Here is a 115,343-nt window from a genome sequence, read left to right as displayed (position 1 = left end):
GGTAGCCAAGTAGTAATTCTCTACTTTTTTAAGATCTGGCGATAAATCACCTAATGAGATTTCTTGACTTTCTGGTTTTTGATCTACATTCACTATGCTTGGGTTTTCTACAGGAACCCCTGCCCTATTACTAACATAGAAATAAATACCTACACTGATCATGATTAACACAGTGGCCGCAATTTTCATAAAAAAGAAACTGAAAGAAGCTGCCTTTTTAGGCAATTCTTGATCTAAGCGATTAGAAAAACGCTCCTTATGACCGGGGTTTAAGGTATACTTCTCCTTTTCAGGCGTTTCTTTAAAGAGATTTCTAAGATCTTGATTCATACTTCTTTTTTGTTAATTTTTCTTTTAAATAAGCTTTACCTCTCATAAGTTGCGTCCTACAGGTGGTTTCTTGAATATTCAATATCTGGGAAATTTCAGAATGATCATACCCTTCTATTAAATAGAGTAGTAAAACATACCTGTATTTTTCGGAAAGAGTATCAATAGCGACTCTAACTTCTTCGATGGTAATTGATACTTCTACATTCCAATCCTCATCTTCAACGAGATGCTGTTCATTCTCTTCTAAAGGAACGTGTTGCTTGCGCTTGGCCTTCAGATAATCTATACATTTATGAATAACAATTTTTTTTAACCATGCTCCAAATGTAACTTCCCCCTTAAACTGGTCTATTTTTACAAATGCTTTAATAAATGATTCCTGCAAAACGTCTTCTGCATCATCACTATTTTGCAAATACCGCATTACTACGCAAAACATACCATCACAATACTTATCATAGAGTTTCATTTGCGCTCTACGATCGTTAGCCTTACATTGCTCAATTAAGTCTGTTTGGAATTTTAACAATTTTTCCAAGTTGGTTTATAGTTGTTGTTATCTTAAAGACGATGACTTTATTGCAGTGTTGCAAAAAAGTTTAGATTTGTTTCTTAAAATTTTCTGTTTTGATTCAAAATACAATTAAAAATGACAAAATTGAGCTGACGGTTCTTGATTTTGGTGCTATCATTCAAAAAATAATCGTAAAAGATAAAAATGGTCTCCCTACAAATATGGTAGTGGGTTTTGATGGGCCAGAAGATTATCTAATCAACCCAATGTTTTTAGGTGCTTGCATAGGGCGCTACGCAGGGAGAATCTCTCAAGGAAGTTTTTCATTAGACGGTAAAACATTTGCTATTCATAAAGAAGAGGGCGTTCATTTACATGGCGGCACCAGAGGTTTTGATAAAAAATATTTTAAGGTTGATGAAATTAATCACGGCGCTAAACCTTTCATACAACTTTCTTATTTAAGTGAACATTTAGAAGAAGGCTATCCCGGAAATTTAAAAGTAACCGTTACCTATACTTTAGATGATGATGCTTTAATCATTACACATAAAGCAACAACCGATAAAAAAACTGTAGTTAATTTAACAAATCACTCGTATTTTAAATTAGACAACGCAGCAGAAATAAACCATTACGATTTACAATTAGACTGTTCTAAAATCCTAGATACGGATAAAAACCTTCTTCCTTCAGGAAAATTAACTGAAGTTGCGTATACTAATTATGATTTTTTAGAAAAGAAAAAAATAAACACTACACGATTGGATACTCCCTTTGTTATTTCTAAAAGTAAAGATATCTGCGCATCCGTGCACTCCGGAATTTCTGGAATTACTTTAGAAGTAACAACGAACCAACCTGCGGTAGTCATTTACACTCCTGAAACTACAGGGTCTATCTGCTTTGAAACACAAAATTATCCTGACGCCCCAAATCATCCTAATTTCCCATCGAGTGTATTAAGTAATGGAGAAAAATATTTCAATCAATCTACCTTTCGATTTAAAGCATAATAAAAGCCCGAAAATTCGGGCTTTATTTTTAGTATCGTGACTTTTAAGAATTTACTCGTCTAGAAGTAAATTAAGATTTACGGTGATATTATCTCTTGTTGCTTTGCTGTAAGGACAAATTTCGTGAGCAGCATTAATTAGCTCCTCTCCTTTTTCTTTATCTACCGTAGGCAAATAAGCATCTAAAGTTGCTTCTATATTAAAACCATCATCATCTTTTCCAAAACCTATAACAGCGGTTACACTAAAATCGCCTAAGTCATCTACTCCATTTTCTTTTGCTACAGCTTGCAATGCACCCGCAAAACAAGTAGAATATGCTGCAGCAAATAATTGTTCTGGATTTGTATATTTTTCTTCGATAGGGTCTTTCCCATTCGGCATTTTCACATCTAAATCAATTAGTCCGCCTTCCGTAGTTACATGACCAGACCTACCACCTGTATTTGTTGCACTTGACTCGAATATTGTTTTCATTTCAATTTATTTTAATGTTTAAGACCATAATATACTAATAGAAGAATCGCTGACGAAAAATGAATTATTAAATTTGTGTGAATGTTTCATAAAAAACCTTATTTTTCTATAAATCATCTAGTATCTCTTTGAAAAAAAATAATAAAAAATCAGCCTTAGAAGAAAAAGAAGGAATACATCTTGATGCTATTTCTAATAAAGCTTCTATTGCTAAAATTAAAAGTTTTAGAAAAAATCAGCCTTCTGTATCCAGTTTAATTCAGGGTATTCACAACGGAGATAAAATAGCATTGAGTAGAGGAATCACTCTGGTTGAGAGTAAAAGCAAACCACACGCAATACAAGCTAATCAAATTATTGAAGCTTGTATTTCAGATAAAAAAAATACCTTACGAATAGGCATCACAGGAGTACCGGGTGTAGGCAAAAGTACTTTTATTGAAGCTTTAGGAAAACACTTGACCAATATTGGTAAAAAAGTAGCTGTTTTAGCGGTAGATCCAACGAGCTCTTTGAGTAGAGGAAGTATTTTAGGCGATAAAACAAGAATGGAAGCTTTGGTTAAAGATGAGAATGCTTTTATTAGGCCATCTCCTTCTGGAGATTCCTTAGGAGGCGTGGCTAGAAAAACTAGAGAATCTATAATTCTATGCGAAGCTGCTAATTTTGATGTTATCTTAATTGAAACCGTAGGCGTTGGTCAAAGTGAAACCGCAGTGCATAGCATGGTCGATTTTTTCTTATTACTAAAACTTGCCGGAGCCGGAGACGAGTTACAAGGTATTAAAAGAGGTATTATGGAAATGACAGATACTATCGTCATTAATAAAGCCGATGGTAAAAACAAACAAGCAGCAAAATTAGCACGTATAGAATTTACTAGAGCCTTGCACTTTTATCCACCTAAAGAAAATGGATGGATTCCCAATGTACTAGAATGTTCTGCCTTAGAAAACGAAGGTATTTCTGAAGTCTGGCAAACTATCTTAAACTTTAAAGAAGCTACAGCAGCTTCTATGTATGAAAACCGAAAACACCAAAATAAATTTTGGCTACTACAAACAATAGAAGACAATTTAAAAATACGTTTTTACCAAGATGATACCATTCAAGAAAAACTAAAAGAACTTACTTCTCTAGTAATGAATGCAAAAGTATCCCCGTTTGTTGCTGCGGAGCAATTGTTAGCCCTACATCAAAAAGAACTTAAATAAAAAGCATAAATTTGCAGCTTGAATTTAATTGCTATGACTGTTTTAACTGACGCGCTTCTTTCTATTGTTGTTCCTTTATATAATGAAGAAGACAATGTTGTTTTACTTACGGAGAAAATCCATGAAAGTCTTGTAGGCTATACCTATCAGATAATATATATAGATGATTTCTCTACAGATGCAACACGCATGGTAGTTAAAAAAATGAACGATAGTAAGGTTCATTTGATTGAATTAAAGAAAAATTACGGTCAGAGTTTAGCCCTAGCAGCAGGAATAGATTATGCAGAGGGAGAATACATTATTACCATGGATGGGGATTTACAGAATGACCCAAGTGATATTCCTCAAATGCTTTCTTACGCTATTAGTGGTGAATATGATTTAATTACGGGTATTCGTCAAAAGAGAAAAGATTCTTTAGTTAAAAAAATTCCTTCTAAAATCGCAAATTTTTTAGTGCGCCGTGTGACCAAGTTAGATATAAAAGATAATGGGTGTGCTCTAAAGGTTTTTACAAAAGATATTGCTAAGGATTTAAACCTATATGGCGAAATGCATCGCTTTATAACGTTGCTAGCCTATTTAGAAGGTGCACAGATTAAGCAAGTACCCGTAAAGCACCATGCTAGACATGCTGGTGTCTCTAAATATGGTTTAGAAAGAGTGTTTAAAGTGATTGCAGATATGATGCTCCTTTTATTCATTCGAAAATATTTTCAGCGACCAATTCACTTATTTGGAATTTTCGGAGTTTTACTCATTCTTTTAGGTGGAATAATTAACATATACCTATTAGTTGTAAAATTAATGGGTGAAGATATTGGCAACCGCCCATTGTTAATTTTTGGATTGATGTTTATTTTAGCAGGTATTCAGCTCTTTACTATAGGAATTGTGATGGAATTATTAATTAGAACCTACTATGAATCACAGCAAAAACGACCATACCGAATTAAAAAAATTCTTATAGGTGATAAAGCCCAATAAAAAGCTAGTAACAGCACTTAAAATTATAGTTAGTGCTGTTTTACTTTACTTTGTTTTTACTAAAATTAATTATAATGATGTTTTTGATATTTTAAAAAAAACAGATCCGTTATACTTAAGCTTAGCAACACTATTCTTTATTTTATCTAAGGTTATCTCTGCTTTCAGAGTTAATTTATATTTCCATCAATTAAATGTATTTCTAACCCATAAGAGTAATTTGAAGCTCTACGCCTTAGGTATGTTTTACAATTTGTTTTTACCAGGAGGTATTGGAGGCGATGCCTATAAAGGATATATTATTAAAAAAGAGTTCCCTGTAGATACGAAAAAAATTGTATCCGTTTTGGTTTTAGATCGCTTAAGCGGACTATTACTACTTTTTATTTATGCCTGTCTTCTTATTATTTTTATTGATGTAACTTTCATAAAAAATATTGAATTTTATGCTATTGCGGCAATAGGCTTAAGTACCGTAGTTTTCTGGTTTTTAACTAAAAAATTCTTTAATTATGTACTTTCTATTTTTTGGAAAACTTTTGGATACTCCGCTTTAGTTCAATTATCACAACTAGTTAGCGTGTTATTTATTTTGAAAGCATTAGACTTTGATAGTAATACGGTAGCGTATCTTTTTATATTCTTGATATCTTCTATTGTCTCTGTCATTCCTTTAACTATAGGCGGAATAGGAAGTAGAGAATTAACCTTCTTTTATGGTGCCGAAGTATTAAATTTAGACGAGAATACATCCATAAGCATTAGTATGATGTTCTTCTTAATCACCGCAATGGTTTCCTTTATTGGAATCTACTATCACTTTAAAAAACCGAAGTTACAGACGCGACCTTAATTTATCAGATGAATTAAGTATTTATGCTTAATCACTTTTTTGCGCGTAGCAGGATTTAAAAATCTAGCTTGGAGTCTCGTTATTCTAAAATCATCCACCTCAAATTGTTGGTCCCAATCCAAACCAACATCTCTTAACTGCAATAACTCATCTTCAGAAATATACACCCATGAATCTTTAATATCTTCTAAGGCATCTATTTTAGTAATTTGCACAGGTTTCTGATTATAAAAATCTAAAGACCAAGTATGCTCTTCACTTAGTTTATAAATTTTATCAACCGGAATATTATTCTTAGCTACTACATTCGCCATAGCAGAACCTGCTTGGTACTCTAATAAATTAGGGTAAAAATGAAAATTCAATACCGCGTTTAATAGGATAGAAGACAAGGATGCGATTGTTAAAACTCGTATTGCATAAGCTTCGCGTTTTAACGTAAAATAAATACAAATAGCACCAGCCACAGCAAATAAGATATAAGAAATCATGGATTCAAATTCAAACACATAAAAACAGAATAATGAAATCACGACGAAAATCAATCCAAATATAAAGTATTGAATTCCTAGGAGAATTTTAATGGCTCTGTCTTTTGAGTATACCTTTAAGCTGTATAAATAAGCTGCAGTAAGTATCGCAAATAATGGAATTACAATATTTAAGTAGTGCGGTAATTTAAACTGTGCAAAACTGATGATTATAAAAATTAAGGTGATACCCCCAAGCGTTAAAAATTCGTATTTAGGATTGTATTTAAATTTAAGCTGTATAAAAGTTTTTACTTTACAATAATACGCGACTATCCCTATTACCGTCCAAGGTAAGAAAACCCATAAAAAAGTATGAAAAAAGAAGAAATAGTCACTACTATTTTTCCCGATCCCTTCCCCACTCATACGTTCAAAACTCTGCTCCCAAAGAATAAAAAAGATACCACTTCTATGGCTACGTCCGCGAATTATTTTTTCTGGATGCAAATCAAACTGTAGGTAGTATGCATAAAGAATAGGCGTAATTGTAATTGTAAAAACTAAGATAGCAACAAGAACACGCCAATTAATAAATTGCATCCATTTACGCGTATATGCCAAATGACATAAAAGAGGCAATCCTAAAACAACCAATGCAATTTGACCTTTTGTAGAAAAAGCAATACCCGCCCCGAAAGCGCCTAGAACAATATTTAAAAGAGAATTTTTATTGATATAGCTCGTCAATTGCCAAAGCGCAAAAATTGTAAAGCCTGTTAAAACAGCATCAGTTCTAACGTCTATTACAGACAAAACTATAGTTTGTGAGCTAAGAAAAATTAAAGCGGCTGTTTTCCCAACATATTCGTTGTATAATAAACGTCCTAAACCATAACAACTATAAGCCCCTAAAAATATCGCTAACATTCCTGGAATACGATAAGCCCAATCATGTAGCCCAAAAATTTTGAAAGATAACGCAGCAAGCCAATAATGCATATGCGGCTTATCTAGATATTCGCCAGTTCCCTTTATTAAGTTTATAAAATCGTTTTCTTGGGCCATTCTCATAGCCATCACTGCAAATTGGGCGGAATCATTTTCAAACAACGTAGAAAATAGTCCAGCTATATATACGACACATATAAGAAATAATAAAAGCCAATACCTTGTATTAGATATCATAAACTAAACTTCTGAGTTGCAAATATATACAACTTTATAAATAACCAACTAAAAATGAGACCAATTAGGGCACCTGTTATCACATCTAAGGGATAATGCACTCCAATGTAGATACGACTATAGGCAACCAAAAGTGCCCAAAAAAGTAGTAAATAAACTATATTTTTATATTTTTCTTTCAATAACTGCCCCAAAAATAGGGCAACTGCAAAGGAATTAGAAGCGTGTGCCGAAAAATATCCATACTGACCACCACAAGAGTTTTTTACCAAACGAACCAATGCTCCTATTTCTTCATCATGACAAGGTCTTAAGCGTTTAAACCCATACTTAAATAAATTAGCAACTTGATCGGTAGCGGTAATCATTAGTGCAATCACAACAAATAACAGTAAGGTTCTTTTTAAACCAAAACTTCTATAAAATAAAAAAGCCAATACAATGTAAAGCGGAATAGCACTAAACTTATTGGTTATAAACAACCAAAAACCATCCCAGGTAGAAGACCCTAAATGATTTAAAAAAAGAAAAAGGTTTTTATCGTGTTGTAAAAGCTCTTCTAACATGAGCGTTATTCTTCGTAGCGAGCTACCTCTCTATCGTAAAAAGCAGTTGCTTGCTCTATAAGATTTTCGGCTTCTGATTCTAATTCATTTTCATCATCCGCAGTAAAATCTTCTAACCATTCTACCTCATCGTTCTCAAGGTTGATGATAAATCTTGGATACTCCGTATGTATTACGAATATTGCGGTTGGGTAATCTGTATTATCGCCTAATAAGAATTTAGGAAACTCCATAGTTAATTTTTTAAGAGGGCTAAAAATACAATTATTTGATTGAAATTGATCAATATATAGCTTCTAAAAAGAAAATTATACTGCTGCTATTTTCTTTTTTGTTTGCCCATTGAATCGAATATATAATAATATTGCCGAAGCTGTTAAACCTACTAACAATCCTATCCAAATACCTGTACTTTTTAATTCTGTGTGCAAGCTTAAATAGTAACTTGTTGGAAAACCAATCAACCAATACGCAATAAATGTAATAAAAGTTGGCACTACCACGTCTTGTAACCCTCTTAACGCACCCAATATCACGACTTGTAAACCATCAGAAATCTGAAATATAGCAGCAACAATTAATAATTGGGCTGCTATAGCAATCACCTCCATATTATCCGCTTTATTGGCAACATCATCTACATTTAAATAGATGGTTGGCAACCATTGGTTATAGACAAAGAAAATAAGTGCAAAGACAATTTCTAACAACAGGGTGAGGAAAAATATTGAAATTGCAATACGTCTTAAGGATTTAAAGTCTGACAACCCTTTTTGATTAGCCACACGAATCATAGCCGCAACGCCTAAACCCATACCTACCATAAAGGTCATACTAGACAAGTTTAAAGCGATCTGGTTTGCTGCCTGATGATTTTTTCCAAGCACTCCGCTTAACCATACCGCAGAGGTAAATATACCTACTTCAAAAAACATTTGTAGTGCTGATGGAAAACCGAGACTAAAAATTTTTTCAATGACTCTACTTTCAAGTTTAGCAAAATTAAATCCAGTAACATAATCATGGAATTTCTTTTTACTCCTTAGAAGTAACCAAATAAATAATACCATAATTACCCGAGAAGCTAAAGTACCTATTGCCGCCCCTACGATTCCCATTTTAGGAAATCCAAAATTACCAAAGATCAAAAGGTAGTTTAAAGTAATGTTCACCACATTGGCTAAAATTGTGGCATACATTGGATATTTTGTTTGTGACAAACCTTCTGAAAATTGTTTGAAGGCTTGAAAAATAATAAGCGGAACTAAAGAAAAAGCCACTAAATCTAAATAGGGCATTGCTAATGCTACCACTTCTGGTGGTTGTTTCATTAAATGCATGACCGGTTTGGCCAACATAATGACTCCAAATAAAAACAAACCTAAAACAGTGCAGAGTAACAAACCGTGTTTTAAGGCGCTTTTCCCCTCTTGCTTTTTCCCTGCGGAATCTGCTTCCGCTACTAAGGGAGTTATTGCGGTAGAAAAGCCAATCCCCAAAGACATCGCCACAAAAACAAAACTGTTTCCTAATGATACCGCTGCTAATTCTGCAGTACCCAATTGCCCTACCATGATGTTATCTGCAAGTTGTACAAATGTATGCCCAAGCATCCCCATAATAACAGGAACCGCAAGGGTCAAATTGTATTTAAATTCTTTGGTATATTGTTGTAACAAAAGGTTATTTATTTATTGGGCGGTAAAGATACGCGCTTCCACTTTCTTAATCTTTCAATTAAAATTCTTTATTTAATTTTTAATGTTTTTTAGCCTCTTCCCAGAAAATATCCATTTCTGCCAAGGTCATATCTTTTAATTCTTTTCCTAATGTTTTAGCTTTACTTTCAAGGTATTGAAACCTACCTATAAATTTCTTATTGGTACGTTCTAAAGCATTTTCAGGATTTATTTTTAAAAAACGGGCATAATTTACCATCGAGAAAAAAACATCCCCAAACTCCGCTTCCATAGCATCCTCGTCTTTCTTTTCAACTTCTTCGTGTAACTCTTGCAATTCTTCTTGCACTTTCTCCCAAACTTGTTCTGGTTTTTCCCAGTCAAAACCAACTGCAGCAACTTTATCTTGTATTCTACTCGCTTTCACCAAAGCAGGCAAACCTTTTGGAACGCCTTCTAAAACACTTTTTCTACCTTCCTTAAGCTTTAACTTCTCCCAGTTTTGCTTTACCTCTTCTTCATTTTCAACCTTAACATCTCCATAGATATGTGGATGCCTATGAATGAGTTTATCACAAATTTCATTGGCTACATCGGCAATATCAAAGTCATTGGTTTCACTTCCTATTTTGGCGTAAAATACAATGTGCAACAAAACATCTCCTAATTCCTTTTTTACTTCTTGTAAATCATTATCAAGGATAGCGTCACCTAATTCATAGGTTTCTTCTATCGTTAAATGCCTTAAGGTTTCCATGGTTTGTTTTTTATCCCATGGACATTGCGCCCTTAATTCATCCATTATTGTTAGTAGTCTATCAAAAGCCTCTAATTGTTTTTTTCGAGAATTCATGTCCGTGTATTCTTTAAATGGTCCTTACTCTTTCTTTTGCTGCTTCAAATTCTCGAACCATATCTTCTACAATATTTTTCGCTGGTTTTATATCATGAATCAGCGACGATACTTGACCAATTTCTAATTCACCCGCTTCCATGTCTCCTTCAAACATCCCGCGTTTGGCACGCGCTCTTCCTAAAAGAGCAACTAAATCAACTTTGGTAGCGCCCTCTGCATATTTACGTTGCACCTCTTCGTAAAACGCATTTTTTATCAAACGTACTGGCGCTAGTTCCTTTAAAGTCAAATGTGTTTCTCCTTCCCCTATCGCTACCACTTTCTCTTTAAAAGCTTGATGTGATGACGCTTCCGTACTTGCTACAAAACGACTTCCCACTTGCACTCCATCTGCTCCCAAAATCATAACGGCAAGCATAGCACTACCGGTAGCTATACCACCTGCGGCAATTATTGGGATTGAAATTTTTTCTTTTACAGAAGGAATAAGAGTTAAGGTAGTTGTTTCATCTCTTCCATTATGACCACCCGCTTCAAAGCCTTCGGCTACAATAGCATCTACTCCAGCTTCCTGAGCTTTCAGTGCAAATTTTACGCTACTCACCACATGGACTACAACAATACCCTTCTCTTTTAAAAAAGGCGTCCAAGTTTTAGGGTTCCCAGCAGAAGTAAATACAATTTTTACTCCCAACTCAATAATAATATTCATGAGCTTATCCAAATCTGGATATAGCATAGGAATATTAACGGCAAAAGGTTTGTCTGTTGCTTTCTGACATTTAAGAATATGTTCCCGCAACACTTCAGGATACATAGATCCGGCACCAATAATACCCAACCCTCCAGCGTTAGAAACAGCAGAAGCTAATCGCCATCCACTGGCCCAAATCATACCCCCTTGAATAATGGGATATGTTATATTAAATAATCCTGTAATTCTATTTTGCATTGTTTATGAAATAACACCTGAACCTATAAGTTCATCCTTTAAATACCAAGCTACAAATTGACCTTCTGTAATTGCTGATTGCTTGTCTTGAAAATCTACATAAATACCACCTTCCATTTTATATAAGGTTGCTTTCTGTAATTCTTGACGGTACCTAATCCGTGCCATTACTTCTAAAGATTCATCTATATGGATTGCCAAATCTGGTCGTACCCAATGCAACTCTTCATCAGAAACAAATAAAGTTCTTCGAAACAAGCCAGGATGATTTTTACCTTGACCCGTATATATTACATTCTCGTCAACATCGGTTTCTATCACAAATAAAGGTTCTTTGGTTCCCCCTACATCTAAACCTTTACGCTGTCCTTTGGTAAAATAATGTGCCCCTTGATGATTTCCTACAACTTTACCATCTGTTAAATGATAGATTGGTTTCTTAGCAAAATAGGCTAATTCCTCATTTTTATTTAAAAACTCAGTAGGCGCTTCTTCAAATTGTATTACGGTTGAAGGAACTTCTACAATCACCCCTTTTTTTTGTTTTAATTTTTGTTGTAAAAAATCTGGCAAACGTACTTTACCTATAAAACAAAGCCCTTGCGAATCCTTTTTATCGGCAGTAATCAATTCATTCTCTGCAGCTATTCTACGCACCTCAGGTTTTAACAACTCCCCAATAGGAAAAAGGGTCTTTGCCAATTGCTCTTGTGATAACTGACATAAAAAATACGATTGATCTTTATTAGGATCTTCTCCCGCTAAAAGCTGATACGTTTCTGTGCCGTCACTATTTTCGATGATTCCCTTTCTGCAATAATGTCCTGTAGCCACATAATCTGCTCCCAATTGCAGTGCAATCTTCATAAAAACATCAAACTTTATTTCCCGATTACAAAGTACATCTGGATTTGGCGTACGCCCTTTAGCATATTCATCAAACATATAATCAACAATACGCTCTTTATATTCTGTACTCAAATCTACGGTCTGAAAAGGAATCCCTAATTTTTCTGCTACAATCATAGCATCATTACTATCTTCTAACCATGGACATTCATCGGATATCGTAACAGTATCATCGTGCCAGTTTTTCATAAAAAGACCAATCACTTCATAACCCTGCTCTTTTAATAAATAAGCAGCAACACTAGAATCAACACCACCAGAAAGGCCTACAACAACTTTTTTCATTTTTTTAATAAAATAGGAGTACAAAAATACAAAAATAGATATTCAAAACACTTAGTCGCACCCTCAGATAATAATTTCATTAGCTGCTATTTTATTTTAAAAATGAGGTTTTGAACTTATATCCTTCTTTTGTTTTGTTAAACTTTTATTAAAATACATTAAACAAACGCAACCTTTTATAATTATCATATCTTTATATTGTTTAACAATTAACTCAAAAGATTAAACATTATTAACTTAAAAACAATGATTATGAAAAATTTATTGCGATTAAAAAGTGTTCTATTAAGTTTTATGCTACTCTCATTCGCACTATCGTGTGATAATGATGATGATGACAATAACAATGAACAAAAGACCGAAACAACGATTGTAGAAACAGCACAAACTACGGATGCGTTGAGTAGTTTAGTTGCTGCATTAATTCAAGCGGATGAAAACACAAACGCAAATTTGGTTACTACCTTAAATTCAGATGGTCCTTTTACGGTATTTGCACCAACAAACGATGCTTTCACTACTTTCTTCGCTTCTTTAGATGGCTATGATTCCTTGGATGATTTTGATACTGCTGATGAAAAAGCATTATTAGCAAAAATCCTAAGCTACCATGTTGTCAGCGGATCGGCTAGATCAACGGCGTTAAGTGATGGCCAAACCATAGAAACGATACAACAAGAGGAGGTAACGATTCGAATTTCTAATGGGAGCGTCTTCATACAAGACGCTACTGATGTAGATGCTGAAGTTATTAGTGCCGATGTAGAAGCCAGCAATGGCATTGTACATGTTATCAATAAAGTTTTGGTCCCACAAGAAGTATTAGATTTATTAACGGAAATGGCAGAAGAGCAAACGACCCTAGTGGAGATTGTTGTAGCTACAGATGCGCTATCTATTTTAAAAGATGCGGTTGTAAAAACTGAATTGGTAGATACACTAAACAGTGCTGGTCCATTTACCGTTTTTGCACCTACCAACGATGCATTCGTCGCATTGCTAAATGCACTCGGAGATGATTATACCAGTTTAGATGATTTTGATACCGAAGCTGAAATCGCATTATTGAAAAACATACTATTATACCATGTATTACCCGCTAAAGTGCTAGCAGCAGATTTAGCTGCAGGGTCTGTGGGTACAGCTTATGCTGATAACTCTATTGAAATTATCGCCTCAGACGGATCTTTTGTTATTGGTGACGCGTCTTCAGTAAATGCTACTATTACAGGTACAGATATTATGGCATCAAATGGTGTAGCACATACCATTGATAAAGTATTATTACCACAGGCAGCCATTGATTTTGTTGAGGGATTAACGAATGGAACATTAGTAGACATTGTAGTAGCTACCGAACCCTTGTCTATTTTAGAAGCTGCAGTACTAAAAACGGATTTAGTAGCTACACTTAATAGCGCTGGACCATTCACCGTATTTGCTCCTACAAATGATGCCTTTGTTGCTCTTTTAGATACACTCGGAGATGATTATAACAGCTTAGATGATTTTGATACAACAGGTGAAATAGATGTACTAAGAAATATTTTATTATACCATGTAATTCCTTCAAAGGTAATGGCAAGTGCTTTAGCTGCGGGAAATATTGAAACAGCATATGCTGATAATTCTGTAGAAATAATAGTCTCAGGAGACACCTTCGTTATTGGCGACGATACAGATACTAATACGAGTATTACAAGTACGGATATTTTTGCAACAAATGGTGTTGCCCATACTATTGACAAAGTATTATTGCCACAAGCTGCATTGACAGCATTAGGGCTTTAATGCCTAAATTGGTCTCAAACATTACCTAAACCATAAAAGCTGCTAATTAAATTTAGCAGCTTTTTTACTTCCTACAAATTCCTTAAGACAACACGATAAGATTATTTAATATACATAATTGCGCGTTTGGCAACTATTATTTTAAAAAACTAGGTCTTTATCGCATCTTTGAAGTCCCAAATCTTACCAAACCAACCTCAATAAAAAAGCTCCTAAGCAAGACTTAAATCTTGACAAAGGAGCTTTTTTTATTCTAAAGTTCTTTAGGCTTATTTCTTAGCGTTCTTTTGAGTTTCAGCCTGTTCCATCATTTCACGCATTTTACGTTGAAACTTATTTTCTTTTTTAGGCTTCTTCTTATTTTCTTGAATTTGCGCATGAATTTTAGCATCATCAAGAATAAAATTCTTTATCGCTAACATAATAAATATGGTAATTAAGTTAGAGATGAAATAATACAAACTCAATCCACTAGCATACCCGTTGAAGAATACCAACATCATAAGTGGAGACAAATACATAATAAACTTCATGTTTGGCATCCCTGGTTGTTGTGTCATATTCTGACCCGTAGTCATCATCATATAAAAGAAAATTGCAATAGATGCTAAAATCGGGAACAAACTCACGTGATCCCCATAAACAGGTATTGTAAATGGCAACTGCGCTATTACATCATAAGACGACAAATCATCTGCCCATAAAAATGGTTTTTGACGCAATGCAAAAGAAGTTGGAAAGAAACTGAAAAGTGCATAAAAAATAGGCATTTGAATTAACGCCGGGATACAACCACTTAGCGGACTTACGCCTGCTTTGTTATTCAGCTTCATTGTTTCCTGCTGTTTTTTCATTGCATTATCCTTATACTTTTCGTTAATCTCTGCAATTTCAGGTTTTAATACCTTCATTTTAGCTTGAGATAAGTACGATTTGTACGTCACCGGAGACATTGCTAAACGTACCATTATAGTCATAATGATAATTGCGATCCCCGCAGGTAACATTCCGCTTAAAAAAGTAAATAACGGCGTAAACACATACCTGTTAATCAATCCAAAGATCCCCCAACCAAAAGGAATAGAATCTTCTAAATTTAATTCTTTGTACTGTGCCAATACTTTTACATCCGTAGGTCCATAATACCAATTCATTGCATAGCTCAACTCACCACCTTCTAATTCCAAGGGCATATCAGAAGCATAATCTTTCATATACTTTTGCGTATGCGATTCTTCTTCCACCAAATTCCTAGAAAACAAATTTGCTGTTTTAAAAGGCGTATCTGTAACCAAAATAGAACTAAAGAAATGCTGACGGTAGGATAACCATTTTACGTTTTCTTCTGTTTCTTCATCCTCATCACTACTATCTGATAATTTACTTATTTTCCCATCCTCATGACTATACGTTAGTCTCGTATATCTGTTGGAATATTTGATGCTTTTAGAATGGCGAATCGCTTTTAATTTCCAATCTAAATTAATAGGCTTGGTATTATTTATAACACTACTTAGTCCTTGAGATTTAATAGAAAAATCTAATAAATAATCATCCGGTTTCATTTCATATCGATATTCTAAAAACTGGTTTTCAGAAATTTTGGCTTTCATAGAAAGCACTTGATTCTCTCCACTCGTAGTTAATGAAGGTTCAAAGAATAAATCGGCAGTATTTAAGGTGCGATTATCATTTGTAGAAAAATTTAATGCAAAAGAAGCATTCCCGTCTTTTACCAAATAAACAGGTATTGAATCATAGGTGGTAAAATTTTTCATTTTAGCCTCTATAATTTGCCCTCCTTTATTGCTAATTTTCAAATAAACCAGACTGTTTTCTAAAACTGTCGTTTCTTCTGATGGTTTTGTAAATGCAAAAGCACCAATGGTTCCTTTATAGTTAGCTACTGCAGTAGAATCTTGTAAATTTAATACAGGTGCTTTTTGTTCTGTATTCGCTTCAACTTTTTCTTCTTTTGCTTTAGCATCAACCTGTTCTTGCTCTACTTTTTTTGCTGCTACTTCTTCGTCTGATGGTTGGTTTTGCCAAAACATAAAAAGCAAAATTCCAAAAATCAATACAAAACCAATTATTGACTTGACGTCTAATTTCTTTTCTTCCATTTATCACTATTAAAAAAACCTTATGCTTTTATTGTGCATTTCTAGGTTCGAATCGAAGCAAATATAGCCCCAATTCTATTGTTTGTGCCATAGTGGCAGTAATCTTAAATTTTATGGTCTAATGCTGCTTTTACAAAACCCACAAATAAAGGATGTGGATTTAATACTGTACTCTTATATTCAGGATGATACTGAACACCTATAAACCAAGGGTGTTTAGGAATTTCTACAATCTCCACAAGACCCGTATCTTTATTTACTCCTGAAGCAATCATTCCTGCCTTTTCAATTTCTTCTTTGTAATCGTTATTAAACTCGTAACGATGACGGTGACGTTCTGAAATTTCTGCGGCACCATGGTAAATTTCACTTGCAAGACTTCCTTTTTTCAAGGTACAGTCCCAGCTCCCTAAACGCATAGTTCCACCTTTATTTGTAATATTCTTCTGAGCTTCCATTAAATTGATCACAGGATGCTCTGTGCTCTCTTGCATTTCTGTAGAGGTTGCATCTTTATATCCTAGCACATTTCTAGAAAATTCTATAACCGCCATTTGCATACCCAAACAAATACCTAAAAAAGGAATATTGTTTTCTCTTGCATATTGTACGGCTCTAATTTTACCTTCTATACCTCTTTCTCCAAAACCGGGAGCAACTAAAATACCATTCAAGCCTTTTAATTTAGACTCAAAGTTTTTATCATTGATATGTTCTGAATGGATAGAACGTACGTTAACTTTAACTTCATTAACCGCACCAGCATGAATAAATGATTCTAAAATAGATTTATAAGAATCTTGTAATTCTACATATTTACCTACTAAACCAATAGTAACCTCATGCTTAGGGTTTTTATGTTTATTCAAAAACTGATTCCATTGATCAAGATTGGGTCTAGTAGTATCTGGCAATCCCAAACGTTGCAAAGTTACCGTATCTAATCCCTCTTGTTGCATTAAGATAGGCACATCGTAAATTGTAGAAGCATCAATAGACTGAATAACAGCTTCTCTTTTTACATTGCAAAACAAGGCTAGTTTATGTTTTATTTCATCCGAAATTTCGTGTTCTGTTCTACAGACAAGAATATCAGCCTTAATTCCGCTTTCCATTAAAGTCTTCACAGAGTGTTGTGTCGGTTTTGTTTTTAATTCACCGGCAGCAGATAAATAAGGAACTAAGGTTAAATGTATTACAATTCCATTATTATCACCCAATTCCCAAAGTAACTGACGCACAGCTTCTATGTATGGTAAGGACTCAATATCGCCTACGGTACCGCCTATTTCTGTAATAACAATATCATAATCTCCACTTTTCCCTAAAATTTGGATTCTTTCTTTGATTTCGTTGGTTATATGCGGCACAACCTGAACTGTTTTACCTAAAAACTCCCCTCTACGCTCTTTTTCAATAACACTTTGGTAAATTCTACCCGTAGTTACATTATTTGCTTGAGAAGTTGTTGTATTTAAGAAACGTTCGTAATGTCCAAGATCTAAATCGGTCTCAGCACCATCATCTGTTACATAACATTCCCCATGTTCATAAGGATTTAATGTACCTGGATCAACATTTATATATGGATCTAATTTTTGAATGGTAGTTCTATATCCTCTGGCCTGTAATAACTTGGCTAGAGAAGCAGCGATAATACCTTTACCGAGTGAAGAAGTAACCCCACCGGTTACGAAAATATATTTTGTCTGTGACATGAAGCGTTAGGTTGTTTTCTTAACGCAAGCAAAAATACAAATTGCTACCACATATATTGCTTATTGTTTAGGAAAATCTTTCTGAATTTTATAGATAAGCCCTTCTAGGCCATTTATTTTTATCTCCGTCATAGCTTTTAGCAAGTCTCCCAACTTCCCTTCTGGGAATCCTTTTTGTTGAAACCATATTAAATAGGGTTCTGGAAGCGCCACCAAATAGCGTCCTTTATACTTTCCGAAGGGCATGCGATAATGCGCTAATTCAATTAACTTACGTGTATCTGGTTTTATTTCCATGAAAATAATTAGTATAAAAACCCGTTTGAATTTATTGCCATAAAATTATTCATTTTAAAAGTAGAAATGCTTAGATTATACATCTAATTTGATGAATCGCTAAATAGTGCTAAATTAATAGCCTTATTAATTGAGAAGCTACTTGATTTTATTAAATGTCTAAATTACATTTATTCGATAAAATAATTTATATTTGAAACTCATCTGCTAAAAAATTTGAAAATGGAAAGACGTAAATTTATTGGAACTGCTGCTATAGGATCATTAGGCATTGTTTCTTGTAAAGCCGCAACTGCTTCTATAGATGATTCCCAAAACAAAGATTTTGTGTTAAAAAACAATATCAATCACAGTGTTTGCCGCTGGTGTTTCAATAAAATTCCATTTGAAGACTTCTTAAAAACATTAAATGAGCTCGGCATTAAGTCGATTGATTTGACTGGGCCAGAAGAATGGCCATTAATGAAGAAATACAATATTCATGCAGCTATGTGTTGGGGCGCTGGAAAAGGGATTATGGAAGGCTGGAACGATCCAAAATTACATGTAGAGTTAATTGCAGATTACAAAAAAATAATTCCTAAAGTAGCAGAGGCTGGCTACACCAATCTAATTTGTTTTAGTGGAAATAGAAATGGTATGGAAGATAAGGTTGGTCTTAAAAACTGTGCAGATGGTCTAAAAAAAATTATGCCTTTAGCCGAAAAACATGGTGTTGTACTCCAAATGGAACTCCTTAATTCAAAAATTGACCATAAGGATTACATGTGTGATACCTCCACTTGGGGGATTGAATTATGTAAAGAGATTGGTTCTGAAAATTTTAAGTTGCTTTATGATATTTATCACATGCAAATTATGGAAGGTGATGTTATTCGGAATATTGAAGATAATCATCAATACTTCGGACATTACCACACTGCTGGAGTCCCAGGAAGATATGAAATTGACGAAACACAGGAATTATATTACCCTGCAATTATGCGTGCCATTTTATCGACAGGTTATACGGGGCATGTAGCTCAAGAATTTATTCCAAAAAAAGATGATAAAATTGATTCTCTAAAGCAAGGGTTTCTAATATGTGATGTCTAGTAAACCACACGTATTAGTCCTTCAATAGAGTATCAAGCTTAATTTCCCATAGCTGTTGTTGCTCTCGGTTGCGAGAAAAATTAGTTTCAGAATCGTATAGGTTCTGATATTCATTAAGCTCTTTATTAATTTGATTATAAACTACCTTCACTTCTGACTTTGCATTTGTGGTGAATGTAGTTTTATTTAATCGGTCTAAAAACTTCCTAGCATACAGTTCCGTGATATCAAAATGTAGCTGTTCATGTTTTAAAATAATTGCATCACATACTTCTGAACGGTACCACGATTCATTGGGATAAAAATGTGATAACACTGTAAAATTCACCTCAACAACGTCATCATTTTTCCGAAGTGTTGAAAAGCTATAGGTTAAACCACTTGCGGTTACAGCAGCTGCTCTGGTATTTGTAGGTTCTCCTTTAAAATCTGCCCAACTCAATTTTGCACCTGCATCCCATAGTATAATCTCTTCATCTTGAGCCGATAACGGCAAGATAAATAAGAAAAGAAAAAATGGTATTTTTTTTATAAATCCCAATGGAACGTAATTACTTTTTCAATATCTGGATGTAAACTAAAATGCACAGGGCATGTATTTGCAGTATGTTCTAAGATTTTTCTGTTTTTGTCAGAAATAGCATTAGGCAAATTTAGCACAACTTCTATTTTAGAAATCCTTCTAGGTTCTGTAGCCATGTGTTTAGTTACGCCTGCTGTAGCTCCCTTTAGCGCTACCCCCAAACCGTTAGCCTTAATTCCCATCATAGTAATCATACAACTTGCCAAGCCCGTTGCTACAGTATCTGTAGGAGAAAAAGCCTGACTTAACCCATTATTGTCTATAGGAGCATCGGTAGTAAAGGTATCACCTGAAGCCAAATGCTCACAACTATTTCTCAATTCCCCTAAGTAGGTAACTTTTGCTGTCATTTATTAATCTAATTGTTTAATCCACATTTCATCATAAGCCATTATATAACTTGAATGGTTACGATATCCCGTTGCACCATCCCTTGTATAATTAAACTTATTAGCACTATATTTTGTTTCTCCAACAAACTTTGATGCTTCAAAAAGATTCTGTTTGTAGGCCAATTTCAGTAAAATATCAAAAGTAATATCAAAACCTCTACGTGCAAATTTATCCGGAGATTTCCCCTTATTCATTCTTTTATAAGCTGATTCGAATGAATCATTTTTATCTTCTCCATCTACAGAAGGATAAGTAAATGACAAGTAGGATAAATGTGTATGGTTTATTTTATCACTATCAAAAGCTTTTCCTTTGTTGGTTGTAAATACACGAATTTTTCTTTTATCGGTAATGGATGAATTCAAAACAGAAATTACACTATTAATTGTATTTAATTGATCTGTTTCTAAGAAAACCCAATTCTCTTCAGTTGAAGATAACAATGCAACAATTTTATCTTTCATTGCATATTTTTCTACTAATTGCAAGGATTTAGCTTTTGGAAATTCTTGGACAATCAATTGTTTTGTTGCCTTGTGTTCATCATCAGCAATAACTACAATATTTTCTGTCCCTCTATTTTCTTTAACATACGCAAACATATGCTTCATCAAATCATTATCTGAAGGAACGGTATAAAAAACATTAGATAAACTAATCTCACTTTTAGCAGGTAAAGGGGCTATCACTGGAACTTGGTTTTGTCCAACACGCACCGCCACTTCTTGCAATGATTGAGAATCAAGAGGACCTATTATTGCATCAGCATTTCTAAATTCTGGCTTTAATAGTAATGCTCTAGTTTTTTCAACGCTCTTTTCCGTATCATAAACAGTTACATTAACGGTAAGTCCTAATTTTTTTATAGAATCTAAAGCTACTAATGCTCCACTATACAAGCCTAAACTATAGTTCGCATCTTTTCTCTTAACGATAGCATCACTAGCGGATGTTTTATTACTAACATCAATCATATCCAATCTAAAAGGCAACATAATTACCAAATTAGGCTTCGTTGTAAGATTCATTTTACTAACAAGATCTACATTTTCTATAATTAAGGAGTTTTTTACTTCAAAATCTCCAGCACTATCTTTTGGAATTTTTAAAACCATTCCTGCTTTCAAACCATTTTGAAGTTCAGGATTTAGCGCTAGTAATTCTTTATAAGAAAGCCCTAATTTTCTATTCAAAGAATATTCTCCTTCACCCTGTTTAACTTCATAGAAATTAAAATTCTCAGTATTCACAGATTTTGTATCTGTTTTTTTCTGTGGTATTCTAATTACCATCCCCTCTTGCAAGCCTCTCTCTTTAACCTCTGGATTCAACGCTTTAATTTCCGCTTCCTTAGCTCCAAATTCTTTTTCAATAGAATAAAACCCTTTTTTTGCAGGAACTGTATACGAAATAAACAGCTGTGAAGTTTGATCCGCTATTGTACTCCCCGCTTTTTTAGGCAAACGTAATTCCTGACCAGAAGCTAAATAGGTATCTTCTTTAGATAAATCTGGATTAAGCACTAAAAGACTGTCAATGGTAATTCCGTATTTGTTAACGATAGACCATCTTGTTTCCTTTGGTTTCACCGTATACATTTCAAAAAGATCATTATCAAAAGGATTTTCCTCTGGTTTCATCTTTTTATACTTAGGAATTTTCAAAGTCATTCCTTTTTTAAGTTGTACAGAGTACAACTCTTTATTGTATTTTTTTATAGCATCCTGACTAACGTCAAATTTTTCTGACAAACGAAAAAGATTGTCTTTCCTCTTCACTTTATAGGATATAAAGCTCGTTGGTTCTTGTTGCACTATGACAACACTTTGATCTGCCCCGTTACCACTAGTTGTTTTTACTGCAACCCCAGAAGATTCCGCCGCTTTCGCATCTAAAGGAATAATCAAAATTGTATTCGGTTTTAATTCCGTTACATTTTTTATTTCCTTATTCAGGTTTAGAATACTCTGTGGTGTTGTTTTATACTGTGTAGAAATACTATGAATGGTTTCCCCTTTTTTCACGGAATGAGTTGTGAATTTTTGAGCAACTGCCGAAAAGCTTACCAACATAAACAATAGGGTTGGTAAAAAGTATTTCGCGAATGGTCTCTGCATCTTTATATATTTTCTTTAGTATTGAATTTACACCATTGAAATAACAACTATACGTTTATATAATCACTACGACATCAATAGTTTTAATATCAAATTATTTTAATTATTATTTTTCAAAATTACTCCCACTCAATTGTTGCTGGTGGTTTTGAACTAATATCATATACCACTCTATTTACGCCTCTAACTTTATTTATAATATCGTTAGAAGTTTTTTGCAAAAACTCATATGGTAAATTTACCCAATCCGCAGTCATACCATCAGTACTTTCTACTGCGCGTAAAGCTACACATTTTTCATAAGTTCTTTCATCTCCCATTACCCCTACACTATTTACGGGTAAAAGCATTGCGCCGGCCTGCCATACTTTATCATAAAGCCCTGCACTCTTTAATCCATTTATAAAGATAGCATCTACTTCTTGTAAAATTGCCACCTTTTCACGCGTAATATCTCCTAGAATTCTAATAGCAAGACCAGGTCCGGGAAAAGGGTGCCTTCCTAACAATAGCGGATCTAAGCCCATACTTGCTCCTACTCTACGTACTTCATCTTTAAACAACATACGTAATGGCTCTACCACACTTAATTTCATAAAATCTGGTAAACCACCAACATTATGATGACTTTTTATAGTTGCAGATGGTCCTCCTGTTGCAGAAACTGACTCAATAACATCTGGATAAATAGTTCCTTGTGCCAACCATTTTGCATTTTCTACTAAATGTGACTCATCATCAAAAACTTCTATAAATACACGTCCAATTATTTTTCGCTTTTTCTCAGGATCACTCTCTCCTGCCAACTCATCCAAAAAGCGTGCCGAAGCATCTACACCTTTCACATTAAGTCCCATTCCTTCGTATTGCTCCAATACACTTGGAAACTCATCTTTACGAAGCAATCCATTATTTACGAATATACAGTGTAAATTTTTCCCAATTGCTTTATGCAATAACATAGCAGCCACAGAAGAATCTACACCTCCCGAAAGTCCTAATATAACCTTATCTGTCCCTATCTTTTCTTTTAATTGTGCTACTGTAGTCTCTACAAAAGAATCTGGTGTCCATGTTTGTGCTACTCCTGCAATATGTACTAAAAAGTTTTCTAGTAATTGTTTTCCATCTTTAGAATGATATACTTCTGGATGAAACTGAATAGCGTACGTATCTTCACCTTCCAATCTGTAAGCCGCATTTTCTACATCACTGGTGCTTGCTAAACGCGTTGCATTTGCAGGCAATTCTTTTATGGTATCAGAATGACTCATCCACACTTGACTCCCTACATTAATACTCTCAAAGAAAGGCTCGTCCGATTTTACAAATGATAAATTAGCTCTCCCATACTCTCTAGTATTTGATGGCGCTACATTACCTCCTTGAAAATGTGCTAAATACTGCGCTCCGTAGCAAACTGCCAACATTGGTTTTTTACCTTGTATCTGAGATAAATCGGGATGCGGAGCATCTTCTGCTCTCACTGAAAAAGGAGAACCAGAAAGTATCACTGCTTTATAGGTTGATAAATCTTCTGGAAGTTTATTGTAAGGCTTAATCTCACAAAAAATATTAAGCTCTCTAACTCTTCTAGCTATGAGTTGTGTGTACTGAGAACCAAAATCTAAAATCAGGACGTTATTTTGCATCCGCAAAAATAGTAAAATGTAAATTTTAGAAAAGGTTCTTTTCGTTATATTTATATAAAAATTTCCAACACCCTTTTTTATAGCCCCTTAGAACCGTTTTTTTTTATGGGATAAATCATTTTTGAAACAAATAAATACCGAATGACTTTAGCACTATTTACCGAGATAAAAGAAGAGTTAAAAAAAGGGATTACCGTGTTTGGCCACCCCTTCCGATTATTCACCTTAGGTACCGTAGGATTAGATAAAATGGCCCGATTGCGTACGGTAGTATTACGTGACGTTTCAGAAAATTTAGACCTGAGTTTCTTCACAGACAAACGATCTAAAAAAGTAATCCATATAACAGAAAACCCTAAAGTCAGCATTTTGCTTTACCATCCTGAAAAAAGAATACAGTTAAAGATTGAAGGCAATGCTTTTGTTGTAAAAAGTGATAAAAAAATTGCCAAATACTGGAATCAGATAAAAGACGATGCTAAAAATGACTACACAACAACGCTCGCCCCGGGAAGTACTATAAATAGCCTAGCAGAAATATCGTACTTAAACGAGGACAATCACTTTTGTTTAATAACCATTGAAGCGCATAAAATTGAGTATCTAAAATTAGACCAACCAAATCACGTAAAAATTAGATATTCTAAAGAAGAAAACAATTGGAAAGGCGAATTTTTAGTACCTTAATGCATGGTAGCTAAAATATCAGAAATATCTTTTTGTGTAGTGTCTGGGTTGATAAAACAAAAACGAGCTACGGTTTCAAACTCGTCTCCCTTTTTCCATTTTGTCGGTGTCACTAAAGCAAAACCCTTTCTGTGATTTTCATAGGTCCAGTTTCTATAATCTTCCGGAGTCCAGCCTTTTCTTCTAAAAAGCACACAGGACAAACTAGGCTCACGAACTAATTCTACATGCTCATCTTTGGTAATTAAATCACCCGCAGTATTTGCTAAAGTGATACCACATTCTACCGCCCACTTATACTTCTCTACACCATGCATTGCTAATGAAAACCATAAAGGCAAGCCCCTTAGTCTTCTTGTTAACTGAATTTGATAATCGGACGGGTTAAAACCATGAGCCCCTTCATCTTTAAAAATTTCTAGATAAGACCCTTCTTGGGAATGTGCAGCCTTTGCAATTTCTGGATTTTTATATAAAATAGCACCGCAATCGTATGGAGAGAACAACCACTTATGCGGATCTATCGTGATACTATCTGCTTTTTCAATCCCTTTAAATAAATGACGAACAGAATCTGCTAACAAAGCTCCACCACCATACGCACCATCTACATGAAACCAAAAATTGTGTTGTACACAAAAATCTGCAATTCCGTCTAAATCGTCTATAATACCCGCATTAGTAGTTCCAGCAGTTGCTACTACAGCGAAAACCCTACTTTGCTTATCTCCGAGTAGGTTCTTAAATAAGATTTTCAAATCCTCTGCATCCATTCTTTCTTCAGAAGGCACCAATAGAATTTCGGCATCCATAACTTTAGCCATGGCTTTTACAGAAGAATGTGCTCCCACAGAAGCTATAATAATTCCTTTTTTATCGTTATTTATTGGATCTTGTCTCCAGTTTTCACGTGCAGCTACCATTGCTGATAAATTTGCAGCAGTTCCTCCACTGGTAAAAACTCCGAAAGATCCTTCTGGCATTCCTGTCAAAGAAACCAACCAATGCATTGCTTCATTCTCACAAAAAATACCTCCCGCACCTTCCATCCAATAGGCCCCATGAATACTAGACGCAGAGGTAACCAAATCAAACATAATAGCTGCTCGCGTAGGAGATGCTGGTACAAAGGCCAAATGTCTAGGATGATCTATAGGCACTGTTGCTTTCACTAGAACATCACGAAATAATTGAAATGCTTTTTCACCACCAATACCTTCAGAAGTAATTGTTTCCCCTACCAAAGCTTTTAACTCTTCTTCTTTTTTTGGTTGCCCAAGTTCTGGAGATGTTTTTGTAATCCGATTGATTACATATTTCATGACATCCAATGTCATTTCAACTAATTCTATATCTATATTGTGCACGCTAAAAGTATATTAACATTAATAAAAAGAATCCTTTTCCCTAAAATGAAAAGAACCTAAAATTTATAATAATCTTTTTGATTTGATAGTTGGGCATATCTCTCCAGAACTTTCACACAAAGTAAATCTTCTAGCTTTTTATTTTGAAAACGCTTAACATGTTCATGTGCATTATTAATAATTGCTTGAGCTTCTTTTTCATTTTCTATGTAATATTGAATTTTTTCTTCCAGATCCGAACAATCACTGGCAACTTCAACATAATGAACACCCGCTTCTAAAACACCTTCCATAAACCAAGTTTCATAATTTGGCTTCGGCATAATACATAAGGAATTTGAAGACATAACCCATTTTAGACTCGTAGCAACATCATTCCCTTCTGGACAAAAGATAAATTTATATTTTAATTGCTCCTCAACGGATAAAAAATCTTTAACCCAAGGCTTCGGGGCATCCAATTTATTTATCTGACCCACATTACAAAGTGGATGATCATGGAAATTTTTAACAAAATCTGTTCTTAACGCATGCCAAGCTAAGCCTCTCCACACCATTTTATCTTTCTTTTTAGAAAAATCTAGCGTATCATTCACCCATCTAAAATGCCTTCTTTTATTTAATTTATATAAAATGGAATTCGCATTATTTCCATATATCGGTCTAGCCTTAAATAACGTAGGGTAGTCATTTATATGAGTTTCGTCTCCAAAATAATAGGCAAATTTTATGTGTGAACTAAAAAAATTAATAAACTCTTTAAAGTCTAAATAATAGGTAGTACTTTTTGTTTTTCTAAAATCTTGAACTGCGACAGCTTCTTGTGGGACTTCAAAAACGGTATCTACTTTAAAATAATAATCTAATCTTGCATTCAATTCCTTTTTATCACATTCTAGCTCATATTCTTTTAAAGAATTAAAAAGCTTCTTAAAGTAAGAATCAGGTAATGCATTCTTTAAAAAATTCTTCAGGTAATAAAATAACTTGATGTCGTCTAATTTCATAGGAAACAAAAATATTAAGATAAATCGGAATTTTCCTAAAGAATAATTTAATATTCAAAAAGTATCTCATGCAGATTAACATTTTTAATCATACCACATCCTACAAAGCATTTTAAAAAATTAAAATCTCAAAATCTTTAGATAACGGCTTTAAACTCTTTACCAAAGCAGGAATTAATTGATCCCCATATTCTAAATAAAATTGCGAAAAATTCTGTTGCCTTTCTTGCAAGGATTTATTCGGAAATAAATCATTTTGAAGTTCCGTAATTCTTATTACATGGTCTTTTAGTTTTCGCTTCTGCGCTTTCAATAAACGTTTTTCTAAGTATTCCAATCCTTTTATTTGCTTTACCTCCTGTGCTTTTACTGCTCCTAAAAAAGATTTATCCGTTTGTGTTGCTAAATCATACAAGGCTTCAAATTGAACTTTCAAAAGGTCTTTTTGGGGAGAAAAATCAATATCTATATTAGAAATAGCTCTAACCCTCTTATTAATAAATGTATTCTGCTTTAGAAACAAGTCAGAAACTTTTAAATCTAACTTCGCAATTTTCTCGCTTTGCTTACCAGGTATCAAAAGTGCAGAATTCCGTAATAAAAGCATCGGAAAGGTAATAGCTACGGCATCAAAATAAGACTTAAGCTCTAACCAATATGCGAGCTCTCCTCCCCCACCAATATAACACAAATTAGGCAAAATAACTTCTTGATATAAAGGGCGGCATACCACATTTGGTGAAAAACGCTCTGGATGATTTTCTAACTCACGCAGCACCTCATCTTTTGTAAACGATATCTTAGTATCATTCACGAAATAAGTGCCATGTTGTTCTATAATTCGTTCCCGAACCCCATCTATCAAATAAAAATAATTGATTTCTCTGGGATTTACTTGAATCCCATAATTTTCAGGTAAAGTATTTAAAGCTTCAATACTTTTAGTAACGGCTTTAAACGATTTTTCCTCAAGTAAATCTGACTTTACATAAGGAATAAGTAATTTCTTTAAGGCTATATCATCTCCATCTACAATAACCAACCCATACTCTTTAAATAACTCGTTTGCTAAAAAACGTGTAGCATCAGTTAAATTGGTATGTTTTACATATGCATTTGTAAAAAGCTCTTTTAAAAATTCAGCATTTTTACTCCCTCCTAATTCTGCAGCCAGTGTTTCACTCAATACTTCTAATCCCTGAGTATCTAAACGCCCAACACCTCCAGAAGCTTCTTTATTCCACTGAATTTTTTTACCGTTGAGATTAAAATAATTAATCTCATCAAAATCGTGATCTTCGGTAGCCATCCAATACACGGGCACAAAATTATATTGCGCATGTTTTTCCTTTAATGCAACCGTAAGATTTATAGTAGCTATAATTTTATACAAGAAGTATAAAGGCCCTGTAAATAAATTTAGCTGATGCCCCGTTACAATCGTAAAGGTATTTTCTTCTTTTAAAAGTTGAATGTTTATTTTGGTTGCAGTACTAGAATCAACCCCTTTATATTGCTTATTTAATGCTTCTGATAGAACTGCGCGATTAATTTTTGGAAAATTTTTCTGCTTTTCAATGATTTGCGCTTCAAAATTCTCAAAAGCCGGAAATCTATTATAAAAAGGTTTCAGTGAGTCCGCTTCTTCTAAATAATCACACATTATTTTTGAAAAATACCCAGTTTGTTTGAATGGAATACCATCAATCTTCATAATTCTATTTAAAAATGGTTGTAAAGGTAAAATTCTTAAAGCATACCAGAATCTAAAAATACGTTAAGAAGTTAAATTTTCTAGCATAAATTAAATTTTATATCCCTTATATTTCTTCCTGATATTATTGTTAAATTTGAGTAAAATCAAACTAACACCACATGAAAAGAATTTTAGTCGCACTTTTTCTTACTGCTTACATTGCAACCAACGCTCAAAACATAAAATCTCCCTCAGAATTTCTAGGGTATGAATTGGGAACAGAATTTTCTAGACACCATGAAGTTGTAGATTATTACACTTATTTGGCGAACACAGTTTCAGACAGAGTTTTACTAAAACCTTACGGAAAAACAAACGAAAGAAGACCATTAGTACTTGCCTATATCTCTTCTCCTGAGAATATTAAAAATATTGAAGCCATACGCACCAACCATTTAAAAAACACAAAAGGTGAAGGCAATGCAGAAATTGCCATTGTATGGTTAAGTTATAATGTACATGGTAATGAAAGTGTGAGCACAGAAGCTTCAATGCAAACGATCTATGAACTTTTGACGAATAAAGCATCCTACCTTGAAAATACAGTAGTTATTATAGATCCATGTATTAACCCTGATGGCCGTGATCGATATGTAAATTGGTATAACGAAAATAGGAATACACCTAATAATGTTGACCCAAAAAGTAAAGAACATCACGAAGGTTGGTTAAACGGTAGAGCTAACCACTACATGTTCGATTTAAATAGAGATTGGGCATGGTTAACTCAAGTTGAAAGTCAGCAACGCTTGAAAGTGTATAATCAATGGTTGCCTCATGTTCATGTAGATTTTCATGAACAAGGAGTTGATTCTCCGTATTATTTTGCTCCTGCAGCAGAACCTTACCATGAAGTGATTACTAATTTCCAAAGAGATTTTCAAGTAACCATTGGTAAAAACCATGCGAAATATTTTGATGAAAACGGATGGTTTTATTTTACCAAAGAGGTGTTTGATTTATTCTACCCAAGTTATGGCGACACCTACCCGCTGTACAATGGAGCTATAGGAATGACCTATGAGCAAGGAGGTAGCGGAAGAGCAGGATTAGGTATTTTAACACGAAGTGGAGACACACTAACCCTAAAAGATAGAATTGATCATCATTTCACCACAGGAATATCTACTGTTGAAGTTGCATCAAGTAGTGCAAAAAAACTAAATGAAGAATTTAAGAAATTCTATACCAATAAAAATTTTAAATATAAAAGCTATGTACTCAGCGGTTCTGATGACAAAGTAAAGGCGTTAATGCAATTATTAGAAAAACATGAGATTGAATACGGATGGTCTGATGCTACCACAGTAAAAGGTTTTAATTACGCTAGTGGAAAAGTAAAAAGCAGTAAAACAAAAGGTCAAGCTTTAATTGTTTCTACGGACCAACCTAAAGGAACTTTGGTAAAAGTATTGTTTGAGCCAAATGCCAAACTAAGTGATTCTTTAACCTATGACATAACCGCTTGGTCCTTACCTTATGCTTATGGACTTGATGCCATTGCTTCTGAAACGAAAGTAAATGCCATGAGCAATACTATCAAAAAAGAGAACGCTAAAAATATTATTTCGGAAAATACCTATGCCTATGTAGGTGATTGGAACAGTATGAACGATGCGCGTTTTTTAGCAGCTTTATTAAAAGAAAATATTAAAGTGAAATTTGCTAGAAAACCTTTTACATTAGAAGGTAAAAAATACGAACGTGGTAGTTTAATCATTACAAAGTCTGATAATAGAAACAAAAAAGATTTTACAACTAAACTTTCCGAAATTTCAAGTAATCACGATAAACTTTTAACAGGAACTTCTACTGGATTTGTAGATAGAGGTGATGATTTTGGTTCAGATTCTGTTCATTTAATTAAGAATAGTAAAATAGCAGTTCTTACCGGAAAACCTACTAGCACCTTACAGTTCGGTGAAGTATGGCACTTTTTTGAAAAACAATTAAACTATCCGGTTACCATACTGGAAAGCGATTATTTAAACGCTGAAGACTTAGAAGAATACGATATTTTAATATTGCCAGATGGCCGATATGGACGTTTTATGACGAACAGCACTAAGAAAGAACTAAAAGAATGGGTAAAGAATGGTGGTAAACTAATTGCAATGGGAGGAGCTATTGAAGGACTTGAAGGCGACAATGGTTTTGGAATAAAAAGTAAAAAAATCGAAAAAGATACTACTAAAACAGAACGTTTAATCACTTTTGAAAACTCCGAACGAGAAGGGATTAAAGATTTAATTACAGGTGCAATTTTTAAAACTAAAGTTGATAACACAAATCCATTAGCTTTTGGGTATGACGACACTTATTTCACCTTAAAATTAGGCGATGATGCCTTTGATTATTTAAAAGAAGGTAATGCCGTATATCTAGAAGACATCACTATTCCTGTTGCAGGATTTGCAGGAAGTGAAGCACAAAAAAGAATCGCAAAAACTTTAGTATTTGGCACTGAAAACTATGGCCGTGGTCAAGTCGTTTACATGGTAGACAATCCATTATTTAGAGGGTTCTGGGAAAACGGAAAATTGTTTTTTGCGAATGCTTTGTTTATGGTTGATTAAATAAAGGTATCCCTGATAAAAATAAAAGAAAAGAGCGTTGCAATGCAACGCTCTTTTCTTTTCTAAGCTAAATTTATTTTAATATCTAGCGGTATCTAAATTAGATTCCTCACCATCTTTAGTGATTAGTTTTACCTCATCAAAGCCCATCAATTTAAATTGTTCAAATTGTGTTGCAGCATCACCCACGACGATATAAGCCATTTTGTCTTGATTGAGTAGTTTATTCGCTAAAGTCTTATGCTCCTCTAAAGTCATATTTCTAATAACATCTTCTTCCTTTTCTATATAGTTTGATGCCAACCCATATTCACTCATCTCTTGCAACATCCCTAATAAAGAACCTTGAGTTTCAAAACGACGCGCATTGGATTTAATCAACGCATTTTTAGTAAAGTCTAGATCTTCTTGAGAAATTCCTTCTTTATATTTTGAAATTTCATCTTTAAAAATTTGAACAGACTCTCCTGTAGTATTTGTACGTACACTGGATGAAGCCGTAAATGTTCCCGGAATTTTACTTCCACTAAAACCAGAACGCGCACCATAAGTATACCCCTTCTCTTCTCTAAGAATTAGGTTTACATTTCCAGAGAACGAACCTCCCAATTTATAATTCATTACTTCTGCAGGGAAGAAATCTTTATCGGTTCTTGATAAGCCTATATTACCAATACTAATAACAGATTGTTTTGCATCTGGTATATCCACAAAATATAAAGAAGCCTTATCTCTATTGTTTACGATAGGATATTCTGGGATGGTCACTTCTTTTGTTGCCCAACTATTTTCTAATCCTTTTAAGGTTTCTAAAACAGCAGCCTCATCTATTTTACCTACCACATGCATACTACTAATAGAGGGTGAAAAGTTTTTAGCGTAAAATGCCTTCAAATCTTCTATAGCAATTGCTTCTACAGAAGCGGCAGTACCACTCGTTGGGTAACTAAAAATATGATCTTCTCCATAAAGCAATTTTTTATACACTCTATCTGCAACGGTATTTGGGTCCGCATCTGAACGCTTTATACCATTTATGGTACTCGTCTTAATACGGGCAAACTCCTCTTCATCCCATCTTGGCTCTAGAAGAATCTCCTTTACCAATGCCATTGTTTTATCAAAATTACGAACCAATGTATTTCCTCTTATAATAATAGCTTCATTGGTAGTATACATATTAATACTAGCTCCAAGCATTTCAATCTCTTCTTCTAATTGTTCAGGAGTCTTATTTTTAGTTCCTTCCATTAGAATATCCGTCATTAAATTTGCCACACCATTCTTTTGCATATCATCTAAAAGGTGACCTCCATCAATGCGTAAACTAAAATTAACTGTTGGAATTTCATTCTGTTCAATTCCGTAAACTTTCAATCCATTTCCTAAAGTAGAGGTCCAACTTGCAGGAACATTTAACCCCGGAGATGCTCCTTGCTGTGGTTCTATAGATCGGTCTATTTTAGAAGGTGTTTTTACAATTGCTTCTGTAGCTTCTTCTATTACTTTTGAAACATTCTCTTTAATCTCTTCTTCAACAACTGCTGCTTTAGTAGAATTCTCCGCAATTAATTCCATCTGACCTTTAGGAACAAAACTGGTAATTACAAAAGGTTTATCCTTTATATACGTTTCGTAAACACGCATAACATCTTCCTTTGTAACCTTTTTAATATTTTCAATATCTTTTTCAATAAACCCAGGGTCTCCGGCAAAAGTATTGTACTGTGCTAATTGAAATGATTTTCCTAAAACACTACTGATGCCATTATAGAAATCTGTTTCTAATCCTGCTTTAATACGCTCTACATCACGATCTGTAACGCCTTCTTTTTCAAAAAGCGCAAAGGCTTCAAACATTCCTTTTTCAATATCATTTAAGCTCTTACCGCTGTTTGCCGTCACTGTAACGTGAAATTCTCCGGCTAACACCTGTGATCTATTATAGGCATAATATCTTGAAGAAAGTTCTTTTTCCTTTTCTAAAACCTTAAACATTGGCGCCTTTTTTCCACTAGAAATTAATTCTGATAGAAAATCTAATGCATAGGCATCATCAGTATATTGGTTCGTGGTGGGCCATACCATATTTAATTGTGCTGTATTTGCAAAGTTGTCTTCATGATACAAGCGGACAGTTTCTGCAATAGTTACCGGCTGTGGCTTTAATGGTTCTACTTCTTGTCTTCTCTTGATTTCTCCGAAATATTTCTCTACCAAAGCTTTTGCGTCTTCTTTTTCAAAATCACCTGCTAAAACTAATGTAGCATTATTTGGTCCATAGAACTTATCATAAAACTCTTTTACATCTTCTACTGTCGCACTTTGCAAATCTTCTAATTCTCCAATTACTTGCCAATTATAAGGATGTCCTTCAGGATAAATGTTTTTATCTAAAACCCAACCTTCGTGTCCGTAAGGATTGTTATCCACACGTTGTCTTTTTTCATTCTGCACTACTTCTTGCTGATTACTAAAAGCAGAAGCCGTAATGGTATTTATTAAATACCCCATACGGTCACTCTCCAACCATAACACTGTTTCCATTGCATTCTTAGGCACAACTTCATAATATATGGTACCATCTTTCCAGGTACCTCCATTTAAGGTTCCGCCGGCATCTTGAATTTTCTTAAAAAACTGGTCCTGAGGAACATTTTCAGATTCTTGAAAAAGCATATGCTCAAAAAGGTGAGCAAAACCTGTTCTTCCTGTTTTTTCACGATTAGATCCCACATTGTACTGTATCGCTACAGAAACAATAGGGTCACTTTTATCTTGGTGTAGGATTACATCAAGTCCGTTTTCTAATTCATACTTTTCAAATTCTACAGATAAAGCTGCAGCATCTTCTTCTGGAACCTCCTGTTTTTCTTTACACGAGGTAAATGTTAATGCTGCAGCAAATACTACAAACATGGAATAATTAAAGAGTTTTTTCGTTGTCATTATAATAGTTTTTAGTCTCTCTAAAGATACAATTACAGGTCTTTTAAATTCTAAATATTCTGTTAAAACACATAAGAAACATCTGACTATAGGTAAGTTATGGTCATAAAAAAAGCGAACCCTTTAGAGGTTCGCTTTAAAATTATACTGTAAATTAATTTCTATTTGGCAACGTTCACCGCTCTAGTTTCACGAATAACGGTTACTTTAACTTGACCTGGGTAGGTCATATCTGTTTGTATTTTTTGAGAAATTTCAAAAGACAGCTCTGCAGCTTTATCATCCGTTACTCTTTCTGATTCTACAATAACACGTAGTTCTCTACCTGCTTGTATGGCATATGCTTTTTGCACACCACCAAATCCAAAGGCAATATCTTCCAAATCCTTAAGACGCTGTATGTATGAATCTAAAACTTGTCTTCTAGCTCCTGGTCTTGCTCCACTAATTGCATCACAAACTTGTACGATTGGAGCGATTAAGGTTTTCATTTCTATTTCATCATGGTGAGCTCCAATAGCATTACATACATCTGGTTTTTCGCCAAATTTCTCTGCCCACTGCATTCCTAAGATAGCATGCGGAGTTTCCATCTCTGCTTCTGTATTAGGAACCTTACCAATATCATGTAGCAAACCAGCTCTTTTAGCCATTTTGGTATTTAAACCAAGTTCTGCAGCCATTACGCCACAAAGTTTTGCAACTTCCCTAGAGTGTTGTAGTAAGTTTTGTCCGTAAGAAGAACGGTATTTCATTCTACCAACAGCTTTTATTAATTCAGGATGTAATCCATGAATTCCTAAATCTATAACAGTACGTTTCCCTATCTCAACAATTTCTTGTTCAATTTGTTTCTCTGTCTTTTTAACGATCTCTTCAATTCGCGCTGGGTGAATACGACCATCTGTAACTAATTTATGTAATGATAATCTCGCTACTTCTCTACGAACAGAATCAAAACAAGAAAGGATGATAGCTTCTGGAGTATCATCTACTACGATCTCTACTCCGGTAGCAGCTTCTAAAGCTCTAATATTACGTCCTTCACGACCAATAATTCGACCTTTAACATCGTCTGACTCTAAATTAAATACAGATACACAATTTTCAACCGCTTCTTCTGTACCGATACGTTGAATGGTATTTATTATAATTTTTTTAGCTTCTTGTTGTGCTGTTAATTTCGCCTCTTCCATTGTCGCTTGCATGTACGACATTGCATCTGATTTTGCGATTTCACGAAGTGATTCTAAAAGTTGTCCTTTTGCCTCCTCCGCAGACAAACCTGAAATTACTTCAAGTTGTTGTACTTGATTTTTATGAAGCTTATCTAATTCTGATTGTTTTTTATCAAAGAATTCATTTTTATGAGCAACTTCTTTAATTTGATCTTCTAACTGATCGCTAAGCTTTTTATTTTTAGCAAGCTCACTGCTTACTTGAGATTCTTTATCTCGTGTTCTCTTTTCAGCTTCACCAATTTTTTTATCCTTGCTATTGATTACTTTTTCATGCTCAGCTTTAAGTTCTAAAAATTTTTCTTTTGCTTGAAATATTTTATCTTTTTTAATATTCTCTCCCTCTACATTCGCATCTTTCAGTACGCGTTCAGCCTCTTTCTTAGCACTTTGTATGGTTTTAGAGGCTTTCCCTTTTTCCATAAATTTTGCAACAGCAAAGCCAATTACTAAACCAATTAACACTGCTATTATCCCTATTGTTGTACCATCCATAATTTTAACTATTTATATAAAAAAACCCACATTGGGTCGAAGTTTTGTACAAACTCCAAAATAACAAGTTTAGGGCTAACAAATTGCTCAAGGATCCTGGACTAGCAGGCATGCTTTTACAACTTAAACTCACCCTTTTTAAACAATTTAACGTTGAGTTTGTCAAAAATAATCACCAATGTGGGTAGTAACTTTATTTATTTTAAAGAACGTATTTAATCTATTTTACACTTAGCTTTTCAGAAACCAAATCATCCAGGGCCTTTAATTTAGCCGTGACTTCAGTGGTGTCTTCATTTTGTTCAATACTTCGTTGTTCTATTTTTGAGGCAAACTGCAAGGCACACATTGCCAATACATCTTGTTTATCTCTTACAGCATAATTACTCTCAAAATTTTTCGCAAGCTGCTCTATATTCTTAGCTGCCTTACGCAAACCTTCTTCCTGATTAGGATCTATCGTTAATGGATAGACTCTATCAGCAATAGAAAGTTTTATTTTAAGCTTTTCCGCCATTGTATTTTCACGTATTATTCAGATAATTGTGCGATACAATGATCTAATTCTCTGATTAATGTATTTATTTTAAGCTTAGCTTCAGTTTTATTCGTATTACTACCCAGCATCGAATTTGCTAGTTTAAGAGCGTTATATTTCTCCTCCCAAACTACGAGTGTATCTTTAGCGTTGATTTTTTCATTTTCAACAACGGCAACCTCTTTTTGTAATTTAATGTTCTCTTGCTGCAGAAGTTCTAACTTGTGCAGTAACTTACTGATTTTGTTTTCTAAAGAGTCTACTATATCTACTAATTCACTCATGTGCAAATAGCAATGCATTTTACACAAAGTTAACACACATCTTAGGACTTCCCAATTCTTTTTTTAAATATTATTCTTTTTACTTCTTTTTTCTAAAAAACAGCATTCTCTATTTTTTAACACCACATTGTTTTCCCGTTTTAAAATGTATTAATTACTTTCGTACCACAAGTTATCTTAATTATGAAAGCAACCATATTTGGTTTAGTATTCCTATTGTTTAGTACAGCATTTTCTCAAGAAAATTATCCTAAAGACGCCTTTAGATCTCCTCTTGATATTCCTTTAGTTTTAGCAGGAACTTTTGGCGAGCTTAGAAGCAACCATTTTCACAGCGGTATTGATATAAAAACGCAACAACGTGAAGGCTTAAAAGCTTATGCTGTTGCTGATGGAACAGTGACTAGAATAAAAGTATCTTTATGGGGATATGGTAAGGTAATTTATATTGCTCACCCTAATGGTTATACTTCTGTATACGGGCATTTGCAGAAATTCTCTCCTAAAATAGAAGAATACATTAATACGTTGCAATACAAAAAACAGGCTTTTGAAGTAGAAGTTTTTCCTGATTTCGGAGAATTGAAAGTCGAAAAAGGAGAACTGATAGCTTATACAGGGAATACTGGTGGATCTTCTGGGCCGCACTTACATTTTGAAATTAGAAGTAGTGTTTCCGAGAAACCAACAAATCCTTTATTATACGGTTATGACATAAAAGATAATACCGTACCTGTTTTAGCGGGCTTATATGTATACCCACTTAGCAAGGATAGCCAGGTAAACCAAAGTGCTAATAAATTAGAATTGAAATTTTCAAAACAAAGTGACGGGACTTTTCTTGCCGAAAAAGTATATGCTACAGGAACAATAGGTTTTGGTGTAAATTCTTTTGACAGACAAGACTTAGCCGCAAACCAAAACGGATTGTATCAAGTACAACAGGTAGTCAATGGAAAAACATATACTGATTATGACTTAGAATCTTTCTCCTTTGGTGAAAGCAGATATATTAACACCTTAATAGATTATCAACATTTTGGCCGCCACCGTCAGCGCATTCAAAAATTATTTAAAATGCCTCGTAATAATATGAGTATTTACAATGAGGTATATAATAACGGTGAAATAGATGTTTCTGAAGGTCTTAGTTACAACGTTGAAATTCTAATGAAAGATTTTGAGAATAATACCACCAAAGTAATTATTCCCGTAGAAGGAAAAAAAGAAGCTTTAAAGATTTCAAAAAAAGAAGATAAGACAGAAAACTATTTAGTAGCAAAAAAACCAAATACTTATGACTTAGGGGGTGCTCAAGTCTACTTTCCTGCCAATACATTTTATGAGGATTTTTATATCGATTTAAAAAAGGGAACAGATACCGTTACTATTCACAATAGTACAGTTCCTGCACACCAAAACTTTACGATTACTTTTGATAGCTCAAAATATTCTAAAGAAGATAGAAAGCAACTATTTATTGCACGTCTAGATAGTAAATTACGCCCTAGCCATATGACGACTTATAAAAGAGGGAACACCTTCTCTACTCGTACTAGAAACTTAGGTACGTACACTATTGCTAAAGACAGTGTTGGGCCTAAAGTGCGGGCTACCAATTTTAAAGAGAAACAATGGTTGAGTAATTATAAGTACTTGAGTTTACATATTTCTGATGACTTGAGCGGTATAAACACTTATTCTGCTACTTTAAATGGAAAATGGATTCTAATGGAATACGAACCTAAGAAAAATACGATTACCTATAATTTTGATGCTCAGATCTTAGACCAAAAAGAATGCAACCTAGAAGTTATAGTCACAGATAATGTAGGAAATAGCACTACCTTTAATAGTTCATTCTATAGGAAATAGGTTTTGAAATGTATTAAATTATTTTATTTTCTTTTATTCCCTGTTGTTATACTTGCCCAAAAAGCAAATATAACTGGGGTTATTCTAGACACTAATCATTTACCTATTTCTAATACTACTGTGCACACTTCCTTGCATGGCACAGTTTCCGACAGCAATGGATTTTACTTTTTAGAGATTGATGCAGACCAAGAAATTAACATCACATTTTCACACCTTGGACATAAGGATGTTGTTTTAAATAAATTACTCCTTAGCACAAACGAAACCTTTGAATTTAATCCTGTTTTACGGAGAGATATTATTCAAATAGACGAAGTTACAATTACCGCTTCTGGCGAAAAAACTGTAGCCGCCATTACAACGGTTGCCCCTGAAATAATTAGATTAATCCCCGGTGCAAATGCAGGCGTAGAAAATGTATTGAAGTTGTTACCCGGAGTATCATCAAATAATGAATTAAGTACGCAATACAATGTGCGCGGAGGTAATTACGATGAAAACCTAGTCTATGTGAATGAAATTGAGGTTTACAGACCATTCTTAATACGGTCAGGGCAACAAGAAAGCCTAAGTTTTGTAAACAGTGCAATGATCCAAAATGTAAAATTTTCTTCTGGGGGATTTCAAGCAAAATATGGAGATAAACTTTCATCTGCTTTAGATATCACTTATAAAAACCCTGTCTCATTTGGTTTAGAAATAGATGCTAGTTTATTAGGCGCTAATGTAACTTTAGAAACCAGTAGTAAAAACAAGAAGCTAAGTTCTATTTCTGGGCTTAGATATAGAGACAATAGCTTACTGATAAACTCACAAGAAACAAACACCAATATTACGCCTATTGCATTTGATTTTCAGACGTATGAAAGTTACAGCATATCAAAAAAAATAAATATTGGCTTTTTAGGAACGTTATCTACTAATGAGTATCAAAACAATCCAACATCAAGAACCACAAATTTTGGAACGTTAAACGAGCCAAAGTCTTTAACTATCTATTACGCTGGTCAAGAACACAATAAATACAATGCGGTATCAGGAGCACTAAAGGCAACATTTCAAATTAATGAGAACACTACTCTCAAACTAATTCCGTCCATATACCATACCATAGAAGAAGAAGCATCAGATATTATTGCACAATACCAATTAGGAGATATAAGTTCTGATTTGGGTGATGTTTCCAATAGTAGAAGATTGGGTACACAGTTTAATCGGGCAAGAAATACCTTAGATGCGTTAATTTTAAATATTGAACACAAAGGTATTTACTCAAAAAATGACGGTAAATTGGAATGGGGCATAAAGTATAGTCATGAAGATATTAGAGATCGACTAATGGAGTCCGAATTTCTAGACTCTTTAGGATACTTGGTAAGACCAAGCACTATAGATTTTGCAAACAACCAACCCGCCACTCCTTTTGACGCCCCTATTGTGGCTCTTGAGAGTGCAAATGCCACGAACTATGTACAAACAGATAGAGCATCTGCTTACCTGCAATATAGCAAGCAATTAGGATGGAAATCTAATACCCTTTATTTTAACATAGGAGCTAGAAGTCAGCATTGGTCAGTTTCTGGCAAGAATATTTCAAGCAATTCTCAAACAGTATTTAGTCCCAGAGCGCAAATAGCATTAAAACCCAATTGGGAAAAAGACATGTTTTTCAAAATTGCAGCAGGTGTTTACCATCAACCTCCGTTTTATCGCGAATTTCGTGATGTTAATGGTCTTGTAAATCCGAATGTAAAAGCGCAAAAATCTATTCATACTGTGCTTACAAACGAATATAGCTTTATCCTTTGGGACAGTCCCTTTAAACTCGTCAGTGAGGCTTACTATAAAGACTTAAGTTCTATAAACACCTATACAGTTGAGGATGTTCGCATTCGTTATGCAGCCAACAATAATGCGACCGCATATGCCTATGGTGCCGAGTTTAGATTAAACGGTGCTTTTGTTCCTGGCACAGAATCTTGGGTTAGCCTAGGATATATGAAAACTGAAGAGAATAGTGAGAAACGCGGGTTTATCGCAAGACCTACTGACCAACGTATTAAGGTAGGGGTTCTATTTCAAGACTACATTCCCTCAATACCAGATATTAGAATGTATTTAAATTTGATTTATACTACTGGACTACCAGGCGGTTCCCCTAATTATGCAGATCCTTATTTATTTAATAGTAGATTAAGAGATTATAAACGGGCAGATTTAGGAATTTCCTATACTTTTGTAGATGAAAACAAAAGAGCAGCTAAAAATAGTTGGTTTAGCGGATTTAAAGAATTGTCAGGTGGATTTGAATTGTTCAATTTATTTAACAATCAAAATTCCATAACAAATACTTGGGTTCGTGATATAGATACCAAACAACAATTTGCAGTGCCTAATTATTTAACAAGTCGGATTCTAAATTTAAAAATTCGCATGAGATTTTAGAACATAGTACCATGAAAAAATTAAGCTTCATATTTTTAATATTTATTACGCAATTCTCTTTTTCACAAAAAGACATTTATGAAAGTCCAAAATTTAATGAACTTTCAAAAGATCATAAGGAGTTAGCAATTTTACCTTTTTTTACAAATTTAGATTTAGAAGAAACGCTATCTAAAGAAGAGAAAAAAGCCTTGGAACAAAAAGAAGGTTATGCGGTGCAAGACGCTCTCGAAGTTTATTTTTTGCAACCTAAAAAGAAAAAGAAATTTACTGTAGAATTTCAAAATACAAAAAACACCAATGCCATCCTTGCGCAAAACAATATCAATTATGATAATATTGATATCTATAGCATAAAAGATTTGTGTAAAATTTTAAATGTCGATGGAATTATTAGTGGAAACACCCATCTAAATATTTTGCTATCTGACGGAATCCCTACAGAGTTTAGTTTTATGGATTATATTTTAGGGGAAGCAAATTATGGAAGAATAGGGATAAAAATTAGCGATGGCGAGACAGGAAAATTACTTTGGCGTTACGAAAAGAAAATCAATAAAAAATCTGGTAAAAACACTAGAGATCTCATTGATTTAATGATGAAACAAGCAACAAAGAAATTTCCTTATGATACCGAAAGAGTAAAAAACAAAAAACAGAATTAATTTTCTGAAAAAGTTTTTAATTCTTGAATCACGTAGTCTAGATCTTCTTCCGTTGTAAATGTTGAAAACGAAAACCGAATGGATGGTTTTTTCATTTCTTCTTGGTCTAAAATCTCAGAAAGTACATGTGAACCTAAATCACTCCCTGACTGACAGGCACTACCTTTAGAACAAGCAATACCTTTAATGTCTAATTGAAACAATAGCATTAAAGATTTTTGTGCATCAAAAGGTAATCTAGCATTTACCAAGGTATACGTGCTTTTTTCCAAATCTCCAGAGTGACCATTAAAAATAACTCCTGGTATAGCCTTTTTTAAGTTCTCTATGAAATAGGTTTTTAAGCCTGTAACATAAGCTCTCTCTTTTTCAAGATTATCATACGCACAAACAAAGGCCTCTTCTAATCCTACAATATTATGAAAAGCTTCTGTTCCTGCTCTAAAACCACGTTCTTGTGACCCTCCAAAAATCATAGGTTTAAGTCCTGAATTTCTTCGAACAAAAGCAAAACCAATCCCTTTAGGTCCATGAAATTTATGCGCAGCGGCTGTTAAAAAATCTGCAGAAATCGTTTGAACATCAAAAGGCAAATGCCCTAAAGATTGCACTGTGTCAGAATGAAACAGCGCATTATATTTCTTACATAAGCTTGCAATTTCTGCTATTGGAATAATATTTCCAATTTCATTATTCACATGCATTAAGCTTACTAACTTTTTAGAATCATCAACTTCCAATAAGGATTCTAAATGTGAAAATTTTGGATTCCCAAATTCATCTAAATCTACATAAGCAATAGTAATACCATACTCTTTCTCTAGTTCTTCCACGGTATGAAGTACCGCATGATGTTCAATTTTTGTAGTAATAATTGTAGTTACATTCGCATCGCGAACAGCACAGCGTAAAATCATATTATCCGCTTCTGTACCCCCGGAAGTAAAAATAATTTCAGAAGGATGTGCATTGATATATTTAGCAATTGTTTTTCTAGTTCTTTCTATCGCTGTTTTAGCAGTGCGCCCAAAACTATGTGTAGAGGAAGGGTTTCCATAGCATTCTGCTAAAGCTTCTTGCATTTTTTTAATTACAGATTCTCTAACCTGTGTTGTTGCTGCATTATCTAAATATACTTTTCTCATTCCCTAAAAATCTAATAAGAGCGCTAAATTAAAAGATTTAAAACTTATTACACCCCAATTAGCAAATAATTAGCGTGATAAAGAATTCATTTCTTTTTTTTAAAAATAAACATCACAGAATAATTTTTATGCTTTTCATAAAATGAACATAAACCACTAGGTAATTAGCAATTAAAACTTGTAAATTTGAAACAGAATTATAAATTTAATCTTAGAAATGAAGAAGCTCTATATTGTTTTTATGTTAATATTCATCTCTTCCTGTGATGATGGTGATTTACAAATTGAATCTCTTGATTTTAATGATGTTGATATAGAGACCTGTAGTACTATTGATATTGCTCAAGCGAATACACTTTTCAAAATAAATGATGATGAAGCGCTAATTTTAATTTTAGGGGCAGATGTTCTTCAACAAGAAGAAGGTACGATCACTGTTGAAATGACAAGTTCAACATCCTCAACCATTATTTACAGATTATTCTCTGACACCGTAACGAGCGATTATTTTTGCGATGACATACCTCCTAGCACACCTACAGTACTCGATGAAATTACTGCCACAGAAGCAACTATAACCATTACAACAACGTCTACTGGAACCGTTGATGTTCCTGAATACGAACACTATATAGAACTTACAAGTATTACACTAGAAACCAGTACTGACCAAAGAATTACAGACTTAAGTATTGATGAATATGGGACTATTACGACTAATTAAGCATTCTGAAAAATATAAATTTCAGTGGCTCCTAATCCATATTTTTGATAATCTGCATCATAATATTTCACATTATCATAACGACCAAAAAGGTAGTGTAATTCTTCTTTAAGAACGCCTTGCCCTACCCCATGTATAAAAACTACTTTCTGTATTTTTTTTCGAACAGCAAATTCTAGTTGTCTTTTGGCTGTATCTAATTGTATGTTTAACATGTCATAATTAGACATTCCTCTTTGAGAAGGAACTAAATTATGAATATGTAAATCTACTTCCATTTTAGGGGCTGTACGTTCTTTGGGCCTAACAATTTGTGAATTTCGCCTTTTAGGAATCGCTTTTTCAGATTTAATTTTTGCTACCTCAAAATTGGAAACTGTCAGGTTACGGTCGTTTATAATTTTTATAAGTTCTGACGGATGGTAGATCAATAAAAAACCATCATCACTTAATACGGTAACCTTATCTCCCTTTAATTCTGTAACAATACCTGTAATGGTATCATCCATAGCCTCTACTCGATCATCAACCTTAAAAGTCATACTAAACATCTTTTGATTCTGGCTCAGATTTCTTCCAAGAAGTACTTGCCTTATATACACCTAGCATTAAAAGAATAATACCTCCTGCTAAAGCATATTCCTTAGCTACAAACAAACCGCCGTAACCCATGATAAGAGCTCCAGAAAGAATTAAGATAAAATAAATGATTTGTTTTATTTTCATTGGTTAAAAATAATAGTAATTTTCGGCAAAAGAATTTAATTCACACAAAAAATGCAGCTTGTTATCTTTTTTTTAAAATTAGAAGAGTATATGCTACCTTGTTTTAGCAAAAAAATATTTGGTATGGATTGCCCTGGTTGTGGGATTCAACGTTCTGTATCTTTAATTCTTCATGGAGAATTTGGAGCTGCTTTTAAAATGTATCCAGCAATTTACACCCTACTTTTACTTTTTGGTTTTTTGCTTGTCAATAACTTTTTCACCTTTAAAGCTGCTAATAAAATTATTATTTCCCTTACTAGTATTAGTGTCCTACTAATATTAACCAATTATATTTTAAAATTTTTATAACTAAACTGCATCACTATGGAACAACAAAAATTACCCAATGCAACACTAATAATTGTTTTAGGGATATTAGGATATTTGTGCTGCTGTTTTGCTGCACTAGGAATAATACCTTCTGGAATTGCATTTTTCATGGCGACGAAGTCGCAGAAACTCTATGAAGAAAAACCAGAAGTTTATGATAACTATAATATCATTAAAACAGGTAAAATCGTTGCATTGATTGCATTGATCTTGAATATATTGATGATAATTAACGTTATTTACGTCTTATCTACAGTAGGCTGGGAAGCATGGTCCACGGAATTTTCAAGAAGATGGACTGAAAGTATGGAATCTGGAGGTAATTATTAATACTAATTTATAACTAAACTTTTAAAACAACTAAACAAATGGAACAACAAAAACTACCTAATGCAACAATGATCATCGTTCTTAGTATTTTCGGATACTTATGCTGCTGTTTTGCAGGACTTGGTATAATACCATCAGGAATTGCATTTTTCATGGCAACTAAAGCTGAAAAACTAAATAATGAAAATCCCGAAATTTATGATAATTATAGCACCATTAAAACGGGTAAAATTGTTGCAATGATCGCTGTTATATTAAACATTTTAATGGTTATACGTTATATCTACCTTTTCGCAACTGGTGGTTTTAGCGAAATGCAGGTGCAATGGGATGAAATGATGAGACAAATAGAAGAAGCTCAATAATATGCATCAACAATCTTTACCAGGGTAAAGTGAAGCGCTAACTTATGGGATTTTATCTATTGTTTTAACTTTATTTTGTTGCGGACCTTTTGGCGCTATCTTTAGCTTCTTAGGTATTTCTAATGCAAATAAAGCACATAAGCTTTACATACAAAGCACTGGAGAATATACAGGGTATGAAAATTCTAAAACAGGTAAGATATTATCTTATGTAGGTTTAGCTATAGCAGCCATCTATTTATTATTTTTTCTTTTATACTTTAGCGTCATTATCGCGTTTTTCGTTGCTGCAGCAGCAGACGGAAATTTTTAAAAAAAGAAAACACTTTAAATTAAAAAATCCCTAGGCAGAAGCCTCGGGATTTTTTTTATTAAACAGTGAAAATATTATTTTTCAAACTTCTGAAGTGTATTGGTAATAATAGCAACACAATCTAATAACTGCTCTTTAGTCATAACTAAAGGCGGTGCAAAACGAATGATGTTTCCATGTGTAGGCTTTGCTAAAAGTCCGTTTTCTTTTAAAGCCATACAGATATCCCAAGCCGTAGAACTATCTTCGGTATCATTGATTAATATAGCATTTAACAACCCTTTACCTCGTACTGCGTTTACAATAGAACTTGTAGGTATAAATTTATTCAATTCTGCTCTAAACAATTCACCTAGGTCAAATGCATTTTGAGCTAATTTTTCATTTTTAATCACTTCTAAGGCGGCGATTCCTACAACAGCTGCAATAGGGTTCCCTCCAAAAGTAGAACCGTGGTTGCCCGGCTGTATTACATTCATAATAGCATCATTAGCTAATACTGCAGAAACAGGGTAAGCACCACCTGATAAAGCCTTGCCTAATATTAAAATATCTGCTTTAACCTCTGGAGTACCACTACAATGCTTATCAGAACAACTACAGTTACCACAAGTAGCTAAAAGTCTCCCTGTTCTAGCAATTCCCGTTTGTACTTCATCTGCGATAAACAATACATTGTGTTTTTCACAAAGTGCTTTTGCATCTTTTAAATAATTATCCGAAGGCACATAAACTCCGGCTTCTCCTTGTATTGGTTCTACAAGAAAACCAGCTACATTTTTATTTTGCTCTAAAACCTCTTGTAAAGCTTTTATATTATCGTATTCTATTTTTAAGAATCCGTCTGTATAAGGTCCAAAATTCTTACGAGCAACAGGATCATTAGAAAATGAAATGATCGTAGTAGTTCTCCCATGAAAATTATTCTCGCAAACTACAATCTGTGCTTCATTTTCTGGAATTCCTTTTTTCTCATATGCCCATTTTCTACAAATTTTCAAAGCGGTTTCTACTGCTTCGGCACCTGTGTTCATTGGAAGTAGCTTATCAAAACCAAAGGTTTCTGTTGCGTACTTTTCATACTTACCTAATACATCATTATAAAATGCTCTAGATGTTAATGTAAGTGTTTGTGCTTGCTTGGTCATTGCCCCAACAATTTCTGGATGACAATGCCCCTGGTTTACTGCGGAATAAGCAGATAAAAAATCATAATACTTTTTACCTTCTACATCCCAAACAAAAACACCTTCTCCTCTACTTAATACTACAGGTAATGGGTGATAATTGTGTGCTCCATGCTTTTCTTCTAATGCGATTACATCCTTAGAAGTCATAGTTTCTAAAATAGCCATTCTAATAAAATTTAAATATGAATAAAATAACCATTCCTCCTCTACCTTTATCTTTTCGAAGTTTCGAAAATTCAGCGTGGGAGAGAAATCACCCCTAGAGACCGCAAATTACTGAATAATAAAATAATACTAAAGTTTTTTATTTAATTCGTAATTACATCTAAGAAATATCTCTTTTAAAAGGTTATAAAATTATAAACTTATATGTACTTACATAAAAACATTCTATTTTTGCGGCATGCGTAGAAAAAAAAATAAAACAAGAACTGTTTTTGAAAATGTAACTGTAGTTGATGCAGGTGCAAAAGGCAAAACTATTGGCAAAGCTCCAGACGGTCGTGTTATCTTTTTAAATAACACCGTCCCTGGTGATGTTGTCGATGTTGAAACTACAAAGAAAAGAAAAGCTTATTTTGAAGGTACTGCTATAAATTTCCTTACACTTTCCGATAAGCGAGTAGCACCTGTATGCCAGCATTTTGGTACTTGTGGCGGTTGTAAATGGCAAGATATGGGTTATGAACATCAACTTTTTTACAAACAAAAAGAAGTTGAAAATAACTTAATACGTATTGGACATTTAGAGCTACCTGAAATTACTCCTATTCTAGGTTCTAAAAAACAATATTTCTACCGCAATAAAATGGAATTCTCTTTTTCAGATAGTCGTTGGCTATCTTTAGATGAAATAAAATCTGATGAAGAAATAAAAGACAGAAATGCATTAGGCTTTCACATACCAGGAATGTGGGATAAAATCCTTGATATAGAAAAATGTCACTTACAAGAAGATCCTTCTAATGCCATACGCTTAGAAACTAAGGCATTTGCGTTGAAAAATGACTTGTCCTTTTTTAATCCAAGAAATCAACATGGATTATTAAGAACCATGATGATTCGTACTTCATCAACAGGAGAAATAATGGTATTGGTTCAATTTTTTGAAAATGATAAAATTAAAAGAGAATTGCTTTTAAATCATTTACAACTTAAGTTTCCTGAAATCACAGCGCTATTATATGTGGTAAACGAAAAACAAAACGATACTATTTATGATCAAGAAATAGTATGTTTTGCAGGACGTGATCATATCTTTGAAGAAATGGAAGGCTTAAAATTTAAAATTAATGCAAAATCTTTCTATCAAACAAATTCAGATCAAGCCTACGAACTTTACAAAATAACAAGAGATTTTGCTGGTTTAACGGGTAATGAATTGGTCTATGATTTATATACCGGAACTGGAACTATTGCGCAGTTTGTTGCTAAAAAAGCAAAGAAAGTAGTTGGTATTGAGGCGGTCCCAGAAGCCATCGAAGATGCCAAAGCAAATGCGATTTTCAACAAAATAGAAAACACTTCTTTCTTCGCTGGCGATATGAAGAATATTTTCAATGCACAATTTATTAGCGAAAACGGCACTCCTGACATTATTATTACAGACCCTCCAAGAGATGGAATGCATAAAGATGTTGTAGCACAAATTTTAGCTATTGCACCTCAAAAAGTAGTATATGTAAGTTGCAATAGCGCTACACAAGCACGCGATTTAGAACTCATGAAAGACGAATACAAGATTACAAGAACACAAGCCGTAGATATGTTTCCACAGACACATCACGTTGAAAATGTTGTACTTTTGGAAAAGCGATAATAACCTAGTGATGATCCAATAATTTATGAATAAGTTAAAGTATTTAATTCTCCTAGCAGGCTTGGTCTTTGCTTTCAATTCCTGCGAAAAAGATGATATTTGTGTAGATGGTGATACACCACTTTTAGTGATTAGGTTTTATGATGCAACGATAACTACAGATTTAAAAGCACCAAGCAACCTACTAGTTAAAGGGCTTTTGGATAGTGGTGAATATGGAGATATCATTACAAATGTGGGTACTGATTCAATACAGATTCCATTGCGCATCGCTAGTTTATCTACCACTTATAATCTATCTACAAACGCTACTACCGATACCGAAAATGCAAATGAAGATATCTTGGTTTTTGATTATACGACTAAAGAAGTTTTTGTTTCCAGAGCCTGTGGATATGTAGTTAATTACGAAGAATTAACAGATGAGTTAACTACGGATACAGATAATTGGATTAAAGATATTGAAATAATAAATACTACTGTTGAAGATCAAACCACTGCGCATGTTAAAATATATCATTAGTATTAGTTTTATTCTTATATCCTTAATAGGATGGTCTCAATCTAAGCCTATAGATCTGCAGCCCAAAGACACCATTCAGAAAACCGATAGATATGGTTTACGCGTTGGTATAGATTTAAGTAAAATTATATTGTCTACACTAGATGATGATTACACGGGCATAGAATTAGTGGGGGATTTTAGAATCAAACCTAATTTATATCTTGCGGCTGAATTGGGGAATGAAAAGAAAACCAACCAAGAAGACCTCTACAACTTTACCACTTCTGGAAGTTATTTAAAACTGGGAGTTGATTATAATACTTACGAAAATTGGTTTGGTATGAATAATATAATTCATCTTGGTGGGCGTTATGCCTATAGCACCTTTAGTCAGACCTTAAATAATTATCAAATTTTTAGCTCCAATCGCTATTTTAGTGAAGATGATTTTGTCATGGGTTCAGAAAACATTGGAGAATACTCCTCACTTAATGCCTCTTGGATAGAAGCTGTATTAGGATTAAAAGTGGAATTGTTTTCCAATATCTACCTAGGAGCTAGTGTTCGCTTAGGGTTATTGGTAAGTAATAAAGAACCTGATAATTTTCAAAATCTATGGATTCCAGGCTTTAACAAAGTAACAGACAACAGTCGCTTTGGTAGTAACTTTAATTATTCCATTACGTATTTTATTCCTCTTTATAAAAAGAAAAAGCAAGCTCGTAAAAAATATGTAGATGAAAGTGGAAGACAAGAGCCACCACCTCCACCAAAAAATTAGATTACAATTCTTTTATTCTTTTAGAAAAAAGCCATTTCATTACAATTCTAGTACCCTCATTGTTTTTTAGCACCGCAAATTTTGGTGCTAAAATCATTGTAATTAATGCAGAAACTACAGATTTTACGATTCTATTATCGTAGAAATAGTCCATTACAAAAAATCGGAATACAGCGAATAGAATCGCAAACGACAGAAAATTAAAGAGTAAAGCTTTATTTTTTAAAGACATATTTTAGGATTCTTGATTTTGAAATTTGGTTTTCTTACTTCCCTCATACATCACATACTTCACCAATCTTGATTCTAAGTGACTGTTAAAGACTTTAATTTTACGAGAAGGTCTTAGTCCAACAAACTTTAAAGCTTCTAAATTAGACGTTATTAACCACGCATCTGTACCTGCATAATGCGTCTTCAAGGTATCGCCAATGTTCTTATAAAAATCTTCCATATCTATATCCAAACGCTCCCCATAAGGAGGGTTAAATAAGATATGCAAATGGCTGTCTACAGATTTTTCTGTTTCGAAAAAATTAAATTGCCCAACTTTTATATATTCTGATAAATTAGCATTTTCAATATTGTCTTGTGCTTTTCGTATTGCAGAGGGTGCCTTATCATAACCTGCGATTTTGAAATGGAATTCTCTCGTTTTATTTAAACAGCTTTCCACTATTTTATCAAACAACTCTTGATCATAATCTGGCCATTTCTCAAAAGCAAATTCTTTTCTATTGATGTTGACCGGAATATTGCAAGCAATCATTGCAGCTTCTACCAAAATGGTTCCACTACCACACATTGGATCTAAAAAATCACTTTGACCATCCCAACCACTCAATAGTAAAAGTCCTGCAGCCAGAACTTCGTTAATGGGTGCAATATTGGTTGCTGTTTTATAACCACGTTGGTGTAAAGATCGACCAGAAGTATCTAATGAAACATTACAGTGTTCTTTCTGGATGTGTATATTTATTCGAAGGTCTGGAAATTTAATATCCACATCGGGACGAATACCATCCAAATCTCTAAACTTATCTACAATAGCGTCTTTAACCTTTTGTGATACATAAAGAGAATGCGTAAAATTCTCAGAATTAACGGTAGTATCAATTGCAAAAGTAGTGTGTGGTGTTAAATATTCCGTCCAATCAAAAGCATAAATTTTCTTATATAATTCCTCCTCATTCTTTACAGAAAAAGAGTGAATAGGCTTTATGATTTTTATAGCGGTACGTAAGCACAAATTAGCTTTATACATAAATCCCATATCACCTTCAAAACTAACGCTTCGAACACCTTCTTCAATATTTAAAGCCCCAAGCTTGCGTAGCTCTTTAGCTAGTATTCCTTCAAAACCAAACATTGTTTTGGCAACCATTTTGTAATTCTCCATACCTATCTAAAACATTACGACAAAAATACATTAATTTTACGGCCTCAGGTTACATTTTAAAAAAACCTAATTCTGGCATGACCTATTTATTACCAATTTTAGCTGTATTAGTAAGCTTCCTATTTGTTTATTTCATAAAACCCAAGAAAAAAGAAAGCATAAAACTCCTATTAGCATTTAGTGGTGCCTTCCTTTTGGCGTTGACTATATTTGAGCTTTTGCCTGAAATATATGAAGGAACAGATCAAAAAAAAGTGGGTGTATTTGTCATGTTGGGAATATTGTTACAAATATTTTTAGAATTTTTTTCTAAAGGAGCAGAACATGGACACATGCATATGGACAGTAGCAAGACTGAATTCCCTTGGCTATTATTCATAAGTTTATCTGTTCACTCCCTTTTAGAAGGTGTTCCTATAGCCGATCATCATTCTATGTTATATGCCATATTGGTACATAAGATTCCGATTGCCATAATTTTAAGCATTTTCTTGATTGCTTCAAAAATGAGTAAAATAGCTGCCTTTTTCTTTATTTGCTTATTTTCAATAATGACACCTTTAGGAACATATTTAGCAGCAAATATTGATATATTTTCTACAATTAAACCAGAATTAAACGCTGTAGCCATTGGTGTATTTTTACACATCTCTACTGTAATTTTATTTGAAAGTTCAGAGGGACATAAGTTTAATTTAAGTAAGTTATTAGTCATTATCATCGGAATAATAATCGCATATTTTTTATAAATGTTTAGTAAAAGTGAAGCTAAAAAATTAAGAGAAGATTACTGGATATCATTCGGAAAATCCTATCCCAAAAAATGGATTTTATACCATACCAAAATAAAAGATTTTTCTTTTAAATTTTACTTTGATACATCTCATGCACTGGTATCCTTAGATATAGAAAACAAAGATCTTGAGAAAAGGATAGATTTATGGCAAAAAATGACTTCTTTAAAATCTGTATTATTAGAAGATTATCTACCCGATGCACAATTTGAAGAATATACTTATTTAGAAAATCAAACTGAAATATCTAGAGTCTATGTAAAATTAGACCATGTTTCTATTCACAATAAAAATACTTGGCAAGAAACTATGATTTTCATGAATGAAAATATGAAAAAGTTTGAAGATTTTTTTGAAGATTTTGAAGCTGTTTTGTCTAATTGATGTTACACTACATCTAAATAGATAAAAAACCAATGACTAATACTTCCTCCTAAAACAAAAAAATGCCATATAACATGATTGTATGGAATTTTTCTGATGGCATAAAAAAGAATCCCTACGGTGTAAAACCCTCCACCTAACATTAATAAATTAATTCCTAGAGGCGTTGTAGCATCCACTAAATGCTGAAAATCAAAAACAATTAACCAGCCCATTACTAAATATAAGAGGAGCGATAAGATTTCAAACCTACCGGTGAAAAATAATTTAAGGATGGTTCCAATAAATGCTATACTCCATACTACGATAAATAATAGCCAACCATTTCCATTAATTAAAGTAATAAGTGCTACCGGAGAATACGTACCCGCAATAAGGAAATAGATACTAATATGATCTAAAACTCTAAACTTGCTTTTTAATTTAGGTACAGCTACGGCGTGATATATTGTTGAAGCAGTGTATAGAAGTATAATAGAAAACGAATAAATACCGATTCCTAAAATAGCATATTCACTCTTGTTCGTATTTTTAGCAAGAAGAAAGTAGAGCCCTATAAAACCCAAAACAATTCCTATTCCATGGGAAAGGGTATTGAGTAGTTCTTCTTTTTTGTAATTTGAAATTTTTTCCATGGAGTATAGAACTGTACCTATTCTTTTCAAAAGTAATAATAACAAACATTCAAACCTTCTATAAACAAAAAAAGTCCTCAATATTTCTATTGAGGACTTAATTAAAAAAAGGCGACGACCTACTCTCCCACTTGGTATAGCAGTACCATCGGCGCTGATAGGCTTAACTTCCCTGTTCGGAATGGTAAGGGGTGGACCCTATCGCCATGGTCACCTTAAATCTTTGTACTACACCTATGGTATAGCAACTAATATTGTTAACATATTAAAGGGACAAAATGGGTGGTATAACCACTCACATAAAACACTTGTATATAATTAAAGTAAGCTACGATTTACGGCTTATGTAATGTAAAAAGGAAGTCCGCCCCCTAATCAAAGGGGGCAAGTTGTGCAAGCCTATGGGCTATTAGTACTACTTGGCTACAGACATTACTGCCCTTCTACCTATAGCCTATCAACGTGGTCATCTCCCACGGCCCTTTAAAGAAATCTCATCTTGTGGCTGGTTTCGCGCTTATATGCTTTCAGCGCTTATCCAATCCCGACATAGCTACCCAGCAATGCTCCTGGCGGAACAACTGGTGCACCAGAGGTCAGTCCAACTCGGTCCTCTCGTACTAGAGTCAGATCCACGCAAATTTCTAACGCCCGCAGTAGATAGAGACCGAACTGTCTCACGACGTTCTGAACCCAGCTCGCGTGCCACTTTAATGGGCGAACAGCCCAACCCTTGGGACCTTCTCCAGCCCCAGGATGTGACGAGCCGACATCGAGGTGCCAAACCCCCCCGTCGATATGAGCTCTTGGGGGAGATCAGCCTGTTATCCCCGGCGTACCTTTTATCCTTTGAGCGATGGCCCTTCCATGCGGAACCACCGGATCACTATGCTCTTGTTTCCAACCTGTTCGGCCTGTATGCCTCTCAGTCAAGCACCCTTGTGCCATTGCACTCTACGTACGATTACCAACCGTACTGAGGGTACCTTTAGAAGCCTCCGTTACTCTTTTGGAGGCGACCACCCCAGTCAAACTACCCACCACGCACTGTTCCCTAGTGTTAGGGTTAGGCCCTAGATAAGCAAAGGCTGGTATTTCAACAATGACTCCACAACGCCTGGCGACGCCGCTTCAAAGTCTCCCAGCTATCCTACACATTACTTACCCAGAACCAATACGAAGCTATAGTAAAGGTGCACGGGGTCTTTTCGTCCCACTGCGGGTAACCGGCATCTTCACCGATACTACAATTTCACCGAGCTCATGGCCGAGACAGTGTCCAGATCGTTGCACCATTCGTGCAGGTCGGAACTTACCCGACAAGGAATTTCGCTACCTTAGGACCGTTATAGTTACGGCCGCCGTTTACTGGGGCTTCAATTCAATGCTTCGCCGAAACTAACATCTCCTCTTAACCTTCCAGCACCGGGCAGGTGTCAGGCCCTATACTTCATCTTTCGATTTTGCAGAGCCCTGTGTTTTTGATAAACAGTCGCCTGGACCTCTTCACTGCGGCCCTCCTAAAAGGAGGGCGACCCTTCTCCCGAAGTTACGGGTCTATTTTGCCTAGTTCCTTAGCCATGAATCTCTCGAGCGCCTTAGAATACTCATCCCAACCACCTGTGTCGGTTTACGGTACGGGCTGCTTCACTTGTTTTTCTCGGAGGATGTTACGCTGGATTATCGACGCAGCCGAAGCTTTATCGTACTATCGGGGTGTCACCACTCCCTTCAACGCGCTATTCCGTCAGCGCGCACCAACACCACATCCCCGTCACTTTTAGCGTGAGCAGGTAGCAGAATATTAACTGCTTGTCCATCCACTACCCCTTTCGGGTTCGCGTTAGGTCCCGACTGACCCCCAGCTGATTAGCATAGCTGGGGAAACCTTGGTCTTTCGGCGTGCGGGTTTCTCGCCCGCATTATCGTTACTTATGCCTACATTTTCGTTTCTATGCGTTCCAGCAACCCTTACAGATCACCTTCAACACCCATAGAATGCTCCCCTACCCCTCTGTACCGAGTACAGAAGCCATAGCTTCGGTGGTATACTTATGCCCGATTATTATCCATGCGGAATCGCTCGACCAGTGAGCTGTTACGCACTCTTTAAATGAATGGCTGCTTCCAAGCCAACATCCTGGCTGTCAATGCAATTCCACCGCGTTATATCAACTTAGTATACACTTGGGGACCTTAGCTGATGGTCCGGGTTCTTTCCCTCTCGGACATGGACCTTAGCACCCATGCCCTCACTGCTGTGAAACATTTTATAGCATTCGGAGTTTGTCAGGAATTGGTAGGCGGTGAAGCCCCCGCATCCAATCAGTAGCTCTACCTCTATAAAACTATCACAACGCTGCACCTAAATGCATTTCGGGGAGTACGAGCTATTTCCGAGTTTGATTGGCCTTTCACCCCTACCCACAGGTCATCCCAAGACTTTTCAACGTCAACGGGTTCGGTCCTCCACTTTGGGTTAACAAAGCTTCAACCTGCCCATGGGTAGATCACACGGTTTCGCGTCTACTACTACTAACTATGGCGCCCTATTCAGACTCGCTTTCGCTACGGCTCCGATCCTTAAAATCTTAACCTTGCTAGTAAAAGTAACTCGTAGGCTCATTATGCAAAAGGCACGCCGTCACCCCTAAAGGCTCCGACCGCTTGTAAGCGTATGGTTTCAGGATCTTTTTCACTCCGTTATTCACGGTTCTTTTCACCTTTCCCTCACGGTACTGGTTCACTATCGGTCTCTCAGGAGTATTTAGCCTTACCGGATGGTCCCGGCAAATTCATACAAGGTTTCACGTGCCCCGCACTACTCAGGATACCACTATCAATAACGTCCTTTACTTATACCGGGCTATCACCGTCTTCGGCCTATCTTTCCAAATAGTTCTAATTCATCGCGCATCAAATATCGTGGTCCTACAACCCCAGCATTGCCGAAACAATACTGGTTTGGGCTAATCCGCGTTCGCTCGCCACTACTAACGGAATCACTTTTGTTTTCTCCTCCTCCGGCTACTTAGATGTTTCAGTTCACCGGGTTTGCTTGATCTTACGATCACGACTGGCCTTCAACCAGACAGGTTGCCCCATTCGGATATCCGCGGATCACAAGTTGTGTGCACCTCCCCGCAGCTTTTCGCAGCTTATCACGTCCTTCATCGCCTCTGAGAGCCTAGGCATCCCCCATACGCCCTTTTCTAGCTTGTCACTAGTCCTTTTTATTCTATTATATAAATTACTACTGTATAAATACAGCAGTACCTCTATCGTACTTTACTCTATTTTTAAATTTGTGTTTTCTTGTGATTACAATATCCCTGAAGATAATTGTAATTCACTTTGTCCCAATATGTCAATGAACTTGTGGTGAGTCACCACTGACAATAAAATTATCAATGATTCCTCCTCAATACCTGAAGATATAAATATCTCCAGGCATTGCCTGGTGGAGAATATCGGAGTCGAACCGATGACCTCCTGCGTGCAAGGCAGGCGCTCTAGCCAGCTGAGCTAATCCCCCGTCTTTTAGTGATCAGTTAACAGTTATTAGTTAACAGTACTTATAACGGCTATACTCAACCTCTAAAATTTCCTTTCAAGTGATACTAATTTAAATTAGTATCCTCAATTTTAATGAACGTATCTTGATTAAATAAATAACCAAACTTTAAGCTTGTAGTCTCAGGCAGACTCGAACTGCCGACCTCTACATTATCAGTGTAGCGCTCTAACCAGCTGAGCTATGAGACTCTCACTTAGCGAATCCTTTAACAGACTCTATCAATATTATAATAACATAATTATAAGACAGCAATTTGAACAATTAATAACTTAAAAATACAAGGACTAGAACTCTTTCGTATTTTATCATTGAGATGTTTTTCTCTAGAAAGGAGGTGTTCCAGCCGCACCTTCCGGTACGGCTACCTTGTTACGACTTAGCCCTAGTTACCGATCTTGCCCTAGGCCGCTCCTTACGGTGACGGACTTCAGGCACTCCCGGCTTCCATGGCTTGACGGGCGGTGTGTACAAGGCCCGGGAACGTATTCACCGGATCATGGCTGATATCCGATTACTAGCGATTCCAGCTTCACGGGGTCGAGTTGCAGACCCCGATCCGAACTGTGACCGGTTTTATAGATTCGCTCTCTGTTGCCAGATGGCTGCTCTCTGTACCGGCCATTGTAGCACGTGTGTGGCCCAGGACGTAAGGGCCGTGATGATTTGACGTCATCCCCACCTTCCTCACGGTTTGCACCGGCAGTCTCGTTAGAGTCCCCATCATTACATGCTGGCAACTAACGACAGGGGTTGCGCTCGTTATAGGACTTAACCTGACACCTCACGGCACGAGCTGACGACAACCATGCAGCACCTTGTAAATTGTCCGAAGAAAAGTCTATCTCTAAACCTGTCAATCTACATTTAAGCCCTGGTAAGGTTCCTCGCGTATCATCGAATTAAACCACATGCTCCACCGCTTGTGCGGGCCCCCGTCAATTCCTTTGAGTTTCATTCTTGCGAACGTACTCCCCAGGTGGGATACTTATCACTTTCGCTTGGCCGCTCAGTCCGAAAACCGAACAGCTAGTATCCATCGTTTACGGCGTGGACTACCAGGGTATCTAATCCTGTTCGCTACCCACGCTTTCGTCCATCAGCGTCAGTGTATAGTTAGTGACCTGCCTTCGCAATCGGTATTCTAAGTAATATCTATGCATTTCACCGCTACACTACTTATTCTAGCCACTTCACTATAACTCAAGACCGCCAGTATCAAAGGCAGTGCATACGGTTGAGCCGCAGCATTTCACCTCTGACTTAACAGCCCGCCTACGGACCCTTTAAACCCAATAATTCCGGATAACGCTCGGACCCTCCGTATTACCGCGGCTGCTGGCACGGAGTTAGCCGGTCCTTATTCTTACAGTACCGTCATCAATCTACACGTAGATCTTATTCTTCCTGTATAAAAGTAGTTTACAACCCATAGGGCAGTCTTCCTACACGCGGCATGGCTGGATCAGACTTCCGTCCATTGTCCAATATTCCTCACTGCTGCCTCCCGTAGGAGTCTGGTCCGTGTCTCAGTACCAGTGTGGGGGATCTCCCTCTCAGGACCCCTACCCATCGAAGTCTTGGTGTGCCGTTACCACACCAACTAACTAATGGGACGCATGCTCATCTCTTACCGTAACCTTTAATATATAAGTGATGCCACTCATATACCACATAAGATATTAATCCAAATTTCTCTGGGCTATCCCTTAGTAAGAGGTAGATTGCATACGCGTTGCGCACCCGTGCGCCGGTCGTCAGCGGAGCAAGCTCCCTGTTACCCCTCGACTTGCATGTGTTAGGCCTGCCGCTAGCGTTCATCCTGAGCCAGGATCAAACTCTTCATCGTTGTTTTGTAAATATTATATAACATCCTAAACCAACAACAAAATCATCCGAATCCTAGCCCTTAATATTCTTTAAGCTAATTCTTTAATTCAATTTATTTAATTACCGTTTCCAGTAATTAAACGCTGTCTTACAATATGTCAATGAACTTTTATTTCGTATTCTTAACCGCTTATCTCAGTATCGTTGTTTCCCTAAGCGGCTGCAAATATACACCCTCTTTTGAAACCTACAAGCGTTTTTGAAAAAAAAATTCAATCTTTTTTTTGACGTTTTTATAACACCCTAGAAACAAAGACTTAACACTCAAAAAAAGATTAATTTATTTTTAATAGAACATACTATTCTTTAGTAATGAATAGTTGTAGCTAAAATAATATGCTTTCCTAGAATCACAAGGGCATCCTATATAAGTAACTATACACTTATAATATAATCCTTTTCTTTTACGGTATCATATACATCTTTACTAAAGACATAGAGTTTAGATGGCTTTTTAGAAACCCCTTTCCTTTTTTCGTTTAAAGGAACTATGTAGGGCTTCCCTAAAGACTTCTTTCTAAAATTCCGGTTATCAATCTTTATACCTAATACTGACTCATATGCAAATTGCAAATCATTCAATGTAAATTTCACCGGTAGAAAATTAAAAACAATAGGTTCTGTCATTATTTTCTTCTTTAGATCCTCATAAGCATCAACTAGTATTTTTTTATGATCAAAACCCAATTCTGGCAATGATTGATATTTAAACCACTTAAAACCGTCATGCTTAAGATTCACTACCTCCAAAGGCAATGCATAATAATACCCTATAGCCATAGTTTGAGCTTGCACTCCCCTACTCCGCACCCAGAGCAAATCTTTTTCTGACTTAATTCTACTTGGATTCCCATACGTTTGGAACTGAATTTTATCAGCCTGCGAAACCCCAGTAATTTCCTTAAAAATAAGATCTGCGGATTCTTCTAACGTTTTACTCTTAAAAACATAGTACCCTGTGATTACCCAGTCATTAATTTCTAGAAAATCATCATCATACATATTTAAGGTTCTATTACGCAACAACACATGAAGGCCATTTGCATCTAAAGCAAAAACCACACAATCTACCGTAACATTATCTCTTTTTCTAAAATCCATATTCCACCATACTGTGATTAACAAATATAAGAATTAAAACATCCAACACGATGATAGAACCAACAGAAGCAGCCTTGTTTTAGCTACAAATTGAAACCCCTTGATTTCAGTTTCTTTTTTAGTAAATTTATCAGCTCGTTAAACTTAGCAACATAATAAATTTAATACCTAAAAAGGAATAGCTAATTTCACCTTTTAATATATATGAAGTATCTATGTCAAATTTGCTCTATTTAAATACTGAAAACTCACATTCCTTAGCTAACAGTATCCTGAAACCTAAAATAGATCGTGATAAAATAAAGACAGGTATTGCTCATATTGGATTATCTAATTTTCATCGCGCACACCAAGCCTATTACATCCATGAACTCATTGAAAAACATGATGAATTAAATTTTGGTATTTGCGGTATTGACTTATTAGAATCTGATCGAAAAATATATAATATCCTTAAGGATCAAGATGGCCTTTACACCCTAGTAACAAAAAATGCCGATGGCACTCAAGAGTATAAAATTATAGCATCTATTATAGAATACTTCTACGGCCCAGAAAACCCTTTAGCTGCGATTGAGCGATTAGCAAGGCCAGACATCAAAATAATTTCACTCACCATTGCCGAAGATGGCTACCACTTAAACGAAACAACAGGAGAGTTTAACTTAACTCATCCTGAAGTTGAAGAGGACTCGGTGAGTAAATTTAATCCCAAAACAGTATTTGGTTATTTGACCCAAGTATTTAAGTTAAGAAAAGATAGAGGTTTACCCGGTTGCACCATACTTAGTTGCGACAACATAAAAGCCAACGGAGATACCATAAAAAAATCTTTCTATACTTATGTAGAAAAAACAGAGCCTACCTTATTACCTTGGCTAAAAGAAAATACTAGTTTCCCTAATTCTATGGTAGACAGGATTACTACCGTTACAAGTAATAAGGATATAGAGTTACTTAAAAAAACCCATCATATTTACGATCAGTGGCCTGTTGTGTGCGAACCTTTTAGTAAATGGATTATTGAAGATGATTTCATAGCCGGAAGACCCGATTGGGAAAAAGTAGGGATACAGTTTGTAAAAAAGATTGAACCTTTTGAAAACACAAAGCTTCGCATTTTAAATGCAGGGCACTCTATTTTAGGTATTCTAGGAGCATTAAACGGATATAAATATGTTCACGAAGTAGCTAATGACGAAGATTTTATTCTTTTTCTAGAAAACTACATAGATACTGAAGTTACCCCTAATTTAAAAAACACTGACCAATACAATCTTGAAGCATACAAGGAAGAAGTCATTGACCGATTTAAAAATCCTTATATCCACGATAGACTATCTAGAATCTGCAAAGAAAGTTCATCAAAAATTCCGATTTTTGTTTTCCCTACGCTCACAAAACAGCTAAGCAATCAACAATCAATAGAATACGCAACCTTTGTCATGGCTGCTTGGTGTAAATATTACGATGGAATTGATGATTTTGGAAAATCTTTTGATATTTCAGACAGTTTAAGCAACCAACTTATTAGAACCGCTGCACTTTCACATCAAAACCCTCAACTATTTTTAGAAAAAAATGCCATCTTCAAGGATTTAGTTGTTCACGATTTATTTAGAAAACGATTTAATTATTATCTCTCTAAGTTAAGATCGTTACCTATAAAAGAATGCTTAGTCTTAATGAACAAAAAGATGCTATAAAAAAAACGCACTTTAACCATGCCATGATCAAAGTGCGCAACTCAACAAAAAAAACAACTCCAACTTTAGGAAGTCATCATAACTTCAATTTCCTTTTGACTTATTTCAGGATTTGCTCCTGCTTTACTTGCCACCAAGGCACCAATAGCACAAGCAAAATCAATTGCATCCTGTGGCTTATTTTTTTTCAATAACTTATCGATTAATCCTGCTAAGAAAGAATCTCCCGCACCAACAGTATCTACTACATCTATATGATAGCCACTGTTATGATAAAATACACCTTTTATATAAAGGACAGCTCCATGCTTACCTTTAGTAACACATATGGTATCTGTATTTGTAGCTTCTGCCATAAATTGAATGGTATGCTCCAAACTAATAGACTTTGAACCTAACATTTCACTGATTTCATAAATTTCATCATCATTGAATTTCACGAAATCTGCTTGAAGCATTAAATACTCAAGAACTTCTTTTGTGTAATACGGTTCTCTTAAATTAACATCAAAAATTTTATAAGCAGCAATCTTAAGCAACTCATGAAGTGTTTCTTTTGACTTTTCATTTCTTGCTATTAAACTACCATATATAAAAGCCTCTGAGGATTTAACCGTTTTTATTGCAGTAGAAGACAATTCTATATTATCCCAAGCCCTAGGAAACATGATGTCATAAGACGCAGACCCTTTTGAATTCAACACCACCTTAACGGTTCCTGTTTTTAAGGTATCATCTACCTGCAGGCCATTTCCATTAATTCCGTTTTCTTTGATATACTCATAAATTCCTCTTCCATTAGCATCTGCACCAATTCTACTAATCACAGACACATTGTTTCCTAAAGAATTTAAACGAATCCCAACATTTAATGGCGCTCCTCCAATTTTTTTATGCTCGGGAAATTCATCCCATAGCACTTCACCAAAACAAGTTATATCACTCATTATATTTTATTTAAGATCTCATTATTTAAATCTAAAACACATCTCTCAACACCATTTTTCAAGATATCATGATATGATTTACGGTATGCATCAACAAAAACCTCAGATTTTTTTAAATCCCCAAAAACAGATTCTATTGATAAAAATTCTTTTGGTTCTTTTTTAGCTGCTATAGCTTTCTGATGCAACACATCTGCTAATGCATCTTTGATTACTAATGGATTACCATTCTCATCTAATCCTAGGGAATAAATAGCCCAAGCCGCTATGACAAATGCGGCAAATTTAATCTTCCCATTTCCTTTTAATTGCGCATTAATTGTAGGCAATATAAAAATAGGAAGCTTCGCAGAAGTTTCTGAGCAAATTCTATCAATTTGATCTTTAATATACACATTACCGAAACGCTCAAGTAAAGACTTTTTATAACTTTCTAAGTCTACTCCTTCCAGGTCCCCCAAAGTAGGTGTCACTTCTTTATCCATATATAATTTCAGAAAATCAGCTATATTGGAATCTGACGCTGCTTCATCTATAGTAGCATAACCTCTTAAAGCCCCTAAAATTCCTAAAACAGAGTGTCCTGCATTAAGTAAACTCAATTTCATTTTTTCATATGGAACTACATCTTCTGTAAATTGAGCACCAACTTCTTCCCAAGCTGGTCTTCCATTTGCAAAATGATCTTCAATAACCCACTGTTTGAAAGGCTCACAAACTACTGGCCACGCATCATCAATACCTGATTCCTTCTTTAAATTAAGAATATCTGCCGGACTTGTTGCTGGTGTGATCCTATCTACCATACTATTAGGAAAAGAAACTTCTTTCTGAATCCACTCCAACAAACTAGGCTCAGCTTTTTTTACAAAGCTTAACAGCATATTTTGCAACATATGGCCGTTTCCTTGAACATTATCACAAGATTGTAATGCTACTCCCTTCTGCCCTCTTTCTTTTCGAAGCTTTAGAGCCTGTGTAAGATACCCAAATATTGTTTTTGGTTTTGTGGGATGCTCCAAATCTTGCTGCACTAATGGATTTGAAAAATCAAACTGCTTCGTAGCTTCATTATAATTATAACCCCCTTCTGTTATTGTAAGTGTTATAATCTTAGTGTTTAAGCTTGCCATCTTCTCAATTACAGCACTAGGGTTTTCTGGTGCAAATAAATACTCTACGATAGAACCAATGACTCTTTTCGTTAACGAACCGTCCAATTCTTTTACAATAAGCGTATAAAGTCCGTCTTGATCTTTAAGTGTATTGTATATTTTCTGATCAAATTCTAAAAGTGCTACCCCACAAATACCCCAATTTTCATTGCCACTTTTATGCAATAATTGATCGGTATATAAAGCCTCATGGGCTCTATGAAACCCACCTATTCCTACATGAACAATTCCTGCCTTTACTAAAGACCTATCATATGTAGGAATAGCAACTTTAGCTTCAAACTTGCTCAAATTCTGAGCGTTCAATTTTATACTTTCCATAAATTTTTTATTATTTATTTTCGAAACGTTGCAGCAATACTGCAAATATGATAATACCACCTTTTACTATTTGTTGTGGATAAGACGGCACATTTAAAAGATTAAGAATATTACTAATCAACCCTAAAATTAACACCCCCATTAAAGTGTTAATTGCAGAACCTCTACCCCCATTTAAACTAGCACCACCAATTACGACTGCCGCAATAGCATCAAGCTCCCAAGATATCCCCATATTCGGAGAACCTAAGTTTGTTCTTGAAGCTACAATGATTGCCGCTATTGCCGCTAGTGTTCCAGAAATAGCATACACTAAAAATTTATATTTACTTACTTTAATACCTGATAAACGAGAAGCCTCCTCATTACTACCAATTGCTATGATTAATCTACCAAAAACATTATAACGCAACATTATAAAAGCCGCGGCTACAATAACAAAAAACACAATTGCTATATTAGGAATGCCTATAATTGAATTATTAGCAAAATTTGACATAAACAGCCCTCCATAAGTTTCAAATGTCACAGGAGAACCTTTTGACAACATAAATCCTGCGCCTCTTGCAACGGTCATTAATGCAAGGGTTGCTATAAATGGCGCCATTTTTTGATAAGCAACTAAATAACCCGCCACACTACCTAAACCAAAACCAATTACCAAGGTCAAAAGAATTGCAAGTGGTAATGCAAAAATGTTTACGAAAATCGCAAATGTTACCGCCAACAATGCCACCATTGAACCTACGGATAAATCTATTCCACCTGTTAGAATAACGATAAGCATACCTATACTAATAATCCCAATACCCGATACTTGCTTTAAAAGGTTACTAAGATTTACGGATGTGAAAAATACATCTGAAATAAATGCTGAAAATAGTACCAGCACTAAAAAAATGAATATTGTATTGTACTTTATTAAAAACTTTAATATCCCTCCTGGGCTACTAAGTTGCTGTTTTAGAGTTAAAGCCATTTGTTTGATTTTTTGTTATTAAATTATTTTAAAGGTTTTCCTATAGCGTAGCGAAGTATGTTTTCTTCTGAGAACTTTTCTTTTGGTAATTCCCCATACATAGTTCCTCCATGCATCACTAATATTCTATCTGCAATTCCCATTATTTCTGGCATATCAGATGAAATAACAATTACTCCAACCCCTTTTTTAGCCACCTCATTAATAAGACTGTAGATTTCAACTTTTGCCCCAACATCTACACCACGTGTGGGCTCATCTATTATTATGACTTTACTATCTATACTCAACCATTTAGCTAAAGCAACTTTTTGCTGGTTACCTCCACTTAAGTTTTTAACCTCAACTTCAGATCCTGGTGCTTTAATACTCAATTTTTTCATTAAAGCATTAACACCGTCAAACTCCTTATCCGTTTTAATAAAACCTAGCTTACTTGAAATTGATTTAAAATCTGTTACACTTATATTTTTTCGGATAGATAGTGGCAAAAAGACACCTTCTTCTTTTCTATTTTCAGACACTAGACCTATCTGATGACCAACAGCTTCAACTGGCGATTTTGTTTTTATCTCTTCTCCATTTAAAAAAATACTTCCAGACTTCTTTTTATGTGCTCCGAAAATTAATTTTGCAGTCTCCGTTCTTCCACTACCACCTAAACCAGCAATACCAAGAACCTCTCCTGGTTTAACCGAAAATGAAACATCATGAACCAAAGTATCTTTTGCCGTTAAATTTTTTACTTCAAAAATTGGATCTTTACCTACAACCACATCTCTCAGTGGATACAAATCCTTTAATTCTCTACCAATCATTAAACGTATAATACCATCCGTATCTATTTCAGAAACTGGCATACTACCCGTATCTACACCATCTTTAAGAACAGTTACCGTATCTGCTATTTTGAATACCTCCTCTAAATGATGAGATATGTAAATGATTGAAATTCCCTTTTCTTTTAACTTAAATAAGTTATCAAATAATTTTTGAGTATCTGTAGGATCAAAGACTGTCGTAGGCTCATCTAAAACCAAAATTTTTGTGTCTTCAGAAATAGCTTTTGCAATTTCCACTACTTGTTTTTGAACAATACTCAAATCTCTTACAGTAGCTGAAGCATCAATATCAAACCCTAAAGAATCTATTAACTCCTGAGCATCTTTAGTGATTTCTTTCCAATTCATCCAAAATTTATTTGAACCTAACTTGTGCAAATAAATATTTTCAGCTACAGATAAATCATTTACTAATGACAACTCCTGATATACCACATTAATACCCAAAACTTGACCGTCATGTGTATTTCTAGGATTTATTTCTTCACCGTTCAAAAGAACTTTTCCTGTATCTTTTTGATGTACTCCACTTAAAATTTTCATTAAAGTAGATTTTCCCGCTCCATTCTCCCCAAGTAACGCATGAATTTCTCCATGTTTTACTTTTAGATTTACATTTCCCAAAACCGAAACAATTCCGAAACTTTTAGATATTCCAGACATTTCAAGTCTATATTCACTTTTATTATTTTCCATATCCATCGCCAATTTTAAAATAATGCATTAGGATTATAATATTGAGCAGCATTTTCTTTCGTTATAAGTAATGGTGCCGTAAAAGATGTTTTAGGAAAATCTTTTTTACCATTCATATGTTGAATAGCATATTTAACAGCATTTTTACCAATTTGTACTGGACTATTCATAGCCGTACAGCCGTAAAAATCAGTATCCATAATATATTTTATTGCTTCTTTTTGGCCATCAGCACCCGCTACAATTAATATATCATCTGTTTTCCCCGCTTGCGCAATAGCCTTAATTGCCCCCAATACACATACATCAGATTCTGTAATCACAACATTAACATCAGGGTGCGCAACTAAAATATCCTCCATAGCTTTTAAACCTCCTGCATAGGACCACTCTGTATACATTTGAGTTTTAATATCTAAATCTATATACCCTAAAGTCCTTAACTGTTCTTCCGTAATCCCTTGCAACAAACCTTGTTTACGTGTTCTACCTACAGGATTCCCCGCATTACCACTTAACAAAGCTATGTTCATTTTTTTCTTACCAAACTCTTTAGCCAACCATTCTCCTGCTAATTCCCCATTTGCTAAGTTGTTTGATTGAATTGTAGTTACATACTCTGCAGAAGGATCTATAGAACTATCAATAATAAACACAGGAATACCTGCAGCCTTTGCTAATTTAGTTACCCCAACCAATGCATCAGGATCTTTAGGATTCAATAATAACACATCTACTCCTTTAGTAATCAAATCTTCAACAGCAGCAACCTGTTTATTTATATCATCTTGACCATCCGCTGATAAAAAAATCATTCCATTTTTTTCGGTTGTTTCTTTAATACTCTGTAATAATGCCTGATAATAAGGACCATTTAATGTTGGGGTACAGTAACCAATAGTTTTCCCTGAAAGATCAATTGAACTTTCTATAAGCTCATCTCCGTTTGTCCCGCTTTCTCTTTTCCCTTTTGAGTCTTGGATAGGCTCTGCACATCCAATAACACTAAATAAGATCATACACATTACAAAAGACCTAAGCAAGTACTCGGTAGTTTGATTAATTTTTAGTTTCATTTGTTTTTGTTTTTGTTGAGATTTAATTTTTTTTAAAATAAAGTAATATCTAATTGAAGTACTGTTTTTTCCTTTTCAGGGTTCCACATAGCAGTAACTTCTACTGGCATTTTATAGTTTCCGAAATTAATGTCCTTACCTAAAGTCGCACCTACATTAATAATATTACTAGAACCTTCTGTATAAAATGTTTTATCTGTAAAAAATGACCAAGCACCACCTGCGAAAAGAGACAAACTGTAATCATCTTTTTGCCATACTTTAGTCTTTACTTCAAAATAATGCGTCCAAGAATTTTTCAATGAAGCATCGTCCTGCACTTCATAATCGCCAGACCCACCACCTAATATTGTAGCGAAGTATAATAAGGTATTGTCAGAAATAGTATATCCGAAGTTTAAATCTACAAAATTATATCCTTGTGTTTTATCATAACTCCAATACTCCAACTTATCCCCTCTTTCTTCTACACCCGTATAATTATTATGAGAAACCGCCTCTATAAAGAATTTATCCGAAAAACGATATAAGGTATAGATTGAAAATTCTTGGTAATTAGCACCTACATAATCTCCGGTCTCTTTATTAACAACATCTACACTTGTTAAACTGGCTCCACCCCAAACACCAAAAGTAAACTTCTGATCTCTAGTTTTATATTCTAAACTTGTTGCAAAGACGGCACCAGGATGAACAACAAAACCATGCCATGTATGCATGTTTTTTATATGTCCACTTGCATTAAAAGCTTTATAAGTGTCCTTTTCCATTTCACCCTCTTGAGCGGAAGAAATATTTACTCCCATGGTTAGTAAAATACTAAATAAAGCTATAGGCAACGTTTTCAAGCGGTTAACTTTTACTAAAGAATGAGCCGAGGTCAATGTCTCATGTACTAGTGTTTTTCTTATGTTTTTCATAATTCAGGGCATTACATAGATCAAAATACTTATTAAACGTACTTATAACGTTTTTTCAAAAGTAAAATAAAAATTGACATAACAATAAATTTTAACATATTTAAATCACTATATACCAATTTATAAGGTCTTTTTTTATCAATAATCATTAATTTGAAAAAAATATAATATATATCAAAGCGTAATATAAACGCTTGAAAAAAAAGTAACAGATAAACTCCATTGGACAGCTAGTCCTATTTCTAATTACACCCACCCCTTACCCCAAAAACCGGCAACTATTATATTTAATTATCAGAACAATCACATTATTTAGAATTAGCTTTATAAAAAAGTATCTAAAATATTATTGAAAGTATTTTTGATGCCCTTATCTTTACAGCTTATAATTATTTTCAGTATGATTAAGATTACATTACCAGACGGTAGTATTAGAGCGTGCGAAAAAGGAAGCACACCAATGGATGTGGCTAAAAGCATTAGTGAAGGATTTGCAAGAAACGTGATTTCTGCAAAATTCAATGACACAGTACTTGAAGTGACCACCCCCCTTTTAGAGGATGGTTCTCTAGTATTATATTCTTGGAATGATGCCGCAGGTAAAAAAGCTTTTTGGCATTCGTCATCCCACGTCGTGGCCCAGGCCATAGAAGAATTATACCCTGGTGTAAAATTAACCATAGGACCTGCAATTGATAACGGATTTTATTATGATGTTGATTTAGGTGATAAAACTATCTCTGACAAAGATTTCCCCGCCATTGAAAAAAAGGCATTAGAAATTGCCAGAGGCAAGCATAACTTTAAAATGCATCCTGTTTCAAAAGCAGAGGCATTACAAAAATACAAGGAACAAGGCAACGAGTACAAGGTTGAACTTATAGAAAACCTTGAAGATGGCACGATCACGTTTTGTGATCATGATACGTTTACAGATTTATGTAGAGGTGGTCATATTCCCAACACTGGAATCATAAAAGCTATTAAAATTTTAAGTGTTGCAGGAGCTTACTGGAGAGGTGACGAGAATAAACCACAACTTACTAGAGTCTACGGTATTTCTTTCCCTAAACAAAAAGAACTTACTGAATACTTAGAATTATTAGAGCAAGCAAAACAGCGAGACCACAGAAAGCTTGGAAAAGAATTAGAACTTTTTACTTTTTCCGCTAAAGTAGGTCAAGGTTTACCACTATGGCTACCTAAAGGTGCTGCGTTACGGGAACGATTAGAAAACTTTTTAAAGAAAGCACAGAAGAAAGCAGGGTACGAAATGGTGGTAACGCCACATATTGGCCAAAAGGAACTATATGTCACTTCAGGTCACTATGCTAAATATGGAGCAGATAGTTTTCAACCTATCAAAACTCCTAAAATGGATGAGGAATTCTTATTAAAACCAATGAATTGCCCACACCATTGTGAAATTTACAATTTCAAACCTCATTCCTACAAAGACTTACCGAAGCGATTTGCTGAGTTTGGAACTGTTTACAGATATGAACAAAGTGGAGAATTACACGGTTTAACTCGTGTTAGAGGATTTACACAAGATGATGCTCATATATTTTGTACACCAGATCAATTAGATGAAGAGTTTAAAAACGTAATTGACTTATCGCTTTATGTATTAGGTTCTTTAGGTTTTGATAATTTTACAGCACAAGTATCTGTACGCGATTTAACAAAACCAGAAAAATACATTGGTTCTGTAGAGAATTGGGAGAAGGCCGAAAATGCAATTATCAATGCAGCGAAGGAAAAAGGACTTGATTTCGTAATTGAAAGCGGCGAAGCTGCATTCTATGGTCCAAAGTTAGACTTTATGGTTAAAGATGCCCTTGGCAGACAATGGCAATTAGGTACTATTCAAGTAGATTACAACCTACCTGAACGCTTTGACCTTACCTATAAAGGTAGTGACAATGAACTCCACAGACCTGTAATGATTCACCGTGCTCCATTCGGTAGTATGGAACGTTTTATCGCTCTTTTACTAGAACACACAGGAGGTAATTTCCCGCTTTGGTTAATCCCTGAACAAGCTATAATTTTACCTGTCAGCGAGAAACATGAAAAATATGCAGAAAAAGTTTTAAAATCGCTAGAAAAACACGAAATTCGCGCACTTGTTGACAAGCGTAACGAGACCGTCGGCAAAAAAATACGAGAAGCAGAGATGAACAAGTTACCGTTTATGCTCATCGTAGGAGAAAATGAAGAGGCTGAGGAAACCATTTCTGTACGTAGACATGGAGGCGAAGATTTAGGCTCAATTACAATTTCTGACTTTAACGAGTTGGTAACTAAAGAAATAAATAGTACCTTAAAGTCGTTTTAAAAAAAATAAGTTTAATTAAAAAGATTTAGTCATAGCAATAAGAAAAAGATTTAAGCCCCAACCACGGAGGGAAAACAAAAACCCTCACAAAATCAACGAACAAATACTTTCTCCTAACGTAAGGTTGGTAGGTGATAATGTAGAAGTTGGTGTTTACCCTATAAGGGAAGCACTTAACAAATCTGAGGAATTAGAATTAGATTTGGTAGAAATATCTCCAAATGCTGATCCGCCTGTTTGTAAAATAACAGATTATAAAAAATTCTTATACGAGCAAAAGAAGCGCGAAAAAGTCATGAAGGCTAAAGCGACGAAAGTTATCGTAAAAGAAATTCGTTTTGGACCACAAACTGATGATCATGATTATGAGTTTAAAAAGAAACACGCAGAGAAATTTTTAAAAGACGGTGCTAAATTAAAAGCATACGTATTTTTTAAAGGACGTTCTATTGTATATAAAGATCAAGGAGAAATACTTTTATTAAAGTTAGCTTCTGAATTAGAAGATCTTGGAAAAGTAGAACAAATGCCTCGATTAGAAGGAAAGAGAATGACGATGTTCATTGCTCCGAAGACGAATAAGAAATAACACCAATACTGTTTTAATACAATATTAAAATAGTAAGATCATAAAGAACTTGCCAGCTGAAAAGCCGGCATTTTCAATAATAATAATAAGCGAGATAAATTAATAAACTAGGAACAAGATGCCTAAACAAAAAACAAAATCCAGTGCTAAAAAGCGTTTTAAGCTTACAGGTTCGGGTAAAATCAAAAGAAAGCACGCTTTTAAGAGTCACATTTTGACGAAAAAATCTAAAAAGCGTAAGCTAGCGTTAACACATTCAGGGTTAGTTCACCAGGCTGATGTTAACAGTATTAAAGAGCAATTACGTTTAAAGTAATTTTCTCTTTACCGGTAAATTAATTATTAACCATGGAGTTAGGCCTTAAAAGTGTCGATCATCGACCGCCTACTACAAAAAACAATTTAAAAGTATGCCAAGATCAGTAAATTCAGTTGCTTCAAGAGCCAGAAGAAAAAAGGTAATGAAGCAAGCCAAAGGTTACTTTGGAAGACGTAAAAACGTTTGGACAGTAGCAAAAAATGCAGTTGAAAAAGCAATGTTATATGCTTATAGAGACCGTAGAAATAAGAAAAGAAATTTCCGTTCATTATGGATCACACGTATTAATGCAGGTGCTCGTTTACACGGAATGTCTTACTCTCAGTTTATGGGGAAAGTAAAAGCTAACAACATCGAATTAAACCGTAAGGTTTTAGCCGATTTAGCAATGAATCACCCAGAAGCTTTTAAAGCTGTCGTTCAAAAAATAAAGTAACACTAACAATATATCTCGCTTATAAAAAATCCGATTCTAACGAATCGGATTTTTTTTTATCCTATCGTATACTTATCCTCTATTTAAATACGTTACCTATTTTCAGTAAGAATTATGAAAATGAATGAATACAATTTAGTTGAAAAGCCTACAATTGAAAATACGTTAAAAGAAGATAACAGCACATTAGCACTTCTACATTACAGTCAATTATTAAATTTATTTGGTTTTTTTGGTATTATCGTACCCGTAATCTTATGGGCAACAAAAAAACAAGAAATTCAGGGAATGGACGAACATGGCAAGCATGTTATCAATTATCAATTAAGTATGCTTTTATATGGTGCTATTTTCGCCATCTTATTTTTTGTTTCTATCATACTAACCTTTCTACTAATAGGGTTTGTATTCCTCATTATACTCTGTATTATAGGAATCCCTCTAGCATTGCTATTAATTATCTATCCTATTATTGGTGGCATTGCTGCTTCAAAAGGAGAATTTTACAAGTACCCATTAACCATTAAATTTATTAATTAGTTTCCAAAAGCAGTAATAACAATAGTTCTTCCAGAAGCGCTATCACGATGTTCACATAAATATATACCTTGCCAGATTCCTAAATTCAACTGGCCATTTGTAATTGGGATTTGAACAGAAGCCCCCATTAAAGAAGATTTAATATGCGCAGGCATATCGTCAGAACCCTCATAATCATGTTTATAATACGGTTGATCTTCAGGCACCATAACATTCATATGACTTTCAAAATCTAGGCGTACTGTTGGGTCTGCATTTTCATTAATGGTTAAACTAGCCGAGGTATGCTTTATAAATACCTGAAACATACCCACCTTAATATTCTTTACCTCCGGAAGTTCTCGCAACACGTGTTCTGTAATTAAATGAAAACCTCTAGAAAAACTTTTTAACCTTAATTCCGATTGATAAAACATCATTTCCTTTAACATTTATAAACTAATATTAATACAAACTTATCTATTTAAACACGAATGTTCGATGCTTATAGAATAACTTTGCAGCTTTTAAATTTTGAAACTATGGATCTATCAAAAATAAAAATGGTTGTTACAGATATGGACGGAACACTTTTAAACTCCGACCATCAAGTTAGCGACAAATTCTTTTCATTGTTTGAAGCCTTAAAAAAGAGAGACATAAAGTTTGTCGCTGCTAGCGGAAGACAGTACCATAGTATCATTGACAAATTAGATTCCATAAAAGATGATATTATTGTCATTGCTGAAAACGGTGGATTTACCATGCAAAATGGAAAAGAACTTTTAGTGACTCCTTTACCCAATGCTACAAAAAACGAAGTTATTAATCTATTAGACGGAGTGAAAAATGTTCACCCTGTACTTTGCGGTAAAAACACCGCATACATAACAAACCAATCTACTTTATTTGAGCATAAGTTAAAAGAATACTACACAAACTATAAGGTACTAGATACCTTAAATGATTTTGATGCTGAGATAGTAAAAATTGCTATTTATCATTTTGAAAGCTCTGAAAAGTACATTTATCCGAAGGTATTCCATTTAGAAAATGAATTACAGGTTAAAATCTCTGGTGCTAATTGGGTGGATATTTCTAGTAAAAATGCTAATAAAGGCTATGCTTTAGAAAAAGTCATGCAACAAAATAACATTGAACCCCATGAATTATTAGTATTCGGAGATTACAATAATGATCTTGAAATGCTAGCGTTAGCAGACTACAGTTTTGCAATGAAAAATGCACATCCTAAGGTATTAGAATTAGCCAATTACCAGACTGAAAGTAATGATAATTTTGGAGTTGAACGAATCCTAGAACAGCTAATCAACTCAAAATAAAGCACTTCATTCCATAATTTACAATTAAAAGTTAAAAGCTTTTTTTATTTCAAAGCATCTGCTTAGTTTTGTAGCGTAGTTTAGAACTAATGGCACGTAAAAAACAATATAACGAAGAAGAAGTAATCAATAAAGCAATGCGGCTTTTTTGGAAAAATGGTTACGAAGCTACTTCCGTGCGTATGTTAGAGAAAGAAATGGGCATCAACCAATTCTCTATCTACTCTAGTTTTAAAAATAAACAAGGTGTTTTTTTAGAAAGCATTAAAAATTATAAGAAAGAAATTAATGGAATTAAGGAAATACTGAGACAATCTAATAACGGTGTCACAGGCATTCAACAATATTTTTATAATTTTTTAGAATTTTCAAAAGAAGGAACACTAAGAAAAGGTTGTTTGGTAACCAATTCTGTCAACGAAATTAAAAACGATGCAGATCCTGAGGTTATGGTAGAACTTAAAAAGTTCGCAAATGAAATTAGAACTTTATTTGTAAGTAATCTAAAACAAGACGACCAAAGAAAGGAAATAGAATGTAAAGCAGATTTTTTAATGAATAGTCTTTTGGGTTTATCCATAGCATCAAAAGTATTTGATAAAGATCAGCTAGAAAATATAATAGAAGTTACATTTAAAAACCTGTAACTTTTTTTTGCCACATAACTAAGCGTATGCTTAGTTATTATTTAAATAAAACGAATAAATAATAATATAAAAATTAAAATTATGACAACTTTAAAAGTTCACAATATTGAATCTGCACCAGAAGCTGCAAAACCATTATTAGAAGGTTCTAAAAAAGCATATGGAATGATTCCTGGCTTACATGGCGTTTTAGCTGGAGCTCCTGGATTATTGAAAGCTTATCAAGATTTACATCAATTATTTACAGAAACATCATTTAATAATGAAGAACTTACTGTAGTTTGGCAAACTATCAATGTAGAACACGCTTGCCATTATTGTGTACCTGCACATACCGGAATTGCAAAAATGATGAAAGTTGATGATGCTATTACCGAAGCATTGCGTAATGAAACTCCTTTAGCAGATGCTAAGTTAGAAGCACTACGTACTATGACCTTAGCCATTACTCGTAACCGTGGGAATGTTTCTCAAGAAGATTTAAATGCTTTTTATGCGGCTGGCTACAGTGAGCAACAAGTATTAGAGATTATTTTAGGCCTTTCTCAAAAAGTAATTAGCAATTATACAAATCATATTGCAAATACTCCAGTAGATGATGCTTTCAAGAGTTTTGCTTGGTCTAAAAAATAAAAAGTATAATGCCACATGTAGATAAATGATGCAGAAGAGTGGCATATTTAAACCTTCCGTTTTAAAATCGGGAGGTTTAATTTTTTGAATACTATCCTGTTTATGGTTCTATTTACTGCAACGCATCTATTATAGAAGATCTGGCTATTAGGATTCATATGTATATAGTTTTTATAGTATGCTAGAATTACATTTCAGCTGATGGACACCCCTAAAGTTCATACCTTTAAGTGGGATAGTTTTCCCCTATCAAACATCCGTCCTTTTTTAGATAAAAAGAAAAGTGGAGACAGAAAGCCCTAATATTAGTTTTAAATTAAAAAACAACTAAGATCAATATGGAAATACAAAGCATCAACATAAAAAAGTTAGCAAAGTATTCTGTAGAAGAAGTACTTAGAACAAATACAGATGCTCCTGGATTCGTTTTTTTAGATTTTGGAAAAAGCCTAAGCTCTTACAAATTAAGAGAAATTATGGTGAATTTAAAAAAAGAGTTATCTAGTATTACTATAAACAAATACGATAAAAAATTAAGTTACCATTGGCTTGTGCGTTTTGATCAACAGGAAAATACCCCTTTCCATATAGACAATGCAGAAGATGAATCTTTTTTAATGCTAGGTTATGAACCTAGTGAAATAACAAGCGAATTATACATAGCCGATTATCATAAATTTGCTACTAATAATGAATTTGCTCCTACAGATTATTTAAGAAATTTTACGCCTGTATTCAAAGAAGAGGAATCTTTATTACTGCCATTTATTACTAAAATAGCGTCATTTCATAAAAATACTTACAAAATTGTTTTAATAAACAATAGTAAACCAAAACCTGTAGCTAAAACTTTGGGCGTATTTCACAAAGCACAAATTGTTCGTCAAGATTTAAAGAAGAGTAGAATAGTAAATTCTATGATTATTAATATGATTCCAACTAACAAAATTATAGATAATGAGCCAGATGAAAATGAATTTTTAAAGACAGCTATAATAAGTAAATAAAAACTATTTTATATGGAAACTAAAACAAGACCTAAAGTATTATTTTTTGATGTAAACGAATCTTTACTAGATTTAAACGTAATGAAAAAAAGCGTTGGCAAATCATTAGACGATCGGGAAGATCTATTACCACTGTGGTTTTCTACCATGTTACATTATTCTTTAGTAACCACTCTTAGCGAACAATTTACAGATTTTAGTGCTATTGGAGCCGCAGCTTTACAAATGGTAGCAGCAAATAATGCTATTACTATTTCAGAAGAAGATGCAAAAGAAGTAATGACCACATTTAGCGCATTACCTCCGCATCCAGAAGTTAAAGAAGCTTTAACGGCTCTAAAAGATGCAGGCTACACACTCGTATCTTTGACTAATTCTTCTACAAAAGGAGTAGAAACTCAATTTAAAAATGCCGGATTGACACATTTTTTTGATGAACGTTTAAGTGTTGAAGCGTTTGGAAAATACAAACCTGCCAAGGATGTTTATACTTGGGCTGCAAATAAAATGGGCGTAGCACCAAAAGATTGCATAATGATTGCTGCCCACGGGTGGGATATTGCGGGTGCAATTTGGGCAGGTTGGAGAGGTGCATTTATAGCGAGACCAGGAAAACAATTATACCCTTTAGCACCACCTCCAGAAATTAATGAACCTAATTTATTATTAATTGCAGAGAAGCTTATTGCTCTTAAAGCATAATTAACACCTGCTTTTCTAGGACTTAAATAAAAATAACACACATGAACTAAGTAAGTACTTAGTTGAAACTAAAAACAAATAAAAAATGAGTATTTCAATAGAAAATAAAATTGCTTTAGTCACTGGAGCAAATAGAGGAATTGGCAAAGCCATCGTGGAATCCCTTATAAATCACGGCGCAAAAAAAGTATATTTAGCAGTACGTGACATAACATCAACTAAGGAACTAGAAGAAAAATTCGGAGCAAAAGTTGTGTCTATTAAAGCCGATGTTTCTAGTACGGCCTCTATAAATGATTTAGCCAAACAAGCAACAGATGTTGATATTGTAGTAAATAATGCTGGCGTAGGAACACCACAAGCTACACTTGGCAAAGATGTAGAAAAAGATTTTGCGCATCAATTAGAAGTTAATGCTTTTGGATTGCTTCGCGTAGCAAATGCTTTTGCTGAAACATTAATCGAAAATAAAGGGGCATTGGTGCAATTAAACTCCATCGCCTCTATTAAAAACTTCGCACATTTATCTACTTATTCCGCTTCCAAAGCAGCTTCTTACTCTTTAACACAAGGGCTGAGAACAGAATTAGGAGCAAAAGGAGTATCCGTATTAAGTGTGCATCCAGGACCTATCGCCACAGATATGGGTGCTGCAGCTGGCTTTGATGATGGTGCAGCTACAACAGTGGTATCAGAAGGTATTATTAATGCACTTGAAGCAGGAGACTTTCATTTATTTCCAGATGAAATGGCGAAACAAGTAGAAAGCGCTTACCAAAGCTTTTCTGATGGTGTAGTCTTGGCAGATTTTACAGCATAAAACAAAAACAATTACAAATTTAAATAATATATAAAATGATAAAATTAACAGTACTTTATCCAAATACACCAGAATTAAAATTTGATAAGGCATATTATATCAAGGAACACGGGCAATTATTAAAAGATTTATTAGGAGATGCTATACGCTCCTCTGACGTAAATATGGGCCTATCAGGTGCCAATCCAAATACTCCTGCTCCTTATGTTGTAATTGCAAATATTATTTTTGAATCTTTGGAGTCATTTCAGGAATCTTTTGGTGCAAACGCTGAAAAGATTTTAGGTGATCTTCCTAATTTTACAAACGTAAAACCAGAAGTTCAGATCAGTGAAATTATGTAACTTTTTACGAGTTTTATATTCAAGAGAAGAAGTCTATAAACAGGGTTTCTTCTCTTTTATCTTTAAAAAATAATAAGATGGCAGAAAAAATTAAAATAGATGTAGTTTCAGATGTTGTATGTCCTTGGTGTGCTATTGGATATAAACGTCTTGAGCAAGCCATTACAGAAATGGGCATCCAAGATAAAGTAACCATAGAATGGCAACCCTTTGAGTTGAATCCTAATATGCCTGTAGAAGGTCAAGATTTAGAAGAACATATCTCAGAAAAATATGGCTCTACGATAGAACAGCAAAAAGAATCTCAAGAGCGCATGACCGATTTTGGTGCAGAACTCGGTTTTAAATTCGATTATTTTGATGGTATGCGTATGGCCAATACCTTTGATGCGCACGTACTTTTAGAATATGCTAAAGAACAAGGGCTGCAAACTGAGTTAAAAATGCGATTAATGAATGCTTTTTTTGGAGCGCATAAAGATGTATCAGACAGAGCTATCCTAAAGCAAGAATTAGAAGCTATTGGTTTAAATGCTACTAAAGCTTTTACATTATTAGATAATGAAGAGATACGTGCTAAGGTAAAATCTGAAGAAGAGTACTGGAAAAGTTTGGGAGTAAACTCTGTACCTACTGTAGTCTTTAATAGAAAAAGCGCACTTACAGGTGCACAACCTGTAGCTGTATATAAACAAGTGCTAACAGAGCTTTTAGAAGCAAAATAACACTTAGGCAGCAAATTAAAAACTAAAAAAAAACTATGAAAAGAGTAGTCATTACTGGTTTAGGAGCGTTAACTCCAATAGGAAACTCCGTAGATACATTTTGGAAAAATGCTATTAACGGACAAAGTGGTGCATCAAAAATCACCAAATTTGATACCTCCTTATTTAAAACAAAATTTGCTGCTGAACTTAAAGATTTTGATCCTAAAAAATATTTAGATCGCAATCAAATAAAAAGAAGTGATCTTTTTACGCAATACGCACTATACAGTGTTGCCGAAGCAATGGAAGATAGTGGCTTGGATATTAGCAAAATGTCTCCTTTTGATATTGGCGTTATTTGGGGAACGGGCCAAGGAGGCATGCAAACTTTCGAAGATGAAGTTAAAAATTATGTAGAAGGCAATAAAAACCCACGCTTTAGTCCGTTTTTTATTCCGAAGCTATTATCAAATATGGCTTCTGGATTAATTGCGATGAAATATGGTTTAATGGGTATTAATTATACGGCTGTTTCTGCTTGTGCATCTTCTAGTTCTGCTATTATGGATGCTTTTAATTACATCCGTTTAAACAAAGCCAAGGTTATGGTTACCGGGGGTTCAGAATCTCCCATAACTGAAGCCTCTATTGGAGGATTCAACGCAATGAAAGCTTTATCTACTGCTAATGATAATGCAGAAGGAGCTTCTAGACCATTTGATGTAGACAGAAGTGGTTTTGTCATGGGCGAAGGTGCTGGTGCCTTAATCTTAGAAGAATATGAGCATGCTAAAAAACGTGGGGCTACCATCTATGCTGAAGTTGTTGGTGCCGCAATGACGGATGATGCTTATCATATATCTGCAACACACCCAGAAGGCTTAGGAGCTATTAAAGCCATGCAACTGGCAATGGAGGAGGCTAACATAAACCCTGATGCTGTTAATTACTTAAATACGCATGCAACCTCTACTCCTGTTGGAGATATTAGCGAGGTTAAAGCTGTAGCGACTACCTTCAACAATAGTTTTGATACCCTTAAAATAAGTGCCACAAAATCTATGACGGGACATTTACTTGGTGCTGCTGGTGCAATAGAAGCTATATTAGCAATAAAAGCTATACAGCACAATATTATACCTCCTACCATTAATACAACAACATTAGATCCTGAAATTCCCGCAGGTATGCCAATTGTAATGAAGGAAGCTATCCCCCATAATGTTACCATAGCCATGAGTAATACCTTTGGATTTGGTGGTCACAATGCGACTACAATTTTTAAGAAAATATAATTAATCACAAATTAAAATCAAGACAATGAAACCCATTCTTTATCCATTTTTAGCCGCTCTACTCTTCGTTTCTTGTAAGCAAAGCACAAAGGAACCAAAGGAAATATCAAGTACAACTAAAACTCCAGAGATTACAGCAGTAGCTTCGTTTACAGGACAGCAGGTTACAGGTGTTACTTTGAGCGATACGGGGCGAATTTTTGTGAATTTTCCGAGATGGAGAAAAGGGGTCACAAATTCAGTGGTAGAATTAAGTAAAGGTATTGAAACCCCGTTTCCTAATAAAGAATGGAACTCTTGGGAGATTGGGGATAAGGTAGAAGCGCAAAAATTTATTGGCGTGCAATCTGTAGTTGCCTTTGAAGATAAAGTATATATTTTGGACACTAGAAGTCCGCTTTTTCAAGAAGTACTGGATGCTCCTCGAGTATTTGTTTTTAACCTAAACACAAATGCATTAGAACATACTTATGTTTTAAGTGAATCGGCATATCATCCTAATTCCTATATCAATGATTTACGCGTAGACAAAAAGAATAATAAAATCTATTTTACAGATTCCGGAAATTCTGGTCTTGTCATCTTAGACTTAAAAACAGAAACGTTTCGTAGAGTTTTAGATGACCATACCTCTACAGCAGCAGAGCAAAGTTTTTTAAATTTCGCCAATGGTAAATGGACAAACACCGTAAATTCTGATGGCATAGCTTTAGATACAAAAAATGACAAATTATATTACCACGCCCTTACCGGGTATAGCTTATATAGCATACCAACGCAAGCATTAGTTTTTGAGGATGAACTTGATCTTGAAAAAGCGGTTACCTTAGAAGCTAAAACATCTGCTCCTGACGGGATGATTTTTGATGAAAATGGCAATCTATATTATGCCGATTTAGAAAATAATAAAATCATGTATCGCAAGACAGATGGGAGCATACATATTCTAGTTGAAGGTGATAAGGTAAAATGGGCTGATACCTTTAGCATTTACAACAACCAATTATATTACACCAATTCTAGAATAAATGAAGTTACAGCAGACATATCTGAGATGGAATTTACAGTAAACCGAGTAGATTTACCAGAGAAATAGCAGCTCGTATTACTTGAATTTTTTAGAGATTTTAAATCTACTAAGCCATTAAAATAATCTATTAAGATTTATTTTAATGGCTTTTTTATTACGCTCAAAAAAAAACATCAAGACTCGTTATTCGTAGCAAAAAATTACGTCCACTACTCCACCATAAACATCTTATTTAAAGCAACTTAAAATTAAAAGAAGCCAAACACATCTTTAAATGTTAAAAATTTTTAGATTTTATTTGGAATTAGTCTAAATAAATGAATAGTTTTACATTATTATTTTTAATTAGTCTAAATAAATGCGCATACCAACTATTGTTTTAACTTTTTTATTTTGTCATTTTGGGTTTTCCCAAACAGGGGAACTATCTGGACTAATTCTATTAGAGGATAATACACCCGTAATCAATGCGCACATCAAAGTTGTAGGTACAACTTACAGTGCCATAACCGATTTTGATGGAAAATTTGAAATAGAGTACCTAAAATATGGCACTTACGACATTCTTATTTCTACTATCGAAGCGTATAAAAAGACGGTCTCTATTACTATAACTCAAGAAAAAACTTCAATGACCACCACTGTCACAAGAAAAACTAATGAACTGAGTGAAGTGGTGGTAAACGGCCAAAGCAAAGAGACAAAGTTAGAAACGGCAGGGTATGCCGTGAACGTTGTCAAAACAGAAGAAGCCAGTATCCGAAACATTCAGACCAACGAATTGTTAAATACTACCGTTGGAGTAAAAATTCGTCAAAATGGAGGTTTAGGCTCTGATGTAACTTACAGTCTAAATGGATTATCGGGTAGCTCCATAAGAATTTTTATAAATGGTATTCCTAGTTCCACTTATGGTTCTTCTTTTAATTTAAATAGTATTCCGCCTTCCATGATTAAAAACATTGAGGTCTATAAAGGCGTAGTTCCTGGGCATTTGGCTGATGACGCCTTAGGTGGCGCCATCAATATAGTACTGCATGATGAAATTAAAAATCACCTTAATGCATCAGCGTCATATGGTTCTTTCAACACTTTACAGACTAGCGTCAATGGGGTATATCGTTTTGATAAATCAGGTTTTACTGTAAAAGGTTCATTTTTTCATAATCATTCTGATAATGACTATAAAGTATCTGGAAGAAGTGTTTTAGTTACCGGTATTGGAGGTGTACAAACACCTATCACCGCTAGAAGGTTTAATGATGCGTATAGATCTACAGGCGGAATGGTGCACTTTGGTTATACCAATGTGTCATGGGCCGATCAGTTTTTTATAGGATTAACAGGTTCTGATGATTATAAAGAAGTGCAACACGGTGCTTTTATGACCATTACTCCCTATAAAGATAGATTTCTAGAATCAGATGCTCTTCTGGCAAACCTAAGCTACCAAAAGAAAAATCTATTTACAAAAGGATTAGCACTAACTATAAATGGATTGTACGGAAAAAGAAACCGTGCGGTAAATGATACCGTAGCCTGGGCATATAGTTGGGCTGGAGAACGAGCAATAGATTTTAGAGGGAATGAATATCAATATACTTGGGGTTCACAACAAGAGGGTGGCCCCACTTTATCAAAAATAAAAAGAAAAGTAGCTGCCATCAGAACTGGATTATCGTATAGTATTACAGACCATCACAAAGTCTTATTGAATCATGTGTATAGCGGTATAGACAGGGAAGACAGTGATGCCCTACAATCTGTTTTAGAAAACACCTTTATAGGAACAAGAGATTTACATAAAAACATCTTCTCTTTAACGTATGAATTAACTGCCCTTGATGACCAGCTAAAAGCAAGTGTATTTGGTAAACACTACCAGCAAAAAACAATTAGTATTGATCCCGAAATTGAAGCCGATGAAGATGGTAATGATAGGGTAGTTGATGAAACTATAACTAGTATTAACGCCTACCAAGGCTATGGTTTCGCATCGTCTTATGCCATCGCTCCTAACATAACACTATTAGCTTCTGCAGAAAAAGCCATTCGGTTACCTGATGAAACAGAAGTTTTTGGGAATGATGGTGATAATGTAGTTGCCAACCCAAATATACGACCAGAAATAAGTAACAATTACAATCTAGGTTTTCGCTTTGGAAGCTTTAAAATAAAAAAACACGAGTTTACTATAGCTACAAATCTATTTACGAGAAATATTAAAGATAGAATTGGTTTGCCTATTGAAACATCTCTTAATGTTGATGATGAATTAATTGTATATGTAAACCAAGGAAATGCAAAATCTAAGGGAATTGATGCTCAATTGAATTATAGTTACAATAACAATCTAGGCTTTAATTTCAATATCTCTCGGTTTGATTTAACCACAGAAACAACCGCCGGAACAGCATTTGATATTCCCAACACTCCGTTTTTCACTATGAATGGGAGTTTACGCTATTCATTCAAAAATTTCATACAACAAAAATCAAACCTTAACCTCTTCTACACCCTATACTTTACGGATGAGTTTTCATACTTGGTATCACAAGGATCAAATACCGTTGGAGATGATTTTTTTAAAGTACCGCAACAAGTGGTCCAAGACCTTGGTCTTAGCTACGCTTTTCCAGGTAACAAATTTGTAGTGAGTTTTGATATCAAAAATATAGTTGACAAACCTGTATATGACAACCTATCCGTTCAAAAACCAGGAAGAGCTTTTTACTTGAAAATAAATTACACACTAGATAAATTATAATCATAAAAACAGACCTAAAAATGAAACATAATCTTTTAAATTTTAAAACTTTAGCTACAATTTTATTAACCATTGGCTTCATGAGTTCTTGTAGTGATGACGACAATTCTGTAGATCCAGAAACAGAAACAACTCCTGAGACTGGAGCTGAATCTAGATGGATTACAGTTGCAGGAGCACGAATGGGTGATAATCCTGGCGATGGAAATGGTGGCACATTAATTTATTCCGTACGTAGTGAAGATGCTAAAGACCCAAATACATCAATTAATGTTTTTGACAATGGATTTATTGCTCCTTCCAACAGAACGGCTCGTTTACAATCGTCTGAAGACGGTTCTACCATATTCAACATAAGTTATGCCGGCGATACCGGTGGAAACTACACCAAGTACATGGTAGAAGGTGGACAGGTTTTTACCCAAACAGGAACTGAAATAAGTATTGCTCCCTATGTTGGAACAGCTCCAAGATGGATTAAGTTATATGATGGTGATAAAACAGGAGCTGCTGTTTATGTTTCTACAGAAAATGAATTTGATGAAAATGAAAAATACACACGTACAAATGCAACTATTGGTGTAGTAACCCTAGATCTGGAAAATTCATTAATTAATGAATTTCAAGAACACAGTGTTGCTTTGAGTCCGGAAGAAGAGGCCTTAGGATACTATATTTCAAGAATAGATATGCCTGTATTAAATGAGGCTGGAGATAAATTATATATTGGAGCTCGTTTAAGCAAATTAGACCCAGCAACTACAGAGAGTGATAGTGATTATGAAATATTAGGTTCTAAAACCATTGTACTAGATTACCCATCTTTATTAAACCCATCTGTAATTACTTCTACTGTAGGATATGGAAATACAAATGGTTACCGAAGTATTAATGCCTTTCTTTATAATGGAAGTGTGTACCAAGCGAACCAAAGTGATCCTGAAGGTTCTCACATTTTAAAGATTGATGCAGATAACCAATATGACGATTCTTATGTATTTAATTTGGATGATGCCTTAGGTATCGAAGGTGCCTACATTCTTGCCTGGAAACCTGCTGCCAATGGAAAAGCCGTTATTGCTTACCGTCATGACGCATCTCAAGAAGGTGTTGCTGGTGCCCAAGGATTTTTTGCTCTTGCTGATTTAAATACAAAAATGGCCACAAAAATTGATGCCATTCCTTATGACGCCGATTTCTACTTATTTCAATACCAAGGTTTTGTTGTTGATGGTACGGATATTTACATAACTCAAGCTCCAGTAGGTCAAAATGGAAATATTTATGTTATAGATACAGCAACTGGTGAGGTAACTAAAGGTGCTGAATTAGTTAATGCTGAAGGAAGTCACCTTATTGGGACGTTCTAAGTTAAGTTTATCTCCATGAATTTAAACATTAGTTGAGCTATATAATAGATGCCACTAACAAAAAAAACCGCTAACAGAACAATAGTTTTGATAGCGGTTTTTTATATTAAATGCGCTACTATAAAATGATAACATAGAATTAAAATAGCATTTATTTTCGTAACCACCCGAGTATACGATCATTATCAATACCCCATTTATCTTCTTCATGAAGAAGGTCATACGTTTCTCTGGATTGTCCAAAAGGGCCTGGATTCTGTTGGATAATTTCAATCTCGTGTTCTGTTACTTTTGAAATAATAGCTACATGCCCGTATTTGTTAAATAAGGTTCCAGAATACACTACTAAATCATTTACTTTAGGCTTAGAACTGCTTGGGTTTGTAAATTGATTAAGGTTACGATTAATATTTAAGCCACCATCCTCTAAGGTTTTACTGAAGAAATCTTTTGCATTGCCATAACTATCCGGCATTTTATGATTTAATGCTTGATAATAGTATCTTTTTACAAATTCTACACATTGATATTTTAAACCTAGATTATACCCATCTTCGGTTACTTCACGGCCAGCTACATTACCCACACCTCCATTATAGTAAACAACTACACCATTTAAATCGTCAATTTTTTGTCCAACTTCAAAATTAGAGTTCAGGTTAATTTTCCTTGACACAAAAAAACCGATCGTAAATATAATCAGTATTCCAAGTATCAGTACCATTCGCTTTTTCAATGTCTTATGTGGTGTTTTTAAGTTTTTTGTTTCTTCTTTTTAGCTGCAGGAAATAACACGTTATTTAAGATTAGCCGGTAACCGGGAGAAGAAGGATGTAACTCTAATTCTGTTTTAGGGTCTCCTACTCTGTGCTGATAATCTTCTGGATCATGACCTCCGTAAAATGTAAAAAATCCTTTTCCCTTAATTCCATGAATATAGCGGGCTTCGCCATTTACTTTATTCTCTCCTAATACAAGAACAGTTGGCTTCACCTCTGAACGTTCAAAAGAAGTAGTTTGCCCCATAAATCCTTTCACCAAACTTGTATGGTTCTGACAAAGCATTGTAGGTATAGGATCCCATTTTGCTGAAAAATCCATTAAAGAAAAATAATCACTCTCTTTATTAATATTTCTCTTCGTGGTCATATCTATAGATGAAAACTCATAGACCAATGGATTACGTTCTAAAGTAAAGTCTTTAAACGCAAAGGTTTTTTCATAATTTAATTTAGACTGATAATTTGCATCCGACGGATCACCATCAAACATAGCCTCGCAAATATCTACATCCTCTGAGGCAGACAAAGCGATATCAAAACTATCTGTTGCCGAGCACATCGCAAACATGAATCCGCCTCCAATCACATATTTTCTAATCTTTAAAGATACGGCTCTTTTTTCTTCAGATACCTTGCTATACCCCAGTTTTGAAGCCAATGCTTCTGCATCTTTTTTACTTTGCAAATACCATGGCGCAGCTTTGTACGCCGCATAAAATTTACCATATTGTCCTGTAAAATCTTCATGATGCAGATGCAACCAATCATACAATACTAAGCCATCTTCTAAAACCTCTTCATCATATACTGTTTCGTACGGAATTTCAGCATATGTTAATACCATGGTTACTGCATCATCCCATGGTAATGTTCCACTAGGAGTGTATACGGCAATCTTTGGTGCTTTCTCTAAAATGACTGCTTCTTGATTTTTAGATGGACTAGAAATTTCTTCTAGAATTGCATTCGCATCATTATCAGATATGACCTCAAAAGAAACACCACGAATCTGGCATTCTTTGCGGATAGCCTCACCATCTGGCAATAAAAAAGAACCTCCTCTATAATTCAAAAGCCATTGTACCTTTTGTTGCTTCGCTAAAATCCAATAGGTAATTCCGTATGCTTTTAAATGATTTTTCTGTGATTCTGCATCCATAGGAATTAGGATTGCAGAGGCAAACATTGATGTAGAAAAAAGAAAGAGAATGCCTATTAAAAGCATCCTCTTTATATTATTTTTAAATGTAATAATTTTAAATTTAGAAAGGGACATCACTATCATCAAAATCTGGCGGTGTTTCATTCATAGAACTTCCAAAAGCTTGATCTGCATTTGGAAGGTTTTTAGTGGCAAATGGATTTTCTTCTCCATCATTCATCTTAGATTGAAACTCAAAAGGAGAATCAAAGTCATCTAAATTATCAAATTTACCTTGATTACCAATAAACTTTAACCTAATATTCTCTAAACCACCATTCCTGTGTTTTGCTACAATAAATTCTCCTTGACCAGCAGTTGGTGAGCGTTCGTCATCATCCCATTCATCAATCTTATAGTATTCTGGTCTATAGATAAAAGATACAATATCTGCATCTTGTTCAATTGCACCAGATTCCCTGAGGTCAGAAAGTAATGGTCTTTTAGTACCCCCTCTTGTTTCTACCGCACGAGAAAGCTGCGATAGTGCAATTACAGGTACACTTAATTCTTTTGCTAATGCTTTTAAGTTACGAGAAATCGTAGAGATCTCCTGTTCACGGTTACCACCACCTTTCTGGCTTCCCCCAGCGGTCATTAATTGCAAATAATCTATCATGATCATTCGGATGCCATGTTGGGATGCCAAACGTCTTGCTTTAGCCCTTAAATCGAAGATGGAAAGCGAGGGCGTATCATCAATAAACAAAGGTGCTTTTTCAAGCGTCTTTACTTTTACATTTAATTGCTCCCATTCGTGCTTCTCTAATTTACCTGTACGCAGTTTTTCTGAAGACAAACCTGTTTCAGAAGAAATTAAACGCGTAATTAACTGTACGGAAGACATCTCCAGAGAAAAGAAGGCTACAGGAATATTAGAATTAACAGCCATGTTTCTTGCCATAGACAAAGTTAAAGCTGTTTTACCCATACCAGGACGTGCTGCAATAATAATTAAATCACTCGGCTGCCATCCAGAAGTTAGTTTATCTACTTTATCAAAACCTGAAGGCACACCACTAAGGCCTTCTTTATTTGCAATTTCTTCAATTCTCTTTTTTGCTTGAATTACCAAATTCTGAGCAGTTTCTGCAGAACGTTTTAAATTCCCTTGGGTAACATCATATAATTTAGATTCTGCCGTATCTAATAAATCAAATACATCCGTTGCTTCATCATAAGCAGCTTGAATAATTTCATTTGAAATTTTAATTAGACTACGCTGAATATATTTTTGTAGAATAATACGTGCATGGAACTCAATATGTGCAGATGAAGCCACTTTTTGAGTCAATTTTATCAAGTAAAAATCTCCGCCAGCAGCTTCTAATTTACCATCCTTCTTTAATTGCGAAGAAACGGTTAATAAATCGACTGGTTCAGAGGTTTCAAACAACTTAAAGATCGCTTCATAGATAAATCGGTGCGCATCTTTATAAAAAACTTCAGGGTGAAGAATATCAATAACCTCATCGATACCTTTCTTATCAATCATCATTGCCCCTATCACAACCTCCTCTAAATCAATTGCTTGAGGCGGAATTTTCCCACGCTCTAAGCTTATTAAATTAGACTTGTCTACTTTGTGACCTACTATCGGACTCGGTTTCTCCATAATTACGAAAGTATGTAATTAACCTTAGGTTAACTTTAAAATTGGATTTTGGATGTCAACAGTTCATTAACAATTTATATGTTAATAAGTTACGTTTTTGTGTTGACAACAAAAAAAATCTGAAGAATTATATCTTCAGATTTTATAATTGTATGATAAATCAGGAATTAACCATTAAATACACCCATATTGGCGTACTTGTCCATCCTTTTATTTACTAAATCTTTTGGTGATAACTTTTTAAGCTCTTCAAAATTTGTTAAAATTTTGTTTTTTACAATTTCGAAAGTTTTATCTCTGTAACTATGAGCACCTCCTACTGGTTCTCTTACAATTTCATCGATTATTTTTAACTTTTTCATATCTGTAGCGGTAAGCTTCAATGCTTCGGCTGCAATTTCTTTATATTCCCAGCTTCTCCATAAAATAGAAGAACAAGATTCTGGCGAAATTACCGAGTACCATGTATTCTCTAGCATTAAAACCTTATCGCCTACACCAATGCCTAAAGCACCACCAGAGGCTCCTTCTCCAATAATCACAACGATAATTGGAACTTTAAGGCGTGTCATTTCCAGAATATTACGCGCAATGGCTTCTCCTTGTCCACGCTCTTCTGCCTCAATACCGGGGTATGCACCAGGAGTATCGATAAAACATACTACAGGAACATTAAATTTCTCTGCAGATTTCATTAAACGTAAAGCTTTGCGATAACCTTCCGGGTTTGCCATACCAAAATTCCGGTATTGACGGGTTTTAGTATTGTATCCCTTTTGCTGTCCAATAAACATAAAGCTTTGGTCTCCAATTTTACCTAGACCCCCAATCATTGCCTTATCATCCTTAACATTACGATCTCCATGAAGCTCTAAAAAAGTTTCTCCACAGATGGCATTAATGTAATCCAGTGTATAAGGTCTATTTGGGTGCCTTGACAATTGTACACGCTGCCAAGCAGTTAGATTTTTATATATATCCTTACGGGTATCAAAAAGCTTCTTTTCTATTTGTTTACAGGTTTCTGTAACATCTACATCACTCTCTTCACCAATAATCATGCACTTATCTAATTGTTCTTCTAGTTCCTTTATGGGAAGTTCAAAATCTAAATATTCCATGAGTATTCCTGTTTAAATTATAATAGTTGACAAATATAAAACATTAAATAGGTATGCCTAACTCCTATTCCGTTTTTTTAATTTTCCTTTATTTTTTATTAATCCATTTGCTACTACTGTGCTTAAAATCAGTAGTGCTCCGAAATAAAATAGTGGATTCATTTTTTCACTATCACCTAAAAATATAAACGCTAAAAAAATCCCGTACACAGGCTCCAAATTTACGGTAAGCATTACGGTATAAGGCGTTAACACCTTCATAACCCGTACTGAAGCAATAAATGCGTAGGCAGTACAGATAGAGGCAAGAATAAATAAATAGATCCAATCATTTTTAGAAACTTGAAAAAAACCAGCATCAAAATCGCCACGTATGGCTAAATAAACGGTAATAAACAACACCCCTGCCGTTAGCTCATAAAAAGAGATTACACTAGGCCTATGTGCCTGAATTAATTTACCATTTGCAATGGAAAAAATAGCGGCTAATAGTGCTGATATTAATGCTAAAACTATCCCCTCTACATACTGTGTTTCTACATTAAAAATAATATACAGCCCTACCATTACCACCACACCAAAAACGATCTCATACCAGATCATCTTCCGTTTATATATAAACGGCTCTATGATTGCCGTAAATAACGCTCCAGTAGACAGGGTAGCCAATGCGATAGAAACGTTGGATACTTTTATCGATTTAAAGAATGTTAACCAGTGTAAAGCAATGACAACCCCAACAGCAGCCATAATGGCAATCTGTTTTATCGGAATTTTTAAAGAAAATTTATTTACTGCAATAAATACAGCAATGAGTAGCACTGCTATTCCCATTCTATACCACACCAAAGGCAAAGCATCAATAGTTATTAGCTTTCCTAGGACTGCTGTAAACCCCCAGATAAAAATAATAAAATGTAAATGAAGGTAATTCTTAAGCCTATCTGTCATTGCGCTAATGTAATAGAAAGGGGATTATTTTACTAAATTATCTTTTGGCTTTTTGCAATAAATAGAATGCTAGAAAACCAAATAATACATTGGGCACAATTACCGCTAACAAGGGTGAAAAACCTGATTGTTCCGCTAAAGTCCCAAAGACACGATCGAAAAATATATAAACAAAGGCTACTAAAATACCAAAAGCTAAATTTACGCCCATACCACCTCTACGTTTTTGAGAAGACACTGCTACAGCAATAAGCGTTAATATAAATGCGGTTATAGGCATAGCCCATCGCTTATATTTAACCAATATATAGATATTGATATTAGATGCCCCCTTACGCTTCTCATTAGCTATAAACGTATTTAATTCAAATAAATTTTTTGTCTCCGCTACGTAAGACACCGGTGTTAAATCGTTTATTTTAAAAGGAAACACGGTATCTAATCTCCTCTTTGTTTCTAAAATTTCAGTATCTCCATTTAATGTTCTCTTCACATACGACGTAAGTCTGTAAATAGAATCTGCAGGGATCCACCTAATATTTGCTGCAGACAGTTTGTATTCTAGTACATTATCCTTATTAAAATGCTCCATAGAAAAATTATAACCTATATCTCTAGCGGGATCAAACCTACTTACATAAATAAAATCCTTAGCATTTAGTTGGTTGAAGATATTTTCAGTGACTCGGTCTTGTTTTCCTTTTTTAAGGTATTTGAACTTAAATTCATTGAAGCCTTTACTAGCATTTGGCACAATAAACATTCCCATTAAAAGCATGAATATAGCCACAATCACAGCACCAATAAGATAAGGCCTTAGAAAACGGCCATAGGAAATACCGGAACTTAGCATCGCTACAATCTCTGTATTACTTGCTAATTTTGAAGTGAAAAAAATAACGGAAAGAAATAGAAAAATAGGCAACAACATACTTCCTATATAAATAGAAAAATTACCTAAGTACATTAATATTTCGTCTAATGGTGCGTCATTATCTTGCATTTTATTATACTGCTCAGATAAGTGAACCATTATCCCAATTGGGATAAACAATAGTAACATTACTGAAAATGTTACTAAATAACGCTTTAATATGTATCTATCTAAAATGGTCAAGGTTACAATCTTTTATCCATTTGTTTTACCATTTTGTTTTTCCATTCTGTAAAATCGCCTGCTAAGATATGTTTTCTTGCCTCACGAGTTAACCACAAATAAAAACCTAAGTTATGGATGGTAGCTATTTGTTTTCCTAAATATTCATTGGCCGCAAATAAATGACGTAAATATGCTTTTGAATATTCTGTATCTACAAACGTTATTGCCATTTCATCCACCGGAGAAAAATCATCCTCCCATTTCTTATTCTTGATATTAATGGTCCCGTGTGCTGTAAATAACATTCCATTTCTCGCATTACGCGTTGGCATTACACAATCGAACATATCAATACCTAAAGCTATATTTTCTAAAATATTTATAGGCGTACCTACCCCCATTAAATATCTAGGTTTATCTTCTGGAAGTATTTCACAAACCACTTCGGTCATGGCATACATTTCATCTGCCGGCTCTCCTACTGACAAACCTCCAATTGCATTGCCTTCTGCTCCTACTCCCGCAATATATTCTGCAGATTGACGTCTTAAATCTTTATAGGTTGATCCTTGTACAATCGGAAAAAAAGATTGACTGTAATCATACTTGTACGGTACTTTCTCTAAATGATTAATACAACGCTCTAACCAACGGTGCGTCATATGCATGGAACGTTGTGCGTATTTATAATCGCATGGATATGGCGTACACTCGTCAAATGCCATAATAATATCTGCTCCAATGATTCGCTGAACCTCCATCACACTCTCTGGAGTGAAGGTATGGTACGAACCATCAATATGTGATTTAAACTTTACGCCTTCCTCTTTAATTTTTCTATTAGCAGATAAAGAATACACTTGATACCCACCACTATCTGTTAAAATATTTCTATCCCAGCCCATAAACTTATGGAGTCCACCTGCTTTTTCTAAAATTTGAGTTTTAGGACGCAAGTATAAATGATAGGTATTCCCTAGGATGATATCTGGGTTTATTTCTTCTTTAAGCTCTTTCTGATGCACTCCTTTTACAGAGGCAACAGTACCTACAGGCATAAAAATTGGCGTTTCAATCTTTCCATGATCAGTGATCATTTCTCCTGCTCTAGCTTTACTATGTGGATCGGTATGCTTTAGTGTAAATTTCAAATCGTCTATTAAATTAGCGCAAATATAGTTAACTCGACAAGGATATTACTTAAGAAAAAAATAAAGTTGAAATTATTGAACGTAAAATCAGAATCTACTAAAATTAAGCATTTAAAAATTTAACAAGGTCTTATAATTTCAAAAACAATAAAGCCTCTTGCATATCGTTGAAGGTGATGAGAACAAACTTGAATTGGTATTATTATTGATACTATTCTTGTTTTTAAACTATAGAAAACATGAGAAAAACAATTTTAACAGCAGTATTGGCCTTAATAGGCGGTATTGCAATGGCACAAACAGAGCCTGGTTTTGGAATTAAAGCAGGGCTAAACTATGGCGCCAATGGCGATTATTTTGATTCTGCAGAAGATGCATACAAGAGTCCAGATGGCAATGTTGGATACCATGTGGGTATTTTTGGGAAATTTGGAGAGCAAATTTACTTTAGACCAGAATTAGTCTATACCAAAACAAAATCTGATTATGAGAATAATAGTTTGGACATGTCTAAATTAGATGCTCCACTATTAATCGGTTTTAATGTTATTGGCCCCTTGACCGTATTTGCAGGTCCATCATTACAGTACATACTAGATACAGATTATGATGGCATTACCTTTGGTGATGTTAAGAATGATTTCACTGTAGGTCTTAATATAGGAGCTGGGGTTAATCTTGGTAAGTTGGGTATTGATTTACGTTACGAACGCGGTTTTTCTGAAAATGAAATAACTGCTATTAACAATAATAACCTATTAAGTGTAGATAGAATAGATACTAGACCAGATCAATTAATTCTGAGTTTATCTTTAAAAATCTAAGACTCCAAAAGAAATAGGAACGCATAAAAAAACCTGAAAGCTACACGTAGCTTTCAGGTTTTTTAATTTAATCTATTTTATTTTATTTTGTATCTGGATCTAAGTGATCTGGAATACCGTCATTATCAGTATCTCTAAAAACTACTTCCCCATTTACAATATCTATCTCTTCACTAGTTGGCGTATTATCACCATCATCATCTGCATCTAAATAATTAGGGATAAATGTAAATACATCTGCTTCATCTTCTTCATCTGTATTATCATTATTCAATCTACCATCTCCGTCTACATCCTCTAAATAAGAAGGAATACCGTCATTATCATGATCTGCTTGATTGACTGCAAATAAATCTATTTTAAAAAGTATAGGAGAATATGCCGGAATATTTGTTTGCGTCGCTGAATAGTATGCAAGAGCAGAAGGCATAAAAATAACACCAATACCATAATCCTCAATATTTACAGTACCATCTTCATTTATACTACCTGGCCCACCACCTTTAAATTCCGTAATACCTTGCGCAAAGCCTGTTACCAATGAAGGCAAACTAAACCAAATTGGAGCTGCTGAAGAATCAAAAATAGTTCCGTCCAACAATTCGCCTTGGTACCTCACATAGGTTGAGTCGGCAAAAGTTGTTGCAGCACCTATACCTTCTCTAGCTACTAAGTAATATAATTTGTGATCTATTTCTTCATCGCCATCTGTAATACCAACATTTTCAGATTTAACTTTAATTGTTTTAAAGCCAAAACCGTCACTATTTAATAATGAAATCTTATCACTATTATCTCCTGAAATGGTATCAAACACAATTTGATAATCAAAATCTTCCGCTGGGCTTTCAAAATCTTCGTAGTTGTAAAAATGACTTGAAAAATACGCTTGAAGCGCTGCTTCGTCATCTACTATTATCTCGCTAAGATCTGTTGGAGGAACAACTACAATATCGTCATCATCTTTATTACAAGAAATGAAAAGTAAAGTAATTGCTAAAAAATAAAATATGCTTTTGATATTCATCCATTTAATTTTAAGTGTCGCAAGATACAATTTTCCCCTATTTTTGTAGAAAAGATTAAGAAAGAATTATAACTGTTTATGCGTATAGATAAATACCTATGGTGTATTAGATATTTTAAAACAAGAAATATTGGAACAGAGTCCTGTAAAAAAGGACATGTAAAGCTCAATGGCGCTACCGCGAAACCATCAAAGGATGTTTTACCGATGGATAAAATTATTGTGCGTAAAAATCAGATCAACTATGAATTGACGGTTCTAGATATTCCTCCAAACAGAGTTGCCGCTAAACTGGTTGATATTTACAGGAAAGACACCACACCTGCTTCTGCATTTGAAAATAATGAACTGCTAAAGTTCTCTAAAGATTATTATAGAAAGAAAGGAACCGGCAGACCTACTAAAAAAGACAGAAGAGACATTGAAGATTATATTGATGATTCTTCTGAAACTAAAAATAGTGAAGAATAAAGAAGGGTTTCTTTATCTTTGATATGAAAACTTAAACCGAATGCAACATCAAATTTTATCACACAAAGAAATACAATACAAAATTAATAGAATTGCATACCAGATCTATGAAGCTAATGTTGATGAAAAAGAAATCATCATTGCAGGAATAGAAGGTGGCGGTTTAAATTTCGCTAAAAAGATTGCAAAAGTACTAAGAGCTATTACTTCTTCTGAAATAAACATTTGCAAGGTTAGTATGGATAAAAAAAATCCTTTACAATCCGGTGTCTCTACTTCTATAAAAGAAGAAGATTATGCCAACAAATCTATTGTTTTGGTTGACGATGTATTAAACTCAGGCACTACACTTATTTATGGTGTTCATCATTTTTTACGTGTTCCTCTAAAACAGTTAAAAACAGCAGTACTCGTCAATAGAAACCATAAAAAATACCCTGTCAAGGCAGATTATAAAGGAATATCGCTATCAACTTCTTTACACGAGCAAATACAAGTAGAATTTAAAACCAATAGCGACAAGGTGTACTTACTTTAATTGCTGCATAATTTCAGCTACAATTTCTTCAGGGTTTTTATTATCACAAACAATGATAGTATTGGCTTGCAGGTAAAAATTATTTCTTTCAAATAAATGCTTCCCTATAAACTCTGGCAAATCATTTTCTGCGATGTTTTGAACTAATGGTCGGCTTTCTTTTTCATTTATTAAACGTTTTACTAAACTAGGAATTGATAATTTTAGGTAAAAATCCTGTTTTGTATGCGTTTGAATTAATGCTAAATTATTCGCATAACAAGGTGTTCCTCCCCCTGTAGATAAAATAAATGATTTTTTTTCTTCCATTAGTTCTTGAACATATTTATGCTCCATTTTCCGAAAATAGATCTCTCCACGGTCTTTAAAAATATCTGAAACGCTTGTATTTAATTTAGATTCGATATGTTCATCCAGGTCTATAAAATTGATATTCAATTTCTTAGAAAGCAATTTTCCAATTGTTGTTTTTCCACTTCCCATGTAACCGATAAGTACTATTTTCATTTTCTTATTTTGTGTAAAATTGAACCAAAATAAAGTGATTTCAAAAAAAAATAATTTTTTTTCAAAATAGGCTTGGATATGTGACTAAAGGTTGTATATTTGCACCCGCAAACAGGGAATATTTCTCTATAGCAAATCATTGAAATAATGACCTGGTAGCTCAGTTGGTAGAGCATCTCCCTTTTAAGGAGAGGGTCCTGGGTTCGAGCCCCAGCCCGGTCACAGAAAAGCCTTTTGAATCATAGATTTGAAAGGCTTTTTGCATTTATAGCATCTTCAGTATCGTTTAATCCTTTTCTAAATATATAAGGACTTTTCTTGCTTGGATATGTGACTAAAGGTTGTATATTTGCACCCGCAAACAGGGAATATTTCTCTACAGCAAATCATTGAAATAATGACCTGGTAGCTCAGTTGGTAGAGCATCTCCCTTTTAAGGAGAGGGTCCTGGGTTCGAGCCCCAGCCCGGTCACAGAAAAGCCTTTTGAATCATAGATTTGAAAGGCTTTTTGCATTTATAGCACTTCATTAAATTTTTATTATTTAACAAATGCAACACGTCTTTTGTTGTGATATAAGTACTAGCACCGATTGAATGCATACGTAAAACGCATTCAATTCTCACAGACCCATTTTAAGGGGATGTGGCTCCCTAATTTTTTTCGTTTAAGCTCCAATCATATTCCTTATAATCGATTGCAGCCTTGGAAGCAATTTCTATTTTGGTAAACGGCTTGAGGTATGAAATAAGTTCGCCATTAGAAAAATCGCCTTTATACCATTTAAAAATCCGTGATAAGATTAGCTCATCTTGTGTAATTGTATTATTACCTGAAATAATAAAACCAAGAGCCGCTTCTTCTAATTGATCTTCTATATTTTCTGGAGTATAAGCTTCATTTAACAACTTTGGGCAAGAGGTGGAAGCACAATTGATCGCAAAATGAATGCGTGGTTCGTTCATTTTTCTTAGAATACTATGTTCCAAAGCACCAAGAGAAAGTTCCTTATCTCCAATCTTTACAAAATCTGTGGTCCAAGGACCATCTATGTCCTGAATACTTTTAAGTGGATAGTTCCTTAGTACTAAAGCTACTGTATGCGCATTGTAAAGATTGATATAATACGCCAATAGTTCTTGAACCGACCAGTTATTTGTTGGAACTTGTTTTGACAATACATCCAAATAATCTTCTAATCGATTTCTATCTTGTAAAAACCCCTTATAATTTACTTGACCATTGTCGTCCACATATTTCTTAAGTAAAACGGTCCATTGCGAATGGTCTAATGTATTATTTGAAATTTGATGCTCCACTGCCAAGTTCCCAGCCACTTGTTTCGTAGGAAGCCCCTTCCCATTAAGACCAGCCATAGATAGAAGTCCGAAACGCTTGTTTAAATAAACCACCCCTAACAGCAGGGCAACAACACTTATTATAATTATTTTTCTCATAGTCTTATATCTTTTAAAATTATTTGCTTTGAGTAAACTCAGAACAAGTTCTTAGTAAAAGAGACGAATAAATCATACAACCTGACAAATTGAATTGATTTTTTTAAAGTTTTAAAAAAAAGAAACCGACCTTAACCTATTGAAAATTAGTTTTATGAATACTACCCCCTTCAGGTTTAGAAATTAACACCCCAATCAGAAGGTAGATCAAAACATTACGCTATTTCTTTGTCAGTTACCTACTTTTATACGTCTACCTAAACAGCTAACTTCAAAACAATACAAATTATGAAATCTAAAATCACACAATCCTTGGTTGCTGGAATTGCCGCAACTGTAGTTATGACTATTATAATGATGATTGCCCCTATGATAGGCCTGGCAAATATGAATCCACCTGAAATGGTTTCTGGTATGATGGGAATGCCCATCGCAGTAGGTTGGATAATGCATTTTATGATCGGAATCGTTTTTGCTGCTTCCTATGTTTTCTTTTTTAGTTCTAAATTACCCATGGAAAGCAAGGTTTTAAAAGGGATCGTTTTTGGAATTATCATTGCTATTTTAGCAAAAATTGGTATGACGATTATGGGGACAATAGCCGGTGGCGCTACTCCAGGACCTGAAGGCGCAATGATTCCCATGATTATGGCTTTACTTTTAGGCCATATCGTTTTCGGGATTGTTGTTGCATTTATTGCAAAGACACCAAAGATTGCCTAATTAAATAGCTTTTATAAAGCTTCTAAATTATTATATTAAAAAGGGGATAGAATCAACCAATGATTCTATCCCCTTTTTTAATGCTGTTTTTTAAAATAAATCTATGCTATTGCACTCTTGTCCAATATTGTGTTCTTCCTAGTAAAGAAAAACCAATAAAGCCACGAACTTTTAATTTATTTGTTTCTTCTAAAGTAATATAACATTTATACACTTTACCAGATTCAGGGTCCAAAATAGTTCCATCTTCCCATTCATCATCATCTTTCTCAAGATCTTTAATAATGACCATACCTAAGATAGGTTTGTCCTTATTTGAACCACTACAGGCGTCACAAAGACGGTCTTGTCTAGACTTATCCGTTATCTCTATAATTTTACCAAATACCTTTCCATTGTCTGAATAAATTTCTACAACAGATCTTACCTTTCCTGTTTCATCATCTATAGTTTGCCATTTCCCTGTAACACTTTGTGCATGCATGCTAATCGTGAGCACTAAAAAAATTGAGGCTATTAAAAATTTCATATGATTGTTTTTTATTTAAAAATACAGAAAGCATATGAAATCGCATAATAAATACCTAAATTAAAAATTTCGCTTCATTAGAATTGAAAATCCTTAATTTTCTTCCCACCAAACGTCATCCATTTCTTCTAGTGTTTTACCTTTAGTTTCGGGTACAAATTTCCATACTATAAACATGGCAATTAATCCCATTACACCATAAATCCAATACGCAAAACCATGATTAAATTTTTCTAAGAGGTAACTATTTTTATCCATCATTGGAAAGGTCCAAGAGACTACATAGTTACTAATCCATTGTGCAGCTACCGCCACCGCTAAAGCTTTATCTCGTATTTTATTCGGAAACATTTCAGACAATAGCACCCAAGTTACGGGGCCCCAACTCATGGCAAAACCAGCAACATATACCAACATACAGATTAATGCTAGAATCCCTACCGTTTGCGAATAGAACGTTGCTCCTAATGCAAACATGGCTACTGCCATTGCTAAAGCACCTATAATCATTAACGGTTTCCTACCATATTTATCTACAGTAAAAATTGCTAAAACAGTAAATAGTAAGTTTACACCCCCCACAATAATAGTCTGCAGTAAGGCAGTATCTGTACCAGATCCCATATTCTTAAAAATCTCAGGAGCGTAATACAAGACTACATTAATACCTACAAATTGCTGAAAAACGGATATTAAAATACCGATAACCACTACAGCTATTCCAAAAGAAAATAGCTTGCCCGATTTATGAGATACCGTGTTCTGAATATCATGTAATATTTTTTGAGCTTCTAACTTCCCATTTACTTTCTCAAGAACCTGTAGTGCTTTTTCTGGTTTATTTTTAAGCACTAAGGACCGTGGAGTATCTGGAACAAATAATAAAAAGGCTAAAAATAATGATGCGGGAATCACTTCTGAAGCAAACATCCACCTCCATCCAACAGTATTTAACCAAGTATCATCTCCTTGACCTGCGATGTAATAGTTTACGAAATACACAATCAACATCCCAAAAATGATCGCAAACTGATTTAATGAAACTAATTTACCTCTAATTTTAGCAGGAGCTATTTCTGCGATATATAAAGGGGATAGCATAGACGCTAAACCTACACCAATACCACCTATTATTCTATAAACAATAAAAACATAAATAAAAGTATGGTCTCCTGCTCCAATAGGTTTCATAAACAGCTCTGGCATTGCAGAACCCAATGCTGAACAAAGAAAAAGGATTGCTGCGAGCAACAATCCTTTTTTTCTTCCTATTTTTTTACTGATATAACCTCCAGAAATTCCTCCAATAATACAACCGATTAATGCGCTAGATACTAAAAAGCCTAATCGAGAATTGGCCGACATTTCATCTAAACCAAAAGGCAATACAAAAAAACTATCTAATGCACTTACGGTTCCAGAAATTACCGCTGTATCATAACCAAAAAGTAATCCGCCTAATGTAGCAACCAGCGTTAGTTGCATTAAGTATTTAGAATTTCTAGGAGTTTCCATAGATCTGGCTTATATGTATTGGTTGATGATATTTTCAAACAACTCTTGCTTCCCGCTTTTTAATTCTAGTTCGCCATTTTCTTGAGCTATTTTATACAAGTCTTCCAACCTTAACTTTCCTGCTTCAAAATCTTTACCTTTTCCAGCATCAAAAGAGCTGTAACGTTTTGTTCTCAAATCATCATAAGCCGAAGAAGTAATAATTTTATCTGCTGTTAACAATGCTCTGGCAAAAGTATCTGCACCACCAATGTGTGCTAAAAATACATCTTCCATATCTGTAGAGTTTCTTCTGATTTTTGCATCAAAATTAACACCACCACCTTGCAAACCGCCAGCCTTTAAGAAGACCAACATAGCTTCTGTAGTTTCTTGAATGTTGTTAGGAAATTGATCTGTATCCCATCCATTTTGATAATCTCCACGGTTGGCATCTAAACTACCTAACATCCCTGCTTTAGCAGCTGTAGCAATTTCATGTTGAAAAGTATGTTGTGCTAAGGTGGCATGATTTACTTCTATATTAATTTTGAAATCCTTCTCTAAACCGTACTCTTTTAAGAAGCCAATTGCTGTAGCAGAATCAAAATCATACTGATGTTTCATTGGCTCCATTGGCTTTGGCTCTATAAAGAAATTACCCTTAAACCCTTGTGCTCTTGCATAATCTCTTGCCATTGTTAGAAACTGTCCCATATGATCTAATTCACGGCCCATATCTGTGTTCAATAATGACATATACCCTTCTCTACCGCCCCAGAAAACGTAATTTTCACCATCTAAAGCCATGGTAGCATCTAAAGCCAATTTCACTTGACCACCTGCTCTAGAAAGCACATTGAAATCTGGATTTGTAGCAGCACCATTCATATAGCGCGGATTAGAAAAACAATTCGCAGTACCCCAAAGTAATTTTACCCCTGAAGCAGCTTTCTTTTCTTTTATATATTCTGTTATTGTTGCCAATCTCTTCTCTGATTCAGCAAAAGTTGATGCTTCTTGAATTAAGTCATAATCATGAAAACAGAAATAATCAAAGCCCATTTTACTAATAAATTCAAAAGCAGCATCTGCCTTGTCTTTTGCAGCTTGGATAGGGTCTGAAGCTTTGTCCCATTCAAAATTTTGAGTTCCAGGGCCAAATGGATCTCCTCCTTGTCCACAGAACGTGTGCCAATAAGCTATAGAAAATTTAAAATGCTCGCGCATTGTTTTTCCTGCAACTACTTGCTCTGGATTATAATATTTAAATGCTAAAGGATTATCAGAATCCTTACCTTCAAATTTAATCTCCCCAATACCTTTAAAATATTCTTTATCTCCTAAGATTGCCATGTTACTTAATTTTAAGTTGTTATTTTATTTATTATTTAAAACGAGTTCTAATTCTTTTTTCCAATTTTGATAGGCCTCTTGATACGGCTTTTTATCCTTAAAGGGCATAAAAGTCATCACGTGATCATTATCCATGATTAATTTACCATAGGTATCAAAATCACCCTCATGTAAACCGGCAGCTCTTGCTGCTCCAATGGCGCCCGTAGTATTATATATTTCTATTTCATACCCTATTAAGGTGGCCACTGTATTTGCGAAAATTTCTGATCGAAATAAATTGTCATTTCCTGCCCGAATTACATGTACATCAATGCCATCAGATTTTAAAATTTCCATGCCGTAGACAAAAGAAAAGGCGATACCTTCTAAAGCAGCTCTACATAAATGCCCTTTATGATGGTTGTTAAGATTTACGTTGACCAACCTTGTCCCAATATCTTTATTATTAAGCATACGCTCTGCACCATTCCCAAAAGGAAGCATACAAACCCCATCTGAACCTATTCCTATTTCTGAGGCTAGCATATTCATCTCTTCATACGAGTTAACTGCTAGGTTATTTAACAACCAACGGTATTGTATTCCTGCGCCATTGATATTTAATAACTTACCAATACGCGGATCTGATTTTTTATAATTTACGTGTGCAAAATTATTTACGCGTGTGCTTTCTTTACCAGACAAACTATCTGTTACCGCGTAAACCACACCAGAAGTCCCCCCTGTAGCAGCTACTTCTCCCGGATTAAATACATTTAAAGACAATGCATTGTTGGGCTGGTCTCCTGCTCTATAAAAAACTGGAGTCCCAATAGCCAAGCCACTCTCTTTAGCGCCTTTTTCATCTACCTTAGATTGCAAACCAAAAGTATCTACTATTGTAGGTACAAGTGCCTCTTCTATTCCGTAGTAGTCTAAAAGAAATTGAGCAATACTATCGGTTTTAAAATCCCAAAAAATACCCTCAGACAAACCTGAGATGGTCGTATTTATTTTATTGGAGAATTTATAAGCGATATAATCGCCAGGCAGCATAAACTTGTGAATTTTAGCATATACATCTGGTTCATTTTCTTTAACCCATCTTAATTTCGAGGCTGTAAAATTAGCGGGGGAGTTTAGTAAATGAGCAGCACACTTTTCTTCCCCTAGGGCTTCAAAAGCGGTATTACCAATTTCTACTGCTCTACTATCACACCATATTATACTTTTCCTAAGTGGTTTCCCTTCCTTATCTACAATGACAAGCCCATGCATTTGGTACGAAATACCAATCCCTTTAATATCTGCTTTAGAAACAGCATACTTTCTTTTTAAGCGCTCAATAGCTTTACAAATGTGTTTCCACCAATCATCAGGGTTTTGCTCTGCCCATCCATTTTTCAAGGCAAGCATGCTCATTTCTGTCTCTGGTTCTTGAACGACACCTAGACTTTTTCCTGTTTTAATCTCTACTAAAGCCGCTTTTATAGACGAACTTCCTAAATCGAATCCTATGTAGTACATATTGTTATAATGAATCTCTTACTATAATTTTTGTGGGCACATAAACTTGAAGTGGTTTATCTGAATTGATAAATTTTGCGGCACTTATGCCCAACTGCTCAAAATCAGTAGTCACCACCGTTATTCCTTTATAAATAAATTTTTTCATGGGGGTATCGTTATAGGACAAAAAGCCTACATCTACGCCTGGTTCAAAATTTTGTTTACGACACTGTTCTAAAAAAACACCCAATACGCGGTCACTCACACTAATGTAAGCTATCCCTTTTTCTATGTTATATTCCTGCGGATTTGTTTTAATCTGATAATCGAAGTTGTTGTCCTTACAATACCTCTCAAAATAATCTACCGTTTCCTTGGCGTGATTAGTATAGTTTGGATACAGGAAATGAAGCGCTGTATACTTCTTAAAGTTTTCTGTAATAGCTTCTAATCCTTTATAAAAAGAGACTCCAAAATCTTGAAAAACATAATTATTTTTTGGACTTGAATTAATATTCCAATCTATTAATAACAAATCATTGTTCGGGATTTTAGCTAAGGTTTTTGACACTTGTTTATGATCGAAGCCCATTACTACGTACTTATAATATTTTCCTAAACTATTATTAAGTATGGTTTTAAAATTTTCAATATTATAATGGTGAAATTGAACATCGGTAATAATATCATCTTCCATTTCATTAATAAAAGAATGATACAACACTTCTTTATACGCCTTAAAGGTGTCCAAAACTAGTAGTACTTTTCTGTTTTTACTCGCGATATAATACCCTTTATTAGGAACAGATTTTATAACCCCATTCTCTTTCAGAATTGTATACGCCTTAAAAACGGTATCTCTTGATAGATGATGTTCTTGACAAAAGGAGTTTACAGAAGGCAAAGAATCACCAATAGCCAAAACATCCTTAGCAATAGACTGGTTGATTATATCAACAATTTGCTGATATTTTGGCACATCACTATCGTGATCAATAATAAAACTAAAGCTATTTTGCATAATCATCAACCGTACTGGTCTGTTCTGGTACGTGTCAAAAATATGGTATTATTTTAAAATACCAAAAAAAAAGATCCCTTTTTATAAAATAAGTTTTGAATAAAAAATAAAATGAGGTTGAAAAAAGTTTAGTAAATTTGCAATCTCAAAATGCCCACGTGGTGAAATTGGTAGACATGCCACCTTGAGGGGGTGGTGTTCGCAAGGACGTGCTAGTTCGAATCTAGTCGTGGGCACATAAGTCATTTAAGAAATTATTTCTTAAATGACTTTTTTGTTACGCGCATATTCCCACCTAAAATAAACTTCTTTCATTTCTCTTTTAAAAAAGAGACCAAAAAAAAACATTTCAATCATTAAAAAGGTTAAATTTGTTTAACCTTTTTTCAAAATAAATGAACAACGTGAAAAAATACTTTAGTATTAGAGATTTGGAAAATTTATCTGGAATAAAAGCCCATACGATTCGTATCTGGGAAAAAAGGTACAATTTACTGGAACCAGAACGGACGACAACCAACATTAGAAATTATAGTCTTAAAAGTTTACAAAAGCTTTTAAACATTACGTTACTTTATAATAACGGACATAAGATTTCTAAAATTGCTCAAATTCCTGATACCGAAATTCCAAACTTCGTTCAAGAAGTCATTGAAAAAAAAACAGTTAAGAACCATGCTATAAATTCTTTTAAAATAGCCATGGTAAATTTTGACTCCAATTTATTTTATAACACGTACAACAGCCTATTAACAGAAAGCAGCTTTAAAGAAGTATTTTATGAAGCTTTTATTCCGCTCCTCAATGAATTGGGTTTGCTTTGGCAAAATAATGCTGTGAGTCCGTCTCATGAGCATTTCATAACCAATCTCATTAAACAAAAGATTATACTAAATACAGAAAAATTATTAGTTAATAAGCCTACAAAAACAGACAAAACATTTGTGCTTTTCTTACCTGATAATGAGATTCATGATATTGGTTTACTCTATTTAAATTATGAAATAACGTTAAAAGGGTACAAAACAATCTATTTAGGTCAGACCGTTCCCATAGAATGCTTAAAAGATTTACTCGGCTATTGTGAAAATATTTATTTCTTATCCTATTTCACTGTTGAACCCAATAAAGGGAAGCTCCGTAAATACATTGAGAACTTCCATCAAGAACTAGGCATTGACAACAATTATAAATTTTGGATTTTAGGACATCAAGTACAACACATACAAGCAGACATGCTCCCTAAAAACATAAAAAAATTCAAGTCCATAGAAAAACTTGTAAGTGAATTATAATATTCTAAAAAGTAAATGAAAAAAAAGGTAATAATAATTGGCTCTGGATTCTCCTCATTGTCAGCTGCGGCTTATTTAGCTAAAGACGGATTTGAGGTTACTATTTTCGAAAAAAATAGTACCGTTGGTGGACGCGCACGTCAACTAAAAAAAGACGGATTTACTTTTGACATGGGTCCGAGTTGGTATTGGATGCCCGATATTTTTGATAAATTTTTTGGTGATTTCGGTAAAAAAACATCAGATTATTACCAGCTAGCCAAACTTAATCCTGCTTATAAAATATTTTTTTCAGATGATGTAATTACCATTGGCGATTGCATGGATAAAATATGTGAGGAATTTGAACGTATCGAAAAAGGCAGTGCTATTCAGCTGCGGAAATTTATCGCCATAGCTCAGGAGAATTATGATATCGCAATTAACAAAGTAGTTTTACGTCCAGGACTGTCCCCATTAGAATTAGTTACTCCTGAGACCATTACCAGAGTAGATCAATTTTTTAAAACCATAAGCTCAGAGGTTAGAAAAAGATTTAAGAATAAAAAACTGGTATCAACCTTAGAATTTCCTGTTCTCTTTTTAGGAGCTAAACCTAGTAAAACACCATCATTTTACAGCTTTATGAATTTCGCTGATTTCGGTCTAGGAACATGGCACCCAAAAGGGGGTATGTATGAAATTATCTTAGCTATGGAAAGCCTAGTAAAAGAGCTGGGAGTTAAAATAAATACAAATAGTCCCGCTTCTAAAATACTCGTTGAGCATAAAAAAGCAATTGGAATAATCACAAATGGAGAAACACATTTAGCCGACTTTGTACTTAGCGGAGCAGACTACCATCATTCTGAAACCTTACTAAAAGAGGAAGATCGGCAATTTACCGAAGCGTATTGGAGTAAAAAAACATTCGCTCCATCTTCACTTTTATTTTATGTAGGTTTTGATAAAAAAATTAAAAACGTAGAGCACCACAACTTATTTTTTGATACTGACTTTGAACTGCATGCCGAAGAAATTTACGATGAACCCAAATGGCCTAAAAATCCATTATTCTATGCCAATTTCCCATCGGTGACCGATAAAAGCATGGCACCAAAAGAGAATGAAACAGGCTTTTTCTTAATTCCTATTGCGCCGGATTTAAATGACACTGAAGAAGTTAGAGAAGAATATTTTAATTTGATTGTTAAAAGATTTGAAGAAAAAACAAATCAAAAAATAAAAAACAATATTATATTTAAAGAGTCCTTTTGCGTAAATGATTTTATTGAAGAATACAATTCTTACAAAGGGAATGCTTATGGTTTAGCAAATACCTTAACGCAAACTGCATTTTTAAGACCAAATCTTAAAAGTAAGAAAGTGAAAAATTTATTTTTTACTGGACAGCTCACCGTTCCAGGACCTGGAGTTCCCCCTGCATTAATTTCAGGGAAATTAGTCTCTGAATTGATTACCAAATCAAATAATTAAAATTATGAAAAGTATTTTTGACCAAGTTTCTTACGGCTGCAGTAAAATAGTTACTGAATCATACAGTACATCATTTTCATTAGCTACAAAAATGTTGCATTCTTCAATTCGCGGAGACATTTACAATATTTATGGCTTTGTACGTTTTGCAGATGAAATCGTAGATACGTTTCATGATTATGACAAGGAGATGCTTTTCAATAAGTTTGAAAATGATTTAAAAGATGCATTAACGCACAAAATTAGCCTTAATCCTATTCTAAATTCTTTTCAGTACACCTATCACACCTATAATATTCCGTATCATTTGGTAGATTCTTTTATGAAAAGCATGCGAATGGATCTTCATAAAACAGTATACAAAACAGATACTGAATATAAAGAATACATCTATGGCTCTGCAGATGTTGTGGGACTAATGTGTTTAAAGGTTTTTGTTCAAGGAAATGAAGAAAGCTATGAAAGCTTAAAAACCTCTGCAATGGCATTAGGTTCTGCTTTTCAGAAAGTAAATTTCTTACGCGATTTAAAGGATGATTTTGAGGGCTTAAACAGAACCTATTTTCCAAATACAAATCTAAAACAGCTGGACGAGGCATCAAAAAAAAGAATTGTAGACGAAATAAAAGCCGATTTCCAATTAGGCTATGAAGGGATTGAAAGATTACCACACACAGCAAAGTTTGGGGTTTATACTGCCTACAAATACTACTCAAGGCTATTGACCAAACTTCAAAGGACACCGCCTTTAGAAATACAAAACGCAAGAATTAGAGTACCGAATTATGAAAAATTTGGACTCCTTGCAAAATCATATGTAAATTACAAACTTAATTTAGTATAACATGAATACGCTTATCTGGATCCTTATATTTATTAGCACATTCGCTTTTATGGAATTCATGGCCTGGTTTAGCCACAAATACATAATGCATGGTTTTTTGTGGGTGTTGCATAGCGATCACCACCATAAAGACCACGATTCCTGGTTTGAACGTAACGATGCTTTTTTTATCATTTACGCGGTAGTCAGCATGTCATTTATATTAACAGGAGTAAACTCTTGGTTTTGGTATGGCTTACCTATAGGCTTTGGTATTATGGCGTATGGTGCCGCTTATTTCTTAGTTCATGACATATTTATCCATCAACGATTTAAGCTTTTTAGAAATGCCAATAGCCGATACGCTAAAGGAGTTCGAAGAGCACATAAAATGCATCATAAACACACTGGAAAAGAAGATGGGGAGTGTTTTGGAATGTTATTCGTTCCTTTTAAATATTTTAAAAAATAATGTTATTGCAAAATTAGACGGTCTAATAACTTTCTAATTTTCTCGCTATTCCAATTAGCTGAACCTGTTTTATCTACTACAATTTCTCCATTCTTATTGATGATGAAGGTTGCGGGGATAGCAGTAGACTGCAGTAAATCTGGTGTTGTACTTTTTGGGTAATATACAGGTAAGGTATATTGCTTTTTTGCCATAAAAGCAGCTACCTTCTGCTGATCATCATTGGTAACGAATAGAAAGACTACCTTATCCTTATAATCCTGATACAGCTCCTGAAATTCTGGCATTTCTGCTACACAAGGCGGACACCATGTGGCCCAAAAGTTCACGATGATAACACGATCTTTATAACGTTCAAAGTTTAACGTATGATGATCTAAGGAATTTAATTTCCAATTATAATCAGTGAGCTTCAATTGCTCACCCTTATCAACTTCAGAAGGAGCAAAAGAAATAAGTTTATTCACAAATACTTTAACAGGAAAACCTAGGGGTGTAAACAAAATAATACCTGCAGCAATAAGTACCACAAAGTTTATAATTTTATCCCTAGTGAATTTCATTATTTTGCTAAAAGTCTGTCAATTAAGTCATAAATTTTAGAATTATCCCAATCCGCAATTCCTTCCTTATGAATAACAATATTACCTTCTTTATCAATTAAATAAGAAGTTGGTGCTTTAATATCTGTTAAAGGCATTTTCTCTCCAATGAATAAGTAGGTAACAGGAAAGTTTAGGTTTTGTTCTGCCATAAAAGTTTCAACAGGCGCTCTTTCTTCGTCAGAAATAATATAAAAATCTACTTTACCTTCATATTTATCATATAATGTTTGAATACTTTGCAATTCTGCCTCACAAGGAAGCACCCATGATGCGAAGAAATTTACAAATACAACTTTTCCTTTTGATTTTTTAAAATTGAAAAAATTCCAGTTTTCATCTTTTAGAGTCCAATTATAATCTGTAATCTTATTTCTATCGGATTCCTCAGTAACTGAAGGACTGAAAGAGAAAATTTTATTCAATAGCACTTTGCTATAATCCCCTAAAGGAGTAACAAAAAATGAAAGAATAAATGCAAACAATAAAATATTTAATACTGTTTTCTTGGTAATTTTCATACGTATTTACGTTTCCTCAAAACTAAAAAACTCCTGATGAATATCAGGAGTTTTGCTGAATTAATATTAATTAATTTTTAACTAAATTTTAATACTCAGTTTTTACTATGCTACGTTCTCTTTTTTGATCACGTTTAAAGCAGAACCTTCTCTATACCAGTCTATTTGCGATTGGTTGTAGGTATGATTTACTTTAATCACATCTTTACTTCCATCTGCATGAACAACTTCAATTGTTAATTGTTTGTCTGGAGCAAACTCTGAAATATCAATAAAATTGAATGTATCGTCTTCTTGTATTAGGTCATAATCACTTTCATTTGCAAAAGTTAACCCTAACATCCCTTGTTTTTTAAGATTTGTTTCGTGAATACGAGCGAATGATTTTACTAAAACAGCGGCAACACCTAAATGTCTAGGCTCCATTGCAGCATGCTCACGTGAAGATCCTTCACCATAGTTATGATCTCCAACAACAATACTTCTCACACCTGCTGCTTTATATGCACGTGCTGTATCTGGTACACCACCAAATTCTCCTGTCAATTGGTTCTTAACAAAATTGGTCTTCTGACCAAAAGCGTTGACAGCTCCAATTAAACAGTTGTTTGATATATTATCTAAATGCCCACGGTAACGCAACCAAGGACCAGCCATAGAAATATGGTCAGTAGTACATTTACCAAAAGCTTTAATTAATAATTTAACACCCATTAGACTTTCGTCCTTTATAGGCGTAAAAGGCTCTAACAATTGTAATCTTTCAGAATCTGTTGCTACTTTAACAACAACGCCAGAACCATCTTTGTCTGGTGCTAAATACCCGGCATCTTCCACTTCAAAACCTTTAGGAGGTAATTCCCATCCTGTTGGCTCATCAAACATAACTTCTTCACCATTTTCGTTGATTAATTTATCCGTCATCGGATTAAAATCTAAACGACCCGCAATAGCAATTGCAGCTGTAATTTCTGGCGAAGCTACGAAAGCGTGTGTATTTGGATTACCATCGGCACGTTTTGCGAAGTTTCTATTAAAAGAGTGAACGATACTGTTCTTTGGTGCATTTTTTGGATCACTATATCTTGCCCATTGACCAATACACGGTCCACAAGCATTCGTGAATATTTTAGCATTTAAGTTTTCAAACACTTGTAAGATTCCATCTCTATGTGCCGTAAAACGTACCTGTTCAGAACCTGGATTAATCCCTAATTCTGATTTCATTTTCAATCCTTTATCAATAGCTTGTTGTGCGATAGATGAAGCTCTAGATAAATCTTCATAAGAAGAGTTCGTACAAGAACCTATTAACCCCCATTCCACAGCCAATGGCCATTCATTCTTAGTGGCTTTCTCCGTCATATCTGAACCAACTTTGGTAGATAAATCTGGCGTAAAAGGACCATTTAATAATGGCGTTAATTCTGATAAGTTAATTTCAATAACTTCATCAAAATATTGTTCTGGATTTGCATAAACCTCTGGATCTGCAGTTAAATGTTCTCTAACTTCATTTGCAGCATCAGCAATATCTGCTCTATCTGTTGCTCTTAAATAACGTTCCATAGAATCATCATAACCAAATGTAGATGTGGTAGCTCCTATTTCTGCACCCATATTACAAATAGTACCTTTACCAGTACATGATAATGATAACGCACCAGAACCAAAATATTCTACAATTGCTCCCGTTCCACCTTTTACAGTTAAAATTTCAGCAACTTTAAGTATTACATCTTTAGGTGCAGTCCAACCAGAAATTGTTCCAGTTAACTTAACTCCAATTAATTTTGGAAATTTAAGTTCCCATGCCATTCCTGCCATAACATCTACAGCATCTGCACCACCTACTCCAATAGCAACCATCCCTAAACCACCAGCGTTTACTGTGTGAGAATCAGTACCAATCATCATACCTCCAGGGAAAGCATAATTTTCTAATACTACTTGGTGAATAATACCAGCTCCTGGTTTCCAGAAACCAATACCGTATTTATTAGAAACAGACTCTAAAAAGTTAAATACTTCCGCACTTGTGTGGTTTGCAGATTTTAAATCTACTGCCGCACCACTTTTCGCTTGTATTAAATGATCACAATGTACGGTAGTTGGTACCGCAACTTTAGGTTTACCTGCTTGCATAAATTGCAACAAAGCCATTTGTGCTGTTGCATCTTGACAAGCGATACGATCAGGTGCAAAATCAACATAATCTTTTCCTCTAACGAAAGCTTTAGAAGCAGTTCCATCCCAAAGGTGGGAATATAAAATTTTCTCAGAAAGTGTTAGTGGTTTTCCAACTAAATCACGTGCTTTACTCACACGATCAGACATATTGGAATATACCCCTCTTATCATATCTATATCAAATGCCATAAGATTTATATATTTTTTTTAGTATTTTATTTTAAGTACTACAAGGTACAAAATATAGAAAGACTAAAGAAAAGTAAACGAAAATATAGAATGATTATAAAAAAGAATTTCTCGATTTGAGCAAATTCAATACAAACATGACGGGAATCATGATCATAACCGAAGAAATTTAGACGAATCACCTAAAACTCCAACCGATGTATACCCCTTGAACGAATCAAAAGTGTAAGTCCTATTTATTAATTTTTTTCAGAATATCATTTGAAATACACTACAACCCAATTGGACTTCAAAATATATTTAAAAGAATTTTAATGCCTGAATTTTTTTACACGCTCATCTTCTACTCTAAAAACAGCGCGTATGCATTCAGGATAAGAAATACTTTATCCTGTAAAACAGAAAAAGCCTGAATCTAGGACTCAGGCTTTTTAATTTATTATGCAGTTATTCTTTTACGCTCTAACCAACAGTTTATGTGGCGGTGTAAACTGAGTAAGGTTAATCCCTTTTACTGCAGCTTTGTATTCCTCCATAGTTGGCGTTCTACCTAATATTGTAGACAATACCACAACTGGCGTTGAAGAAAGTAATGATTCTCCTTTTTTCTCACCGGAATCTTTTACAACTCTACCTTGGAACAAACGAGTTGAAGTAGCCATTACCGTATCTCCCGGCTCTGCTTTTTCCTGATTACCCATACATAGATTACATCCAGGACGTTCTAAATATAACATATTTTCATATCCAGTACGTGCTACCGCCTTAGGTGCATTATCATCGAATTCGAAGCCAGAGTATTTCACTAAAACTTCCCAATCACCTTCAGCCTTTAATTCATCTACAATGTTATACGTAGGAGGCGCAACAACAAGAGGCGCTTTAAATTCTACCTTTCCATACTGCTCCTCAACATTCTTAAGCATTTGAGCTAAGATTTTCATATCCCCTTTATGAACCATACAAGATCCTACGAAACCAAGATCTACTTGCTTTGTTCCTCCATAAAAAGACAGTTGTCTAATGATATCATGTGTGTATCGCTTAGAAACATCATCATTATTTACATCAGGATCTGCAATCATTGGCTCTTCAATCAAATCAAGATCAACGACAACTTCTGCAGAATATTTAGCATTTGCGTCTGGAGTCAGCGCAGGCTTCTCTCCTGATTTAATCTCTGCAATTCGTTTGTCAGCAATAGCAATCAGTCCTTTAAGGACTTTCAATTTATTGTCCATACCCTTATCAATCATGATTTGGATTCTACCTTTTGCGATTTCTAAAGACTCAATTAAGGTAGCATCTTCAGAAATACAGATAGAAGCTTTTGCTTTCATTTCTGCAGTCCAATCCGTAAAGGTAAATGCTTGATCTGCTGTAAGCGTACCAATATGCACTTCTATGATTTTACCTTGGAACACGTTATCTCCACCAAATGTCTTAAGCATCTGTTGCTGTGTAGCATGAACAACATCACGGAAATCCATGTAAGGTTTCATTTCTCCTTTAAAAGTAACCTTAACAGACTCTGGAATTGGCATTGACGCCTCACCAGTAGCTAGCGCAAGTGCAACTGTTCCCGAATCTGCACCAAAAGCAACACCCTTAGACATTCTCGTATGAGAATCTCCTCCGATAATAATAGCCCAATCATCAACAGTAAGGTCATTAAGTACCTTATGAATCACATCGGTCATTGGTTTGTATTTATTTTCAGGATCTCTAGCGGTAATTAAACCGAAATCGTTCATGAATTTCATCAATCTAGGAATATTCGCCTTAGACTTATTATCCCAAACTGAAGCGGTATGACAACCAGATTGGTAAGCACCGTCTACAATCGGTGAAATAATTGTTGCAGCCATCATCTCCAATTCTTGAGAAGTCATAAGCCCCGTGGTATCTTGCGAACCCACAATATTTACTTCTACACGAACATAAGAACCTGCGTGTAACGTTTTACCTGGCGTTGTACCAACGGCATTTTTATTAAATATTTTTTCTACTGCTGTAAGCCCTTGCCCCTCATTGGAAACTTCTTTTGAGTTTGCATAAACAGATACGAGCTCTACACCTAGAACTTTGGCCGCAAATGCTTGAAGTTTTTTACCAAATACAATGGCGTATGATCCACGAGCTTTTATAAATTCTAGCTTCTGAGGTGTTAATGACGCTGAAATATCCATTAATTCCTTATCGACATTATAAAGCTTCTTTTCTTTTGTATTCACTGTAAGAACAGTTCCTGTAGCTACAGAGTACGCTTCCTCTAAAACAGGCTCTCCTGCCTCATTTCGGATGGTATTTCCGTCTGCATCTTGCTTTTTAACCCAGTTTTGAAGGTCAATTCCGATACCACCAGTAACACTAACTGTGGTTAAGAAAATTGGTGAAATACCGTTTGTACCTGCAATAATTGGAGCTATATTAATAAAGGGAACATACGGACTAGATTTGATACCTGTCCATAAAGCCACATTGTTTACACCTGACATTCTAGAAGAACCAACCCCCATTGTACCTTTCTCTGCAATTAACATTACCCTTTTGTCAGGATGTTGCTTTTGCAAGGCAATTAATTCGTTTTGTTGTTCTTTATTGTGCTCAAACAGACACTGACCATGTAATTCTCTATCAGATCTTGAATGAGCATCTCCCCCAGGAGAAAGTAAATCCGTAGAAATATCACCTATACCCGCAACAAAAGTTACGATTTCAATTTCTTCTTCAATTTCCGGTAATTTTGTAAAGAATTCTGCCTTAGCATAACTCTCTATAATATCTTTAGCTGTTTCATTGCCACTATTAAATGCATTTTCTAAACGATCCATATCTGCTTCGTAAAGAAAAACCTGTGTCTTTAAAACAACTCCAGCTTCTT

At 34.6% G+C, this 115,343-nt stretch carries 104 protein-coding genes, 5 tRNA genes, 3 rRNA genes, 1 other RNA gene and 1 pseudogene (2 of these 114 running past the window's edge); 50 read left to right on the top strand and 64 right to left on the bottom strand.

Going from position 1 to position 115,343, the window contains the following annotated elements; all coding sequences use genetic code 11:
- Together GQR94_RS13600 and GQR94_RS13595 are read right to left on the bottom strand one after the other, a co-directional pair.
- Positions 1–330 carry the 5' portion of a hypothetical protein gene (locus GQR94_RS13600; protein WP_158976003.1) on the bottom strand. 255 nt of this gene lie to the left of the window's left edge, so the window shows 330 of its 585 coding nt (coding positions 1–330); it begins with the start codon at positions 328–330; its stop codon lies beyond the left edge, outside the window.
- Entirely contained in the window at positions 314–871 is a 558-nt protein-coding gene (locus tag GQR94_RS13595) for an RNA polymerase sigma factor (RefSeq protein WP_158976002.1), read from the bottom strand. Before GQR94_RS13595 ends, GQR94_RS13600 begins: the two co-directional genes overlap by 17 nt.
- Positions 872–960: 89 nt before the next feature.
- Here GQR94_RS13595 and GQR94_RS13590 point away from each other — a divergent pair, with 89 nt between their 5' ends.
- Positions 961–1,863 (top strand): aldose epimerase family protein, encoded by a 903-nt coding sequence (locus tag GQR94_RS13590; protein WP_158976001.1) that lies wholly within the window; start codon positions 961–963, stop codon positions 1,861–1,863.
- Positions 1,864–1,914: 51 nt separating this feature from the next.
- On the opposite strand, the gene GQR94_RS13585 is transcribed toward GQR94_RS13590, so the two are convergent.
- Positions 1,915–2,340 carry an organic hydroperoxide resistance protein gene (locus GQR94_RS13585; RefSeq protein WP_158976000.1) on the bottom strand — a complete coding sequence of 142 codons (426 nt, stop codon included), beginning with the start codon at positions 2,338–2,340 and terminating at the stop codon, positions 1,915–1,917.
- Between the two features lie 128 nt (positions 2,341–2,468).
- Between GQR94_RS13585 and meaB the strand changes: the two genes are divergently transcribed.
- Genes meaB through GQR94_RS13570 form a run of 3 tightly spaced genes read left to right on the top strand, consistent with a single transcriptional unit; the run spans position 2,469 to position 5,397 of the window.
- Positions 2,469–3,554, top strand: coding sequence for a methylmalonyl Co-A mutase-associated GTPase MeaB (meaB, locus tag GQR94_RS13580; protein WP_370458255.1), 1,086 nt, complete (start codon positions 2,469–2,471; stop codon positions 3,552–3,554).
- 33 nt (positions 3,555–3,587) lie between these two features.
- Positions 3,588–4,544 (top strand): glycosyltransferase family 2 protein, encoded by a 957-nt coding sequence (locus GQR94_RS13575; protein ID WP_158979610.1) that lies wholly within the window; start codon positions 3,588–3,590, stop codon positions 4,542–4,544.
- Positions 4,528–5,397, top strand: a complete 870-nt coding sequence (locus GQR94_RS13570; RefSeq protein ID WP_158975999.1) for a lysylphosphatidylglycerol synthase transmembrane domain-containing protein — start codon at positions 4,528–4,530, stop codon at positions 5,395–5,397. The genes GQR94_RS13575 and GQR94_RS13570 overlap by 17 nt, the downstream gene beginning before the upstream one ends.
- On the opposite strand, the gene GQR94_RS13565 is transcribed toward GQR94_RS13570, so the two are convergent.
- The 7 genes from GQR94_RS13565 to mnmA all read right to left on the bottom strand — a co-directional run bounded on the left by GQR94_RS13565 (position 5,394) and on the right by mnmA (position 12,302).
- The gene (locus GQR94_RS13565; protein WP_158975998.1) at positions 5,394–7,055 is read right to left on the bottom strand and encodes a glycosyltransferase family 39 protein; all 1,662 of its coding nucleotides are present in this window, start codon (positions 7,053–7,055) and stop codon (positions 5,394–5,396) included. The two genes, GQR94_RS13570 and GQR94_RS13565, sit on opposite strands and share 4 nt — an antisense overlap.
- Positions 7,052–7,621 carry a phosphatase PAP2 family protein gene (locus GQR94_RS13560; protein WP_158975997.1) on the bottom strand — a complete coding sequence of 190 codons (570 nt, stop codon included), beginning with the start codon at positions 7,619–7,621 and terminating at the stop codon, positions 7,052–7,054. The genes GQR94_RS13565 and GQR94_RS13560 overlap by 4 nt, the downstream gene beginning before the upstream one ends.
- A gap of 5 nt (positions 7,622–7,626) precedes the next feature.
- Positions 7,627–7,854, bottom strand: a complete 228-nt coding sequence (locus tag GQR94_RS13555; RefSeq protein ID WP_013551396.1) for a hypothetical protein — start codon at positions 7,852–7,854, stop codon at positions 7,627–7,629.
- A 75-nt stretch (positions 7,855–7,929) separates the two neighbouring features.
- Positions 7,930–9,300 carry an MATE family efflux transporter gene (locus GQR94_RS13550; RefSeq protein WP_158975996.1) on the bottom strand — a complete coding sequence of 457 codons (1,371 nt, stop codon included), beginning with the start codon at positions 9,298–9,300 and terminating at the stop codon, positions 7,930–7,932.
- Positions 9,301–9,379: 79 nt separating this feature from the next.
- Positions 9,380–10,153 carry a nucleoside triphosphate pyrophosphohydrolase gene (gene mazG, locus GQR94_RS13545; RefSeq protein ID WP_158975995.1) on the bottom strand — a complete coding sequence of 258 codons (774 nt, stop codon included), beginning with the start codon at positions 10,151–10,153 and terminating at the stop codon, positions 9,380–9,382.
- Between the two features lie 13 nt (positions 10,154–10,166).
- Complete coding sequence (locus GQR94_RS13540; protein ID WP_158975994.1) at positions 10,167–11,108, bottom strand: nitronate monooxygenase family protein; 942 nt, start codon at positions 11,106–11,108, stop codon at positions 10,167–10,169.
- Between the two features lie 3 nt (positions 11,109–11,111).
- Positions 11,112–12,302, bottom strand: a complete 1,191-nt coding sequence (gene mnmA / locus GQR94_RS13535) for a tRNA 2-thiouridine(34) synthase MnmA (RefSeq protein WP_158975993.1) — start codon at positions 12,300–12,302, stop codon at positions 11,112–11,114.
- A 252-nt stretch (positions 12,303–12,554) separates the two neighbouring features.
- Between mnmA and GQR94_RS13530 the strand changes: the two genes are divergently transcribed.
- A complete protein-coding gene (locus tag GQR94_RS13530) occupies positions 12,555–14,093 on the top strand; it encodes a fasciclin domain-containing protein (protein ID WP_158975992.1) in 1,539 nt (512 codons plus the stop codon).
- Positions 14,094–14,362: 269 nt separating this feature from the next.
- Here the strand turns inward: GQR94_RS13530 and yidC are convergent, their stop codons facing one another.
- The 3 genes from yidC to GQR94_RS13515 form a co-directional block, all read right to left on the bottom strand.
- Positions 14,363–16,216, bottom strand: coding sequence for a membrane protein insertase YidC (yidC, locus tag GQR94_RS13525; protein ID WP_158975991.1), 1,854 nt, complete (start codon positions 16,214–16,216; stop codon positions 14,363–14,365).
- Positions 16,217–16,320: 104 nt separating this feature from the next.
- Positions 16,321–17,934, bottom strand: a complete 1,614-nt coding sequence (locus tag GQR94_RS13520; protein ID WP_158975990.1) for a CTP synthase — start codon at positions 17,932–17,934, stop codon at positions 16,321–16,323.
- Between the two features lie 60 nt (positions 17,935–17,994).
- Entirely contained in the window at positions 17,995–18,231 is a 237-nt protein-coding gene (locus GQR94_RS13515; protein WP_158975989.1) for a DUF3820 family protein, read from the bottom strand.
- Positions 18,232–18,453: 222 nt separating this feature from the next.
- On the opposite strand from GQR94_RS13515, the gene GQR94_RS13510 reads away from it, so the two are divergent.
- Complete coding sequence (locus GQR94_RS13510) at positions 18,454–19,326, top strand: hydroxypyruvate isomerase family protein (protein ID WP_158975988.1); 873 nt, start codon at positions 18,454–18,456, stop codon at positions 19,324–19,326.
- A 13-nt stretch (positions 19,327–19,339) separates the two neighbouring features.
- On the opposite strand, the gene GQR94_RS13505 is transcribed toward GQR94_RS13510, so the two are convergent.
- From GQR94_RS13505 to guaA, 4 genes are all read right to left on the bottom strand, one after another.
- Entirely contained in the window at positions 19,340–19,867 is a 528-nt protein-coding gene (locus tag GQR94_RS13505) for a DUF922 domain-containing protein (protein ID WP_158975987.1), read from the bottom strand.
- Complete coding sequence (locus GQR94_RS13500; protein ID WP_158975986.1) at positions 19,855–20,259, bottom strand: OsmC family protein; 405 nt, start codon at positions 20,257–20,259, stop codon at positions 19,855–19,857. The genes GQR94_RS13505 and GQR94_RS13500 overlap by 13 nt, the downstream gene beginning before the upstream one ends.
- A gap of 3 nt (positions 20,260–20,262) precedes the next feature.
- Entirely contained in the window at positions 20,263–22,419 is a 2,157-nt protein-coding gene (locus GQR94_RS13495; protein WP_158975985.1) for a LysM peptidoglycan-binding domain-containing protein, read from the bottom strand.
- A gap of 119 nt (positions 22,420–22,538) precedes the next feature.
- Positions 22,539–24,071: a glutamine-hydrolyzing GMP synthase gene (gene guaA / locus GQR94_RS13490; RefSeq protein WP_158975984.1), complete on the bottom strand. Its 1,533-nt coding sequence runs from the start codon at positions 24,069–24,071 to the stop codon at positions 22,539–22,541.
- A gap of 141 nt (positions 24,072–24,212) precedes the next feature.
- Between guaA and GQR94_RS13485 the strand changes: the two genes are divergently transcribed.
- Complete coding sequence (locus GQR94_RS13485; RefSeq protein WP_158975983.1) at positions 24,213–24,758, top strand: pyridoxamine 5'-phosphate oxidase family protein; 546 nt, start codon at positions 24,213–24,215, stop codon at positions 24,756–24,758.
- On the opposite strand, the gene GQR94_RS13480 is transcribed toward GQR94_RS13485, so the two are convergent.
- The 3 genes from GQR94_RS13480 to bshC all read right to left on the bottom strand — a co-directional run bounded on the left by GQR94_RS13480 (position 24,755) and on the right by bshC (position 28,846).
- Positions 24,755–26,125 carry an aminotransferase class V-fold PLP-dependent enzyme gene (locus GQR94_RS13480; RefSeq protein ID WP_158975982.1) on the bottom strand — a complete coding sequence of 457 codons (1,371 nt, stop codon included), beginning with the start codon at positions 26,123–26,125 and terminating at the stop codon, positions 24,755–24,757. The two genes, GQR94_RS13485 and GQR94_RS13480, sit on opposite strands and share 4 nt — an antisense overlap.
- Positions 26,126–26,181: 56 nt before the next feature.
- Positions 26,182–27,132, bottom strand: a complete 951-nt coding sequence (locus tag GQR94_RS13475; RefSeq protein ID WP_233268315.1) for a glycosyltransferase family 90 protein — start codon at positions 27,130–27,132, stop codon at positions 26,182–26,184.
- Between the two features lie 112 nt (positions 27,133–27,244).
- Complete coding sequence (gene bshC, locus GQR94_RS13470; RefSeq protein ID WP_158975981.1) at positions 27,245–28,846, bottom strand: bacillithiol biosynthesis cysteine-adding enzyme BshC; 1,602 nt, start codon at positions 28,844–28,846, stop codon at positions 27,245–27,247.
- 161 nt (positions 28,847–29,007) lie between these two features.
- On the opposite strand from bshC, the gene GQR94_RS13465 reads away from it, so the two are divergent.
- Positions 29,008–31,464 (top strand): M14 family metallopeptidase, encoded by a 2,457-nt coding sequence (locus GQR94_RS13465; protein WP_158975980.1) that lies wholly within the window; start codon positions 29,008–29,010, stop codon positions 31,462–31,464.
- A gap of 78 nt (positions 31,465–31,542) precedes the next feature.
- On the opposite strand, the gene GQR94_RS13460 is transcribed toward GQR94_RS13465, so the two are convergent.
- The 5 genes from GQR94_RS13460 to GQR94_RS13440 all read right to left on the bottom strand — a co-directional run bounded on the left by GQR94_RS13460 (position 31,543) and on the right by GQR94_RS13440 (position 36,968).
- A complete protein-coding gene (locus GQR94_RS13460) occupies positions 31,543–34,413 on the bottom strand; it encodes a pitrilysin family protein (protein WP_199271484.1) in 2,871 nt (956 codons plus the stop codon).
- A 161-nt stretch (positions 34,414–34,574) separates the two neighbouring features.
- A complete protein-coding gene (gene rny, locus GQR94_RS13455) occupies positions 34,575–36,146 on the bottom strand; it encodes a ribonuclease Y (RefSeq protein ID WP_158975979.1) in 1,572 nt (523 codons plus the stop codon).
- Positions 36,147–36,196: 50 nt separating this feature from the next.
- Positions 36,197–36,305, bottom strand: a non-coding RNA gene (gene ssrS / locus GQR94_RS13450) — 6S RNA.
- 61 nt (positions 36,306–36,366) lie between these two features.
- Positions 36,367–36,663 carry a cell division protein ZapA gene (locus tag GQR94_RS13445; protein ID WP_158975978.1) on the bottom strand — a complete coding sequence of 99 codons (297 nt, stop codon included), beginning with the start codon at positions 36,661–36,663 and terminating at the stop codon, positions 36,367–36,369.
- Positions 36,664–36,677: 14 nt separating this feature from the next.
- A complete protein-coding gene (locus tag GQR94_RS13440; RefSeq protein ID WP_199271483.1) occupies positions 36,678–36,968 on the bottom strand; it encodes a hypothetical protein in 291 nt (96 codons plus the stop codon).
- A gap of 183 nt (positions 36,969–37,151) precedes the next feature.
- On the opposite strand from GQR94_RS13440, the gene GQR94_RS13435 reads away from it, so the two are divergent.
- The 3 genes from GQR94_RS13435 to GQR94_RS13425 are packed head-to-tail and all read left to right on the top strand — an operon-like array spanning position 37,152 to position 41,956.
- Positions 37,152–38,843, top strand: a complete 1,692-nt coding sequence (locus GQR94_RS13435; protein ID WP_158975976.1) for a M23 family metallopeptidase — start codon at positions 37,152–37,154, stop codon at positions 38,841–38,843.
- Between the two features lie 3 nt (positions 38,844–38,846).
- Complete coding sequence (locus tag GQR94_RS13430) at positions 38,847–41,291, top strand: TonB-dependent receptor plug domain-containing protein (protein WP_158975975.1); 2,445 nt, start codon at positions 38,847–38,849, stop codon at positions 41,289–41,291.
- An 11-nt stretch (positions 41,292–41,302) separates the two neighbouring features.
- Positions 41,303–41,956 carry a hypothetical protein gene (locus tag GQR94_RS13425; RefSeq protein ID WP_158975974.1) on the top strand — a complete coding sequence of 218 codons (654 nt, stop codon included), beginning with the start codon at positions 41,303–41,305 and terminating at the stop codon, positions 41,954–41,956.
- Here GQR94_RS13425 and GQR94_RS13420 read toward each other — a convergent pair.
- Positions 41,953–43,101: a cysteine desulfurase family protein gene (locus GQR94_RS13420; RefSeq protein ID WP_158975973.1), complete on the bottom strand. Its 1,149-nt coding sequence runs from the start codon at positions 43,099–43,101 to the stop codon at positions 41,953–41,955. The genes GQR94_RS13425 and GQR94_RS13420 overlap by 4 nt on opposite strands.
- A 217-nt stretch (positions 43,102–43,318) precedes the next feature.
- Here GQR94_RS13420 and GQR94_RS13415 point away from each other — a divergent pair, with 217 nt between their 5' ends.
- A complete protein-coding gene (locus GQR94_RS13415; RefSeq protein WP_158975972.1) occupies positions 43,319–43,825 on the top strand; it encodes a hypothetical protein in 507 nt (168 codons plus the stop codon).
- Here the strand turns inward: GQR94_RS13415 and GQR94_RS13410 are convergent.
- Together GQR94_RS13410 and GQR94_RS13405 are read right to left on the bottom strand one after the other, a co-directional pair.
- A complete protein-coding gene (locus GQR94_RS13410) occupies positions 43,822–44,367 on the bottom strand; it encodes a Smr/MutS family protein (RefSeq protein WP_158975971.1) in 546 nt (181 codons plus the stop codon). The two genes, GQR94_RS13415 and GQR94_RS13410, sit on opposite strands and share 4 nt — an antisense overlap.
- A 1-nt stretch (position 44,368) precedes the next feature.
- Positions 44,369–44,551, bottom strand: a complete 183-nt coding sequence (locus GQR94_RS13405; protein WP_158975970.1) for a hypothetical protein — start codon at positions 44,549–44,551, stop codon at positions 44,369–44,371.
- A 51-nt stretch (positions 44,552–44,602) separates the two neighbouring features.
- Between GQR94_RS13405 and GQR94_RS13400 the strand changes: the two genes are divergently transcribed.
- From GQR94_RS13400 to GQR94_RS22830, 4 genes and pseudogenes are all read left to right on the top strand, one after another.
- Positions 44,603–44,902 carry a DUF2752 domain-containing protein gene (locus tag GQR94_RS13400; RefSeq protein WP_158975969.1) on the top strand — a complete coding sequence of 100 codons (300 nt, stop codon included), beginning with the start codon at positions 44,603–44,605 and terminating at the stop codon, positions 44,900–44,902.
- A 15-nt stretch (positions 44,903–44,917) separates the two neighbouring features.
- Positions 44,918–45,253: a CCC motif membrane protein gene (locus GQR94_RS13395; RefSeq protein ID WP_158975968.1), complete on the top strand. Its 336-nt coding sequence runs from the start codon at positions 44,918–44,920 to the stop codon at positions 45,251–45,253.
- A 38-nt stretch (positions 45,254–45,291) separates the two neighbouring features.
- Positions 45,292–45,618, top strand: coding sequence for a CCC motif membrane protein (locus GQR94_RS13390; protein WP_158975967.1), 327 nt, complete (start codon positions 45,292–45,294; stop codon positions 45,616–45,618).
- Between the two features lie 46 nt (positions 45,619–45,664).
- Positions 45,665–45,931: pseudogene (locus GQR94_RS22830) on the top strand (CCC motif membrane protein); the annotation flags it as partial.
- A 74-nt stretch (positions 45,932–46,005) separates the two neighbouring features.
- Here GQR94_RS22830 and rocD read toward each other — a convergent pair.
- Entirely contained in the window at positions 46,006–47,286 is a 1,281-nt protein-coding gene (gene rocD, locus GQR94_RS13385) for an ornithine--oxo-acid transaminase (protein ID WP_158975966.1), read from the bottom strand.
- Between the two features lie 238 nt (positions 47,287–47,524).
- Between rocD and rlmD the strand changes: the two genes are divergently transcribed.
- Genes rlmD through GQR94_RS13370 form a run of 3 tightly spaced genes read left to right on the top strand, consistent with a single transcriptional unit; the run spans position 47,525 to position 50,226 of the window.
- Positions 47,525–48,940, top strand: coding sequence for a 23S rRNA (uracil(1939)-C(5))-methyltransferase RlmD (rlmD, locus tag GQR94_RS13380; RefSeq protein ID WP_158975965.1), 1,416 nt, complete (start codon positions 47,525–47,527; stop codon positions 48,938–48,940).
- 25 nt (positions 48,941–48,965) lie between these two features.
- Positions 48,966–49,463: a DUF6452 family protein gene (locus GQR94_RS13375; RefSeq protein WP_158975964.1), complete on the top strand. Its 498-nt coding sequence runs from the start codon at positions 48,966–48,968 to the stop codon at positions 49,461–49,463.
- Positions 49,444–50,226 carry a DUF6048 family protein gene (locus tag GQR94_RS13370; RefSeq protein ID WP_158975963.1) on the top strand — a complete coding sequence of 261 codons (783 nt, stop codon included), beginning with the start codon at positions 49,444–49,446 and terminating at the stop codon, positions 50,224–50,226. The genes GQR94_RS13375 and GQR94_RS13370 overlap by 20 nt, the downstream gene beginning before the upstream one ends.
- 1 nt (position 50,227) lies before the next feature.
- Here the strand turns inward: GQR94_RS13370 and GQR94_RS13365 are convergent, their stop codons facing one another.
- Both GQR94_RS13365 and GQR94_RS13360 read right to left on the bottom strand, forming a co-directional pair.
- The gene (locus tag GQR94_RS13365; RefSeq protein WP_158975962.1) at positions 50,228–50,458 is read right to left on the bottom strand and encodes a hypothetical protein; all 231 of its coding nucleotides are present in this window, start codon (positions 50,456–50,458) and stop codon (positions 50,228–50,230) included.
- Positions 50,459–50,461: 3 nt separating this feature from the next.
- Positions 50,462–51,625, bottom strand: coding sequence for a class I SAM-dependent RNA methyltransferase (locus GQR94_RS13360; RefSeq protein ID WP_158975961.1), 1,164 nt, complete (start codon positions 51,623–51,625; stop codon positions 50,462–50,464).
- A gap of 77 nt (positions 51,626–51,702) precedes the next feature.
- Between GQR94_RS13360 and GQR94_RS13355 the strand changes: the two genes are divergently transcribed.
- Both GQR94_RS13355 and GQR94_RS13350 read left to right on the top strand, forming a co-directional pair.
- Positions 51,703–52,374: a ZIP family metal transporter gene (locus tag GQR94_RS13355; protein WP_158975960.1), complete on the top strand. Its 672-nt coding sequence runs from the start codon at positions 51,703–51,705 to the stop codon at positions 52,372–52,374.
- Positions 52,375–52,803, top strand: coding sequence for a DUF4268 domain-containing protein (locus GQR94_RS13350; RefSeq protein ID WP_158975959.1), 429 nt, complete (start codon positions 52,375–52,377; stop codon positions 52,801–52,803).
- Positions 52,804–52,805: 2 nt separating this feature from the next.
- On the opposite strand, the gene GQR94_RS13345 is transcribed toward GQR94_RS13350, so the two are convergent.
- From GQR94_RS13345 to GQR94_RS13315, 7 genes are all read right to left on the bottom strand, one after another.
- Positions 52,806–53,438 carry a hemolysin III family protein gene (locus tag GQR94_RS13345; protein ID WP_158975958.1) on the bottom strand — a complete coding sequence of 211 codons (633 nt, stop codon included), beginning with the start codon at positions 53,436–53,438 and terminating at the stop codon, positions 52,806–52,808.
- 106 nt (positions 53,439–53,544) lie between these two features.
- Positions 53,545–53,656, bottom strand: a 5S ribosomal RNA gene (gene rrf, locus GQR94_RS13340).
- A gap of 171 nt (positions 53,657–53,827) precedes the next feature.
- Positions 53,828–56,662, bottom strand: a 23S ribosomal RNA gene (locus GQR94_RS13335).
- Between the two features lie 234 nt (positions 56,663–56,896).
- A tRNA-Ala gene (locus GQR94_RS13330) sits at positions 56,897–56,973 on the bottom strand.
- A gap of 156 nt (positions 56,974–57,129) precedes the next feature.
- A tRNA-Ile gene (locus GQR94_RS13325) sits at positions 57,130–57,203 on the bottom strand.
- Positions 57,204–57,342: 139 nt separating this feature from the next.
- Positions 57,343–58,861, bottom strand: a 16S ribosomal RNA gene (locus GQR94_RS13320).
- Together the 16S, 23S and 5S rRNA genes with 2 tRNA genes alongside form the textbook arrangement of a ribosomal RNA operon.
- A 416-nt stretch (positions 58,862–59,277) precedes the next feature.
- Positions 59,278–60,027, bottom strand: a complete 750-nt coding sequence (locus GQR94_RS13315; RefSeq protein ID WP_233268313.1) for an NUDIX hydrolase — start codon at positions 60,025–60,027, stop codon at positions 59,278–59,280.
- A gap of 191 nt (positions 60,028–60,218) precedes the next feature.
- Between GQR94_RS13315 and GQR94_RS13310 the strand changes: the two genes are divergently transcribed.
- Positions 60,219–61,709, top strand: coding sequence for a mannitol dehydrogenase family protein (locus tag GQR94_RS13310; RefSeq protein WP_158975957.1), 1,491 nt, complete (start codon positions 60,219–60,221; stop codon positions 61,707–61,709).
- 65 nt (positions 61,710–61,774) lie between these two features.
- On the opposite strand, the gene GQR94_RS13305 is transcribed toward GQR94_RS13310, so the two are convergent.
- From GQR94_RS13305 to GQR94_RS13280, 6 genes are read right to left on the bottom strand one after another with little or no spacing between them, the layout of a single operon-like run.
- Complete coding sequence (locus GQR94_RS13305; protein ID WP_158975956.1) at positions 61,775–62,656, bottom strand: carbohydrate kinase; 882 nt, start codon at positions 62,654–62,656, stop codon at positions 61,775–61,777.
- A complete protein-coding gene (locus tag GQR94_RS13300; protein WP_158975955.1) occupies positions 62,656–64,152 on the bottom strand; it encodes a mannitol dehydrogenase family protein in 1,497 nt (498 codons plus the stop codon). The genes GQR94_RS13305 and GQR94_RS13300 overlap by 1 nt, the downstream gene beginning before the upstream one ends.
- A 10-nt stretch (positions 64,153–64,162) precedes the next feature.
- Positions 64,163–65,131, bottom strand: coding sequence for an ABC transporter permease (locus tag GQR94_RS13295; protein ID WP_158975954.1), 969 nt, complete (start codon positions 65,129–65,131; stop codon positions 64,163–64,165).
- Between the two features lie 23 nt (positions 65,132–65,154).
- Positions 65,155–66,669, bottom strand: a complete 1,515-nt coding sequence (locus GQR94_RS13290; protein ID WP_158975953.1) for a sugar ABC transporter ATP-binding protein — start codon at positions 66,667–66,669, stop codon at positions 65,155–65,157.
- 14 nt (positions 66,670–66,683) lie between these two features.
- Positions 66,684–67,745 (bottom strand): substrate-binding domain-containing protein, encoded by a 1,062-nt coding sequence (locus GQR94_RS13285; protein ID WP_158975952.1) that lies wholly within the window; start codon positions 67,743–67,745, stop codon positions 66,684–66,686.
- A 32-nt stretch (positions 67,746–67,777) separates the two neighbouring features.
- Positions 67,778–68,665 carry a hypothetical protein gene (locus GQR94_RS13280; protein ID WP_158975951.1) on the bottom strand — a complete coding sequence of 296 codons (888 nt, stop codon included), beginning with the start codon at positions 68,663–68,665 and terminating at the stop codon, positions 67,778–67,780.
- A gap of 400 nt (positions 68,666–69,065) precedes the next feature.
- On the opposite strand from GQR94_RS13280, the gene thrS reads away from it, so the two are divergent.
- From thrS to GQR94_RS13255, 5 genes are all read left to right on the top strand, one after another.
- Positions 69,066–71,006, top strand: a complete 1,941-nt coding sequence (gene thrS / locus GQR94_RS13275; RefSeq protein WP_158975950.1) for a threonine--tRNA ligase — start codon at positions 69,066–69,068, stop codon at positions 71,004–71,006.
- Between the two features lie 31 nt (positions 71,007–71,037).
- Positions 71,038–71,595, top strand: a complete 558-nt coding sequence (infC, locus tag GQR94_RS13270) for a translation initiation factor IF-3 (protein WP_370458298.1) — start codon at positions 71,038–71,040, stop codon at positions 71,593–71,595.
- Between the two features lie 118 nt (positions 71,596–71,713).
- Entirely contained in the window at positions 71,714–71,911 is a 198-nt protein-coding gene (rpmI, locus tag GQR94_RS13265; RefSeq protein ID WP_013551342.1) for a 50S ribosomal protein L35, read from the top strand.
- 94 nt (positions 71,912–72,005) lie between these two features.
- Positions 72,006–72,350: a 50S ribosomal protein L20 gene (rplT, locus tag GQR94_RS13260; RefSeq protein ID WP_013551341.1), complete on the top strand. Its 345-nt coding sequence runs from the start codon at positions 72,006–72,008 to the stop codon at positions 72,348–72,350.
- 120 nt (positions 72,351–72,470) lie between these two features.
- A complete protein-coding gene (locus GQR94_RS13255) occupies positions 72,471–72,890 on the top strand; it encodes a DUF4870 domain-containing protein (RefSeq protein ID WP_158975949.1) in 420 nt (139 codons plus the stop codon).
- On the opposite strand, the gene GQR94_RS13250 is transcribed toward GQR94_RS13255, so the two are convergent.
- Complete coding sequence (locus GQR94_RS13250; protein WP_158975948.1) at positions 72,887–73,309, bottom strand: secondary thiamine-phosphate synthase enzyme YjbQ; 423 nt, start codon at positions 73,307–73,309, stop codon at positions 72,887–72,889. The genes GQR94_RS13255 and GQR94_RS13250 overlap by 4 nt on opposite strands.
- 102 nt (positions 73,310–73,411) lie before the next feature.
- On the opposite strand from GQR94_RS13250, the gene GQR94_RS13245 reads away from it, so the two are divergent.
- From GQR94_RS13245 to GQR94_RS13190, 12 genes are all read left to right on the top strand, one after another.
- Complete coding sequence (locus GQR94_RS13245) at positions 73,412–74,212, top strand: HAD family hydrolase (protein ID WP_158975947.1); 801 nt, start codon at positions 73,412–73,414, stop codon at positions 74,210–74,212.
- A gap of 89 nt (positions 74,213–74,301) precedes the next feature.
- Positions 74,302–74,859: a TetR/AcrR family transcriptional regulator gene (locus GQR94_RS13240; protein ID WP_158975946.1), complete on the top strand. Its 558-nt coding sequence runs from the start codon at positions 74,302–74,304 to the stop codon at positions 74,857–74,859.
- An 81-nt stretch (positions 74,860–74,940) separates the two neighbouring features.
- On the top strand, positions 74,941–75,492 hold the full coding sequence (locus GQR94_RS13235; RefSeq protein WP_158975945.1) for a carboxymuconolactone decarboxylase family protein: 552 nt from the start codon (positions 74,941–74,943) through the stop codon (positions 75,490–75,492).
- A gap of 338 nt (positions 75,493–75,830) precedes the next feature.
- On the top strand, positions 75,831–76,499 hold the full coding sequence (locus tag GQR94_RS13230) for a hypothetical protein (protein ID WP_158975944.1): 669 nt from the start codon (positions 75,831–75,833) through the stop codon (positions 76,497–76,499).
- 12 nt (positions 76,500–76,511) lie between these two features.
- Positions 76,512–77,201, top strand: a complete 690-nt coding sequence (locus tag GQR94_RS13225) for a haloacid dehalogenase type II (protein WP_158975943.1) — start codon at positions 76,512–76,514, stop codon at positions 77,199–77,201.
- 85 nt (positions 77,202–77,286) lie between these two features.
- On the top strand, positions 77,287–78,021 hold the full coding sequence (locus GQR94_RS13220) for an SDR family oxidoreductase (RefSeq protein ID WP_158975942.1): 735 nt from the start codon (positions 77,287–77,289) through the stop codon (positions 78,019–78,021).
- A gap of 35 nt (positions 78,022–78,056) precedes the next feature.
- Positions 78,057–78,365: an EthD family reductase gene (locus GQR94_RS13215; RefSeq protein ID WP_158975941.1), complete on the top strand. Its 309-nt coding sequence runs from the start codon at positions 78,057–78,059 to the stop codon at positions 78,363–78,365.
- A gap of 77 nt (positions 78,366–78,442) precedes the next feature.
- On the top strand, positions 78,443–79,090 hold the full coding sequence (locus GQR94_RS13210) for a DsbA family protein (protein WP_158975940.1): 648 nt from the start codon (positions 78,443–78,445) through the stop codon (positions 79,088–79,090).
- Between the two features lie 35 nt (positions 79,091–79,125).
- Positions 79,126–80,367, top strand: coding sequence for a beta-ketoacyl-ACP synthase II (gene fabF, locus GQR94_RS13205; RefSeq protein ID WP_158975939.1), 1,242 nt, complete (start codon positions 79,126–79,128; stop codon positions 80,365–80,367).
- Positions 80,368–80,392: 25 nt separating this feature from the next.
- Positions 80,393–81,463, top strand: coding sequence for an L-dopachrome tautomerase-related protein (locus tag GQR94_RS13200; RefSeq protein ID WP_158975938.1), 1,071 nt, complete (start codon positions 80,393–80,395; stop codon positions 81,461–81,463).
- 292 nt (positions 81,464–81,755) lie between these two features.
- Positions 81,756–84,164 carry a TonB-dependent receptor domain-containing protein gene (locus tag GQR94_RS13195; RefSeq protein ID WP_158975937.1) on the top strand — a complete coding sequence of 803 codons (2,409 nt, stop codon included), beginning with the start codon at positions 81,756–81,758 and terminating at the stop codon, positions 84,162–84,164.
- A 20-nt stretch (positions 84,165–84,184) separates the two neighbouring features.
- Positions 84,185–85,534, top strand: a complete 1,350-nt coding sequence (locus GQR94_RS13190) for a hypothetical protein (RefSeq protein WP_158975936.1) — start codon at positions 84,185–84,187, stop codon at positions 85,532–85,534.
- 151 nt (positions 85,535–85,685) lie between these two features.
- Here GQR94_RS13190 and GQR94_RS13185 read toward each other — a convergent pair whose 3' ends face one another.
- From GQR94_RS13185 to tgt, 7 genes are all read right to left on the bottom strand, one after another.
- Positions 85,686–86,210, bottom strand: coding sequence for a CHAP domain-containing protein (locus tag GQR94_RS13185; RefSeq protein ID WP_233268312.1), 525 nt, complete (start codon positions 86,208–86,210; stop codon positions 85,686–85,688).
- Positions 86,211–86,287: 77 nt separating this feature from the next.
- Positions 86,288–87,475, bottom strand: coding sequence for an asparagine synthetase B (locus GQR94_RS13180; protein WP_158975934.1), 1,188 nt, complete (start codon positions 87,473–87,475; stop codon positions 86,288–86,290).
- A 103-nt stretch (positions 87,476–87,578) separates the two neighbouring features.
- Entirely contained in the window at positions 87,579–89,132 is a 1,554-nt protein-coding gene (gene dnaB / locus GQR94_RS13175) for a replicative DNA helicase (RefSeq protein ID WP_158975933.1), read from the bottom strand.
- A gap of 167 nt (positions 89,133–89,299) precedes the next feature.
- Entirely contained in the window at positions 89,300–90,253 is a 954-nt protein-coding gene (locus GQR94_RS13170; protein WP_158975932.1) for an acetyl-CoA carboxylase carboxyltransferase subunit alpha, read from the bottom strand.
- A gap of 57 nt (positions 90,254–90,310) precedes the next feature.
- On the bottom strand, positions 90,311–91,204 hold the full coding sequence (locus GQR94_RS13165; RefSeq protein ID WP_158975931.1) for a DMT family transporter: 894 nt from the start codon (positions 91,202–91,204) through the stop codon (positions 90,311–90,313).
- Positions 91,205–91,241: 37 nt separating this feature from the next.
- A complete protein-coding gene (locus GQR94_RS13160; RefSeq protein ID WP_158975930.1) occupies positions 91,242–92,321 on the bottom strand; it encodes an LptF/LptG family permease in 1,080 nt (359 codons plus the stop codon).
- A 2-nt stretch (positions 92,322–92,323) separates the two neighbouring features.
- On the bottom strand, positions 92,324–93,454 hold the full coding sequence (tgt, locus tag GQR94_RS13155) for a tRNA guanosine(34) transglycosylase Tgt (RefSeq protein ID WP_158975929.1): 1,131 nt from the start codon (positions 93,452–93,454) through the stop codon (positions 92,324–92,326).
- 239 nt (positions 93,455–93,693) lie between these two features.
- Here tgt and GQR94_RS13150 point away from each other — a divergent pair, with 239 nt between their 5' ends.
- Positions 93,694–94,278, top strand: coding sequence for an outer membrane beta-barrel protein (locus GQR94_RS13150; protein WP_024481402.1), 585 nt, complete (start codon positions 93,694–93,696; stop codon positions 94,276–94,278).
- 82 nt (positions 94,279–94,360) lie between these two features.
- Here the strand turns inward: GQR94_RS13150 and GQR94_RS13145 are convergent, their stop codons facing one another.
- Positions 94,361–95,305, bottom strand: coding sequence for an FKBP-type peptidyl-prolyl cis-trans isomerase (locus GQR94_RS13145; protein WP_158975928.1), 945 nt, complete (start codon positions 95,303–95,305; stop codon positions 94,361–94,363).
- 78 nt (positions 95,306–95,383) lie between these two features.
- On the opposite strand from GQR94_RS13145, the gene GQR94_RS13140 reads away from it, so the two are divergent.
- Positions 95,384–95,776, top strand: coding sequence for an RNA-binding S4 domain-containing protein (locus GQR94_RS13140; RefSeq protein WP_158975927.1), 393 nt, complete (start codon positions 95,384–95,386; stop codon positions 95,774–95,776).
- 40 nt (positions 95,777–95,816) lie between these two features.
- Entirely contained in the window at positions 95,817–96,314 is a 498-nt protein-coding gene (locus GQR94_RS13135; protein WP_158975926.1) for a phosphoribosyltransferase family protein, read from the top strand.
- On the opposite strand, the gene GQR94_RS13130 is transcribed toward GQR94_RS13135, so the two are convergent.
- The gene (locus tag GQR94_RS13130) at positions 96,306–96,821 is read right to left on the bottom strand and encodes a shikimate kinase (RefSeq protein ID WP_158975925.1); all 516 of its coding nucleotides are present in this window, start codon (positions 96,819–96,821) and stop codon (positions 96,306–96,308) included. The genes GQR94_RS13135 and GQR94_RS13130 overlap by 9 nt on opposite strands.
- A 149-nt stretch (positions 96,822–96,970) precedes the next feature.
- On the opposite strand from GQR94_RS13130, the gene GQR94_RS13125 reads away from it, so the two are divergent.
- Positions 96,971–97,043 (top strand) — tRNA-Lys (locus GQR94_RS13125).
- Between the two features lie 177 nt (positions 97,044–97,220).
- Positions 97,221–97,293: transfer RNA gene (locus GQR94_RS13120), tRNA-Lys, on the top strand.
- A 180-nt stretch (positions 97,294–97,473) separates the two neighbouring features.
- Here the strand turns inward: GQR94_RS13120 and GQR94_RS13115 are convergent.
- Positions 97,474–98,277: a DUF547 domain-containing protein gene (locus GQR94_RS13115; RefSeq protein WP_158975924.1), complete on the bottom strand. Its 804-nt coding sequence runs from the start codon at positions 98,275–98,277 to the stop codon at positions 97,474–97,476.
- 288 nt (positions 98,278–98,565) lie between these two features.
- On the opposite strand from GQR94_RS13115, the gene GQR94_RS13110 reads away from it, so the two are divergent.
- The gene (locus tag GQR94_RS13110; protein ID WP_158975923.1) at positions 98,566–99,000 is read left to right on the top strand and encodes a DUF6789 family protein; all 435 of its coding nucleotides are present in this window, start codon (positions 98,566–98,568) and stop codon (positions 98,998–99,000) included.
- Positions 99,001–99,106: 106 nt separating this feature from the next.
- Here the strand turns inward: GQR94_RS13110 and GQR94_RS13105 are convergent, their stop codons facing one another.
- From GQR94_RS13105 to GQR94_RS13085, 5 genes are all read right to left on the bottom strand, one after another.
- Entirely contained in the window at positions 99,107–99,529 is a 423-nt protein-coding gene (locus GQR94_RS13105) for a DUF2147 domain-containing protein (protein ID WP_158975922.1), read from the bottom strand.
- Positions 99,530–99,622: 93 nt separating this feature from the next.
- Positions 99,623–101,044: a D-xylose transporter XylE gene (xylE, locus tag GQR94_RS13100; RefSeq protein ID WP_158975921.1), complete on the bottom strand. Its 1,422-nt coding sequence runs from the start codon at positions 101,042–101,044 to the stop codon at positions 99,623–99,625.
- 9 nt (positions 101,045–101,053) lie between these two features.
- The gene (xylA, locus tag GQR94_RS13095; RefSeq protein ID WP_158975920.1) at positions 101,054–102,379 is read right to left on the bottom strand and encodes a xylose isomerase; all 1,326 of its coding nucleotides are present in this window, start codon (positions 102,377–102,379) and stop codon (positions 101,054–101,056) included.
- Between the two features lie 24 nt (positions 102,380–102,403).
- Positions 102,404–103,888 carry a xylulokinase gene (locus GQR94_RS13090; protein WP_158975919.1) on the bottom strand — a complete coding sequence of 495 codons (1,485 nt, stop codon included), beginning with the start codon at positions 103,886–103,888 and terminating at the stop codon, positions 102,404–102,406.
- Positions 103,889–103,892: 4 nt separating this feature from the next.
- On the bottom strand, positions 103,893–104,891 hold the full coding sequence (locus GQR94_RS13085) for a GntR family transcriptional regulator (RefSeq protein WP_370458254.1): 999 nt from the start codon (positions 104,889–104,891) through the stop codon (positions 103,893–103,895).
- A gap of 152 nt (positions 104,892–105,043) precedes the next feature.
- Between GQR94_RS13085 and GQR94_RS13080 the strand changes: the two genes are divergently transcribed.
- From GQR94_RS13080 to GQR94_RS13060, 5 genes are all read left to right on the top strand, one after another.
- Positions 105,044–105,127, top strand: a tRNA-Leu gene (locus GQR94_RS13080).
- Between the two features lie 159 nt (positions 105,128–105,286).
- Positions 105,287–106,186 (top strand): MerR family transcriptional regulator, encoded by a 900-nt coding sequence (locus GQR94_RS13075; protein WP_158975917.1) that lies wholly within the window; start codon positions 105,287–105,289, stop codon positions 106,184–106,186.
- Positions 106,187–106,201: 15 nt separating this feature from the next.
- On the top strand, positions 106,202–107,662 hold the full coding sequence (locus GQR94_RS13070) for an NAD(P)/FAD-dependent oxidoreductase (protein ID WP_158975916.1): 1,461 nt from the start codon (positions 106,202–106,204) through the stop codon (positions 107,660–107,662).
- A gap of 4 nt (positions 107,663–107,666) precedes the next feature.
- The gene (locus GQR94_RS13065) at positions 107,667–108,506 is read left to right on the top strand and encodes a phytoene/squalene synthase family protein (protein ID WP_158975915.1); all 840 of its coding nucleotides are present in this window, start codon (positions 107,667–107,669) and stop codon (positions 108,504–108,506) included.
- A gap of 1 nt (position 108,507) precedes the next feature.
- Positions 108,508–108,957: a sterol desaturase family protein gene (locus tag GQR94_RS13060; protein WP_158975914.1), complete on the top strand. Its 450-nt coding sequence runs from the start codon at positions 108,508–108,510 to the stop codon at positions 108,955–108,957.
- A gap of 2 nt (positions 108,958–108,959) precedes the next feature.
- Here the strand turns inward: GQR94_RS13060 and GQR94_RS13055 are convergent, their stop codons facing one another.
- From GQR94_RS13055 to GQR94_RS13040, 4 genes are all read right to left on the bottom strand, one after another.
- Entirely contained in the window at positions 108,960–109,520 is a 561-nt protein-coding gene (locus GQR94_RS13055; RefSeq protein WP_158975913.1) for a TlpA disulfide reductase family protein, read from the bottom strand.
- Positions 109,520–110,080 (bottom strand): TlpA disulfide reductase family protein, encoded by a 561-nt coding sequence (locus GQR94_RS13050; protein ID WP_158975912.1) that lies wholly within the window; start codon positions 110,078–110,080, stop codon positions 109,520–109,522. The genes GQR94_RS13055 and GQR94_RS13050 overlap by 1 nt, the downstream gene beginning before the upstream one ends.
- A gap of 105 nt (positions 110,081–110,185) precedes the next feature.
- Positions 110,186–112,459 carry an aconitate hydratase gene (locus GQR94_RS13045; RefSeq protein WP_158975911.1) on the bottom strand — a complete coding sequence of 758 codons (2,274 nt, stop codon included), beginning with the start codon at positions 112,457–112,459 and terminating at the stop codon, positions 110,186–110,188.
- 455 nt (positions 112,460–112,914) lie between these two features.
- Positions 112,915–115,343: the 3' portion of a bifunctional aconitate hydratase 2/2-methylisocitrate dehydratase gene (locus GQR94_RS13040; RefSeq protein ID WP_158975910.1), read on the bottom strand. It continues 352 nt past the right edge of the window; 2,429 of the gene's 2,781 nt are visible here — the last part of the coding sequence; its start codon lies beyond the right edge, outside the window; its stop codon occupies positions 112,915–112,917.

The organism is Cellulophaga sp. L1A9 (genome assembly GCF_009797025.1).
In the GTDB taxonomy this organism is placed as follows: domain Bacteria; phylum Bacteroidota; class Bacteroidia; order Flavobacteriales; family Flavobacteriaceae; genus Cellulophaga.
This window is presented reverse-complemented; position numbering and strand designations above follow the sequence as displayed.

What these genes read in the sequence shown, in the direction of transcription:
- GQR94_RS13585 (WP_158976000.1), bottom strand. Translation starts at nt 2,340, where the DNA reads ATGAAAACAATATTCGAGTCAAGTGCAACAAATACAGGTGGTAGGTCT.
- GQR94_RS13575 (WP_158979610.1), top strand. Translation starts at nt 3,588, where the DNA reads ATGACTGTTTTAACTGACGCGCTTCTTTCTATTGTTGTTCCTTTATAT.
- GQR94_RS13565 (WP_158975998.1), bottom strand. Translation starts at nt 7,055, where the DNA reads ATGATATCTAATACAAGGTATTGGCTTTTATTATTTCTTATATGTGTC.
- GQR94_RS13560 (WP_158975997.1), bottom strand. Translation starts at nt 7,621, where the DNA reads ATGTTAGAAGAGCTTTTACAACACGATAAAAACCTTTTTCTTTTTTTA.
- GQR94_RS13555 (WP_013551396.1), bottom strand. Translation starts at nt 7,854, where the DNA reads ATGGAGTTTCCTAAATTCTTATTAGGCGATAATACAGATTACCCAACC.
- mazG (WP_158975995.1), bottom strand. Translation starts at nt 10,153, where the DNA reads ATGAATTCTCGAAAAAAACAATTAGAGGCTTTTGATAGACTACTAACA.
- GQR94_RS13540 (WP_158975994.1), bottom strand. Translation starts at nt 11,108, where the DNA reads ATGCAAAATAGAATTACAGGATTATTTAATATAACATATCCCATTATT.
- mnmA (WP_158975993.1), bottom strand. Translation starts at nt 12,302, where the DNA reads ATGAAAAAAGTTGTTGTAGGCCTTTCTGGTGGTGTTGATTCTAGTGTT.
- GQR94_RS13530 (WP_158975992.1), top strand. Translation starts at nt 12,555, where the DNA reads ATGAAAAATTTATTGCGATTAAAAAGTGTTCTATTAAGTTTTATGCTA.
- yidC (WP_158975991.1), bottom strand. Translation starts at nt 16,216, where the DNA reads ATGGAAGAAAAGAAATTAGACGTCAAGTCAATAATTGGTTTTGTATTG.
- GQR94_RS13520 (WP_158975990.1), bottom strand. Translation starts at nt 17,934, where the DNA reads ATGTCACAGACAAAATATATTTTCGTAACCGGTGGGGTTACTTCTTCA.
- GQR94_RS13515 (WP_158975989.1), bottom strand. Translation starts at nt 18,231, where the DNA reads ATGGAAATAAAACCAGATACACGTAAGTTAATTGAATTAGCGCATTAT.
- GQR94_RS13510 (WP_158975988.1), top strand. Translation starts at nt 18,454, where the DNA reads ATGGAAAGACGTAAATTTATTGGAACTGCTGCTATAGGATCATTAGGC.
- GQR94_RS13500 (WP_158975986.1), bottom strand. Translation starts at nt 20,259, where the DNA reads ATGACAGCAAAAGTTACCTACTTAGGGGAATTGAGAAATAGTTGTGAG.
- GQR94_RS13495 (WP_158975985.1), bottom strand. Translation starts at nt 22,419, where the DNA reads ATGCAGAGACCATTCGCGAAATACTTTTTACCAACCCTATTGTTTATG.
- guaA (WP_158975984.1), bottom strand. Translation starts at nt 24,071, where the DNA reads ATGCAAAATAACGTCCTGATTTTAGATTTTGGTTCTCAGTACACACAA.
- GQR94_RS13485 (WP_158975983.1), top strand. Translation starts at nt 24,213, where the DNA reads ATGACTTTAGCACTATTTACCGAGATAAAAGAAGAGTTAAAAAAAGGG.
- GQR94_RS13475 (WP_233268315.1), bottom strand. Translation starts at nt 27,132, where the DNA reads ATGAAATTAGACGACATCAAGTTATTTTATTACCTGAAGAATTTTTTA.
- bshC (WP_158975981.1), bottom strand. Translation starts at nt 28,846, where the DNA reads ATGAAGATTGATGGTATTCCATTCAAACAAACTGGGTATTTTTCAAAA.
- GQR94_RS13465 (WP_158975980.1), top strand. Translation starts at nt 29,008, where the DNA reads ATGAAAAGAATTTTAGTCGCACTTTTTCTTACTGCTTACATTGCAACC.
- GQR94_RS13460 (WP_199271484.1), bottom strand. Translation starts at nt 34,413, where the DNA reads ATGACAACGAAAAAACTCTTTAATTATTCCATGTTTGTAGTATTTGCT.
- rny (WP_158975979.1), bottom strand. Translation starts at nt 36,146, where the DNA reads ATGGATGGTACAACAATAGGGATAATAGCAGTGTTAATTGGTTTAGTA.
- GQR94_RS13445 (WP_158975978.1), bottom strand. Translation starts at nt 36,663, where the DNA reads ATGGCGGAAAAGCTTAAAATAAAACTTTCTATTGCTGATAGAGTCTAT.
- GQR94_RS13440 (WP_199271483.1), bottom strand. Translation starts at nt 36,968, where the DNA reads ATGAGTGAATTAGTAGATATAGTAGACTCTTTAGAAAACAAAATCAGT.
- GQR94_RS13435 (WP_158975976.1), top strand. Translation starts at nt 37,152, where the DNA reads ATGAAAGCAACCATATTTGGTTTAGTATTCCTATTGTTTAGTACAGCA.
- GQR94_RS13425 (WP_158975974.1), top strand. Translation starts at nt 41,303, where the DNA reads ATGAAAAAATTAAGCTTCATATTTTTAATATTTATTACGCAATTCTCT.
- GQR94_RS13420 (WP_158975973.1), bottom strand. Translation starts at nt 43,101, where the DNA reads ATGAGAAAAGTATATTTAGATAATGCAGCAACAACACAGGTTAGAGAA.
- GQR94_RS13415 (WP_158975972.1), top strand. Translation starts at nt 43,319, where the DNA reads ATGAAGAAGCTCTATATTGTTTTTATGTTAATATTCATCTCTTCCTGT.
- GQR94_RS13410 (WP_158975971.1), bottom strand. Translation starts at nt 44,367, where the DNA reads ATGACTTTTAAGGTTGATGATCGAGTAGAGGCTATGGATGATACCATT.
- GQR94_RS13405 (WP_158975970.1), bottom strand. Translation starts at nt 44,551, where the DNA reads ATGAAAATAAAACAAATCATTTATTTTATCTTAATTCTTTCTGGAGCT.
- GQR94_RS13400 (WP_158975969.1), top strand. Translation starts at nt 44,603, where the DNA reads ATGCAGCTTGTTATCTTTTTTTTAAAATTAGAAGAGTATATGCTACCT.
- GQR94_RS13395 (WP_158975968.1), top strand. Translation starts at nt 44,918, where the DNA reads ATGGAACAACAAAAATTACCCAATGCAACACTAATAATTGTTTTAGGG.
- GQR94_RS13390 (WP_158975967.1), top strand. Translation starts at nt 45,292, where the DNA reads ATGGAACAACAAAAACTACCTAATGCAACAATGATCATCGTTCTTAGT.
- rocD (WP_158975966.1), bottom strand. Translation starts at nt 47,286, where the DNA reads ATGGCTATTTTAGAAACTATGACTTCTAAGGATGTAATCGCATTAGAA.
- rlmD (WP_158975965.1), top strand. Translation starts at nt 47,525, where the DNA reads ATGCGTAGAAAAAAAAATAAAACAAGAACTGTTTTTGAAAATGTAACT.
- GQR94_RS13375 (WP_158975964.1), top strand. Translation starts at nt 48,966, where the DNA reads ATGAATAAGTTAAAGTATTTAATTCTCCTAGCAGGCTTGGTCTTTGCT.
- GQR94_RS13370 (WP_158975963.1), top strand. Translation starts at nt 49,444, where the DNA reads ATGTTAAAATATATCATTAGTATTAGTTTTATTCTTATATCCTTAATA.
- GQR94_RS13365 (WP_158975962.1), bottom strand. Translation starts at nt 50,458, where the DNA reads ATGTCTTTAAAAAATAAAGCTTTACTCTTTAATTTTCTGTCGTTTGCG.
- GQR94_RS13360 (WP_158975961.1), bottom strand. Translation starts at nt 51,625, where the DNA reads ATGGAGAATTACAAAATGGTTGCCAAAACAATGTTTGGTTTTGAAGGA.
- GQR94_RS13355 (WP_158975960.1), top strand. Translation starts at nt 51,703, where the DNA reads ATGACCTATTTATTACCAATTTTAGCTGTATTAGTAAGCTTCCTATTT.
- GQR94_RS13350 (WP_158975959.1), top strand. Translation starts at nt 52,375, where the DNA reads ATGTTTAGTAAAAGTGAAGCTAAAAAATTAAGAGAAGATTACTGGATA.
- GQR94_RS13345 (WP_158975958.1), bottom strand. Translation starts at nt 53,438, where the DNA reads ATGGAAAAAATTTCAAATTACAAAAAAGAAGAACTACTCAATACCCTT.
- GQR94_RS13310 (WP_158975957.1), top strand. Translation starts at nt 60,219, where the DNA reads ATGTCAAATTTGCTCTATTTAAATACTGAAAACTCACATTCCTTAGCT.
- GQR94_RS13305 (WP_158975956.1), bottom strand. Translation starts at nt 62,656, where the DNA reads ATGAGTGATATAACTTGTTTTGGTGAAGTGCTATGGGATGAATTTCCC.
- GQR94_RS13300 (WP_158975955.1), bottom strand. Translation starts at nt 64,152, where the DNA reads ATGGAAAGTATAAAATTGAACGCTCAGAATTTGAGCAAGTTTGAAGCT.
- GQR94_RS13295 (WP_158975954.1), bottom strand. Translation starts at nt 65,131, where the DNA reads ATGGCTTTAACTCTAAAACAGCAACTTAGTAGCCCAGGAGGGATATTA.
- GQR94_RS13290 (WP_158975953.1), bottom strand. Translation starts at nt 66,669, where the DNA reads ATGGAAAATAATAAAAGTGAATATAGACTTGAAATGTCTGGAATATCT.
- GQR94_RS13285 (WP_158975952.1), bottom strand. Translation starts at nt 67,745, where the DNA reads ATGAAACTAAAAATTAATCAAACTACCGAGTACTTGCTTAGGTCTTTT.
- GQR94_RS13280 (WP_158975951.1), bottom strand. Translation starts at nt 68,665, where the DNA reads ATGAAAAACATAAGAAAAACACTAGTACATGAGACATTGACCTCGGCT.
- thrS (WP_158975950.1), top strand. Translation starts at nt 69,066, where the DNA reads ATGATTAAGATTACATTACCAGACGGTAGTATTAGAGCGTGCGAAAAA.
- rpmI (WP_013551342.1), top strand. Translation starts at nt 71,714, where the DNA reads ATGCCTAAACAAAAAACAAAATCCAGTGCTAAAAAGCGTTTTAAGCTT.
- rplT (WP_013551341.1), top strand. Translation starts at nt 72,006, where the DNA reads ATGCCAAGATCAGTAAATTCAGTTGCTTCAAGAGCCAGAAGAAAAAAG.
- GQR94_RS13255 (WP_158975949.1), top strand. Translation starts at nt 72,471, where the DNA reads ATGAATGAATACAATTTAGTTGAAAAGCCTACAATTGAAAATACGTTA.
- GQR94_RS13250 (WP_158975948.1), bottom strand. Translation starts at nt 73,309, where the DNA reads ATGATGTTTTATCAATCGGAATTAAGGTTAAAAAGTTTTTCTAGAGGT.
- GQR94_RS13245 (WP_158975947.1), top strand. Translation starts at nt 73,412, where the DNA reads ATGGATCTATCAAAAATAAAAATGGTTGTTACAGATATGGACGGAACA.
- GQR94_RS13240 (WP_158975946.1), top strand. Translation starts at nt 74,302, where the DNA reads ATGGCACGTAAAAAACAATATAACGAAGAAGAAGTAATCAATAAAGCA.
- GQR94_RS13235 (WP_158975945.1), top strand. Translation starts at nt 74,941, where the DNA reads ATGACAACTTTAAAAGTTCACAATATTGAATCTGCACCAGAAGCTGCA.
- GQR94_RS13230 (WP_158975944.1), top strand. Translation starts at nt 75,831, where the DNA reads ATGGAAATACAAAGCATCAACATAAAAAAGTTAGCAAAGTATTCTGTA.
- GQR94_RS13225 (WP_158975943.1), top strand. Translation starts at nt 76,512, where the DNA reads ATGGAAACTAAAACAAGACCTAAAGTATTATTTTTTGATGTAAACGAA.
- GQR94_RS13220 (WP_158975942.1), top strand. Translation starts at nt 77,287, where the DNA reads ATGAGTATTTCAATAGAAAATAAAATTGCTTTAGTCACTGGAGCAAAT.
- GQR94_RS13215 (WP_158975941.1), top strand. Translation starts at nt 78,057, where the DNA reads ATGATAAAATTAACAGTACTTTATCCAAATACACCAGAATTAAAATTT.
- GQR94_RS13210 (WP_158975940.1), top strand. Translation starts at nt 78,443, where the DNA reads ATGGCAGAAAAAATTAAAATAGATGTAGTTTCAGATGTTGTATGTCCT.
- fabF (WP_158975939.1), top strand. Translation starts at nt 79,126, where the DNA reads ATGAAAAGAGTAGTCATTACTGGTTTAGGAGCGTTAACTCCAATAGGA.
- GQR94_RS13200 (WP_158975938.1), top strand. Translation starts at nt 80,393, where the DNA reads ATGAAACCCATTCTTTATCCATTTTTAGCCGCTCTACTCTTCGTTTCT.
- GQR94_RS13195 (WP_158975937.1), top strand. Translation starts at nt 81,756, where the DNA reads ATGCGCATACCAACTATTGTTTTAACTTTTTTATTTTGTCATTTTGGG.
- GQR94_RS13190 (WP_158975936.1), top strand. Translation starts at nt 84,185, where the DNA reads ATGAAACATAATCTTTTAAATTTTAAAACTTTAGCTACAATTTTATTA.
- GQR94_RS13180 (WP_158975934.1), bottom strand. Translation starts at nt 87,475, where the DNA reads ATGGATGCAGAATCACAGAAAAATCATTTAAAAGCATACGGAATTACC.
- dnaB (WP_158975933.1), bottom strand. Translation starts at nt 89,132, where the DNA reads ATGGAGAAACCGAGTCCGATAGTAGGTCACAAAGTAGACAAGTCTAAT.
- GQR94_RS13170 (WP_158975932.1), bottom strand. Translation starts at nt 90,253, where the DNA reads ATGGAATATTTAGATTTTGAACTTCCCATAAAGGAACTAGAAGAACAA.
- GQR94_RS13165 (WP_158975931.1), bottom strand. Translation starts at nt 91,204, where the DNA reads ATGACAGATAGGCTTAAGAATTACCTTCATTTACATTTTATTATTTTT.
- GQR94_RS13150 (WP_024481402.1), top strand. Translation starts at nt 93,694, where the DNA reads ATGAGAAAAACAATTTTAACAGCAGTATTGGCCTTAATAGGCGGTATT.
- GQR94_RS13145 (WP_158975928.1), bottom strand. Translation starts at nt 95,305, where the DNA reads ATGAATATCAAAAGCATATTTTATTTTTTAGCAATTACTTTACTTTTC.
- GQR94_RS13140 (WP_158975927.1), top strand. Translation starts at nt 95,384, where the DNA reads ATGCGTATAGATAAATACCTATGGTGTATTAGATATTTTAAAACAAGA.
- GQR94_RS13135 (WP_158975926.1), top strand. Translation starts at nt 95,817, where the DNA reads ATGCAACATCAAATTTTATCACACAAAGAAATACAATACAAAATTAAT.
- GQR94_RS13130 (WP_158975925.1), bottom strand. Translation starts at nt 96,821, where the DNA reads ATGAAAATAGTACTTATCGGTTACATGGGAAGTGGAAAAACAACAATT.
- GQR94_RS13115 (WP_158975924.1), bottom strand. Translation starts at nt 98,277, where the DNA reads ATGAGAAAAATAATTATAATAAGTGTTGTTGCCCTGCTGTTAGGGGTG.
- GQR94_RS13110 (WP_158975923.1), top strand. Translation starts at nt 98,566, where the DNA reads ATGAAATCTAAAATCACACAATCCTTGGTTGCTGGAATTGCCGCAACT.
- GQR94_RS13105 (WP_158975922.1), bottom strand. Translation starts at nt 99,529, where the DNA reads ATGAAATTTTTAATAGCCTCAATTTTTTTAGTGCTCACGATTAGCATG.
- xylE (WP_158975921.1), bottom strand. Translation starts at nt 101,044, where the DNA reads ATGGAAACTCCTAGAAATTCTAAATACTTAATGCAACTAACGCTGGTT.
- xylA (WP_158975920.1), bottom strand. Translation starts at nt 102,379, where the DNA reads ATGGCAATCTTAGGAGATAAAGAATATTTTAAAGGTATTGGGGAGATT.
- GQR94_RS13090 (WP_158975919.1), bottom strand. Translation starts at nt 103,888, where the DNA reads ATGTACTACATAGGATTCGATTTAGGAAGTTCGTCTATAAAAGCGGCT.
- GQR94_RS13085 (WP_370458254.1), bottom strand. Translation starts at nt 104,891, where the DNA reads ATGCAAAATAGCTTTAGTTTTATTATTGATCACGATAGTGATGTGCCA.
- GQR94_RS13075 (WP_158975917.1), top strand. Translation starts at nt 105,287, where the DNA reads ATGAACAACGTGAAAAAATACTTTAGTATTAGAGATTTGGAAAATTTA.
- GQR94_RS13070 (WP_158975916.1), top strand. Translation starts at nt 106,202, where the DNA reads ATGAAAAAAAAGGTAATAATAATTGGCTCTGGATTCTCCTCATTGTCA.
- GQR94_RS13065 (WP_158975915.1), top strand. Translation starts at nt 107,667, where the DNA reads ATGAAAAGTATTTTTGACCAAGTTTCTTACGGCTGCAGTAAAATAGTT.
- GQR94_RS13060 (WP_158975914.1), top strand. Translation starts at nt 108,508, where the DNA reads ATGAATACGCTTATCTGGATCCTTATATTTATTAGCACATTCGCTTTT.
- GQR94_RS13055 (WP_158975913.1), bottom strand. Translation starts at nt 109,520, where the DNA reads ATGAAATTCACTAGGGATAAAATTATAAACTTTGTGGTACTTATTGCT.
- GQR94_RS13050 (WP_158975912.1), bottom strand. Translation starts at nt 110,080, where the DNA reads ATGAAAATTACCAAGAAAACAGTATTAAATATTTTATTGTTTGCATTT.
- GQR94_RS13045 (WP_158975911.1), bottom strand. Translation starts at nt 112,459, where the DNA reads ATGGCATTTGATATAGATATGATAAGAGGGGTATATTCCAATATGTCT.